98 protein-coding genes and 1 pseudogene (1 of these 99 cut by a window edge) are annotated in these 115343 nt (G+C 69.3%); 70 read left to right on the forward strand and 29 right to left on the reverse strand.

Annotated features, from left to right (window positions below):
- The first annotated feature begins 117 nt into the window (after positions 1-117).
- A complete protein-coding gene (locus YS110_15775; protein UJB66109.1) occupies positions 118-630 on the forward strand; it encodes a hypothetical protein in 513 nt (170 codons plus the stop codon).
- 340 nt (positions 631-970) lie between these two features.
- On the opposite strand, the gene YS110_15780 is transcribed toward YS110_15775, so the two are convergent.
- Genes YS110_15780 through YS110_15795 form a run of 4 tightly spaced genes read right to left on the reverse strand, consistent with a single transcriptional unit; the run spans position 971 to position 5238 of the window.
- Positions 971-1342 carry a hypothetical protein gene (locus tag YS110_15780; GenBank protein ID UJB66110.1) on the reverse strand — a complete coding sequence of 124 codons (372 nt, stop codon included), beginning with the start codon at positions 1340-1342 and terminating at the stop codon, positions 971-973.
- Positions 1336-2994, reverse strand: coding sequence for a GMC family oxidoreductase N-terminal domain-containing protein (locus YS110_15785; GenBank protein UJB66111.1), 1659 nt, complete (start codon positions 2992-2994; stop codon positions 1336-1338). The genes YS110_15780 and YS110_15785 overlap by 7 nt, the downstream gene beginning before the upstream one ends.
- Positions 2995-3014: 20 nt before the next feature.
- Positions 3015-4178 carry an alkane 1-monooxygenase gene (locus YS110_15790; protein ID UJB66112.1) on the reverse strand — a complete coding sequence of 388 codons (1164 nt, stop codon included), beginning with the start codon at positions 4176-4178 and terminating at the stop codon, positions 3015-3017.
- A 16-nt stretch (positions 4179-4194) separates the two neighbouring features.
- Positions 4195-5238, reverse strand: coding sequence for a 2Fe-2S iron-sulfur cluster binding domain-containing protein (locus YS110_15795; GenBank protein UJB66113.1), 1044 nt, complete (start codon positions 5236-5238; stop codon positions 4195-4197).
- Positions 5239-5477: 239 nt separating this feature from the next.
- Between YS110_15795 and YS110_15800 the strand changes: the two genes are divergently transcribed.
- From YS110_15800 to amt, 4 genes are all read left to right on the forward strand, one after another.
- Positions 5478-6503, forward strand: coding sequence for an AraC family transcriptional regulator (locus tag YS110_15800; GenBank protein ID UJB66114.1), 1026 nt, complete (start codon positions 5478-5480; stop codon positions 6501-6503).
- A gap of 235 nt (positions 6504-6738) precedes the next feature.
- Positions 6739-7458, forward strand: a complete 720-nt coding sequence (locus YS110_15805) for a hypothetical protein (protein UJB66115.1) — start codon at positions 6739-6741, stop codon at positions 7456-7458.
- Positions 7459-7471: 13 nt separating this feature from the next.
- On the forward strand, positions 7472-7810 hold the full coding sequence (locus YS110_15810; protein ID UJB66116.1) for a P-II family nitrogen regulator: 339 nt from the start codon (positions 7472-7474) through the stop codon (positions 7808-7810).
- 40 nt (positions 7811-7850) lie between these two features.
- Positions 7851-9284 (forward strand): ammonium transporter, encoded by a 1434-nt coding sequence (amt, locus tag YS110_15815; protein UJB66117.1) that lies wholly within the window; start codon positions 7851-7853, stop codon positions 9282-9284.
- 134 nt (positions 9285-9418) lie between these two features.
- Here amt and YS110_15820 read toward each other — a convergent pair whose 3' ends face one another.
- The gene (locus YS110_15820) at positions 9419-10576 is read right to left on the reverse strand and encodes a GGDEF domain-containing protein (protein ID UJB66118.1); all 1158 of its coding nucleotides are present in this window, start codon (positions 10574-10576) and stop codon (positions 9419-9421) included.
- Positions 10577-10734: 158 nt separating this feature from the next.
- Here YS110_15820 and glcE point away from each other — a divergent pair, with 158 nt between their 5' ends.
- The 3 genes from glcE to glcF are packed head-to-tail and all read left to right on the forward strand — an operon-like array spanning position 10735 to position 13909.
- Positions 10735-11820 carry a glycolate oxidase subunit GlcE gene (gene glcE, locus YS110_15825; protein ID UJB66119.1) on the forward strand — a complete coding sequence of 362 codons (1086 nt, stop codon included), beginning with the start codon at positions 10735-10737 and terminating at the stop codon, positions 11818-11820.
- 1 nt (position 11821) lies between these two features.
- Positions 11822-12628 carry a DUF1275 domain-containing protein gene (locus YS110_15830; GenBank protein UJB67482.1) on the forward strand — a complete coding sequence of 269 codons (807 nt, stop codon included), beginning with the start codon at positions 11822-11824 and terminating at the stop codon, positions 12626-12628.
- A 15-nt stretch (positions 12629-12643) separates the two neighbouring features.
- Positions 12644-13909, forward strand: a complete 1266-nt coding sequence (glcF, locus tag YS110_15835; GenBank protein ID UJB66120.1) for a glycolate oxidase subunit GlcF — start codon at positions 12644-12646, stop codon at positions 13907-13909.
- Between the two features lie 50 nt (positions 13910-13959).
- On the opposite strand, the gene YS110_15840 is transcribed toward glcF, so the two are convergent.
- Positions 13960-16452, reverse strand: a complete 2493-nt coding sequence (locus tag YS110_15840) for an EAL domain-containing protein (protein ID UJB66121.1) — start codon at positions 16450-16452, stop codon at positions 13960-13962.
- Positions 16449-17450 carry an ABC transporter substrate-binding protein gene (locus tag YS110_15845; protein UJB66122.1) on the reverse strand — a complete coding sequence of 334 codons (1002 nt, stop codon included), beginning with the start codon at positions 17448-17450 and terminating at the stop codon, positions 16449-16451. The genes YS110_15840 and YS110_15845 overlap by 4 nt, the downstream gene beginning before the upstream one ends.
- A 168-nt stretch (positions 17451-17618) precedes the next feature.
- Between YS110_15845 and YS110_15850 the strand changes: the two genes are divergently transcribed.
- The 3 genes from YS110_15850 to YS110_15860 all read left to right on the forward strand — a co-directional run bounded on the left by YS110_15850 (position 17619) and on the right by YS110_15860 (position 19724).
- Entirely contained in the window at positions 17619-18404 is a 786-nt protein-coding gene (locus YS110_15850; GenBank protein ID UJB66123.1) for a Fertility inhibition FinO, read from the forward strand.
- Positions 18405-18499: 95 nt separating this feature from the next.
- Positions 18500-18979 (forward strand): GyrI-like domain-containing protein, encoded by a 480-nt coding sequence (locus tag YS110_15855; GenBank protein ID UJB66124.1) that lies wholly within the window; start codon positions 18500-18502, stop codon positions 18977-18979.
- Positions 18980-18995: 16 nt separating this feature from the next.
- Entirely contained in the window at positions 18996-19724 is a 729-nt protein-coding gene (locus tag YS110_15860) for a YafY family transcriptional regulator (protein ID UJB66125.1), read from the forward strand.
- Here the strand turns inward: YS110_15860 and YS110_15865 are convergent.
- The 3 genes from YS110_15865 to lplT are packed head-to-tail and all read right to left on the reverse strand — an operon-like array spanning position 19717 to position 22478.
- Positions 19717-20202 (reverse strand): glutathione peroxidase, encoded by a 486-nt coding sequence (locus YS110_15865; GenBank protein ID UJB66126.1) that lies wholly within the window; start codon positions 20200-20202, stop codon positions 19717-19719. The genes YS110_15860 and YS110_15865 overlap by 8 nt on opposite strands.
- A gap of 45 nt (positions 20203-20247) precedes the next feature.
- The gene (locus YS110_15870; GenBank protein ID UJB66127.1) at positions 20248-21120 is read right to left on the reverse strand and encodes a DMT family transporter; all 873 of its coding nucleotides are present in this window, start codon (positions 21118-21120) and stop codon (positions 20248-20250) included.
- Between the two features lie 56 nt (positions 21121-21176).
- A complete protein-coding gene (lplT, locus tag YS110_15875; GenBank protein ID UJB66128.1) occupies positions 21177-22478 on the reverse strand; it encodes a lysophospholipid transporter LplT in 1302 nt (433 codons plus the stop codon).
- Positions 22479-22648: 170 nt separating this feature from the next.
- Between lplT and alr the strand changes: the two genes are divergently transcribed.
- Both alr and YS110_15885 read left to right on the forward strand, forming a co-directional pair.
- Positions 22649-23758 carry an alanine racemase gene (gene alr, locus YS110_15880; protein ID UJB66129.1) on the forward strand — a complete coding sequence of 370 codons (1110 nt, stop codon included), beginning with the start codon at positions 22649-22651 and terminating at the stop codon, positions 23756-23758.
- A gap of 141 nt (positions 23759-23899) precedes the next feature.
- Positions 23900-24910, forward strand: coding sequence for a cytochrome-c peroxidase (locus YS110_15885; protein UJB66130.1), 1011 nt, complete (start codon positions 23900-23902; stop codon positions 24908-24910).
- Positions 24911-25016: 106 nt separating this feature from the next.
- On the opposite strand, the gene YS110_15890 is transcribed toward YS110_15885, so the two are convergent.
- From YS110_15890 to YS110_15910, 5 genes are all read right to left on the reverse strand, one after another.
- Positions 25017-26408 (reverse strand): 4Fe-4S binding protein, encoded by a 1392-nt coding sequence (locus YS110_15890; protein ID UJB67483.1) that lies wholly within the window; start codon positions 26406-26408, stop codon positions 25017-25019.
- Between the two features lie 100 nt (positions 26409-26508).
- The gene (locus YS110_15895; protein UJB66131.1) at positions 26509-27312 is read right to left on the reverse strand and encodes an FTR1 family protein; all 804 of its coding nucleotides are present in this window, start codon (positions 27310-27312) and stop codon (positions 26509-26511) included.
- A gap of 3 nt (positions 27313-27315) precedes the next feature.
- On the reverse strand, positions 27316-27648 hold the full coding sequence (locus tag YS110_15900; GenBank protein ID UJB66132.1) for a cupredoxin domain-containing protein: 333 nt from the start codon (positions 27646-27648) through the stop codon (positions 27316-27318).
- Between the two features lie 3 nt (positions 27649-27651).
- Positions 27652-29145 (reverse strand): carbohydrate porin, encoded by a 1494-nt coding sequence (locus YS110_15905; GenBank protein ID UJB66133.1) that lies wholly within the window; start codon positions 29143-29145, stop codon positions 27652-27654.
- Positions 29145-29696, reverse strand: coding sequence for an iron transporter (locus YS110_15910; GenBank protein ID UJB66134.1), 552 nt, complete (start codon positions 29694-29696; stop codon positions 29145-29147). The genes YS110_15905 and YS110_15910 overlap by 1 nt, the downstream gene beginning before the upstream one ends.
- A 291-nt stretch (positions 29697-29987) precedes the next feature.
- On the opposite strand from YS110_15910, the gene radA reads away from it, so the two are divergent.
- The 20 genes from radA to YS110_16010 all read left to right on the forward strand — a co-directional run bounded on the left by radA (position 29988) and on the right by YS110_16010 (position 51538).
- Complete coding sequence (gene radA / locus YS110_15915; protein UJB67484.1) at positions 29988-31373, forward strand: DNA repair protein RadA; 1386 nt, start codon at positions 29988-29990, stop codon at positions 31371-31373.
- Between the two features lie 108 nt (positions 31374-31481).
- On the forward strand, positions 31482-32288 hold the full coding sequence (locus YS110_15920) for an ABC transporter substrate-binding protein (protein ID UJB66135.1): 807 nt from the start codon (positions 31482-31484) through the stop codon (positions 32286-32288).
- 102 nt (positions 32289-32390) lie between these two features.
- A complete protein-coding gene (locus YS110_15925) occupies positions 32391-33083 on the forward strand; it encodes an amino acid ABC transporter permease (protein ID UJB67485.1) in 693 nt (230 codons plus the stop codon).
- Positions 33083-33760, forward strand: coding sequence for an amino acid ABC transporter permease (locus YS110_15930; GenBank protein UJB66136.1), 678 nt, complete (start codon positions 33083-33085; stop codon positions 33758-33760). Before YS110_15925 ends, YS110_15930 begins: the two co-directional genes overlap by 1 nt.
- Positions 33761-34091: 331 nt before the next feature.
- A complete protein-coding gene (locus YS110_15935) occupies positions 34092-36320 on the forward strand; it encodes a TonB-dependent receptor (GenBank protein UJB66137.1) in 2229 nt (742 codons plus the stop codon).
- Positions 36321-36423: 103 nt separating this feature from the next.
- A complete protein-coding gene (locus tag YS110_15940) occupies positions 36424-37518 on the forward strand; it encodes an ABC transporter substrate-binding protein (GenBank protein ID UJB66138.1) in 1095 nt (364 codons plus the stop codon).
- 66 nt (positions 37519-37584) lie between these two features.
- Positions 37585-38640, forward strand: a complete 1056-nt coding sequence (locus tag YS110_15945) for an ABC transporter permease subunit (GenBank protein UJB66139.1) — start codon at positions 37585-37587, stop codon at positions 38638-38640.
- Between the two features lies 1 nt (position 38641).
- Positions 38642-39784, forward strand: a complete 1143-nt coding sequence (locus YS110_15950; protein UJB66140.1) for an ABC transporter permease — start codon at positions 38642-38644, stop codon at positions 39782-39784.
- Positions 39781-41388: an ABC transporter ATP-binding protein gene (locus YS110_15955; protein ID UJB66141.1), complete on the forward strand. Its 1608-nt coding sequence runs from the start codon at positions 39781-39783 to the stop codon at positions 41386-41388. Before YS110_15950 ends, YS110_15955 begins: the two co-directional genes overlap by 4 nt.
- Positions 41385-43229, forward strand: a complete 1845-nt coding sequence (locus YS110_15960; protein UJB66142.1) for an ABC transporter substrate-binding protein — start codon at positions 41385-41387, stop codon at positions 43227-43229. Before YS110_15955 ends, YS110_15960 begins: the two co-directional genes overlap by 4 nt.
- Before the next feature lie 50 nt (positions 43230-43279).
- The gene (locus YS110_15965) at positions 43280-45070 is read left to right on the forward strand and encodes an ABC transporter ATP-binding protein (GenBank protein UJB66143.1); all 1791 of its coding nucleotides are present in this window, start codon (positions 43280-43282) and stop codon (positions 45068-45070) included.
- A complete protein-coding gene (locus YS110_15970) occupies positions 45057-46934 on the forward strand; it encodes an ABC transporter ATP-binding protein (GenBank protein UJB66144.1) in 1878 nt (625 codons plus the stop codon). The genes YS110_15965 and YS110_15970 overlap by 14 nt, the downstream gene beginning before the upstream one ends.
- 107 nt (positions 46935-47041) lie before the next feature.
- Positions 47042-47692 (forward strand): TonB family protein, encoded by a 651-nt coding sequence (locus YS110_15975; protein UJB66145.1) that lies wholly within the window; start codon positions 47042-47044, stop codon positions 47690-47692.
- Positions 47689-48483, forward strand: a complete 795-nt coding sequence (locus YS110_15980) for a MotA/TolQ/ExbB proton channel family protein (GenBank protein UJB66146.1) — start codon at positions 47689-47691, stop codon at positions 48481-48483. Before YS110_15975 ends, YS110_15980 begins: the two co-directional genes overlap by 4 nt.
- A 22-nt stretch (positions 48484-48505) precedes the next feature.
- On the forward strand, positions 48506-48937 hold the full coding sequence (locus YS110_15985; protein UJB66147.1) for a biopolymer transporter ExbD: 432 nt from the start codon (positions 48506-48508) through the stop codon (positions 48935-48937).
- A gap of 7 nt (positions 48938-48944) precedes the next feature.
- A complete protein-coding gene (locus YS110_15990; GenBank protein UJB66148.1) occupies positions 48945-49364 on the forward strand; it encodes a biopolymer transporter ExbD in 420 nt (139 codons plus the stop codon).
- Positions 49365-49429: 65 nt separating this feature from the next.
- Positions 49430-49873, forward strand: a complete 444-nt coding sequence (locus YS110_15995) for a MarR family transcriptional regulator (GenBank protein UJB66149.1) — start codon at positions 49430-49432, stop codon at positions 49871-49873.
- Positions 49874-49919: 46 nt separating this feature from the next.
- Positions 49920-50339 carry a glycerate kinase gene (locus tag YS110_16000; protein ID UJB66150.1) on the forward strand — a complete coding sequence of 140 codons (420 nt, stop codon included), beginning with the start codon at positions 49920-49922 and terminating at the stop codon, positions 50337-50339.
- Between the two features lie 48 nt (positions 50340-50387).
- Positions 50388-51326, forward strand: coding sequence for a branched-chain amino acid transaminase (locus YS110_16005; GenBank protein ID UJB66151.1), 939 nt, complete (start codon positions 50388-50390; stop codon positions 51324-51326).
- Positions 51327-51331: 5 nt separating this feature from the next.
- Positions 51332-51538 carry a zinc-finger domain-containing protein gene (locus YS110_16010; GenBank protein ID UJB66152.1) on the forward strand — a complete coding sequence of 69 codons (207 nt, stop codon included), beginning with the start codon at positions 51332-51334 and terminating at the stop codon, positions 51536-51538.
- Between the two features lie 96 nt (positions 51539-51634).
- On the opposite strand, the pseudogene YS110_16015 reads toward YS110_16010, so the two are convergent.
- Positions 51635-52378 (reverse strand): annotated as a pseudogene (locus tag YS110_16015) (glycosyltransferase family 25 protein).
- Between the two features lie 779 nt (positions 52379-53157).
- Here YS110_16015 and YS110_16020 point away from each other — a divergent pair.
- Positions 53158-54387, forward strand: a complete 1230-nt coding sequence (locus YS110_16020; protein UJB66153.1) for an O-antigen ligase family protein — start codon at positions 53158-53160, stop codon at positions 54385-54387.
- Here the strand turns inward: YS110_16020 and YS110_16025 are convergent.
- From YS110_16025 to YS110_16035, 3 genes are all read right to left on the reverse strand, one after another.
- Entirely contained in the window at positions 54384-55295 is a 912-nt protein-coding gene (locus YS110_16025; GenBank protein UJB66154.1) for a hypothetical protein, read from the reverse strand. The two genes, YS110_16020 and YS110_16025, sit on opposite strands and share 4 nt — an antisense overlap.
- 88 nt (positions 55296-55383) lie before the next feature.
- Positions 55384-56457 (reverse strand): nitronate monooxygenase, encoded by a 1074-nt coding sequence (locus YS110_16030; GenBank protein ID UJB66155.1) that lies wholly within the window; start codon positions 56455-56457, stop codon positions 55384-55386.
- Positions 56458-56480: 23 nt separating this feature from the next.
- Entirely contained in the window at positions 56481-57332 is an 852-nt protein-coding gene (locus YS110_16035; protein ID UJB67486.1) for a LysR family transcriptional regulator, read from the reverse strand.
- A 107-nt stretch (positions 57333-57439) separates the two neighbouring features.
- On the opposite strand from YS110_16035, the gene YS110_16040 reads away from it, so the two are divergent.
- Entirely contained in the window at positions 57440-58702 is a 1263-nt protein-coding gene (locus YS110_16040) for a YbfB/YjiJ family MFS transporter (GenBank protein ID UJB66156.1), read from the forward strand.
- A 178-nt stretch (positions 58703-58880) separates the two neighbouring features.
- Here YS110_16040 and YS110_16045 read toward each other — a convergent pair whose 3' ends face one another.
- Positions 58881-59252: a hypothetical protein gene (locus YS110_16045; GenBank protein UJB66157.1), complete on the reverse strand. Its 372-nt coding sequence runs from the start codon at positions 59250-59252 to the stop codon at positions 58881-58883.
- 96 nt (positions 59253-59348) lie between these two features.
- Between YS110_16045 and YS110_16050 the strand changes: the two genes are divergently transcribed.
- The 5 genes from YS110_16050 to YS110_16070 all read left to right on the forward strand — a co-directional run bounded on the left by YS110_16050 (position 59349) and on the right by YS110_16070 (position 74596).
- Positions 59349-69452, forward strand: coding sequence for a DUF11 domain-containing protein (locus tag YS110_16050; protein ID UJB66158.1), 10104 nt, complete (start codon positions 59349-59351; stop codon positions 69450-69452).
- 3 nt (positions 69453-69455) lie between these two features.
- On the forward strand, positions 69456-70526 hold the full coding sequence (locus tag YS110_16055; protein ID UJB66159.1) for a hypothetical protein: 1071 nt from the start codon (positions 69456-69458) through the stop codon (positions 70524-70526).
- Positions 70527-71062: 536 nt separating this feature from the next.
- Positions 71063-71950: a hypothetical protein gene (locus YS110_16060; GenBank protein UJB66160.1), complete on the forward strand. Its 888-nt coding sequence runs from the start codon at positions 71063-71065 to the stop codon at positions 71948-71950.
- 355 nt (positions 71951-72305) lie between these two features.
- Entirely contained in the window at positions 72306-73391 is a 1086-nt protein-coding gene (locus tag YS110_16065) for an IS5 family transposase (GenBank protein ID UJB67487.1), read from the forward strand.
- Between the two features lie 152 nt (positions 73392-73543).
- On the forward strand, positions 73544-74596 hold the full coding sequence (locus YS110_16070; protein UJB67488.1) for an IS5 family transposase: 1053 nt from the start codon (positions 73544-73546) through the stop codon (positions 74594-74596).
- Between the two features lie 369 nt (positions 74597-74965).
- On the opposite strand, the gene YS110_16075 is transcribed toward YS110_16070, so the two are convergent.
- The 3 genes from YS110_16075 to YS110_16085 form a co-directional block, all read right to left on the reverse strand.
- Positions 74966-76213, reverse strand: a complete 1248-nt coding sequence (locus YS110_16075; GenBank protein UJB66161.1) for a HAMP domain-containing protein — start codon at positions 76211-76213, stop codon at positions 74966-74968.
- A 14-nt stretch (positions 76214-76227) separates the two neighbouring features.
- Positions 76228-76947 (reverse strand): response regulator transcription factor, encoded by a 720-nt coding sequence (locus YS110_16080; GenBank protein UJB66162.1) that lies wholly within the window; start codon positions 76945-76947, stop codon positions 76228-76230.
- Between the two features lie 96 nt (positions 76948-77043).
- Complete coding sequence (locus YS110_16085) at positions 77044-78378, reverse strand: MFS transporter (protein UJB66163.1); 1335 nt, start codon at positions 78376-78378, stop codon at positions 77044-77046.
- On the opposite strand from YS110_16085, the gene YS110_16090 reads away from it, so the two are divergent.
- The 10 genes from YS110_16090 (at position 78377) to YS110_16135 (ending at position 92332) form a co-directional block, all read left to right on the forward strand.
- A complete protein-coding gene (locus YS110_16090) occupies positions 78377-79150 on the forward strand; it encodes a helix-turn-helix domain-containing protein (protein ID UJB66164.1) in 774 nt (257 codons plus the stop codon). The two genes, YS110_16085 and YS110_16090, sit on opposite strands and share 2 nt — an antisense overlap.
- A gap of 222 nt (positions 79151-79372) precedes the next feature.
- Complete coding sequence (locus tag YS110_16095) at positions 79373-81598, forward strand: TonB-dependent siderophore receptor (protein ID UJB66165.1); 2226 nt, start codon at positions 79373-79375, stop codon at positions 81596-81598.
- The gene (locus YS110_16100; GenBank protein ID UJB66166.1) at positions 81531-83144 is read left to right on the forward strand and encodes an efflux RND transporter periplasmic adaptor subunit; all 1614 of its coding nucleotides are present in this window, start codon (positions 81531-81533) and stop codon (positions 83142-83144) included. Before YS110_16095 ends, YS110_16100 begins: the two co-directional genes overlap by 68 nt.
- Positions 83138-85144: an ABC transporter permease gene (locus tag YS110_16105; protein UJB67489.1), complete on the forward strand. Its 2007-nt coding sequence runs from the start codon at positions 83138-83140 to the stop codon at positions 85142-85144. Before YS110_16100 ends, YS110_16105 begins: the two co-directional genes overlap by 7 nt.
- 8 nt (positions 85145-85152) lie before the next feature.
- On the forward strand, positions 85153-86562 hold the full coding sequence (locus YS110_16110) for an efflux transporter outer membrane subunit (protein ID UJB66167.1): 1410 nt from the start codon (positions 85153-85155) through the stop codon (positions 86560-86562).
- Positions 86563-86817: 255 nt separating this feature from the next.
- On the forward strand, positions 86818-87957 hold the full coding sequence (locus tag YS110_16115) for a PepSY domain-containing protein (GenBank protein ID UJB66168.1): 1140 nt from the start codon (positions 86818-86820) through the stop codon (positions 87955-87957).
- Positions 87954-88163, forward strand: a complete 210-nt coding sequence (locus YS110_16120) for a hypothetical protein (protein UJB66169.1) — start codon at positions 87954-87956, stop codon at positions 88161-88163. The genes YS110_16115 and YS110_16120 overlap by 4 nt, the downstream gene beginning before the upstream one ends.
- Before the next feature lie 37 nt (positions 88164-88200).
- Positions 88201-90405: a TonB-dependent receptor gene (locus tag YS110_16125; GenBank protein ID UJB66170.1), complete on the forward strand. Its 2205-nt coding sequence runs from the start codon at positions 88201-88203 to the stop codon at positions 90403-90405.
- Between the two features lie 80 nt (positions 90406-90485).
- Positions 90486-91424, forward strand: a complete 939-nt coding sequence (locus tag YS110_16130; protein UJB66171.1) for an EamA family transporter — start codon at positions 90486-90488, stop codon at positions 91422-91424.
- Positions 91425-91471: 47 nt separating this feature from the next.
- Positions 91472-92332, forward strand: coding sequence for a M48 family metallopeptidase (locus tag YS110_16135; GenBank protein ID UJB66172.1), 861 nt, complete (start codon positions 91472-91474; stop codon positions 92330-92332).
- Positions 92333-92383: 51 nt separating this feature from the next.
- On the opposite strand, the gene YS110_16140 is transcribed toward YS110_16135, so the two are convergent.
- Together YS110_16140 and YS110_16145 are read right to left on the reverse strand one after the other, a co-directional pair.
- Positions 92384-93115, reverse strand: a complete 732-nt coding sequence (locus tag YS110_16140; protein ID UJB66173.1) for a GntR family transcriptional regulator — start codon at positions 93113-93115, stop codon at positions 92384-92386.
- Positions 93116-94825, reverse strand: coding sequence for a sigma 54-interacting transcriptional regulator (locus tag YS110_16145; GenBank protein UJB66174.1), 1710 nt, complete (start codon positions 94823-94825; stop codon positions 93116-93118).
- Positions 94826-95109: 284 nt separating this feature from the next.
- Here YS110_16145 and YS110_16150 point away from each other — a divergent pair, with 284 nt between their 5' ends.
- The 6 genes from YS110_16150 (at position 95110) to YS110_16175 (ending at position 99906) form a co-directional block, all read left to right on the forward strand.
- The gene (locus YS110_16150; GenBank protein UJB66175.1) at positions 95110-95409 is read left to right on the forward strand and encodes a phenol hydroxylase; all 300 of its coding nucleotides are present in this window, start codon (positions 95110-95112) and stop codon (positions 95407-95409) included.
- 38 nt (positions 95410-95447) lie between these two features.
- On the forward strand, positions 95448-96440 hold the full coding sequence (locus YS110_16155; GenBank protein UJB66176.1) for a phenol hydroxylase: 993 nt from the start codon (positions 95448-95450) through the stop codon (positions 96438-96440).
- Positions 96441-96456: 16 nt separating this feature from the next.
- Positions 96457-96726, forward strand: a complete 270-nt coding sequence (locus YS110_16160; GenBank protein UJB66177.1) for an MmoB/DmpM family protein — start codon at positions 96457-96459, stop codon at positions 96724-96726.
- A gap of 26 nt (positions 96727-96752) precedes the next feature.
- Positions 96753-98300: a YHS domain-containing protein gene (locus YS110_16165; GenBank protein ID UJB66178.1), complete on the forward strand. Its 1548-nt coding sequence runs from the start codon at positions 96753-96755 to the stop codon at positions 98298-98300.
- A 16-nt stretch (positions 98301-98316) separates the two neighbouring features.
- Positions 98317-98673 (forward strand): phenol hydroxylase, encoded by a 357-nt coding sequence (locus YS110_16170; GenBank protein ID UJB66179.1) that lies wholly within the window; start codon positions 98317-98319, stop codon positions 98671-98673.
- Positions 98674-98835: 162 nt separating this feature from the next.
- On the forward strand, positions 98836-99906 hold the full coding sequence (locus YS110_16175; GenBank protein ID UJB66180.1) for a 2Fe-2S iron-sulfur cluster binding domain-containing protein: 1071 nt from the start codon (positions 98836-98838) through the stop codon (positions 99904-99906).
- Positions 99907-99924: 18 nt separating this feature from the next.
- On the opposite strand, the gene YS110_16180 is transcribed toward YS110_16175, so the two are convergent.
- Positions 99925-100803 carry a LysR family transcriptional regulator gene (locus tag YS110_16180; protein ID UJB66181.1) on the reverse strand — a complete coding sequence of 293 codons (879 nt, stop codon included), beginning with the start codon at positions 100801-100803 and terminating at the stop codon, positions 99925-99927.
- A 126-nt stretch (positions 100804-100929) separates the two neighbouring features.
- Here YS110_16180 and YS110_16185 point away from each other — a divergent pair, with 126 nt between their 5' ends.
- The 14 genes from YS110_16185 (at position 100930) to YS110_16250 (ending at position 113433) form a co-directional block, all read left to right on the forward strand.
- A complete protein-coding gene (locus tag YS110_16185) occupies positions 100930-101529 on the forward strand; it encodes a hypothetical protein (GenBank protein UJB66182.1) in 600 nt (199 codons plus the stop codon).
- A 318-nt stretch (positions 101530-101847) separates the two neighbouring features.
- Positions 101848-102183 (forward strand): 2Fe-2S iron-sulfur cluster binding domain-containing protein, encoded by a 336-nt coding sequence (locus YS110_16190; GenBank protein ID UJB66183.1) that lies wholly within the window; start codon positions 101848-101850, stop codon positions 102181-102183.
- A 26-nt stretch (positions 102184-102209) separates the two neighbouring features.
- Positions 102210-103136 carry a catechol 2,3-dioxygenase gene (locus YS110_16195; GenBank protein UJB66184.1) on the forward strand — a complete coding sequence of 309 codons (927 nt, stop codon included), beginning with the start codon at positions 102210-102212 and terminating at the stop codon, positions 103134-103136.
- Positions 103136-103567, forward strand: coding sequence for a heme-binding protein (locus YS110_16200; GenBank protein ID UJB66185.1), 432 nt, complete (start codon positions 103136-103138; stop codon positions 103565-103567). The genes YS110_16195 and YS110_16200 overlap by 1 nt, the downstream gene beginning before the upstream one ends.
- 12 nt (positions 103568-103579) lie before the next feature.
- On the forward strand, positions 103580-104464 hold the full coding sequence (locus YS110_16205) for a transporter (protein ID UJB66186.1): 885 nt from the start codon (positions 103580-103582) through the stop codon (positions 104462-104464).
- 195 nt (positions 104465-104659) lie between these two features.
- Positions 104660-106120, forward strand: coding sequence for a 2-hydroxymuconic semialdehyde dehydrogenase (locus tag YS110_16210; GenBank protein UJB66187.1), 1461 nt, complete (start codon positions 104660-104662; stop codon positions 106118-106120).
- Between the two features lie 113 nt (positions 106121-106233).
- Positions 106234-107016, forward strand: coding sequence for a 2-oxopent-4-enoate hydratase (gene dmpE / locus YS110_16215; GenBank protein ID UJB66188.1), 783 nt, complete (start codon positions 106234-106236; stop codon positions 107014-107016).
- Positions 107017-107027: 11 nt separating this feature from the next.
- Positions 107028-107822, forward strand: a complete 795-nt coding sequence (locus YS110_16220; GenBank protein UJB66189.1) for an SDR family NAD(P)-dependent oxidoreductase — start codon at positions 107028-107030, stop codon at positions 107820-107822.
- Between the two features lie 20 nt (positions 107823-107842).
- The gene (locus YS110_16225) at positions 107843-108751 is read left to right on the forward strand and encodes an acetaldehyde dehydrogenase (acetylating) (protein ID UJB66190.1); all 909 of its coding nucleotides are present in this window, start codon (positions 107843-107845) and stop codon (positions 108749-108751) included.
- A gap of 14 nt (positions 108752-108765) precedes the next feature.
- The gene (gene dmpG, locus YS110_16230) at positions 108766-109794 is read left to right on the forward strand and encodes a 4-hydroxy-2-oxovalerate aldolase (GenBank protein UJB66191.1); all 1029 of its coding nucleotides are present in this window, start codon (positions 108766-108768) and stop codon (positions 109792-109794) included.
- Between the two features lie 13 nt (positions 109795-109807).
- Entirely contained in the window at positions 109808-111142 is a 1335-nt protein-coding gene (locus YS110_16235; GenBank protein UJB66192.1) for an MCP four helix bundle domain-containing protein, read from the forward strand.
- Positions 111139-112383, forward strand: coding sequence for an ABC transporter substrate-binding protein (locus YS110_16240; protein UJB66193.1), 1245 nt, complete (start codon positions 111139-111141; stop codon positions 112381-112383). Before YS110_16235 ends, YS110_16240 begins: the two co-directional genes overlap by 4 nt.
- A 42-nt stretch (positions 112384-112425) precedes the next feature.
- Positions 112426-113214 carry a 2-oxo-3-hexenedioate decarboxylase gene (gene dmpH, locus YS110_16245; GenBank protein UJB66194.1) on the forward strand — a complete coding sequence of 263 codons (789 nt, stop codon included), beginning with the start codon at positions 112426-112428 and terminating at the stop codon, positions 113212-113214.
- 27 nt (positions 113215-113241) lie between these two features.
- Positions 113242-113433 (forward strand): 4-oxalocrotonate tautomerase family protein, encoded by a 192-nt coding sequence (locus tag YS110_16250; protein UJB66195.1) that lies wholly within the window; start codon positions 113242-113244, stop codon positions 113431-113433.
- Positions 113434-114226: 793 nt separating this feature from the next.
- On the opposite strand, the gene YS110_16255 is transcribed toward YS110_16250, so the two are convergent.
- The 3 genes in view from YS110_16255 to YS110_16265 are tightly spaced (each overlapping or abutting the next) and all read right to left on the reverse strand, a layout consistent with a single transcriptional unit that may run on beyond the window.
- A complete protein-coding gene (locus tag YS110_16255; protein ID UJB66196.1) occupies positions 114227-114511 on the reverse strand; it encodes a DUF2218 domain-containing protein in 285 nt (94 codons plus the stop codon).
- On the reverse strand, positions 114508-115317 hold the full coding sequence (locus tag YS110_16260) for an ABC transporter ATP-binding protein (protein UJB66197.1): 810 nt from the start codon (positions 115315-115317) through the stop codon (positions 114508-114510). The genes YS110_16255 and YS110_16260 overlap by 4 nt, the downstream gene beginning before the upstream one ends.
- Positions 115314-115343, reverse strand: the 3' portion of a protein-coding gene (locus YS110_16265; protein ID UJB66198.1) for an iron ABC transporter permease. Its footprint extends 1005 nt past the window's final position; 30 of the gene's 1035 nt are visible here — the last part of the coding sequence; the start codon falls outside the window, past its right edge — the gene reads right to left on this strand; the stop codon is at positions 115314-115316. The genes YS110_16260 and YS110_16265 overlap by 4 nt, the downstream gene beginning before the upstream one ends.

A 115343-nucleotide genomic window follows, 5' to 3' on the forward strand; every position in this document is an offset into this window, starting at 1 on the left:
TGAATTTTTCTTGATTTTTATTCTTCTTGACCGAAAAGGTGAAGGGGCCTTGCTGGGCCTTGGTCTGCCAAGGGGCTATTTCGTTGATTGCAAAGCGAGAACAGTGGGAGGGGAAAAATGAAGATCGATGTGTCGCAGGTATTCCGTTCACAGCCATCCAAGCTCCCCTTGGTCGTGCATTCGGTAGTGGAGAAAGCGCATGCGTCCGCGTCAACGGCCAGCAGGGTCACGATTTCATCGGAGGCGCGCCAGGCGGCGGCAGTCGATGCATCGCAGACGGCCGATGACATCCGGCCATTCGCCAGCCTGAGCCTGAAGGATTTGTTGAAAAAATATGATTTTTCCAATGTGACACCAGCGCAATTTGCCCAGGTCGCGGGTGAATTGTTTGCGCGAGGAGAAATATCTCAAACAGTCGCTGGAAACTTTGTTGGTACCGATCTCGACAAGGTCGATGCCATCCCGCGCGATCAACCCATCAATATGCTTGAGCACATGCAATTCATGGCGGAAGCCGCCAAGGCCGCCGCGCCCATTGCGCGCAAGGAACGCAATGAAGCACTGGAGACGCTGCAGAACATGGTTGCCGTGGCGAAGGGGGTCAGGTTCTCTGTGAGACGAGATGCCTGAGTGCAAAAATGTCCGTAGCAGCGGCTCATCCCGTTGTCAGCCGCCAGGGCGTTCAAGAAGATGCGCGGCCGGTACTCGAACGCGGTCAGCAGCCGGCCCAGGACGTGCCGGCGCCGGTGGGTGATGAACCACGGCGGCCGTGGCAGCAGCGAAAACCGCAGCGACAGCAGGCCCCGGGGGAAGGGCCGCCAGGGCGCCGTGATCACCGTGCGCTCCGTGCCTTCCAGCATGTAGCTGTTGTGGACGGTGCCGATGCCGGACTGGGGATCGGCCAGGTCGGCGCCCGGAAAGCCGCCCCAGGGGCAGGGGCTCAGCAGGAATCCCAGCCCGGTCCAGGCGTTCACCGCAATCGTTCCATAGCGCAGGCGCAGCAGCAGTTGCTCGAACCGCGCCGCGCCCATGTCGTGGATGGTTCGGGGGTGGATGACGATGTTGGCCCCCAGCGTCCCGTGCAGTTGCGCATTGGCGAAGTCGATGGCCTGTTCCAGGTAGGCGGCGGGATCCGCCGCGTCCAGCCGCTTGGCAGGCGCTTCTTGCGCGCCGCGGTCTCCGCCCAGCCGGGGGCGACCTGCATCAGCGCGTCCTTGATCTGGCCGAGCAGCGCGATGCGCTGCGCGACCGGGGTGCGGGCCCAGCGGTCCTTGGCGGCGTCCAGGGCCCGCAGGTCGGCCTGCAGCGCGTCCAGGCCGCCGGGCAGGGGTGTCATCAGCATGGCGATGTTCCTTCTTTCCTTGAGGCGTGCGGGCCCGTGCCCAGGATGAGGTCGGCGGCCTTCTCGGCGATCATGATGGTGGGCGCGTTGGTGTTGCCGCTGACCAGCGTCGGCATCACCGAGGCGTCGGCGACGCGCAGGCCGTCGAGGCCGCGCACGCGCAGTTGCGGATCCACGACCGCCAGGGCGTCCGTGCCCATCCTGCAGGTGCCCACCGGGTGGTAGATCGTGTCGGCGCGGGAGCGGATGTGGTGCTCCCACTGCGCGTCGCTCATGCCATCGGTGGTGCCGAACAGCTCGGCCTGCCGGTACGCGGCCAGCGGGGGCGCCAGCAGCACCTCCCGGGCGCGCTTCGCGCCCTGGACCAGGGCTTGCAGGTCGCGTTCGTCGCTGAGGAAGCGGGGGTCGATGCCGGGTGCCGCCAGCGGGTCGGCGGACTGCAGGAAGACCTCGCCGCGTGCATGCGGCCGCAGCACGCACACGTGGCAGGAGTAGCCGTAGCCCCACTGGAGCTTCCTGGCGTGGTCGTTGACGGTGGAGATCACGAAGTGCATCTGCAGGTCCGCCCGTTCGACGGACGGATCGCTCTTGAAGAAGGCCGCGCCCTCGGCGAACGGCGTGGCGATCATGCCGGTGCCGTCCTTGCGCCATTGCGCCATGTGGCCCAGCAGCTTGGCCGCGCCGGCCAGCCCGATGCCGAAGTTGTCGGTGTCCCGGGTCTTGAAGCACAGGATGAAGTCCAGGTGGTCCTGCAGGTTCTGGCCCACGCCGGGCAGCTCGTGGACCATGCGGATGCCATGCGGCGTGATGTCCTGCGGCCGGCCCACGCCCGACAGTTGCAGCAGTTGCGGCGAGCCGAAGGCGCCCGCCGCCAGGATGACCTCGCGCCGGGCGCGCACGCCGTGGGCCTGCGCGCCGTGGCGGTATTCCACGCCCGTGGCGCGCCGGCCCTCGAACAGGACCCGGGTCGCCCGCACCTGCGTGCGCACCGTCAGGTTCGGGCGTTGGCCCAGCACCGGGTGCAGGTACGCGGCGGCGGCGGAGCAGCGCTCGCCCCGGCGGTGCGCATCGTGGAACTGGGTGACCTGGTACAGGCCGGCGCCCTCGTTGTCGCCGGTGTTGAAGTCCCGGCGCGTCGGGATGCCGCAGTGGCGGGCGGCCTCGACGAAGGCCTGGGTGATCGGCCGGGGCGACTGCTGGTCGCACACCTGCAGCGGGCCGCCCGCGCCGTGGAACGCGCTGGCGCCCCAGGCGTTGTTCTCGGCCTTCTTGAAGTAGGGCAGCACCGACGCCCAGTCCCAGCCGTCGCAGCCGCGTTCGGCCCAGCCGTCGTAGTCCTGGCGCTGGCCGCGCACGTAGAGCATGGCGTTGATGGCCGAGGACCCGCCGAGCGCGCGGCCCCGGGGCTGGTAGCCGCGCCGGCCCTGCAGGCCCGGCTGGGGCACGGTCTGGAACGCCCAGTTGTTGATCTTGCCGTAGCCGGGCACCATCGCCACGACGCCGGCGGGCGCGCGTACCAGCAGGCCGTCGCCCTGCCCGCCGGCCTCCAGCAGGCAGACGCTGATGTGGTGGTTCTCGCTCAGCCGCGCGGCCAGGGCCGCGCCGGCGGAGCCGCCGCCGGCGATGACGTAGTCGAATTCCGTGGAATGCATGGGTCGTGCCTTTCCGTGCGTCAGGCCTGGGCCTGCAGGGCGCGGATGCCGCTGGCGGCGTTGGCGCGCCGGGCCAGCAGCTTCTCTTCGCTGGAGGCGTGGACGCGGTCCCATTCGAGGATCTTCGGCGTCATCAGCCGGTGCCACAGCGGCGGGACCAGCGCGATGACGATGGTCGTCAGGTAGCCGCTGACCATCTGCGGCGCCTCGGGCATGGGCTGGAGGTCCTGGTAGGGCACTTCGCCCTGCGCGTGGTGGTGCGAGTGGCGCGTCAGGTTGAACATCGACCACGAGCTGATGCGGCGGTTGGTGTTCCAGGAGTGGCGCGGCTGCACCGGCAGGGCGGGGTTGCGGACCATGCCGTAGTGCTCCATGTAGTTCACGATCTCCAGCAGCGCCTTGGCGCCCAGCGCGCAGGCGGTGAATGCCAGCGCGCCCATGGCGCCGCCGACCCACCAGGCCGCGCCCAGCAGCAGGGCGCTCATCAGCGCGCCGCGGATCACAGCGTTGCGCGGGGACACGACCCACTGGCCCGCGCGCTGCAGGCGGCGCTTCTCGATGCGCCAGGCGCTGCGGTGGCCCTTGAGGGTCGAGGCGACGATGTGGTGGTACACATTGCGTCCGCGCGGCGCCGTCGCCGGGTCCTCGGTGGTCGATACGTAGCGGTGGTGGCCGTAGACGTGCTCGATCGAGAAGTTGGTGTCGAAGCTGAAGGCCAGCAGCCAGCGCCCGACCAGCATGGAGACCGGGTCCCAGGTGCGGTGCGTCAGCTCGTGCGCGGGGATGGTGCCGCAGATGCCGATCATCAGGGTGGTGAGCAGCATGCCGGCGGCGTGCTGCCACCATGTGGTGGCGGCGCGGGCCGCCAGCGCGTCATACCCGGTGAGGCGCTCGATCGCCTGGCCCAGGCCCGCGAAGTCGGCCGGGCTGACGCTCCAGACCATGGCGAACACGATCGCGCCGACCAGCGGCAGGGCCAGCCAGAGCTGCGCGGTCAGCAGGCCCGGGAGCTTGAAGCGGGGCGTGGATCGGTCGTCGCCCAGGAGGGCGTCGCCGGCGATGTAATAGGCCAGCACGGCGGCCAGCCCCAGCGCCGTCCAGGCGCCGCCGGCGAGGAGGGCCGCGCAGGCCGCGGCCCCCACGGCGTGGAAGAGAAAGTACTTCAGGTAGTGGAAAAGCATCATGGGTTGTCTCCTCGTATCAAAGGGTTGCGGATGCCCGTGCTGTCAGGCGGTCGTCCAGGGTGGTGAAGCGGTCGGCGCGGATGTGCTCGCGGCGGGCGCCGGCGCGCAGCAGCTGCGCCAGCGCGGCGTCGACCATGGGTGGCGGGCCGCACAGGTAGGCCTCGCAGGTTCCGGCAAGCGCTGACGGAATGGCGTCCGCCACCAGGCCGCGCGCGCCCGTCCACGCGGAGCCTTCGGGCTCGGCGGACAGCACGGGGGCATAGGTGAACCGCGCGCCCCAGCGGGCCTGGAGCGCCGCGATGGCGTCCTGCGCGTAGAGGTCGGCCGTGGAGCGCGCGCCGAAGCAAAGGTGCACGGGGCGCTGTGCCGCGTCCTGCGGCTGCTCGGCGAGCATTGCCAGGATCGGGGCCAGGCCGCTGCCGCCGGCGACCATCAGCAGGGGCGCGCTGCCCGGGCGCAGCCAGAAGTCGCCCAGCGGCCCCTGCACGTTCAGGTGCTGGCCCGCAAGCTCCTGCGGCCCGTGCACGAAGCCGGAAAAGGCCCCGCCCGGCACCTGGCGCATGAAGAAGTCCGCCTGGCCGTCGGGGCTGGGCGGGGAGGCGAAGGAGTAGCTGCGCTGCACGCCGGGCAGCGCGTCCCACTCCAGGATGGCGAACTGGCCCGCCCGGTAAGGCAGGGCCTCTTCGAGCTGCACCCGCAGGCGCACGATGTCGTGCGTCAGGCGCTCGCGGGAGAGCACCCTGGCCCGGGTCCGCCGGGCGGTGGAGCTCTGGTCCACTTCGATCCGGACGTCGCCGCGCGGGACGCTCTGGCAGGCCAGGATGCAACCCTTGTCGAGATCCTCGTCGGACAGGATGTAGGCCGCGTTGGTCAATTGCCGGACCTGCCCGCTCACCAGCGTGCACTTGCAGGCCGCGCATCCGCCGACACGGCAACTGTGCGGGAACGCGATGCCGTGGCGCAGCGCGGCGGACAGGATCGTTTCCTTGGGGAGAACGTCAATGACCTGGCCATTGACCGTGGCGGCCACCGGCCTGGGGCGGGAGAAAAGAGAGAACATCGGCAGGCTCCCGCAGGCTAGGCAATGCACTTGCCCGGTGCAGGGCAGTAGTGGTACCGATGCCGGGGATGGCCGAAATGGGGAGACTGCAGCGTCATGGCGTTCGTGGCTTTCCGTTGTGTGGGGAGGGACTTGATGAAGGGCAAATCTTCGGGATTCCGGCCCGCTTGCTCCATCCTGCGAGCGATCGAAGACTTTAGAAAAGGGGCCAACTCAATGGACCTCGGGGGTTTACACGGATGAGCATCTGGGACTTCGCGCACGATCCGTCCGGCGTGCAGAAACTGCTGGAAGTGGGCGCGCAGGCCGGCCTGCCGCCGAAGGCCCTCCTGCAGGGAACCCGCCTCACGCCCGGCCAGCTTGCGGACCCCCAGGCGGCGCTGTCCGCCGTGCAGGAGCTGCGTGTGATCGGCAACCTGCTGCGGCTGCTGGGCCACCCGCCCGGCCTGGGCCTGGAGATCGGCCTGCGCTGCCACTTCTCCACCTTCGGCATGTGGGGCTACGGCCTGGTCTCCAGCGCCACCCTGGGCGATGCGCTGGACATGGCGCTGCGCTACATCCATCTCTCCTTCGCCTACTCGGTGATCGAGAAGGTGGTCCGGGGCGACGAAGTCCTGCTGACCTTCTCGCCGCCGGACATCGCGCCGGGCCTGCGCCGGTTCGTGGTGGAGCGGGAGATGGGCACCGCCGTGGCGCTGCTGCAGGACGTCGGCGGGCCGGCCTTCCGCCTCTCGGCATTCGGCCTGCAGTCCGGCAGGGGCCGCATCTACGCCGTCCCGGAGAAGCTGCGCACCCTGTGCGGCGCGCCCGTGGCGGCCGGCGGGGCGGGGTACCGCCTGGCCTTCCCGGCGCAGTGGCTGGCGTACCGGCCGCCAACGGCCAACCCCACCACGGCGGCGATGTGCGAGCAGGTCTGCCAGCGCCTGCTGGAGCGGCGGCGCGCGGCGACCCAGGTCAGCGAACTGGTCAAGGAGTACCTGGCGGTGTCCACCTCGCCCGCCATCCCCACGCTGGAAGCGGTCAGCCGGCTCACCAGCACCAGCAAGCGCACGCTCAAGCGGCGGCTGCAGCGGGAAGGGCAGAGCTTTCGCGCACTGGTGTCCGATGGCCGCGCGGAGCTGGCGGCGGAACTCGTGCGCGACACCAGCCAGCCGCTGGGCGACATCGCCGCGCGGCTGGGCTACTCCAGCCCGTCATGCTTCTCGCAGGCCTTCAAGCGGTGGCACGGCGTCTCGGCGTCGGAGTTTCGCAAGGCACGCACTTGAGCCTGGATTGATGGCCGATCCGCCCGCAGGCGGCCGTGCACCAAAGCAAACCGGATGGGAGGCGTTCCCCATTCGAGTGCACGGTCTGGCTGGCCTGGATTGCACCAATATGGTGCGTTACGGCAGGAATGGGTGGCAGGCAGCCCCAAGCAGGGGGCTGCACAGAGGGAAAACGCAGCTTGGCATGGTCTGTGCGTAAGAGGTTTCGCAACAAACCTTTACTTCAGGAGTGACCATGAACCACGCATCCCTCAAGGCCCTGGGCGTCGCCCTGGTGGCTGCCGCCCCGCTGCTGGCCAGCGCTCAATTGAGCGCCAACGTCAGCCTCACGACGAACTACAAGTTCCGTGGGCAGGACCAGGACGCCAGCCGCAGCAAGGCGGTCAAGCCCGCGCTGCAGGGCGGCTTCGACTACGCCTTCGGCGAGTCGGGTTGGTACGTGGGCAACTGGAACTCCAGCGTGGACTGGCTCGACGGCAATTCGCTGGAGGTGGATTTCTACGGTGGCTACAAATTCAAGGCGGGCGATTTCGACCTGGACCTGGGCGCGCTCACCTACGTCTATCCCGGCAACAGCGGGGGCAACACCACCGAGCTGTACGGCGCGGCCACCTACGGCCCGTTCACGGCCAAGTACTCGCACACCGTGTCGGAGGACTACTTCGGCTGGGCGGGCACGGGCGCCAAGGGCCGCAACACCGGCTACGTGAACCTGGCCTTCGCCCACGAGGTGCTGCCCAAGACCACGCTGAAGGCGGCGGTGGGCTACACGCGCTTTGCCAGCGGCATCCGCGACCAGGGCGTGCCCAACTACGTGGACTACAGCGTGGGCGTGGGCTACGACTTCGGCGACGGCGTGTCGCTGGGCGCGGCGGTGGCGGGCGCGACGAAGAAGGATTTCTTCGGCGACGGCAACAAGGCGCGTCTGATCGTCACCCTGAGCAAGACCCTGTAAGGAGGAATCCGTCATGAAAATGGTGACTGCCATCATCAAGCCCTTCAAGCTCGACGAGGTGCGCGAAGCGCTTTCCGACATCGGCGTGCAGGGCATCACGGTGACCGAGGTCAAGGGCTTCGGCCGCCAGAAGGGCCACACCGAGCTGTACCGCGGCGCCGAGTACGTGGTCGACTTCCTGCCCAAGGTGAAGGTCGAGGCCGCGGTGGACGATGCGCTGGTCGAGCGCGTCATCGAAGCCATCGAGGGCGCGGCGCGCACCGGCAAGATCGGCGACGGCAAGATTTTCGTCTCCGCGCTGGAGCAGGTCATCCGCATCCGCACCGGCGAGACCGGCCAGGACGCGCTGTGACCGCCCCCCATTCCAGAACGCTAGAACACGAGGATTTGCCATGAAAAAACTGCTTGCCTCCCTGCTGCTGGGGCTTGGGCTGATGGCTTCGGTGCCGCTGGCCCTGGCCCAGGCGCCCGAGTCCGCCGCCGCGCCCAGCGCCGTGGCCGCACCGGCCGAAATGGCCGCCCCCGCACCCGCTGCGGCCCCCGTACAGGCCGCCGATGCCGCGCCCGCCGAGGCGGCACCGGCTGCGGCACCTGCGCCCAAGCTCGACTCGGGCGACACCGCCTGGATGCTCACCTCCACGCTGCTGGTCATCCTCATGACCATTCCCGGCCTGGCGCTGTTCTACGGCGGCCTGGCGCGCTCCAAGAACATGCTGTCCGTGCTGGTGCAGGTCTTCGTGGTCTTCTCCCTCATCAGCGTGCTGTGGGCGCTGTTCGGCTACAGCTTCACCTTCGGCGGCGAAGGCCTGTTCGTGGGCGGCGCGGAAAAGCTGTTCCTCAAGGGCATTGCGCCGGACACGCTCTCGGGTGTGCTGCCGACGATTCCCGAGTACGTGTTCGTGGCCTTCCAGGGCACGTTCGCGGCCATCACCGTGGCGCTGATCGTGGGCGCGTTCGCCGAGCGCATCCGCTTCTCCGCCGTGCTGATCTTCTCGGTGCTGTGGTTCACCTTCAGCTACATCCCCATGGCGCACATGGTGTGGGGCGGCGGCCTGCTGGGCCAGGACGGGGCGCTCGACTTCGCGGGCGGCACCGTGGTGCACATCAACGCCGGCATCGCCGCCCTGGTGGGCGCGTACATGGTGGGCAAGCGCATCGGCTACGGCAAGGAGGCCATGACGCCCCACAGCCTGACGCTGACCATGGTGGGCGCCTCGCTGCTGTGGGTGGGCTGGTTCGGCTTCAACGCCGGCTCCGCCGGTGCGGCCAACGGCGCCGCCGGCCTGGCCTTCATCAACACCGTGCTGGCCACGGCAGCGGCCACCCTGTCGTGGCTGGCGGGCGAGATGCTGCACAAGGGCAAGGCCTCGATGCTTGGCGCCGCTTCCGGCGCGGTGGCAGGCCTGGTGGCCGTGACCCCGGCTGCGGGCTTCGTCGGCCCCATGGGCGCCATCGTCATGGGCCTGGTCGTCGGCCCGCTGTGCCTGTGGGGCGTGGGCGGACTCAAGCGCATGCTGGGTGCCGATGATGCGTTCGACGTGTTCGGCGTGCATGGCGTGGGCGGCATCGTCGGCGCCATCCTGACGGGCGTGTTCGCCGCGCCCAGCCTGGGCGGCACCGGCGGTGCCACGCCCGACACCTTCGCCATGGGCGCGCAGGTCTGGGTGCAGGCCAAGAGCGTGCTGGTCACGGTGGTCTGGTCGGGCGTGGTGGCGTTCATCGCCTACAAGGTGGCCGACCTGCTCGTGGGCCTGCGCGTGTCCGAAGAAGCTGAGCGCGAGGGCCTGGACATCTCCTCGCACGGCGAGACGGCCTATACCCGCTGACACGGTTGCTCCTCGGTTGACGCGCCGCGATGGTTTCCATCCCGGCGCGTTTTTTTATTGCCGGGCCGCCCCAAGGCAATAACGCCCCCTTGGGGGGCGGCGGCCTCACGCAGCGGGCAAGCGCGGGGGCTTTTCTATCCCGTGGTGTCTCGCCGGTCCGGCAGCTTGCACACCACGCGGTCGCGCCCCTGCTCCTTGGCCAGGTAAAGCGCCACGTCGGCCAGCCGCAGCGCGTCCTCGATGCCCTCGCCGGGCTGGGGCTGCAGATAGGCCAGCCCGATGCTGATGCTGACGCGCGGGGCGGCATCCGAGGCCGCGTGCGGCAGGTCCAGCGCCGCGACGCCGGCACGCATCCGCTCCAGGAGCGCCTGCATGTCCTGCGCGCTCACGTCGTACCACAGGCCCACGAACTCCTCGCCGCCATAGCGGGCCACGATGTCCAGCGGGCGGCGCGCGTGCTGGCCGATCACCTGGGCCACCTTGCGCAGCGTGTCGTCGCCCGCCGCGTGGCCGTAGTGGTCGTTGTAGCGCTTGAAGTAATCCACATCCATCATCGCCACGCCCACCGCATGTTTTTCGCGCTGGGCCTGCCGCCAGGCGCTCTCGGCCCGGGCGCTGAAGGCGCGGCGGTTGAGCAGCCCGGTCAGGAAGTCCTTTTCCGCCATCTCCTGCAGCTGCCTTTGCGACAGGAAGTGCTGGCGCACGGCGTACTCCAGGAAGTAGCAGCCCGCCGTGCCGATGACGTTGGCGGTGCCAAGGAAGAAGGTGTTGTACAGCAGCACCTTGCCCGGCGTGCCGGCAAGCACCTCCATGCCCAGATAGGCCGCGAACGTCAGCCAGCCGCAGAGCACGGCGGGCATGAAGCGAAGGCCGGTGAGGAAGTAGAACGCGAAGATGACGAGGATGATGCCCTCGTAGGGCAAGGGAAAGGCGTGTGCGCGCGCCACCCCGACGATGCCGACCACGCCCAGCCCGCAGACCAGCGAGGCCGCGCCCCCGATCCACTGCAGCCAGCCGTGCAGCCGGGGCAGGTAGGTGGCGAGCCAGGCCAGTGCCAGCGCCGGCAGGATCAGGCCCAGGCGCAGCGCCAGCACCTGGCTGCGCAGGGGCTGGGGCAGGCTGATGGCGTCGAGCGCCGCGAACAGCAGGAACAGCGCTGCCGCCACCAGCAGCGCCCAGCGCATGCGCACCAGGAACACACCCAGGTGATAGCGCCGGAACGCCTGTTCCAGCCCGTCGGAAAACCTCAACAGCCGCATGCCGGGGTCGTGCCCGGACGGAACGTGGTCCACGGTTTCCAGTCTCCAGGGGCATATGGTTTTGATAGCTGTCTGCGCTTGCCCCATCAGCGCTGCGCGGCATTATGGAGGGTGGCTGCCGCGCCCCGTATCCCGACTTGCCCGGGGCTTGACGTGGCGCAGCCCGCCGCGCAGGCGCTACGATCCTGCCCATGGATTCCGCCCTTGCACAGACCCTGGAGCGCGTGCGCGCCGCCCTTGCCGACCGGACCCCGCTGCGCGTGCGTGGCGGCGGCACCAAGGATTTCCACGGCGCGCGCCCCCTGACGGGGCAGCCGCTGGACACCCGCGCGCTCACCGGCATCGTGGCCTACGAGCCGAGCGAGCTGGTCGTCACCGCGCGCGCAGGCACGCCGCTGGCCGAACTGGAGGCGCTGCTGGCCGCGCACGGCCAGTGCCTGCCCTTCGAGCCGCCGCACTACGCCAGCGGCGCCACCGTGGGCGGCATGGTGGCGGCGGGACTGTCGGGCCCGGCGCGCGCCAGCGTGGGCGCCGTGCGCGACTACGTGCTGGGCGTGGAGCTGGTCAACGGCCGGGCCGAACTGCTGCGCTTCGGCGGCCAGGTCATGAAGAACGTGGCGGGCTACGACGTCTCGCGCCTCATGGCTGGCAGCTGGGGGCGGCTCGGGGTGCTGACCGAGGTCAGCCTCAAGGTGCTGCCCGTGGCCCCGGCCGAGGCCACGCTGCGCTTTGCCTGCACGCAGGCCGAGGCGCTGGCGCGCCTCAATGCCTGGTGCGGCCAGCCGTTGCCGCTCAACGCCAGCCGCTGGGCCGAGGACGGCGGGCAGGGCGTCCTGTCCTTGCGCCTGCGCGGTGCCCAGGCCGCGGTGCAGGCCGCCTGCCGCACCCTGGGCGGCGAGCGGCAGGACGGCACGGCCGCCGCCAGCTGGCAGGCCTGCCGCGACCAGCGCCTGCCCTGGTTCGCGCAGCGCGGCGCTGGCCATGCGCTGTGGCGCCTGTCCGTGCCCGATACGGCCGGCGTGCTGGCGCTGCCGCCGGGCGCGGGCGCGCCGCTGGTCGAATGGCATGGCGCGCTGCGCTGGGTGCAGGCACCGCCCGCGTGCGGCCCCGCGCTGCATGCGGCGGCCGCTGCTGTGGGCGGAGGCGCTACTCTTTTCAGAGCTGCTAGCGCTGATGGGGCGGGCCCTGGAGGCCATTTTGACCCGCAAGACCCTGCTGCCGCCGCCGTCCAGGCGCGGGTGCTGCAGGCCTTCGACCCGCATGGCATCTTCTGCTGATATGCGCCTGTTGCGTCATCTCATGGGCTCCCGCCGCACGGTGGCCAGCAACCGCACCCTGGGCCTGCTGCTGGCCTTCAACGCCGGGGCGGTGAACGCGGGCGGCTTCCTCGTGGTGCACATCTACACCTCGCACATGACGGGCATCGTCGCCATGCTGGCCGACAACTTCGTGCTCGGCAACATGAAGCTGGTGCTCGGCGCCCTGGGCGCGCTGTGGGCCTTCATGTCGGGCGCGGGCACCACGGCCATCATGGTCAACTGGGCGCGCCACCGGCACCTGCGCAGCACCTACGCGCTGCCGCTGCTGGTCGAGGCTGTGCTGCTGCTGCTGTTCGGCCTGGTGGGCGCCATCATGCTGAGCTGGCCCACGCCGTTCGCCGTGCCGCTGGCGGTGCTGCTGCTGGCCTTCCTGATGGGGCTGCAGAACGCCGTGGTCGCCAAGATGTCGTCGGCGCAGATCCGCACCACGCACGTCACCGGCACCGTCACCGACCTGGGCATCGAGATGGGCAAGGCGCTGTACTGGAACCGCAGCGGCGCCCCGCCCGAACGCCAGGTGCGCGCCAACCGCCAGCGCCTGGCGCTGCACGCCGGGCTGCTGGGCATGTTCCTGGCCGGCGGGCTGCTGGGCGCGGCGGGCTTCAAGTACCTGGGCTTCATCTGCGTGGTGCCGCTGGCGCTGGCGCTGCTGCTGCTGGCGCTGCCGCCGCTGTGGTCCGACCGCCAGCGCCTGCACCTGGCCTGGCGGCAATGGCGCCAGCGCCATGGCGGCGCGCCGTCCCATTTGCCCCCGCCCCTGGCCTGAACCGAGAACCACCCCATGCAAACCCAGCTCGCCCCCGCCTACCGCGACACGCCCGAGGGCCAGGAGGCCGAAGCCATCCTGCGCAAGTGCGTGCACTGCGGCTTCTGCACCGCCACCTGCCCCACCTACCAGCTGCTGGGCGACGAGCTGGACGGCCCGCGCGGGCGCATCTACCTCATCAAGCAGGTGCTGGAGGGCCAGGCGCCCACGCGCAAGACGCAGCAGCACCTGGACCGCTGCCTGACCTGCCGCAACTGCGAGAGCACCTGCCCCAGCGGCGTGCAGTACGGCCACCTGGTGGACATCGGCCGCAAGCTCGTCGATGCCCAGGTGCCGCGCCCCATCGGCGAGCGCGCCGCGCGCTGGGCGCTGCAGGAGGGCATGAACTCCGCGCTGTTCGCCCCGGCCATGCGGCTGGGCCAGGCCGTGCGCGGCGCGCTGCCCGCCGCCGTGCGCGCCAAGGTGCCTGCGCGGCGTCCGCGCCGCGCGCTGCCGCAGCGCGCGCACGCGCGCCGGGTGCTGCTGCTGGCGGGCTGCGTGCAGCCGGCGATGGCGCCGCAGATCCACGACGCCACCGTGCGCGTGCTCGACGCCGCGGGCATCGCCAGCGTGGTGGCGCCCGGGGCCGGGTGCTGCGGCGCGGTGCGCTTTCACCTGAACGACCAGGACGGCGCGCTGGCGCAGATGCGCGCCAACATCGACGCCTGGTGGCCGCTGGTCGAAGGCCGTGCGCAGGAGGGTTCGCAGGACGGCGTGGAGGAGGGCGCGGTCGAGGCCATCGTGATGAACGCCTCGGGCTGCGGCGCCACGGTGAAGGACTACGGCCACCTGCTGCGCCACGACGCCACATATGCCGCCAAGGCCGCGCGCATCAGCGCGCTCACGCGCGACCTCTCGGAGCTGCTGCCCGAACTGGTGCCCGCGCTGCGCGGCCGCCTGGCCCAGCGCCCCCGCGGCCCGGTGGCCTACCACCCGCCGTGCACGCTGCAGCACGGCCAGAAGCTGCGCGGCGGCGTGGAGCAGCACCTGCGCGCGCTCGGCTTCGATGTGCAATTGCCGCAGGAGCCGCACCTGTGCTGCGGCTCGGCAGGCACCTACTCGGTGCTGCAGGCGCCGCTGTCGCAGCAGCTGCGCGCGCGCAAGCTGGGCCACCTCGGCGCGCTCGCGCCCGCCGTGATCGCCAGCGCCAACATGGGCTGCATCACGCACCTGCAAGGCGGCACCGGGGTGCCGGTGCGCCACTGGGTCGAACTGCTCGACGAGGCGCTGCAGGCCGCTTGATTGCTATTGAAGGAGGAGCTTCTGGCGCAATCCCATAAAGGCTTTGCGCGCTATTTGGCCTGAATTTCCTGGGCCCAGGCGCACAGCGCGGCCTCGGGCAGCGGGCGGCTGAAGTGGTAGCCCTGGAAGATGTCGCAGCCCGCGTGCGCCAGGCGGGCGAGCTGGGTCTCGGTCTCCACGCCCTCGGCGAGCACGCGCAGGTCGAGCTGGTGCGCCATGGCGACGATGGCGTCGATCAGCACCGCCGGGCGCTTGCCGGGGCGCGACCGCTGCGGCGCGTCGATGTCCATGACGAAGGAGCGGTCGATCTTCAGCGTGTCGATGGGCAGGCGCTTGAGGTAGGCCAGGCTGGAGTAGCCCGTGCCGAAGTCGTCCAGCGCGAAGCGCACGCCGTGGCGGCGCAGCAGCTCCATTTTTTCCAGCGTGGCTTCCAGGTCGTCGGCCACCACGCTTTCGGTCAATTCCAGCTCCAGCGACAAGGCGTCGATGCCGGTGCGCGCCAGCACGTCTTCGATGCGGGCGACGAAGTCCGGCTCGCGGAACTGGCGCGGGCTGACGTTCACGGCCATCGACAGCGCGCCGGCCCAGGGCTGCGTGGCCTGCCAGCGGCGCAGGCAGTGGGCGGCTTCTTCGAGTACCCAGTTGCCCAGCGGCACGATCAGGCCGCTGGCCTCGGCCTCGGCGATGAAGGCGCCGGGCGGTATCAGGCCGCGCGCCGGGTGCTGCCAGCGCACCAGCGCCTCGACGCCCAGGAGCCGGCCGTGCGCATCGACCTGCGGCTGGTAGTGCAGCAGCAGTGGCTGCTGCGCCGCGTGGCGCGGCGTTTGCAGCGCGTGGCGCAGGTCGTTGCGCAGCCCCAGGCGGGCGCTGGCCGCTTCCTGCAGCGCATGGGCGAAGAAACGCACGCGGCTGTCGCCCGCTTCCTTGGCCAGGTGCATGGCGGTTTCCGCCTCGCGCAGCAGCTCCGGCGGGTCGCGGCTGTCGTTGGGAATCATCACCAGGCCCGCGCCGGCACCCAGGTGCAGCACCTGGCCGCGCACTTCGACCGGCTCGCCGATGGCCGCGATCAGCCGCTCGACGCTGCGCGCTGCCTGCGTGGAGGCCGCGTCGAGGTCGCCGCCCAGGTTCGTGAGCAGCAGGGCGAAGGTGTCGCCATCCACCCGGGCCAGGGTCTGGCCCTGCTCCAGCAGCGCGCTCAGGCGCCGGGCCATGGTGCGCAGCACGGCATCGCCCGCGGCCATGCCCAGGGAGTCGTTCACTGCCTGGAAGGCGTTGAGGTTCAGCGCCGCCAGCGCGGCACGGCGCGGATGGCGCTCCACCTCGGCCAGCTCCTGCGCCACGCGCTCCAGCAGCAGGCGGCGGTTGCACAGGCCGGTGAGCGCGTCGAAGTGCGCGAGCTGGCGGATCTCGGCCTCGGCCGCCAGGCGCTCGCGGATGTCGCGCACGGCCACGGCGCGCACCGTGCGCCCGTCCACGCTGCGCTGGTGCACGCTGCACTCGCAGGGGATCTGCGTGCCCTGCGCGTCCACCAGATCCACCTCCCATATGCCCTGGATGCCCAGCGTGGTGCGCTGGCGCGTGATCTCCTGCGCGTGCGGGGCCACCCACGACAGCATGGGGCTGCCCACCAGCCCGCCTGGCGCCACGCCCATCAGGCGGTCGGCGGCGGCGTTGGCGTCCAGGATGTGCCCGTTCTCGTGCAGGATGATGGCCTCGAAGGCCGCGTCCGAGAGCTGGCGGTAGCGCGCCTCGCTCTCGCCCAGCGCCTGGGTGCTGGCCTGCAGCTCCTGCGCCATGCGTGCCAGGGCCGCGCCCAGCTCCTGGAATTCGCCCTGCCCGCGCCATTGCGGCAGGGCCGAGAAGTCGCCCGCGCCGATGCGGGCCATGCCCGCGCGCAGCGCCGCCACGGGCCGCAGGATGGCCCACTGCGCCATCCCCAGCAGCCCGAGCGCCGCCAGCGCCACCACGATGGCGAACACCAGGGCCTGCTGGCGCACCGGCGCCCAGGCCTGGGCGTCGATGGGCCGCAGGTCGTAGGCGATGGTGAGCACGCCCTGGCGGCTGGTGCGGATCTCCCCGGGGCGCAGCGCCAGGGCTACCGGGGCCATGGCCGTGAGCCGGCGTTGCGCCATGTCCAGCCGCAGGGTTTCGCGCCGTGCCTGGCGCACCTGCGCGGTTTCCTCGGCCGAATAGCCCGGCAGCACGGCCGCCGCGTCCTGCCCGCGCCAGGCGAAGCGCGTGGCGGCCAGCACCACGCCGGCGTCGTCGGCCAGCGCGGCATGGGTGATGGCGGGGTTCAGCCCCAGCTCGGCCAGCGTGCCGTCCAGGCTACCGCCGTCGCCGCGCCGCAGGACGGCCTCGAGGCTGCGCTGCGTGTGCAAAAGCTCCTCGTGGGCCGTCTGGTCGGCGAAGTGCTGCAAGGCGCGCGTGTGGCTGCGCTGCTCCAGCGCGAGCAGGATCAGGAAGATCAGCGTGCTGGCTGCCACCAGCACCAGGGGCAGCCACAGCCGCAGGCGGACGGCCCGCAGGGCGGGGGGCGTCATGGCTGCATCTCCCGCACGAAGCGGCCGTCCACCAGGGCCGTGGTGTCGGGCGCGCGCGCCAGCAGGCCGCGCTGGTGCATGGCCTGCGCCAGTTGCTGCGCGGTGCGCGCCAGGCCCGGGGAGGGGCCGCCGAGCAGGGCCTGGTTGGCGGCCGTATCGGGCAGCGCCATGCCGCCGAGCGCCGCGGCCACGTCGGACGCGGCGACGCCGGGGCGCCGCGCCATGCGCGCCAGCGCGTCGCCGCGGTGCTGGGCCAGGTAGGCCAGGGCACGGCGCTGGCCGTCGAGCAGCTGGGCGATGTGCCGGGCGCAGCATTGCAGCGCCGCCTGGCGCGCCACCAGTACATCGACGATCTCGCCGGGCAGCGCGCGGCTGTCGAAGAGTGTCACGCCGCCTTCGTTGACGAGCATCTGGCGCACCGGGTCGAAGGTCACCACGGCGTCCACATGGCGGTTGCGCCAGGCGGCCAGGTGCTCGTCCAGCGGCAGCGGCACCACGCTGACCTCGCTGGCCCGGATGCCGGCTTGCTGCAGCGCCGCCTGGAGCATGTAGGCCCCCACGGCGGTCTGCTCCACGCCGATGCGCCGCCCGCGCAGGTCGGCCAGGCGTGCGATGCCGGGGCGCGCGACGACGGCGTCGGCCCCGGCGGAGACGTTCAGCACCCAGACGATGCGGATCGGCACGCCCTCCTGCGCCAGCGTCAGGGCCTCGTCGAGCGTCAGGCCTGCCAGGTCCAGCTTGCCCACGCGCAGCGCGTCCATGGCCTGCGTGGCCGATCCCAGCTCCACCAGGCGCAGCGGCAGGCCATCGTGGTAGCCCAGGTCGCGCGCGAGATACAGGGGCTCGTAGCCGGTCCAGGTGTTGGTGCCCACCATCAGCGGCGGCTCGTGGCGCGGGCCGCAGCCCGCGCCCAGCAGCGCCGCGCAGGCCAGCAGGGCGAGCCGCAGCAGGCCGGAGAGGCGGCCGCTTCGGGTCGATGATGCGCATGCACGTTCCATGGACGGGGCTTTCAGGAGTGTTGCGGCGACATTATGTGCAGCCGGGATTCTCGGGCCTGGCCTTGGCGCGGAACTGACACCGCGGGGAAGCGCGGAAATCTGGGATGATGGCGGGTTTCCCTCATTGCCGAGCCGGAAGGCCACGCCGCCGGTTCCCTGCGATTTGCCATGACCACCGATTCCGCGCCCGCCACCCCCTCCCTTGATGCCGCGCCCGCCGCAGATGCGCCCGCCCGCGCCGGCCGCAACCGCCGTGGCGGTCAAAACCGTGGCGGCCAGCGCCGCCGCCCGCAGGAGGCCGGCATGCCCGGCGCTGCTGCTGCGCCCGCCACAACGCCCGCGGCGCCCAAGGGGCCGCGCACCCATCCGCTGCTGGAGCAACTGGCTGCCTGGTACCCGCGCCTGTTCGGCGCCGAGCCGCTGCCGCTCAAGCGCGGCATCTTCGAGGATCTGCTGGCCGCGCACCCCGAGGCGCTGGAGCGCGAGCAGCTCAAGCAGGCGCTGGCCCTGCATGCGCGCTCCACGCGCTACCTGACGGTGGTGGCCGGCGGCCAGCAGCGCCACGACCTGCAAGGCGCGCCCGTGGAGGCGCTGGCGCCCGAGCACGTGCACCATGCGCTGCTCGAAGTGTTCCGCCGCCGCCAGCAGCGCGCGCCGGAAGACCTCGCGCCCAAGCTGCGCCAGCGCATCGTGAAGGCCTTCGAGGCCTCGGGCCTGACGCGCGAGCAGTATGCCGAGCGCGTGCGCGGCCGCGATGACAAGGCCAACGCCTTGCTGGACGAGGCCCTTGCGGAGGCCGCCGCCCGCGCCGCGCGCGACGAGGCGCTGCTGCGCGCCTTCGAGGCCAGCGGCCAGCCCGAGGCGGCATTCGCCGACATGTACGGGCTGCCCGCGCGCCAGGCCGCCGACACGCTGGCGCGCGCGCGCCAGCGCCGTGTGGCCGGCGGCGCCTGAGACGGCGTGAACGGGGCGGCCTGCTGACACCACGCTGTCAGCAGCATGGCGGCAGCATGCGGGCTTTCCACCGTTGCCGTAGAGGAGAGATTTCCATGGCCCCTTCCGTCGTCCACGTGCCCGCCTTCAGCGTGATGGGCGTTGCCGTGCGCACCTGCAATCGCGACGAGATGCTTCCCGAGCGCGCCCGCATCGGCGCCTTGTGGGACCGGTTTTTCAGCGAGAGCTGGGCGCACCGCCTGCCCGGCCCCGGGGCCGAAGGGCACCTGTACGGCGTGTACAGCGCCTACGCATCGGACCAGCATGGCGCCTTCGACGTGACGGCGGGCGTGCCCGCCGCGGCGCAGGCCGAGCCCCCGGCGCAAGCGGTGCGCGTCGAGGTGCAGGCCGGCGACTACCTCGTGTTCCTCGGCGAGGGGCCCATGCCGCAGATGGTGATCGACGCCTGGGCCGCGGTCTGGCGCTATTTCGAGGCGCACCCCGAGGCGCGGCGCCGCTTTGGCACCGACTTCGAGCGCTACGAGGGCCCGGAGCGCGTGGCGCTGCATATCGGCATCGAATCCGGCCGCGGCTGAGCGCTTGCCCCCTGCCATGCGCCGCGCCGACCGCCTGTTCCAGCTCGTCCAGCTCATCCGGGGGCGGCGCCTGTCCACGGCTGCCTTCCTGGCCCAGCGGCTCGAAGTGTCGCTGCGCACCATCTACCGCGACGTGGCGGACCTGCAGCACCAGGGCGTGCCCATCGAGGGCGAGGCCGGCGTGGGCTACCGCCTGGGCGCGGGCTTCGCGCTGCCGCCGCTGATGTTCAGCCAGGACGAGGCCAACGCGCTCGTGGCCGCCGCGCGGCTGGCGCAGGCCTGGGTCGATGCGGGCATGGCGCGCGAGATCGAGGGCGCCTTGGGCAAGATCCTCTCGGTGCTGCCGCCCGCCGCGCGCGTGGCGGCCGAGGCGCAGGCGTTGTACGCGCCCGGCGTGGGGCTGGACGTGCGCGCGCAGGCCACGCTGCAGGCGCTGCGCGAGGCCGTGCATGCCTGCCAGGTGGTGCGGCTCGACTATGCCGACGTGCAGGGCCGGCCCAGCCTGCGGTGCGTGCGGCCGCTGGGCTGCTTCTACTGGGGCAAGGTCTGGACCCTGTCGGCCTGGTGCGAGCTGCGCGACGGCTTCCGGGGCTTTCGCATCGACCGCGTCGCTGGCTTCGAGGTCCTGCCCCGGCGTTTCCGCCAGGAGCCGGGCAAGACGCTGGCCGACCTGCTGCGCCAGGTCGAGGCCGAACGGTGCGCGATGGGCGCGGGCCCTGGCGCGCCGTGGGCGCCGGTCAGCTAGCCAGTGCTGCCTCGATGTCGCCCGCGAGCTTCTGCGGCGCGTCCTGCGGCGCGTAGCGGCGGATCACCCGCCCGTCGCGCCCGACGAGGAACTTGGTGAAATTCCACTTGATGGCCTTGCTGCCGAGCAGCCCTGGCGCTTCGGCCGTGAGCCAGCGGTACAGCGGCGTCGCCTCGGGGCCGTTCACCTCCACCTTGGCCATCATCGGAAAGCTCACGCCGTAGTTGCGCTGGCAGAAGCTGGCGATTTCCTCGTTCGAGCCCGGGTCCTGGCGGCCGAACTGGTTGCACGGAAAGCCCAGCACGGCCAGGCCCCGGTCGGCGTACTGCCGGTGCAGCTCCTCCAGCCCCGCGAACTGCGGCGTGAAGCCGCAGGCGCTGGCCGTGTTGACGATGAGCAGCACCTTGCCGCGGTACTGCGACAGGGGCACGGGCGGGCCGCTCATGGGCTGGGCTTCGAAGTCGTAGAGGCTGGTCATGGCATCGCGGGAAGGACGGGGGCGCACCATGGTACGCCCGATGGCTCAACGGCGCAGCGCCGCCAGCAGCGAGGCCAGCATGATCAGCGCCCCGCCTGCCAGCGTGCGCGGCGCCAGCGCGGCCGAGGCCAGCAGCCACGACGACAGGCTGGCGAACAGCACCTCCGACAGCATCACCACCGACGTGGTGCTGGTGGGCAGGCGCGCCGCGCCGTACTGCAGCGCCCAGTTGCCGAACATGAGCACCGCCGCCATCGCCAGCGCCACGCCGGCCCACAGCGGGTGCCATGCCGGGAGCCCTGGCACCAGGCCCAGGGCGTGGCCTGCGGCCGCGCTGGCCACGCCCATGGCCATGCAGCCGGTGAACATGGCCAGCATGCGCGCCGGGCCCGGCGCCTCGCGCAGGCGGCGCAGCTGCACGTTGGTCAGCGCGAAGGTGAAGCCCCCCAGCAGTGCCAGGGCATCGGCCAGGCCCAGCCCCGAGGCCAGGCGGCGCGCGCCGCCCTCGGCGGGCCACAGCACCAGCAGCACCCCGGCGAAGGCCAGCGCCAGCCGCAGCAGCGCGGTGGGCGTCGGGCGCTCGCCCAGCACGCGCCAGGCCAGCAGCACGGCCCAGGCGGGCATGAGGTAGAACAGCAGCACCACGCGCACCACGTCGCCCACGGTCACCGCCCAGTTGAAGGCCACGTTGGTCACGCCCGAACACAGCGCCAGCAGCCACAGGCCAGGGTGGCGCAGCAGCTGGGCCAGCGTGGCCGGGCGCAGCGCCAGCAGGCTGGCCGAGACCAGGCCGTACATCAGCGCCGTGGCCCACAGCGGGTGCAGCCCCGCGCCGTGCATGGCGCGGAATGGCCACCACGACACCCCCCAGAAGAAGGCGTTGCACAGCAGGGCGAGAATGGGCAGCAGATAAGGCATGAAAAATGCCACCAGCGCTTGCCAGACAAGCGCTAGCAGCTATTAAAAAAGGAGTTTCAGTGGTCGTCGCGCCGGGCAATGCCCAGCAGGCGCGCCATTTCCTTGCGGTGGCAGCGCGTGTTGTGGGCCAGCCAGCGGCCGATGAGCCACATGGTTCCGGCGACCACCAGGCCGAAGATGGTGATCGAGCTGAACACCGACAGCCCGAGTTTGAGCGACAGGCTGTAGAGCGCGCCCAGGCCGAGGATGCAGGCGTTCTCGTTGAAATTCTGCACGGCGATCGAGCGGCCCGCGCCCATGAGGTTGTGGCCCCGGTGCTGCAGCAGCGCGTTCATGGGCACGACCAGGAAGCCCCCCAGGCCACCCAGCACGATCAGGAAGGGAACTGCCACCCAGATGTTGTTGATGAACACCATGAGGATCAGCAGCAGTCCCATGGCGATGCCCAGCGGAATCACCCGCGTGGCCTTGTTCAGCCGCATGCGCAGCGAGGCCCACACCGCCCCCGCCGCCGTGCCGATGGCCACCACGCCGGTCAGCGCCGAAGCATGGGTGGTGTCGTAGCTCAGCGCCGCAGCGGCCCAGGTCAGCACGATGAGCTTCAAGTTAGCCCCCGCACCCCAGAACAGCGTGGTGGTGGCCAGCGAGATTTGGCCCAGCTTGTCGCGCCAAAGACGGCTGTTGCAGGCCCAGAAGTCGGGCAACTGGCCCAGCGTGTTGGCCAGGAGGCCGCGCGACGGGTCGGCGCGCAGGGGGCGCATCTTCACCCCGGTGTGCGGGATGCGCGTGTTGAACCAGGCAGCCAGCATGTACACCACGATCAGCGCGGCGATGGCGGATTCGGCGGGGGTGTCCACGCCCGTGTCGATCAGCGGCAGGTCGAAGCTCAGCAGCATGCCCGACATGTGCTGGCCCACCAGCTGGCCGCCCAGCAGCACGCCGAGGATGATGGAGGCAATAGTGAGCCCCTCGATCCAGCCGTTGGCCTTGACCAGCTGCGAGGCGGGCAGCAGCTCGGTGAGGATGCCGTACTTGGCCGGCGAGTAGGCCGCCGCCCCCAGCCCCACCACCGCGTAGGCGATGAGCGGGTGCGAGCCGAGCAGCATCATGAGACAGCCCACCACCTTGATGGCATTGCTCACGAACATCACCTTGCCCTTGGGCAGGGCATCGGCAAAAGCGCCCACGAAGGGCGCCAGGATCACGTAGAAGAGTGCGAACATCGGCACCAGCGCGGCGCGCTGCCACTCGGGAGCGCCCTCGGTGCGCAGGAGTTCCACGGCGGCCACGAAAAGTGCGTTGTCGGCCAGCGAGCTGAAAAACTGCGCCGACATGATGGTGTAAAAACCGCGCTTCATCGAGAGACTGGGAGGGGCATCAGCGGCGCTAATGCCCTGCGTGAAAGGGGTGCCCTGGCAAAAGATGGGCGGTTATATCACGCGCCCGGCGCACGCCTGCCATGGCGCGGTGCCAGAATGCGCCTTCCGCCGTTGCCACGGTTTTCGCTGCCTCCCCGTCACGCCACGCCATGCCGCGCCCGATTCTCGCCACCATCCACCCCCCGGCCCTGCACCACAACCTGGCGCGCGCGCGCGCCGCGGCGCCCGACGCCAAGGTCTGGGCCGTGGTCAAGGCCAATGCCTACGGGCACGGCATCGAGCGCGTGTACGAGGGGCTGCGCGGCGCCGACGGCTTCGCCATGCTCGACTTGGCCGAGGCCGAGCGGCTGCGCGCCCTGGGCTGGCGCGGCCCGCTGCTGCTGCTGGAGGGGGTGTTCGAGCCGCGCGACCTGGAGCTGTGCTCGCGCCTCGGCATCTGGCATGCCGTGCACTGCGACGAACAGATCGACTGGCTGGCCGCGCACAAGACGCAGGTGCCGCACCGCGTGTTCCTCAAGATGAACACGGGCATGAACCGCCTGGGCTTCACCCCCGCGCGCTACCGTGCCGCCTGGGCACGGCTGTCGGCGCTGCCACAGGTGGACGAAATCTCGCACATGACGCATTTTTCCGACGCCGACGGCCCGCGCGGCATCGGGCACCAGCTCGCGGTGTTCCACGCCACCACGCAGGACCTGCCGGGCGAGCGCAGCGTCGGCAACAGCGCCGCCACGCTGCGCCACGGGAGCGACGCGCAGGTGCGCTGCGACTGGGTGCGCGCCGGCATCGTGCTCTACGGCAGCGCGCCGGACCACCCCGAGCGCCAGGCCCGGGACTGGGCGCTGCAGCCCGCCATGACGCTCTCCACCCGCCTGCTCGCCACGCAGCAGCTGCAGCCTGGCGACAGTGTGGGCTACGGCTCGCGCTTCCGTGCCGACGGCCCGATGCTGATCGGCGTGGCCGCCTGCGGCTACGCCGACGGCTACCCGCGCCATGCCGATACCGGCACGCCGGTGCTGGTGAACGGCGTGCGCACCCGGCTGGTGGGGCGCGTGAGCATGGACATGCTGACCGTGGACCTCACGCCGGTGGTACAGGCCGGACTGCCCGTGGGCATGGGCAGCGAGGTCACGCTGTGGGGCCGCGCCAGCGGCGGCGCGGAGCTCTCCATCGACGACGTGGCGCAGGCCGCGGGCACGGTGGGCTACGAGCTGATGTGCGCCGTGGCGCCGCGCGTGAACGTGGCGGTGGCCGGCTGACCCTGCCGGCCACCGGGCGCAGTGCTGGGCAGGGCGCCAATTCCCCTACTTTTTTTGCGACTTTTGCTTGAGATATCTCAAGAGGATTTTGATACGCAGCAAGAACAATGGGACATCACCTCACCTAGAAAGGAAACCACGATGTCTCGCTTCACAGCCCCCCGTCTCGTTCTGGGCGCCCTGGGCGTTGCGGCACTGCTGGCCACCGGCGCCGTGCAGGCCAAGGACGCCGAGCCCGTTTCCCCCATTCCCGCCGCCAAGGTCACCAGCCCCGCCAAGGTCGAGCTGGGCAAGAAGCTGTGGTTCGACCCGCGCCTGTCGCGCTCGGGCTTCATCTCGTGCAACTCGTGCCACAACCTGAGCATGGGCGGCTCGGACAACCTCAAGACCTCCATCGGCGACAAGTGGCAGAAGGGCCCGATCAACTCGCCCACCGTGCTCAACTCCAGCCTGAACCTCGCCCAGTTCTGGGACGGCCGCGCCAAGGACCTGAAGGAGCAGGCTGGCGGCCCCATCGCCAACCCGGGCGAGATGGCCTTCACGCACGGCCTGGCCGTGGACATGCTGCGCTCCATCCCGCAGTACGTGGCCGAGTTCAAGAAGGTCTTCGGCCATGACAAGCTCACCATCGACGAGGTGACGGCCGCCATCGCCGCCTTCGAGGAAACGCTGGTCACCCCCAACGCGCGCTTCGACAAGTGGCTCAAGGGCGACAAGAAGGCCATCAACGCGCAGGAACTGCGCGGCTACCAGCTCTTCAAGGGTTCCGGCTGCGTGGCCTGCCACAACGGCCCCAACCTGGGCGGCAACTCGTTCCAGAAGATGGGCCTGGTCGAGCCCTACAAGACGGACAACCCGGCCGAGGGCCGCTCCGCCGTCACCGGCAACGATGCCGAGCGCTTCAACTTCAAGGTGCCGACGCTGCGCAACGTGGAACTGACCTACCCCTACTTCCACGACGGCGCTGCCGACACGCTGTCCCAGGCCGTGGACACCATGGGCCGCCTGCAGCTGGGCAAGAAGTTCACCGAACAGGAGAACGCCGACATCGTCGCCTTCCTGAAGACGCTGACCGGCGACCAGCCGAAGCTCACCATGCCCATCCTGCCGCCGTCGAGCGACAAGACCAAGCGGCCCCAGCCGTTCGAGTGATTCGCGCCGACAGGCGCACAGCCCGCCCGCGTGCGGGCCTCTTTGACAGGCCGGGCCTTCTAGGCGCCGGCCTTTTTGCGTCCGGTCGCCGTGGGTTGGCCGTCCACTACCAGACAAAGAGCAGCAGCACCCAGGCCCCCGCCACGCAGGCCATCGCCAGGCTCCAGCAGCCCAGTGCCGCCGAGGTGCGCGCCCAGCCGGCCCGGGGGCGCAGCACCAGGCGTGCACCCAGCGACCAGGACCAGAGGCCGCCCAGCGCCAGCAGCAGCGCCCGCGTCCAGGGCAGCCAGGCGAGGCCGGCACCTTCGGCGCGCAGGTGCGTGGCCGTCATCATCGACAGCCCCAGGAACAGCCCGGTGCCGGCCATCGGCACCAGGGCCAGGGCGAGGGCGCGCCAGTCCATGCGTGCCAGGCGGCCCGCGGCCCAGGACAGCAGCAGCAGCGTGCTGCCCAGCAGCAGCGCCACGGCCAGGATATAGCCGAGCACGGCGGCACCGTCGAGCCAGCTGAACGCATCGCCGGTGGCGGGCGACTGCGTCAGCAGCCACCAGGGGGCGCCGTAGTCCAGCGGCCAGAAGATTCCGTGCGCCACCAGCCATTCGGCCGCGGCCTGCTTGCCGCGCACGAACCAGGGGCTGACCGTCCACTGGAAGGCGCCGGTGGCCACGCCCAGCACGCCGTAGAACAGCAGCAGCAATTCGGAGCGGCTTGCGGGGCGGGCGGCCAGGATCTCGGCTTCGGGCGAGCGGCCTTCGAGCCGCACGGCGTCGCGGTGGCCGCTGCAGCGGCCGCAGGCGTGGCATTGCGACATGCTGGCGAGCTGCCCCACCGGCAGCAGCGGCGGGCAATCGACGGCGGGCGTGCGCCCGGGGTAGGCGAGCCAGGCCTCGCGGTCGAGCTTGAAATGCAGCGGCGCGATGCGCGCCAGCAGCGCGAACACGCCCGAGACCGGGCAGAGATAGCGGCACCACACGCGCTTGCCCCGGCCATACATCCAGCCGACGGCCACGGCGGCCACGGTGGAGCCGCCCAGGATCAGCAGCGCCGCCTGCGGGTATTCGTAGACGCTGATGAGCTGGCCGTAGAGGGTAGTGACGATGAAGGCCGCCACGGGCCAGCCGCTCCAGCGCAGCCAGCGCGGGATGGCGCCGCCGCGCCCGTGGCGGCTGGCGAATTCGCTCAGGGCGCCTTCGGGGCAGAGCACCCCGCACCAGGCCCGCCCCACGAGCATGACGGAGAGGATGACGAACGGCCACCATACGCCCCAGAACAGGTACTGCGCCAGCAGCACCAGGCGCTCGTGCCAATGCGCCACGTAGGGCGCCTTGGTGTGCAGCGGCTGGTCGCAGCCGGTGCCGCCGCATGCCGTGCCATCGACGAAAGAGGCCGCGCCCAGGTCGCTCGAAAACAGCCGTGCCTCGGCGTGCGGGTGCGGCAAGAAGGCGGGCAGCGCCACCAGGACGGCGTAGAACAGCACCACGGCCCACTGCAAGGCCATGATCGTGCGCCGGTGGCGCGCCATCCAGTCGCCCAGGCGGACCAGGCGGGGGCGGACGCCCCGCCGGTGGAAAACCAGCGCGTGCTCGGTGGATGGCATGTCAGGCTCCGGGGGCCGCCGTGGCCGGGCGCTTGAGCCGCCACAGGGCGTAGGCCCAGAACGCCAGGCTGGCCAGCACCAGGGTGGCGGCGGGGCGCGCGCGGTAGCCGGTGAAGTCGGCCAGCAGGCGGCCCGCGCCCTGGCCGTCGGCCAGCCAGGCGGAGAGGTCCCACAGCGGGTCGATCAAGGCGGGCAGCCAGCCCAGGGCGATGGCGCGGTCGGCGGCGTTGGCCAGCAGGGCGTTGGCGATGCACAGCAGCAGGATCTCGCTGGCGGCGAACAGCGTGCGGTAGTTGAGCAGGCGCGCGCCGCGCGCCGCCAGCCAGGCGGTGGCGCCCGCGGCGGCAAGGCCCGCGGCGGCGGCGCCGGACAGGCCCGCCAGCGCCATGCCCTGGCTTTCCAGGCCCAGGCCGTAGAGAAAGACCACCGTTTCGGCGCCCTCGCGCCCCACCGCCAGCGCGGCGATGGCGGCAATGCCCCAGGCGCTGGCCCGGCCTTCGAGCTCGCGCTTCATGTGCCGGCCGTGCCGGTGCATCCACAGCACCATGTGCACGATCAGGGCGGCGGCCGCGAGCACCATGGCGAGCTGGAACACGTCGAGCGACGTGCCCGCGAACTCGCTTTGCACGGCGAAGGTGGCCGCGCCCAGGGCGCAGGCCAGGGAGAGGCCGGCGGCAACGCCGAGCCACAGGCGCCGGCGCAGGGGTGCGGGCGCGGGCTGGCGCGCGATCCACGACAGCAGGACGCCGATGACGAGCATGGCTTCCAGGCTTTCGCGCCAGACGATGATGAAGGCATTGAGCATGGCTTACTTGGCGATGAGCTGCATCCGGCCGGTGTCGGGGTGGAATTCGTCGACGAATTCATGCACCCCGGGCTTGAGCGGCGGCGTGACGACGAACGAGCGCGCGCCCGGGCCCAGCACCTTCTCCACGCGCAGGTTCAGGTTCTCGAATTCGACCGGCGCCTGGCCGGCGTTGTGCAGCGTGAGCTTGATGCGCTGGCCCGCGGGCACCTCCAGCCGTGCCGGCTCCAGGCGCCCGTCCTTGGCGGTGATGGCGAAGGTGGGCAATTCCTGCGCCCATGCGCCGGGGCCCAGCAGGGCCAGGCAAAGAATGCCCAGGGGAAGGTGTTTGCGCATGGCTCAATAGGTCAGTTGCGCCCGCAGGGAGAACAGGTGGAACAGCCTGGCGTCCGCGTTGGCGCCGGGATGGGACATGAGCTGCAGTGAGGGCGTGACCTCGAACTGCTTGTTCAGGCGCCAGCGGTAGTAGACCTCGGCCACGCGCTCGGCGCCACGTGCGCTGTAGCCGTAGTCGGGGATGCCGTTGCCGTCCATGTCCAGGCTGGCCGAATCGGTCCGCCAGCCGCTGGAGGACTGCAGCCAGCCGGCGGCCATGCCGAGCGTGTCGCCACCGCGCCCCCAGTCGTAGCCCGCGAGTTCGAGGCCCGCGGTCAGCGCCTTGTCGAAACGGGCGCCGCCGCCGTTGATGTGCTGGCCGTAGCGGCCGAACAGCGTCATGCCATCGCCCACGCGCTGGTCGACCGACAGGCCCCAGCCCGAGCGCCGCGTGCTCCCGTCCTGGTAGGTCGAGGCCTGGCCGGTGCGCCAGTAGTACAGGCGGTAGTTGCCCAGCAGCCCGCCCATCAGGCGCAGCTGGGTTTCCGCTTGCGCCAGGATCAGCGGCGAGGAGAAGAAGCGCGAGTAGTTGGCCCCCTCGCCCGCGCCGAACACGCCCAGGGACAGGCGCCAGGGCTCGCGCTTGTCGGCATGGTTCACGTAGGAGACGCGAAAGCCCGGGGTGAAGCCGTTGCGGTCCACGCCGATGTCGCCGCCCGCGTCCAGCAGCGGGTTGTGCACGAAGGCGGTGTTGAGGAACTGGCGCGTCTCGTCGTTGGCGGCGGCGTTCTGGTCGAAGAACAGGAACGGGTCCATCTTGCCGAAGTTGACCTCCAGCGTTTCCTTGGAGTGGGGCTTGAAGCCGCCGAAAGGCAGCGGGATCGTGGCCTGGTACCACGCCTGGCCGAGGATGGCGACCGAGTCGTCGGGGCTGGTGGAGGTGACGCGGAAGGCGCTGGCGTTGGGCTTGGAGAACGAGTACAGGTCATTGAGCCCCGCGCCCTGGCCGAAGCGCAGGTGGGCAAAAATTTTGCTCTCGGTGTTGCCGATGGGGTCCAGCGGCACGGTCACGAAGGCGTCGCCCCGGTAGTTGAGCTGGCTGCCGCCGAATTGGCCGTCGATGTCGCTGCCGGGCTGGTGGATGGCGGCCGAGGGGCGCTGCGCCACCGTCGTCAGCGAGAAGCCGACCTGGATGCCGTCCAGCGACTCGACCGTGCGCGCCGATTTCAGCATCCCGAGCGACTGCATTTCCACCGCCTTCAGGCGCGTGACCAGCTCCGGCTCCCGCTCGCTCACGCGGTCGGTGGCCAGGGCCTGGTCGGTGGCCTTGTCCTTCTGCTCCAGGGCCTCGATGCGGGCCGACAGCCGCTTGATCTGCGCCAGCAGCTCGGCCACTTCCTGGCTGGGCGCACTGGCCGGGGTGGCAACGGGGGCGGGGGCCGGGGCGGCCGCGTTCGCGCCGGCCGCCAGCAGGCCTGCCAGCGCCAGAGCCAGGGGGAGGGGCTTGCGGCGCAGCATCAGTAGCCGCCTTTCTTGCCAATGCCGGCAAAAGTGAACTCCCATTCGATCTCGAAGGGCTTGAACCAGGGGCGCACGCCCGTCAGGCGGTCGGTGTGGCGGCCGAAGTGGTTGCCCTGCGGGTTGTCCTTGGCGTTGGGCGGCAGCACGATGAATTTCACCTTGTACTTGCCCGGGCCCTTGAGCTTGACGTTGTCGCCGTAGTGCGAACCGTCGTTGGCCACCATGGGCATCATGTCGCCCTGCACGACCTCGCCCGAAGGCAGCTTGGTCAGCTCGTACTTGACGTGCAGGTACGGGATCCAGTCGCCCTCCTTGAAGCCGTTGGGGTTGTTGGCCATGGCGTGGATGTCGGCCTCCAGGTGCACGTCCGACTCGGCGGCCTTGCGCATGTGGCCCTCGGGCTCCATCTCCACGGCCTGCAGGTAGACGGCGGCGATCTCCATGCCCGCCATCTGCTGGGGCGAGCCGATCGGGTATTCGAGCGCCTGGGCGGCGAAGGCCAGGCTGCAGGCCGCCAGGCCCAGGGTGATGCGGTGGACGGGTTTCATATCCGGCTCCTGATGGGATAAAAGATGCAAATCATTTGCATTTTTTATCCGCCAGGGGCCGCCGTGGCTGATCTACATCAGCGGCAACGAATAAAGGCAACGCTGAACAGATCCCCGTGCGTCGCCTTGGCGCAGCCGCCCTGGCGTGTGCGCTATTGAATAAATAGCTGCTTGCGCTTTCTGTGTAAGGGTTTGAGGCTGATTTTGATGAAAATCACGCCTGCATGCGATGGCGTCGTCTGCCATGGCGGCGCGCGCGAGACGGGCCGTCTTCTTTATAGTCGCTGCCCCATGGCCCGCGATAAAACCGTCTTCTCCTGTACCGAATGTGGCGGCACCAGCCCGCGCTGGCTGGGCAAATGCCCGGCCTGCGGCGCGTGGAACACGCTCACCGAATCCGTGCCCGAGGCAGGGGCCGGCAAGAACCGCATGAGCGCCGCCAGCGGCCCGTACGCCGGGCTGGCGCAGGCCCAGGCGGTGATGCCGCTGGCCGCCATCGAGGCCACCGACGTGGCGCGCACGCCCAGCGGCATCGAGGAGCTGGACCGCGTGCTCGGCGGCGGCGTGGTCGAGGGTGGGGTGGTGCTGATCGGCGGCGACCCGGGCATTGGCAAGTCCACGCTGCTGCTGCAGGCCATGGACGCACTGCACCGCGCCGGCCTGCCCACGCTGTACGTGACGGGCGAGGAGAGCGGCGCGCAGGTGGCGCTGCGCTCGCGCCGCCTCGGGCTGGAGGCCAGCCAGGTGAACGTGCTGGCCGAGATCCAGCTGGAAAAGATCCTTGCCACCGTCGAGGCCACGCAGCCCGCGGTGTGCGTGATCGACTCGATCCAGACCATCTATTCCGACCAGCTCACCAGCGCGCCCGGCTCGGTGGCCCAGGTGCGCGAGTGCGCGGCGCACCTCACACGCATGGCCAAGGCCACGGGCATCGCCGTCATCCTGGTGGGCCACGTGACCAAGGAGGGCGCGCTGGCCGGCCCGCGCGTGCTGGAGCACATGGTGGACACGGTGCTGTACTTCGAGGGCGACACGCACAGTAGCTACCGCCTGGTGCGCGCCATCAAGAACCGCTTCGGCGCGGTGAACGAGATCGGCGTGTTCGCCATGACCGAGCGCGGCCTGCGCGGCGTCTCCAACCCCAGCGCCATCTTCCTCTCGCAGCACAGCGAGCCGGTGCCGGGCGCGTGCGTGCTGGTCACGCTGGAGGGCACGCGCCCGCTGCTGGTGGAGATCCAGGCCCTGGTCGATGGCGGCGGCCCCAGCCCGCGCCGCCTCTCGGTGGGCCTGGAGCGCGACCGCCTGGCGATGCTGCTGGCGGTGCTGCACCGCCACGCCGGCGTGGCCTGCGCCGACCAGGACGTGTTCGTCAACGCCGTGGGCGGCGTGCGCATCAGCGAGCCCGCGGCCGACCTGGCGGTGATGCTGGCCATCACCAGCAGCCTGCGCGGCCGCGCGCTGCCCCGGGGCTTCATCGCCTTCGGCGAGGTGGGCCTGGCGGGCGAGGTGCGCCCCGCGCCGCGCGGCCAGGAGCGGCTGAAGGAGGCCGCGAAACTGGGTTTCACCGTGGCCGTGGTGCCCAAGGCGAATGCGCCCAAGAAGCCGATCGAGGGGCTGGAGATCCATGCCGTGGAGCGCGTGGACGAAGCCATGAACGTGGTGCGCGGCATGGGCTGAGGCGCGTGCGGCCGCGCATAAGCAAACGCGAATTCCGTCGTTCCTGCGGTATTCCCCCCTGCCTAGGATGAACAGCATTGCTTCATCCACTTTCAGGGAAACCACCACATGAACCATCGCCACTTCGCCCTGCTCGCGGCCCTGGCCCTCGCATCGTCCGCCGCCTGGGCCGACCGGCTGGACGACATCAGGAAGGCCGGCGTGCTGCGCGTGGCCGCGTTCGACGCCAACCCGCCGTTCGGCTTCGTCGATGGCAAGACGCGCAAGATCACCGGCCTCGACGTCGATTACGCCCAGGCGTTCGCCAAGAAACTCGGCGTCAGGCTGGAGATCGTGCCCACCAACCCGGCCAACCGCATTCCGCTGCTGACCGCGAACAAGGTGGACCTGGTGTTCGCCAACTTCACCATCACCGAGGAGCGCGCCAAGGTGGTGAACTTCAGCATTCCCTACTTCGCCTCGGGCACGCAGTTCATCGCCAGGAAGGGCACGCTGACCGCGCCCGAGCAGCTCGCCGGCCTGCGCATCGGCGTGGACAAGGGCACGACCAACGAAATCCAGCTGCGCGAGAAGTACCCCACGGCCACGCTGGTGGCGTACGACGACACGCCGTTCGCCTTCACCGCGCTGCGCAACGGCCAGGTGCAGGCCATCTCGCAGGACGGCCCCAAGCTCATCGGCCTGCTGGCCAACGTGCCCGACCGCGCCAAGTACGAGATTCCGCCGTTCGCCATCTCGCAGGACTACATCGGCGTGGGCGTTCCCAAGGATGAAGCGGCGCTGACCGACTACGTCAACGCCACGCTGCGCGAGCTGGAGGCCAGCGGCCAGGCGCAGAAGATCTACGACGCCTGGTTCGGCCCGAAGTCGAAGACGCCGCTGCAGCGCATCTTCAAGATCGGCGACAAGACCTGACCCTGCCCGCGCGCGCCGCCCGCCGCGGCGCGCGCCCCTGCTGCCTTGACCCCGCATTCCCTGTTGCCGGACGGCTTTCTGGCGCCCAAGTACCTCGGCTGGATGCTGGAGGGCTGGGGCATGACGCTGTGGGCCACGCTGCTGGTGGTGGCCGCCTCGACCCTGCTGGGCATTGCCTTCGCCGCCGCGCGCGAGAGCGGGCGGCCCGCGCTGGTGCGCGCCAGCGGCGCCTATCTCTCGGTGTTCCGCAACACGCCGCTGCTGGTGCAGCTGCTGTTCTGGTACTTCGGCATTCCGGCCCTGCTGCCCGAGGCGTGGGTGCAATGGCTCAACGGCGTGCATGCGCTGGCGCTGGGCGGCGTGGTGCTGCTGCGCTGGCCGTCGTTCGAGTTCCTGGCGGCGCTGCTCGGCCTGGTGGCCTATTCCACCGCCTACGTGGGCGAGGACATCCGCTCGGGCCTGCGCGGCGTGCCGGCCAGCCAGCGCGCGGCGGCCCTGGCGCTGGGCCTCACCCCCGCGCAGGCGCTGCGCCACGTGGTGCTGCCGCAGGCGCTGCGCATCGCGCTGCCGCCGCTGTTCGGGCAATACATGAACATCCTCAAGAACACCTCGCTGGGCATGGCCGTGGGGCTGCTGGAGCTGTCGTACCGCGCCCGCCAGGCCGAGGCCGAGACCTGGAAAACCTTCCAGGTCTATGCCGTGGCCACGCTGCTGTACATCGCCGCCATCGCCGTGCTGGAGCTGCTGGCGCAGTGGCTGCAGCGGCGCCGGGCGTATGCGCCGCCGGGGGCGTGATGGACTTTTCCTTCCTTGCCGATGACTGGCAGTACCTGCTCTGGGGCACCTTCCCCGAGGGGCCGCCGGGCGGCGCGCTGCTCACGCTGCTGCTGTCGGCGGGCGCGGGGCTGGCTTCCGCCGGGCTGGGGCTGGCCTTTGGCGTGCTGCTGGTGTGGCTGCGCGGGCCGGCGCTGGCGGCGTTGTCGGCGGCGTTGGGCTTTCTGCGCGCCATCCCGGTGCTGATGCTGATCTTCTGGACCTACTTCCTGCTGCCCATGCTGTTCGGCATCGAGGTGCCGGGCGTGTTCTCCGTCATGGCGGCGCTGGCGCTGGTGGGCGGCGCCTACCTGGCGCACGGCGTGGCGGCGGGCATCCGCGGTGTGCCCGCCGGCCAGTGGGCCGCCGCCATGGCGCTGGGCTTCACGCGCTGGGGCGCGCTGCGCCACGTGGTGCTGCCGCAGGCGCTGCGCATGATGCTGCCCTCGTTCATCAACCAGTGGGTCACGCTGGTCAAGGACTCGTCGCTGGCCTACATCGTGGGCGTGCCGGAGCTGTCGTTCCTCGCAACGCAGGTGAACGCGCGCGTCATGGTGCACCCGGCCGAGGTGTTCCTGTGCGTCGGCGCCGTGTACTGGCTGCTGTGCAGCGCGCTCGACGGGGCGGCGCGGCGGCTGGCGCGGGCCCACGGCGGCTGATTCCCACGCTGGCATGGGCGCGCGCGGTGCGTGCCCCAACGTGCTGGAAATTCCTTTTTTGATAGCTTCTAGCGCTTGCTGCATAAGGGCTGGCGGCATATTTCGTTCGCAATGCATCGCGCCATGCACGGCCGCCCCGTGGCCGCCCTCATCGCCGTGTCGCATATGCATAAATTCTCAGATCGTTATGAGCCGAAAGTGCATGCATATCGGGATTCGTTCGTTGTTCGCCACGTCCCCCGTTTCTAGACTGCCTCCCAGTTCCGCACGTTTTCCCGCATGCCCGCCACGGCGGCGCCGGAGAGCGTCCTTCCCCAACGAGAGGTATTCCATGCAGTTCGACATTCCGAGACGCGCGGCCGACGCCCGCTTTGCCCGTACCCTGGCCGCGATGGGCGTGGCCCAGGCGCTTGCCGCCTGCGCCGGCGCGGCCTGGGCGCAACCGGCGCAGGGGCCGGGCGCCAGCACCGTGCTGGACCGGGTGGTGGTGACGGCCGACCGCCGCGAGGAGGACGTGCAGGAGGTCAACACCGCGATCACCGTGATCGGCGGCGACGCGGTGGAGCAGAAGGAGGTGCGCAACGCGGGCGACGTGATCCGCTTCGTGCCCAACATGACGGCCGACACCACCGACGGCCACGGCCGCCCCAAGTGGTACATCCGCGGCATCGGCCTGTCGGATGCCTCGCTGCACATGACCAACCCCGTGGGCACCTACGTGGACGACGTCTACGTCTGGAACGCCAGCACCGTGGGCTTTCCGCTGTTCGACCTGGAGCGCGTGGAAGTGCTGCGCGGCCCGCAGGGCACGCTGTGGGGCAAGAACACCACCGGCGGCGCGATCAACTTCATCTCCAAGAAGCCCGTGTTCAAGAACGAGGGCTATGTGAAGGCGTCGTACGCGCGCTTTAACGAGAGCCTGCTCGAAGGCGCCTACAACGCCGTCATCAAGGAGGACGTGCTGGCCGCGCGCATCTCCTTCCACCGCCAGGACGCCGACCGCTATACGCAGAACAGCTTCTACCCGGGCAGCACCGACCGCTACAGCGAGACGGCGCTGCGCGGCCAGCTGCAGGCCAATTTCTCCGACAGTTTCGACGGCCTGCTGAACGTGCACTACCGCAAGTTCAAGGGGCCGGTGCTGACCAGCGGCTCGCGCGCCAACCCGTCCAACACGCGCTGGGATGCGCCCTCGCTGGCGCAGGCCACCGACGACCTGGAGCAGATCGGCGGCGCCCTCACGCTGAACAAGCAGTGGGGGCGCAACACGCTGACCTCCATCACCGGCATCGAGCACTTCGACCGCGCGGCCACCGGCGGCGACCGCGTGCCGTACGAGTCGTCGCGTAGCTGGTCGGACTTCAGCGTCAAGCAGTTCAGCCAGGAGCTGCGCCTGGCCTCGCCGAAGGAAGACCGGCTGTCGTGGATCGTGGGCGGCTACTACTTCAAGGGCAAGCTCGACTCGGCTTCCGCCAGCGCCGTCCTCCCCGGCTCGGTCAGCGCCAGCGGCGCGGCCAAGGCGCTGGCCTACAACCGGGGCGACTACACGCTCGACGCGGACAGCTACGCGCTGTTCGGCAGCGTGAACTACAAGGTCAACGACCGCTTCGACGTGACCACCGGCGTGCGCCAGACGCGCGAGACGAAGGACATCGACCTGTTCTACGGCAGCGCCCCGGCGGGCTTCGGCTTCAACGACCCGTCGGCGGGCGGCTGGTACGGCGGCGGCGTCAACCGCCCGCTGACGCGGCGCGCCTACCAGAACGAGAGCCGGGCGTGGAACGACTTCACCTGGGACGTCACCCCGTCCTACCAGGTGAACGACAACCTGCGCGCCTACTTCCGCTTCGCCAAGGGCTTCAACGGCGGCAACTTCAACGCCGGCGCCACGGCGCAGACGGAGGTGGGAGCCATCAATCCGGAGTACCTGCGCTCGTACGAGCTGGGGGCCAAGAGCAACTGGCTGGACAACCGGCTGCAGGTCAACGCATCGGTCTTCTACTACGACTACACCGACCTGCAGCAGAAGGCCGAGAAGGTCGATCCGGCCACCAACCAGATCATCAAGACCTTTCTCAACGCCGGCTCCGGCGTGGTCAAGGGGGCCGAGCTGGAAGTGCTCGCGCGGCCCGCGCGCAACCTCACGCTGGGCATCAACCTGGGCTACCAGCACACCGAGTTCACGGACTTCCAGGTCACGGCCGCGAAGAACATCGCCGGCAACTGGTTCAACCGCGTGCCGCGCGTGGTCAGCAACGTGTTCGCCGACTACCGCATTGCGCTGGCCAGCGGCGCGGCGGTGAACCTCTCGACCGACTGGTCGTACCGCAGCAAGTCTTTCTTCAACGCGGAAGACCAGACCACGCCCGATCTGATCGAACCGGCCTATGCCCTGGGCAACGTCTCCGTCGGCTACACGACGGCCGACGGCAAGTACCACATCCGGGGCTATGTGCTCAACGTCACCGACAAGGTGTACCGCAACACCTCGCTCATCAGCGGCAGCTATTCCTACGGCCCGCCGCGCGTGTTCGGCGTCTCCGTCACCGCTAAGTTCTGATCCCCGCGGCCCGCGCAGGCGGGCCGTTCACTCCCCCTGGCATGGCTGGGCGCCATCGCGCATCCCGGCCGGGGATTCCTTCGCCATTGAAAAGGATGCATCCATGACCACCCCGACGCTCGACAAGATCTGGTTCACCCGCTGCCCCGTCCCCACCGCCACCGGCCTGGCCTACAAGCTCGGCTGGCTGGACGAGGAGTTCGCCCGCGACGGCATCGCCGTCGGCACGCTGCAGGACCGCGACGAGCGCAGCCACAGCACCGAGGAGGAACGGCGCACGCTCGCGCGCCACCACTACGACCACGACCTGCCGGGCCTGTTCCGCGAGGGCGGCAACATGCTGGCGATCGCCGCGCGGGCCCAGGGCGCGCCGAACCGGCTGATCGGCCTGACCTGGATCGAGGAAGGCCAGCGCATCATCGTGCGGTCCGATTCCGGCATCACCGAACCGGCGCATCTCAAGGGCAAGCGCATCGCGCTGCCGGCCTTCAGCGAGCGCCCGATCAAGGACCACGTGCGCGGCAGCAGCATCGGGCGCGGCATGACGCTGGCGGGCTTCAAGGGCGCGCTGTCGCTCGCCGGCCTGACCTTCGACGACGTGGAGTTCGTGGAAACGCCCGTGCAGCTGCCGTCCCCGGGCCTGGCCAATCCGGGCGGTGGCAACTGGTCAGGTAGCCTCTGGTCCGGCCTGCGCCAGTTGGCGGATGGCCAGGTGGACGCCGCCTATGTGAAGGGCGCCGCCGCCCTGGACGCCGCGCGCGAGCTGGGCCTGGTCGTGGGCATCGAGCTGGACGCCTTCGAGGACAAGCGCACCCGCGTCAACAACGGCACGCCGCGCCCGATCACCGTGCACCAGGACCTGCTGGACCACCACTTCGACATCGTGGTGCGCTTCCTCTACCAGAGCCTGCGCGCGGCCGAATGGGCCAAGGACAACCTGGAAGGCGTGCGCAAGATTCTGCAGACGGAGACGCGCGGCACGGGCGACGGCGTGGCCGCCACCTACCGCAACGGCTTCCACAGGACGCTGCACCCCGATCTTTCGCCCGAGAGGCTGGAACTGTTCGGGCTGCAGAAGAAGTTCCTGCTGCTGCACGGCTTCCTCGACGGCGACTTCGACCTGGCGGCCTGGGCCGATCCGCGCCCGCTGGAAGCCGCGTACCGCCTCTTGCAGGAGCGCAGCCGCCTGGCGGCCTGAGACCTTCGCCGGTTCCTTTCGCGGCTGCCGTGCCTGATGGGGCAGCCGCGCTTTTTCCCTTTTCCCATGTGGTCCTACATTCTCAAGCGCCTGCTCATCCTGGTCCCGACCCTGATCGGCGTGATCACGCTGACCTTCGTCGTCACGCAGTTCGTCCCGGGGGGGCCGGTGGAGCAGGCGCTCATGGCGCTGGAGCAGGACGGCAGCCAGGGCGCGGAATCCAGCGGCGGCGGCGTGGCCGCCTACAGCGCGGGCCGGGGGCTGGATGCCAGGCAGGTCCGGCAGCTCGAGGTGCTGTACGGCTTCGACAAGCCGCCGCTGGAGCGCTACTGGCTCATGCTCGCGCGCTTCGCGCGCTTCGACCTGGGCGAGAGCTACTTCCGCCACCAGAGCGTGTGGGGGCTGATCCAGTCCAAGTTGCCGGTGTCGGTCTCGCTCGGGCTGTGGACCTTCGTGCTCACGTACCTGATTTCGGTGCCGCTGGGCGTGGCCAAGGCCGTGCGCGCGGGCTCGCGCTTCGACCTGCTCACCAGCGTGCTCGTGCTGCTGGGCTACGCCGTGCCGGGCTTCGTGCTCGGGCTCATGCTGCTGGTGCTCTTCGGCGGCGGCTCGTTCTGGGACATCTTCCCGCTGCGCGGCCTTACCTCGGACCACTGGGCCGACCTGGGTCCGCTGGCCAAGGCGCGCGACTACCTCTGGCACATGGCGCTGCCGGTCATCGCGTCGGTCACCGGCAGCTTCGCCATCAAGACCATGCTCACCAAGAACGCCTTCCTGGAGGAGACCCGCCGGCAGTACGTGCTGACGGCGCGCGCCAAGGGGCTGTCCGAACGCACGGTGCTCTGGAAGCACGTGATGCGCAACGCGCTGCTGCCGCTCATCACCGGCTTTCCGGCGGCCTTCATCGGTGCGTTCTTCACCGGCAGCCTGCTCATCGAGACGCTGTTCTCGCTCGACGGCCTGGGCCTGCTGGCCTACGAGTCGGTGAAGAGCCGCGACTACCCCGTGGTGCTGGGCACGCTGTACCTGTTCACGCTGCTTGGCCTGCTGACCAAGCTGGTCGGTGATGTGGGCTACGTGCTGGCCGATCCCCGCATCAAGTTCGATGCCCAGGAGCGCTGAAATGTCCGCACAACCCTTTCCCGCCACACGCTTGGCTGACGTTCTTGGAGCCGTTGCAGACGCATCGGCCGCAGCCGCGCCCGTGGCCCAGCCATCACCCGCGCGGATCGTGTGGCGGCGCTTTCGCGCCCATCGGCTCGGCTACTGGAGCCTGTGGCTGCTGGGCCTGCTGTTCGCCGTGAGCCTGTGCGGCGAAGTGCTCTCGAACGACCGGCCGTTGCTCGTGCGCTACGAGGGCCAGTGGTTCGCGCCTGTCCTGCACAGCTATCCGGAAACCGCCTTTGGGGGCGTGCTCGACACGCCGGCCGACTTCCACGACCCCTTCGTGCAGGCGCAGCTCGCGCGGTCCGGCAACTTCGTGCTGCGGGCGCCCAACCCCTGGTACTACGACACCATGAAGTACCAGACGGCGCTGCCCCATCCGTCGCCGCCCTCGGCCGAGAACTGGCTGGGCACCGACATCATCGGCCGCGACGTGCTGGCCCGGCTGCTGTACGCCGTGCGCGTCTCGCTGCTGTTCGGGCTGGCGCTGACCGCCTCGGGCGTGCTGCTGGGCGTGGCGCTGGGCGCCCTGCAGGGCTACTTCGGCGGGCGCGTGGACCTGGTCACGCAGCGGCTCATCGAGATCTGGGGCTCGCTGCCCGAGCTCTACCTGCTCATCATCTTCGCCTCGTTCTTCGAGCCCAGCCTGCTGCTGCTGTTCGTGCTGCTCTCGCTGTTCGGCTGGATCGGCCTGTCGGACTACGTGCGGGCGGAGTTCCTGCGCAACCGCCAGCTCGAATACGTGAAGGCCGCGCGCGCCATGGGCCTGTCGAGCGGGCAGATCATCTGGCGCCACATCCTGCCCAACAGCCTGACGCCGGTCATCACCTTCCTGCCGTTCCGCGTCAGCGCCGCCATCATGGCCCTGACCAGTCTGGATTTCCTGGGCCTGGGCGTGCAGCCGCCCACGCCGAGCCTGGGCGATCTGTTCGCGCAGGCCAAGACCTACCTGTACGCATGGTGGATCTCGGTGCCGACCTTCGCCGTGCTGGTGGCGACGCTGCTGCTGCTCACCTTCATCGGCCAGGCGCTGCGCGAGGCGCTGGACACGCGGATCGACGCGCCCGGCGCGCAGGCCGGACCGGCGGAGGACGCGGCATGAACGCCCCCCTGCTGTCGATCGACAACCTGTCGGTGCGCTTCGGCGCGCGCACGGTGGTGCACGACCTCAGCCTGGCGCTCGCGGCGGGCGAGCGCGTGGCGCTCGTGGGCGAGTCGGGCTCGGGCAAGAGCGTGACGGCGCTGTCCATCCTGCGGCTCGCACAGGGGGCCAGCCACCAGGGCCGCATCCGCCTGGGCGGGCTGGATCTGCTCCAGGCCAGCGACGCGCAACTGCGCGCGGTGCGCGGGCGCGACGTGGCCATGATCTTCCAGGAGCCCATGAGCGCGCTCAACCCGCTCTACACCATCGGCAACCAGGTGGCCGAGACGCTCACGCTGCACGAGGGGCTGGACGCGCGCGCCGCGCGCCAGCGCACCATCGCGCTGCTGGAGCGCACCGGCATCCGCGAGCCCGAGCGCCGTGTGGACTGCTACCCGCACCAGTTGTCGGGCGGCCAGCGCCAGCGGGCCATGATCGCCATGGCGCTGGCGTGCCAGCCGCGCCTGCTGATCGCCGACGAGCCCACGACGGCGCTGGACGTGACCATCCGCGCACGCATCGTCGAGCTGCTGCTGCAACTGCAGCGCGACCCGCCCGGGCGCAACGGCCAGGCCGCCGATCCCATGGCGGTGCTGCTCATCACGCACGACCTGCACCTGGTGCGCAGGTTCGCCCAGCGCGTGGCGGTCATGGAGCGGGGGCGCATCGTCGAGGTCGCCGACACGGCCACGCTGTTCGCGTCGCCGCGCCATCCCTACACCCGCCGGCTGCTCGACAGCATTCCGGTGCGCGAGGTCGATCCCGTGCCGCGCGGCGCCGCGGTGCGCCTGCGCACCCAGGGGCTGCAGGTGCGCTACGAGCGCCAGCGGCCGGGCGTGCGCAACTGGTTTCGCCGCGATGCCTTCCAGGCGCTGGACGGCGTGGATCTGCGCCTGCGGGCCGGCGAGACAGTGGGCGTGGTGGGCGAATCCGGCTCGGGCAAGACGACGCTGGCCATGGCGGTGCTGGGCCTGCAGCGTGCGGCCGCCGGCCGCATCGAGGTGGGCGGCCAGGCGGTGACGGGGCTGTCGGCGCGGCAAAACCGGGCGCTGCGTGCCCGGCTGCAGGTGGTGTTCCAGGACCCGTTCGGCTCGCTGTCGCCGCGCCAGACCGTGGCGCGCATCGTGGGCGAGGGGCTGGCGCTGCACCACCCGCACCTGGATGCGCCGGCGCGGCGCCGGCGCGTGGCGCAGGCCCTGGCCGACGTGGGTCTGGGAGAGGATGCTCTGCAGCGCTACCCGCACCAGTTCTCGGGCGGCCAGCGCCAGCGCATCGCCATCGCGCGGGCGCTGGTCGTCGGGCCCGAGATCGTGGTGCTGGACGAGCCGACCTCGGCGCTCGACGTGTCCATCCAGCGCCAACTGCTGGCACTGCTGGTGCGGCTGCAGAAGAAATACGGGCTGAGCTACCTGCTCATCAGCCACGACATCGCCGTGGTGCGCGCCATGGCGCACCAGATCATGGTCATGAAGGACGGCCGGGTGGTCGAGCGCGGCGAGACCGAGGCCCTGATCGCCAGCCCCCGCCATCCCTATACGCAGTTGCTGCTGCGCGCATCGTCATGAGACCCCTGCTTCGTTTCCTCGCCATTGCGTTGGCCCTGGCCGGCGGCTGCCTGCTGGCGCCAGCCGCCCAGGCCGCGCACGGCATCGCGCTGTACGGCGAGCCTCGGCATCCGGCGGGGTTCGCGCACTTCGATTACGTGAACCCCCGGGCGCCCAAGGGCGGCACGCTGGTGATGCCCAACCCGGCCTATGGCGCCAGCAGCTTCGACAAGCTCAACCCGTTCACGCTGCGCGGCACGGCGCCGCCCGCCATGACCGAGCTGGTCTTCGAGACCCTGGCCGTCTACAGCCTGGACGAGGAGGCCACCCAGTACGGACTGCTGGCCGAAGACATCCGCGTGGCGCCGGACCGCCGATCGGTGACGTTCCGGCTGCATCCGCGCGCGCGTTTCAGCAACGGCGACCCCGTCACGGCGCAGGACGTGGTGCATTCGTTCGACACCCTGACGGGCGCGCAGGCCAGCCCGCGCTTTCGCGCCTATTTCGCCGACATCGCCGCCGCCGAGGCGCTCGACGCGCAGACCGTGCGCTTCCTGTTCCGCAGCGATGCCAAGGAGCTGCCGTTCGTCGCGGGCGACCTGCCGGTGTTCGCGCGCAAGTGGTCGCGCCGGGCCGATGGAACCACGATCCCGTTCGACGAACTGCAGACCGTGGCGCCGGTGGCCAGCGGGCCCTACGTGGTGGACCGCGTGGACTACACGCGCAACAACATCCGCTACCGACGTAACCCGGATTACTGGGGCGACGCCATTCCCACGCGCAGGGGCACCTACAACTTCGACCGCATCGTCTTCAAGCTCTACCGCGACTACGAGCTGCAGGTGCAGGCGTTCAAGGCCGGCGAGTTCGACGCCATCAACGAAGGCAAGGCGCGCAGTTGGTGCTGCATCTATACCGGGGCGCGCTTCGACAGCGGCGAGCTGGTGAAGAAGCTCTTTCCCCACCAGAACGTGCCGGGCATGAACGGCTATGTCTTCAACGTGCGGCGCGAGAAGTTCAGGGACGTGCGCGTGCGCCATGCACTGTTCCTGGCGCTGGACTTCCAGTGGGTCAACCGCAACATTTTCTACAACGAGTACAAGCGGCCCTACAGCTACTTCTCCAACAGCGACCTGGCCGCACGGGGCCTGCCCACGCCTGACGAACTGGCCCTGCTGGAGCCGTGGCGCGGCCAGCTCGACCCGGCCGTTTTCGGCCCCATGGTCGAGATGCCCGATACCGATCCGCCGCGCAGCTACCGCGACAGCCTGGTCGAGGCGCAGCGCCTGTTCCGCGAGGCGGGCTGGGTGTGGCGGGACGGCGCGCTGCGCAACGCGCGCGGCGAACCCTTCACGCTGGACGTGCAGATGACCGAAGGGGTTCCGCTGCCGCGCATCGAGACCTTCCTGCGCAACATCGAACGCATGGGCGTACGCGTGCGCCGCTCGGTGGGCGATGCCGCCACATCGCGCAAGCGCATGCAGGAGTTCGACTACGACCTGACCATGATCAGCTTCCGCGAATCGCGCAGCCCCGGCGCCGAGCTGCACCGCAAGCTCAACAGCGCGGACGCGGACCGCAAGGGCTCCGAGAACATCATCGGCGTGAAGTCGCCGGCGGTGGACGCCCTGATCGCCCGCATCATGGCCGCCACCACGCAGCGGGAGCTCAAGGCCGCCGCCGGCGCGCTGGACCGCATCCTCATGCACGGCTACTACGTAGTGCCCGAGCGCTACTCCTTCGAGCACCGGCTGGCCTACAACACGCGCCTGGCCTATCCAGCGACCCTGCCCCGGTACTACAGCCCCTACGAATGGCTCATGCGCACCTGGTGGGACACGGCGGCCCAGGCGGTGCCGTAGCGCATCCCCGGCTTGCGGCGTCCCTCCTCTCCATTTCCTTGCTTTCTTCCATGCTCCAACGAAGTCCCCTGCTGCGCTGTCTGGCCCTGTACCGCCGCACGCCCCTGCTCTTCCTCGCCACCGTGGCGCTGTTCGCCGTGCTGAACCTGAGCCTGTCCTGGCAGCAGTGGCTGGTGGGCCGCGCGGTGAACGACGTGGCCAGCGGGCAGGCGGTGACGGTCCTGGCGGGCGGTGGCCTCGACTACGGCGGCCCGGGCCACGGCCTGTGGCACTGGGTGCTGGTCATCGTCGGCGTGGCGGCGGCGCGCGGCGTGCTGCAGTACGGCACGAACGTCCTCGCGCAGACCATCGGCCAGCGCCTGATGCTCACCTTGCGCGAGATGATCCTGGTGCAGGTGCAGCGCCTGCACCTCGGATACCACCTGCGCCACGGCATGGGAGAGATGGTCACGCGCACGACGCGCGACGCCGACAAGGTGCGCGACGCCTTCATCACGTTCTGGCGCCAGGTGGTGGACACGGTGTTCGTGGTGCTCGCCGCCGTGGGCCTGCTGTGCTGGTACGACCCGTGGCTGGGCGTGGTGGCCCTGGGCCTCACGCTCGTGGGCATCGCGCTGTTCATCCAGCAGACGGGGCGGCTGGTGGAGCTGGACCGCGCCGTGGGCGAGGCCTATGACCGCGTGAACCAGGACCTGAGCGAAGGCATCAGCGGTGTGCGGGTCATCAAGTCCTTCGGCCTGGAGGCCCGCCGCATCGGCGCCTTCTCGGCGCAGGTCGGCGTGTTCGCGGCGCAGGCCCGCGCCGCGTTGTGGTACGCCAGCACCCGCATCCCCGTGCCGCAGGTCGTCGTGGCCATGGCGCACGTGTGGATCCTGGCCTACGGCGCCTGGCTGGTGGGGCAGGGGCGCATGGGCCTGGGCGAGCTGACCGCGTCGCTGCTGATCGCCACCACGCTCGTGTTCCGTATCGAGGGCATCGGCCGCGTGATGCAGGCGTTCGCCGATGCCCGCTCGTCGGCCGGGCGCATCTGGGAGATGCTGGATGCGCAGCCCGCCATCGTGAGCGGCGCGGGCGTGCTGCCGGCAGGCCCCCTGGGCGTGCGGCTCGACGGCGTGGGGCTGTCGCTGGTGGCGGGCGGCGCCGCGGTGCTGGAGGACTGTTCGCTGGCCGTGGCGCCCGGCGAGTTCGTGGCCGTGGTGGGCGGTACCGGCTCCGGCAAGAGCACGCTGGCGGCGCTGCTGCCGCGTTTTCTCGACGCGGAGCGCGGCAGCGTGCGGCTCGGGACGGCGGGGGGCACCGAATGGCTGGACGTGCGCATGCTCGATCTGCCCCGGCTGCGCCAGCGGGTGCATCTGGTCACGCAGGAGACCTTCCTGTTCTCCGACACCCTGGGCGCGAACCTGCGCATGGCGGCGCCCGACGCCAGCGACGCACAGTTGCGCACGGCCTTGCACCGCGCGGCGCTGGACGATTTGCTGGAACAGTTGCCCGAGGGGTTCGACACGCTGCTGGGCGACCGGGGCGTCACCCTGTCGGGCGGGCAGCGCCAGCGCCTGAGCCTGGCGCGCGCGCTGCTGGCCCGGCCCGACCTGCTGGTGCTGGACGACGCCACCAGCGCGCTGGATGCCGTGACCGAGCGGCGCATCCTCGACGGCATCCGCCGCACGGAGGGGGCGCCCACCATCGTGCTGGTGGCCAGCAAGCTGTCCACGGTGCTGCAGGCCGACCGGGTGGTGATGCTGGCCGGCGGGCGCGTCGTAGCCAATGGCACGCACGAGGCGCTGGCGGCGCGGCACGAGGGCTACCGCCAACTGATGGGGCTGGACCATGGCGCCCGGTAACCGCGCCCAGGGCGGGCGCGGGCTGCCGCGCAAGGCGATGAGCGACATCGAGATCGAAGAGGCTCTGGCCCAGCGGCCGCTCAACGCGATCATCGTGGACCGGCTGCTGCCGCTGCTGCGGCCCGTGCGCCGCGAGATCGCGCTGGTGGCCTGCTTCGAGGTGCTGCTGGTGGGCGCGATGTTCGCGCGGCCCTGGTTCGTGCGCGTGCTGGTGGACCGGGGCCTGCTGCCCCGGGAGGCGGGCGGCTGGGCCGTGGACGCGGGCCTGGTCGGCTGGCTGTCCCTGGGCCTGGCGTTGAGCTGGGTGGCGCGGTTCCTGTTCGCGGGCGCGTCCCAGTACGTGGGGGGCAAGGCCGCCATCGCGGTGCTGAATGCGCTGCGGGTGCAGGTGTTCGCGCACGTGCAGTCGCTGAGCCTGCGCTACTTCGACCGCACGAAGGCCGGGCGCATCATCTCGCGCGCCGACCGCGACGTGGACGCGCTGGAGCCGCTGCTGATCCAGGGCCCGCCGGAGCTGCTCTCGGCCCTGCTGCGCTGCGGCCTGGCGGCGGTACTGCTGTGGCGCATCGCGCCCTCGCTGTTCCTGAGCCTGCTGGCTATCGTGCCGCTGCTGTTGCTGGCCATGTGGGCCTTCAAGCGCAGTTCGCAGTCGAGCTGGGCGCGCATTGCGGAGAACCGCAGCCGCTTCACCGCGCACCTGGTGGAGACGGTGTCGGGCGTGCAGGTGCTGCAGCAGACCGGGCAGGAGGAAGCCAACCGCGCACGCTACCGCGTGCTGCTGTGGGACTTCAGTTGGTCGCTCATCCGCAACGGCATCCGTTCGGGCTGGTTCCTGCCGTTCACGGCCGTGCTGACCAGCGCCGGCATGGCCATGCTGCTGTTCGCCGGGGCGCGCGGGCTGGCCCTGGACACGCTCACGGCGGGGCAGATGATCGAAAGCCTGTTCTACGTGATGCTGTTCCTCGGCCCGCTGCAGGAGCTCAGCGACCTGTTCGAGCGCTACGCCACCGGGTCGGCCAGCGCGCAGCGCATCTTCCTGCTGCTGGACACGCGCCCCGAGATCGTGGACGCGCCCGGTGCGCAGCGCCTGCCTGCGGCGCAGGGCGTGGTGGCGTTCCGCGGCGTGGGGTTTGCCTACGACCCGCGGCGCCCGCGCCCGGTACTGCAGGACATCGACCTGCAGGTGCCGGCCGGCGAGACGCTGGCCATCGTGGGCCGCACCGGCCACGGCAAGAGCACGCTGGTGCAGTTGCTCGCGCGCTTCTACGAGGTGGGTGAGGGCGCCGTGCTGCTCGATGGCGTGGACGTGCGCGCGCTGCGCCAGCAGGACTTGCGCCGGCATGTGGGCGTGGTGCTGCAGGACAACGTGGTGTTCAGCGGCAGCGTGCTGGACAACCTGCGCCTGGCCGCCCCGGCAGCCACCGAGGAGGAGCTGATCGACGCCGCCCGGTCGCTGGGCGCCGACGAGGTGCTGCGGCGTCTGCCGCACGGCTACCACACCGAGGTCGGCCCGCTGGGCCGGCACCTGAGCCACGGCCAGCGGCAACTGGTGTGCCTGGTACGCGCCTTCCTGGCGAATCCCGCCGTGCTGGTCCTGGACGAGGCCACCTCGGCCGTGGACGTGCAGACCGAGCAGCGCATCCAGAAGGCGCTGCGCCGCCTGTGCGAAGGCCGCACCGCGATCGTGATCGCGCACCGGCTCTCCACCGTGCGGCATGCGGACCGCATCGCCGTCATCGAACACGGCCGCGTCGCCGAGCTGGGCCGCCACGAGGAGCTGCTGGCGCGCCACGGCGCCTATGCGGCGCTGTATGCGGCCTATGCGCAGGGTGGCGAGCCCGTGATGGCGGAGGCGGTTCCTTGATTTCGTACTTACCTTATCCGTTCAATTTCGTTGTGGAAGCACCGCGCGAAAAATACGATTCGCTGCCCGGACCGCGAGAGCCGAAAGGCGCACAGCCGCATACATCCATGAGCCACGCCCTGCCATCTGCCCCCCCTTCCCGACGCCTGGCGGGCCTCGCCACGATCATCGGCCTGCATGTCGGCGCGTTCTACCTGCTCGCCAACGGCCTGTCGCGCGAGAGCGTGCAGGCCGTCCTGAACCCGGTGCAGACGCGCCTCATCCAGGAAGTCAAGGCGCCTCCCCCGCCACCGCCGCCGCCCAGGCGGGACATCGTCCGCCAGCCCGCGCGCACCCCGCCGCCGCCTCTTTATGCGCCGCCGCCCGAAGTGGCCGTGGCGCCCGCACCCGTGGTGGACACGGTGGCGGCTGCGCCCGTGCAGGCGCCGCCCGCTCCTGCGGCCCCCACGGCCCCGCCGCCGCCTGCGGCTGCGCCATCGCCGCCCGCCGTGCTCAGCGCGGGCGTCGTGTGCCCGAACTCGGCCCAGGTGCGCGCCAGCACGCGCTATCCGGCCGTCGCGCAGCGGCGCAACATCACCGGCGATGTGCTGGTCGAGTTCCTCGTGGCCGCCTCGGGCGTGATCGAGGACATCCAGGTGCTGGGCCAGGCCAACGGCATTCTGGCTTCCGCCGCCATCGAGGCCACGCGCAAGTTCCACTGCGAAAGCCAGGGGCGGCCGGTGCGCGTGCAGGTTTCCTACAGCTTCCAGATGCAATGAGCCACCGGCTCGCCATGAAACGGAGTATTTCCATGCCCCCCCTTTCCCGTCCTTCCATCGGTGCCCGTTCCCTGGCCACGGGCCTGGTCCTGTTGTTCTCCAGTGCCGCGGTCCTGGCGCAAGTCCCTGATGCAGCAGCAGCCAACCCTTACGGCGTGCGCGCCCTCTGGGAGGGTAGCGACGCGGTGGCCAAGGGCACGCTGCTGATCCTGGCCCTCATGTCGCTGGGCAGTTGGTACGTCATCCTGGGCAAGCTTATCGAGCAAGCCCGGCTGCGGCGCCATGCGCGCGCCAGTGCAAGGCTCTGGAGCGCGTCGCAGGTGAACGAGGGCATCGCGGCCCTGCCGGCCGCCAGCCCGTTCCGCTACATCGCCGAGACCGGCCTGGGCTCGGTGGAAAAGCACGGCGCCGTGGGCGCGCACATCGACTTCAACGACTGGCTGGCGCTATCCATCCAGCAACCCATAGAGCATGTGCAGAACCGGCTGCAAGGCGGCCTGGCCTTCCTGGCCACCGTGGGGTCCACGGCACCGTTCGTAGGCCTGTTCGGCACGGTATGGGGCATCTACCATGCGCTCACGGCCATCGGCCTGTCGGGGCAGGCGTCCATCGACAAGGTGGCGGGGCCGGTGGGGGAGGCGCTGATCATGACTGCCATCGGCCTGGGCGTGGCCGTGCCGGCCGTGCTGGGCTACAACTGGCTGGTGCGGCGCAACAAGGTGGCGCTGGACGGCATCCGCGCCTTCGGCTCCACGCTGCATTCGGCCCTGCTGGCCATGCCGGCACGCTGACACGGTGCCAGGAGGAGTTCCCATGGCCATGCAGATCGGCGCCGGCGACGGCGGGCCTGACGAAGTGGTTTCGGCCATCAACACCACGCCCCTGGTGGACGTGATGCTGGTGCTGCTGATCATCTTTCTCATCACCATCCCCGTGGCCACGCAGTCCGTGGCCGTAGCGTTGCCGCAAGAGAAAGCCGTGCCGCGGCAGTCCCGGCCCGACACCGTGAGCATCGGCGTGGACAGCGCTGGCGGCCTGTTCTGGAATGCCGGCCGCCTGTCCGGCGAGGCAGCGCTGCTGGAGCGGCTCAAGCAGGTATCCGCCCAGGTGCCGCAGCCCGAGATCCAGATCCGGGGCGACCAGGACGCGCGCTACGAATTCATCGAGAGGGTGGTGCACGCCAGCCAGCGTGCCGGCATCCACACCGTCAGCTTCATCACCGAGCCGCCGCCGCGCGGCACTTGAGAGTCCCATGCCTCTGCCTCCCAGGCCGGCCGATGCCGGCGATGCCCAGGTCCTCGTGGACATCAACACCACGCCGCTGATCGACGTGATGCTGGTGTTGCTCATCATGCTGATCATCACCATTCCGATGCAGCTCGACAGCGTGAACCTGAACCTGCCGACGCCCGCCGCCGAGCCGCCCCGGGTGGTGCCCGAGGCCGTCCAACTGCAAATCGGCGCCGATGGCGCCCTGCGCTGGAATGGCGAGGCCGTGGCCGACGCGGGCGAACTCCAGGGCCGGCTGCACGCGGTGGCCGGTCTGGCGGCGGTGCCGGAGCTGCACATCCGCCCGGACCGGCACGCTGCCTACAAGCATGTTGCGATGGTGCTGGCGGCAGCGCAGCGCCAGGGGCTCTCCAAGCTGGGCATCGTGAGCCAGGCAGAGTGACCCGTCCTGCCGCATGGGCCACCGAGCCCCCGCCCTTCCAGCTTCCTGAAGAGGAGCCGGCCTCCGTGGACAGCGAGGCCGAACTGATCGCGCTCGCCAATATCCTGCACTCGCCCATCATCAGGCTGTGGCGGCAACTGCGCTCGGAAGCGGAGCACCTTCAGACGCCGGCGTTGCACGTCACGCTGCTGTTCCAGATCCGCGCGCAGCCGGGCATCGGCGTCAGCGAGCTGGCCGCGCGCGAGCGCATGCGGCCCTCCTCGATGAACGTGCACCTGCGCGAACTGAGCGAGGCGGGGCTGATCATGCGCGACGACGCACCCCACCCGGACCGGCGCCGCGTCGGTTTGGCCATCACGCCTGCGGGGAGCGCGTTCCTGGAACGGGTGCTGCACCTGCGCTACCGCTATCTGATCCAGAAGCTTGCCGGCATGAGCGCATCCGACCGGGCGAGCCTGAAGGCGGCCATACCGGCGCTGGTGCGCCTGAGCGCGGGATACGTTCCCTGATCCGTGGAACGGCCCGCCGGGACACGTTCCCCGACAATGGCGCACCATGACTCTGCGCAACATCGCCACGCTCCTGGGCATCGTGCTGCTCGCCGCCGTCGCGTGGCACGCCTACGGACCGCCAGGCCTCCTTGCCGCGGGCGGCGGCCTGGTCATGTGGGGGTTGCTGCATTTCACGCGTCTCGTGCATGTGATGACGCGCGCCGCGCGCAGCCCCATCGGCCACGTGGGCAGCGCGGTGATGCTCAACGCCAGGCTGAAGTCTGGCGTGAACCTGATGCACGTGGTCGCCCTGGCGCGCGCGCTCGGTGAAGCGCGCTCCGCCGAAGGGCTGCAGCCCGAGGTCTATCGCTGGACCGATGGCACCGGCTCGCATGTGACGTGCGAGTTCGCCGGCGGCTGCCTGGTGCGCTGGAAGCTGGTGCGTCCAGCGCCTTTGGCGGATGGGCAGGCTGGCGAATCGTAAAATCGCGGTCTTTGCGGCAGCGTGCCGCAAACCCTTCAAAGGATTCCCATGAGCCCCGTAGTTCCCTCGATGGCCGATCGTGACGGCAAGATCTGGATGGATGGCCAGATGGTCGATTGGCGCGATGCCAAGATCCACGTGCTGACCCACACGCTGCACTATGGCTGCGGCGCCTTCGAAGGCGTGCGCGCCTACAACACCGCCGGCGGCACGGCCATCTTCCGCCTGCAGGAGCACACGGAGCGCCTGTTCAACAGCGCCAAGATCCTGCGCATGAAGCTGCCCTTCACGCCCGAGCAGCTGAACCAGGCCCAGCTCGACGTGGTCAAGGCCAACAAGCTCGAGAGTTGCTACCTGCGCCCGCTGGTGTGGATAGGCGACAAGAAGCTGGGCGTCTCGCCCAAGGGCAACACCATCCACGCCATGGTGGCGGCCTGGGCCTGGGGCGCGTACCTGGGCGAGGAAGGCCTCAAGCGCGGCATCCGCGTCAAGACCAGCAGCTACACGCGCCACCACGTCAACATCACGATGACGCAGGCCAAGGCGGTGAGCAACTACAGCAACTCCATCCTGGCCAACATGGAAGCCACGGACGACGGCTACGACGAGGCCCTGCTGCTCGATGCGGCCGGTTTCGTCTCCGAAGGCGCGGGCGAGAACATCTTCGTCGTGAAGAACGGCGTGGTCTACACGCCCGACCTGTCGGCCGGCGCGCTCAACGGCATCACGCGCAACACCATCTTCCACATCGCCAAGGACCTGGGCCTGGAGATCGTGCAAAAGCGCATCACGCGCGACGAGGTGTACATCGCCGACGAAGCCTTCTTCACCGGCACGGCCGCCGAGGTCACGCCGATCCGCGAGCTCGACCGCATCGAGATCGGCGCCGGCAGCCGCGGCCCGGTCACCGAGAAAATTCAGAACGCGTTCTTCGACATCGTGAACGGACGCAATCCCCAATACGCCCACTGGCTCACCAAGGTTTGACCACCATGACGCAAGCTGTCGTCGAATTGCTCGCCAAGGACCTCAACGGCAATGGCGGTGTCTATTGCCCCAACCCCAAGGCCGACATGAAGCTGTGGAACACCCACCCGAAGGTCTACATCGACGTGGCGCACCACGGCGAGGGCAAGTGCCCGTACTGCGGCACCGTGTACCGCCTGAAGGCGGGCGAGGTGGTCAAGGGCGGGCACTGAGCCCGTGCCCGGGGATCGCCCCGGGCTTCTCCTGTTTTGATAGCTGCTAGCGCTTGCTGCGTAAGCCTTTGCGCCGGTTTTGGCCTGTAGTCCTTGCTACAGGCCTTTTTGCGTGCGCAGGTGGCGTGCATTGCCCCAGGTCAGGCGCGCCTTCATGGCCAGCTTGCGCCAGCGCGTGGCCCAGCGGGCGGGCGTGCCGCGCCCGGCGATGGTGCTGTCCTGGCTGGTCACGTCCAGCCGCACCACGGGGGGCTGCACCCCGAGGATGCGCAGGCCGTTTTCCCACCAGAAGCGCAGGTCGATGTCGATCGGGCGGCCAAACGGTACCCGGCTGTCGAGCAGCTTGCGCGCGCCCGCGCGGCTCACCACGTAGCCCGCGGTGAAGCTCGGCACGCGCCGGTACTGGATCAGCCGGTGCGTGGGAGTCAGGGGCCTGGCGGCGCGGATTTTCTCGCCCGCGGGGCGGCCCATGAGCTTGACCATGTCCCAATCGCCCTCCAGCGCGACGATGGCCTGCACCACCGGGGCAAAGGCTTCTTCCAGCACCACGTCGTCCTCCAGCACGACCAGGGCCGGGGCGTCACTGGCCAGCAGCTGGCGCCATGCCTGGATGTGGCTGGCATAGCAGCCCTTCTCGCCATCGACCAGCGGCTGGTAGTACTGGCTGCGGTTGCGCTCCGGGCTGTACAGCGGGCCTTGCGCGGCCTGCGGCAGGTGCTTCCACCACACGGCGGGCAGGCGCTCCCCCGGCAGGCCCAGGCGGGCGAGCTGGGCCTCGATGCGGGCGCGGCGTTCGCTGTCCTTGTCGAGGTTGATGAAGACCAGGGGCAGCATTCACAGCCTCCACCAGCGGCGCCGGGGTGCGGGGGCATCGTCGCCCAGGCGCTGCGCCAGCGCGAGGTAGTGCGCGAAGTTCAGCGGGCGGTCCTGCGTCACGTCGGCCGCCACGGCAGCGAGCAGGGCGCCGTAGGCCGGCTTGCGCGACTCGAACAGATGGAAAAAGTCGCGCTGGCCGTAGAACGTGCCAATGCCGAACACGCCTTCATGGCCCAGGGCCCACTTGGGTATCAGGGTCGCCGTGGGGGCCGGCATGGCCAGGGCGATGCCGCGCGCGCGCGCCAGCGCGCTCAGCACCTCGGCCGCGTCGTGCTGCTTGCTGGTTTGCAGGTCGGGCTTGCCCAGCGCCTCCCACAGCCCCTTGCGCAAGGCCATGAACATGGGGCCGGCATAGACCTGGTTGCCCGGCTTGTGGTTGGAAAACTGGGCCAGGCCGAACAGGGCGCCGGCCTGCGCCTGGGCAATGGCCCCGAGACAGGCCTGGCGGTGCAGGGGGAAGGCATCGATATCGCAGAAAATCACGACATCGTCGCTGCCGTGGCGCTCCAGCACCTCGGTCATCCAGCGGCCATGCGGCTGCTGGTGCGCGCGTTCCTGCTGCAGTGGCAGGTCCAGATGGGCGAAGACGGCCCGTTGCTGTTCCAGAATGTCCGCCGGGATGTTGTCCCAGTACATGGTGTGGATCACGGGCAGTGGGTGCATGGGACGGGGTCGAAGGACAAGGGCGCGGGCCGCGGAGGTGCGCGCCATTGTATGGACAGAAAAAGGGGATCGATTTGTTCTTGAAGCGGATTCAGCCGCGCCTTCTGCTGGCGGCCCAATGGAGCCTGGTCGCCGCGTTCCTGTTGTTCCCCGTGGCTTTCGCGCCCGGCAACGTGGCCATCGCGCTGGCTTTCCTGCTGTCTCTGGCGGCGGGGGGCTACCGCGCGCGCTGGCAGGCGGTGCGCGGCATGCCGGTGGTCTGGTGGGCGCTGGGCCTGTACGCGGTGGTGCTCGTGGGCGCGCTCTACAGTCCGGCGCCCGGCGCGGATATCGGCATGCATCTGAGCAAGTACGGCAAGCTCCTGCTGCTTCCCGCCCTGCTGCCCCTGCTGGCGCAGGCCGCGTGGCGCACGCGGTGCCTGAACGCCTTCATGGCTGCCATGGGGTTCATCCTGGCGTCGGTCTACGCCAACGTGTTCTGGCAGTTGCCCTGGTCCGTCACCCAGAACCAGGGCTGGGGCGGGGACCATACCGTGGTGGGCGACTACATCACGCAGAACATCATGATGGTCTTCTTCGCCACGGCGGCCATCGCGCGCGGGCAGTCGGCACAGGGCCGGCGCCGCTGGGCCTGGTGGCTGGCGGCCGCGCTGGCGGCGGTGGCGGTGACCCAGCTTTCCCAGGGGCGCACGGGCTACCTGCTGCTCTGCGTGGCGGCGGCAGGCTATGTCTTCCTGGCGCTGCGCGGGCGTGCGCGCTGGGTGGTGCTGGGCAGCATGGCGCTGGCCATCGGCGGCGTGCTGGCGACTTCGCAAACCGTGCGTGACCGCATCGCCCTCGGGCTGAACGAGGCGGCGCAGAGCAGCAGCATGGAAATCACCAGCATCGGCGGGCGCGTCAATTTCTGGAAGCACACCGCGCTGCTGATCGAGGAAAAGCCTTTGCAGGGCTGGGGCACGGGCAGCTACCACAGCGTCTGGTGCCAGCGTGTCACGCAAGAGGGCTGGTGCTGGTTCGGCGGCTGGCATCCGCACAACCAGTACCTGTTCTTCTGGATGGAGAACGGCGTGCTGGGGCTGGCGCTGTTCCTGCTGCTGGTGAGCGCGCCCGCGCGCGCCAGTGCGCGCGCGGCGGCGCTGGACCGTCCCCTGCTGTGGGCCTTCTCCCTGATTTTCGCCGTGGACAGCCTCATCAACTCCCCCCTGTTCAGCGGGCGCGAGAGCCATTTCTTCATCATGCTGCTGCTGTGGCTGTGCGCGCAGGCGCACTTCGGTGGCCGCGGTGCGCAGCCTACCCCCGCAGTGGTTTAGATGAACTGCCGGTGCCAGTGCAGCATGTCGTGCCGCGCCAGCAGCGCCTGGGGAATGGGCGGGTGCGGGGCCTGCATGAAGGCGCCAAGGCGGTCCGGCGCATCGTGGCCATCGACGAAAACGCGCCCGGGGGTGTAGAGGTCGTCCCGCACCGCCGCGGCGCGGGTGGTCAGCAGCTTCTTGCCGAAAAAAGCCGCTTCCAGGCTGCGCACCGTGGGCCCGCTCTGGTGCGGCTGCACCACCTCCAGCAGGCAGCGCGCGCGGCGCACCCACGCCAGGTTCTCGGCGTAGGGCAGGGGCGCCGGGGTCAGCAGCGCCCTTTCCTGCGCCGTGTAGGCGCGCTGCCGGTCGGGCGTGATGTGGAAGTGCACCCGCAGCCCGGCCTGGCGCGCCGCCGCGTGCAGGCGCGCCAGCGTGGGCATGCGCCCCTTGTCCTGGCCCACGAAGTACAGGTCGATGTCCTGCGTCACGTCGCCCTCCAGGTACGGGGAAACGTCCCGGTACACCTGGTCGACCAGGCGCAGCCCGTGGCGCTGCGCGTCCTCGGGGTCGAAGGTGACGACCTCCATGCCGAGCCCTTTCAGGGCCCGGATGTGCACCAGGCGCAGCAGCGGGTTCTGCTGGTAGTCGCGCACGGGGTTCCAGGTGAACAGGGTGCGCCGTCGCGCGCGGATGTGGCGGCGCAGGATGCGCAGCTCCTTGATGTTCTCCACGCCGAAGACCAGCACGCTGTCCGTTGGCTCGATGGCGCGCAACTGGGCCAGGTAGCCGGCCGCGAACGCACGCGAGCGCAGCCCCGCCCAAGGCAGGCTGGCCTCGGCGAACTTGGCCAGCGAATGGGTCAGGCCCCGGTCGTGGCTGCCGTGCGGCAGCACCCGCACCCCCTCGGCGCCTTGAAGGCGCTCCATCACGAAAGCGGTGAGAAAGAAACGGGTGTTTGCTATCACATGCAGCATGGGCGCCGACTATAGGGCCTGCGCATGTGCCTCGTGTGTCTCAGGCCGCCATTCGTTCGCGTGCCGCCTGCCATTCACGGGCCAGTTCCTGCACCAAGGTGGCTGCAGGCAGGGCGCGCGCGGCCGCCACGCCCTGGCCGGCCCACAGGGCCAGGTAATCGCCGTCGTCCGCCTCGGCGGCGGCGCGGCGCACCGGGCCCATCAGCGCGTTGTGCACGGGGTAGGCCGGCCAGGCGTCCTCCAGCGGCTGCAGCTGCGCCATCATCGCGTTGGCGATGCCGCGCGCCGGGCGGCCCGAGAAGGACCGGGTGATGCGCGTTTGCGTGGCGTCTGCCCGCGCCAGGGCGGCGCGGTAGGCCGGGCCTATGCCCGACTCGGGGCACGCCAGGAAGGCCGTGCCCATCTGCACCGCCTGCGCGCCCAGGGCCTGGGCGGCGGCGATGCCGCGCCCATCCATGATGCCGCCCGCCGCGATCACCGCCACGTCCCGGGGCGCCAGCGCATCGACGCACTGCGGCACCAGCGCCAGGGTGCCCACCTGCGCGGCCGTGAAGTCGCCGAGGAAGGTGCCCCGGTGCCCGCCGGCCTCCAGCCCCGAGGCGCAGACCGCATCCGCCCCCACGTCGGCCCAGGCCAGGGCCTCCTGTACCGTGGTGGCCGTGCCGATCACGGTGCAGCCCGCCGCGTGCAGGCGCTGCACCTGCGCGGCCTCCAGGATGCCGAAGGTGAAGCTGGCGAAGGCCGGGCGCAGTTCCAGCAGGGTCTCGAACTGCGCGGCGAAGTCCTCGCACCAGCGGGCGGGCACGCCGGGCTGCAGGCCCCATTGGGCGTACAGCGGCGCCAGCCGCTCCAGCGCCTGGGCCACGGCGGCCGGGTCGGGCGCGGGCGTTTGCTGCACGAACAGGTTGATGCCGAACGGCTGCGCCGTGAGGCGCCGCACCTCGGCCGCGGCTTCGCGCATGGCGGCGGGCGAGCGCATGCCGCAGCCCAGCATGCCCAGGCCGCCAGCCTGGGAGACGGCGGTGGCCAGGCGCGCCGTGTCGGCGCCCGCCATGGGGCCTTGGACGATGGGCAGGCGCACACCGCGCGCCGCGAGCAGGGAGGGTTTGGACATGGGAAAGTGCCTGGGATGAAAGGTCAGGAAAGAAGAAGGGTGTCGCGCAGCGCGTCGAGCGCCGCCGAGCGGTAGCCGCGGCGCCAGGCCAGCAGCGTGTCGATACGGGCCAGCAGGTGCTGGCCCAGGGGCTGCGGCAGCGGCGCGAGCGCCAGCACCGAGCGTGGCACCACGCCCACGCAGGTGCCCGCCGCCACGCACGCCAGGATGGCGTGGTACGAGCCCAGCTCCAGCAGGCGCAGGGGCTGGGCGCGCGGGGCCAGCCAGTCCTCGGCCAGGCGCCTGTAGGTGCAGCCGGGCTCGAAGGCGGCGAGCGTGCCGGGCCGCACGTCCTGCGGGCCCTGCACCGGCGGGTGGCCCGCGGGCAGCACCAGCAGCAGCTCTTCGGTGAAGACGGGCACGGTGTCCAGCGCCGCATCGGGCGGCTGCCCGGGCGCGCAGGCCACCAGCACGGCATCGAGCGCGTGGGCGCGCAGCCTGTCCAGCAGCACCTGGCTGGCGCCCGTGCACAGCTCCAGCGCAATGTTGGGCCACTGCCCATGCAGGCGCGCCAGGGGCGCGGGCAGGCGGCTGGCGGCCGTGCTTTCCATCGAGCCCAGGCGCAGCCGCCCTGCGGGCTGGCCCGGGTGCAGCGCCTGGCGGGCCTCTTCGGCCAGAGCCAGCAGGCGGTGGGCGTAGTCCAGCAGCACCAGGCCCTCGGGCGTCAGCGCCATGCGCTTGCCTTCGCGCAGGAACAGCGCCACGCCCAGCTCGGCCTCAAGCTGGCGCACGCGCGTCGTCACGTTGGACTGCGCGCGCTGCAGCCGCTCTGCCGCCCGGGTGACGCTGCCCTCGGCCGCCACGGTGCGGAAGATGTCCAGCGCGGTCAGGTCCATCGGAGGAAGTTTCATCTTTTTAAAATATGAATATATAAAATTCAATCTCTTGATAAGATGTTAAACCTCCCCCTACCGCCTGGCAAGCTCGGCGCCAGCCCCTTTCAATGGCCTCCGCCCCTTCTTCTCCCCGCAGCGTCACGCCGTTGGCCATCGCGTTCGCCGGCATGGCGGCCCTGGCGTCGGCCATGGGCATCGGCCGCTTCGCCTTCACCCCGCTGCTGCCCATGATGCTGCACGACGGCGTGGTGGACATTCCCCAGGGCAGTTGGCTGGCCACGGCCAATTACGCGGGCTACCTGGCCGGCGCGCTGCTGTACATGGCCTTGCCGTGGCTGCTGCGCCGCCTGGGCAGCGGGCGCGACATCACCACGCTGAACGCCTGGCTGGTGCGTGCCGGGCTGGTCGCCACAGCGCTGCTGACGGCGGGCCTGGCGCTGCCCTGGCCGGCGGGCTGGCCCGCGCTGCGGCTGCTGGCGGGCATCACCAGCGCGCTGGTGTTCCTGGGCACCGTCAACTGGTGCATGGCGCGCCTGGCGCAACTGCGCGCGCCCGCGGTGGGGGGGCTGGTGTTCTGCGGGCCGGGGCTGGGCATTGCGCTTACTGGCCTGTCGGCCAGTGCCATGGTGGCGGCGCAGTGGAGCGCGGCGGCGGGGTGGGCCGTGTTCGCGCTGCTGGCGTGCGTGCTCGGCGCGGGCGTGTGGCGCACGTTCGCGCCGCAGCCGGGGCCGCACGGCGCGGGCCCGGCGATGGCCGCGCAGGCCGAGGCGCCGCCGCCCTGCAGCGCGCCGGAGCGCACGCTGCTGGCCGTGGCCTACGGCCTGGCGGGCCTGGGCTACATCGTGACGGCCACCTTCCTGCCCGTGATCGCCCGCGTCGCGCTGCCCGCGGGCTCGGCCTGGCCGGACCTGTTCTGGCCGATTTTTGGCGCCGGGGTGGCGCTGGGGGCGCTGCTGTCCACGCGCATCTCGCCCACGCGCGACAGGCGCGTGCTGCTGGCCTGGGCCTACGTTTTGCAGGCCGTGGCGATTGCCCTGGGCCTGCTGTGGCCGGGGCGCGCGGGGTTCGCGCTGGGCAGCCTGCTGCTGGGCCTGCCGTTCACGGCCATCACCTTCTTCGCCCTGCAGGAAGCGCGCCACCAGTGGCCGCAGGCCGGCGCCGGGTTCACCGGGCTGCTCACGGCGCTCTACGGCATTGGCCAGATCGTGGGGCCGCCCCTGGTGGCGTGGCTGCTGGCGCGCGCGCCGTCGCAGGCGCAGGGTTTCGACTGGGCACTGGGGGTGGCGGCGGGGGCGTTGGTGCTGGGGGCGGGGATGTATGCCCTTATGGCCTGGTGCTGGGCTGCCGAAATGGCAACTGGAAAGAAATAGAAAAAAACAATCCAATATGTAACTATTTGGTTGAATAGGTAATTTGCCCGGGGAGAATCTCAAAAGAAAAATTTTTTGAGAGGGCGCCATGGCAATGGGTGTCGGGAGAATGTGCTGCGATAAGGACATTACTCCATTCCGAATGTTTGCTTTGCGGGGCTTCATGTCCCTTGTCTTGTCATCCTTGCTGATGCAAGCGAATTTCGCCATGGCAATGGATTTCACGGTTGAGCGGGCGAGTCTGTTTGCCAGTCATGGCTCCATGGTGTATGAAGACAGAAGAGAGTCCATCACTTCGGCAACCTCTGCCGCATCCTCCATCGAAGTTGTTCATTTCGAGAAAACCATTGCGTCGGCTCGGCGTATCGAATGGAAATGGCATTTGCGCAATGCCTCCAACGCCCCCGTCAGCGATTTGCGCTTGACGGCTTTCATTGATGTCGATCTGGCAGCCTCTACCAATACTTATTTCAATGAGGCGGGCCTCCAGGCGGGGTTGACGCCACCATCCGGCCATATTGCTGCAGATCGCTGGGAAATCGGCGAGCAAGGGTACTGGACGGGCTCGCTGTTGTCGCGGGCTGCTGTGGGCGATTTGCGCAACGCCACTACCGCTGCTGTGCCGGGGGACGATATCGCCGCAGCCTTGTCCGCTGTGCCGGGCGTGCTGGAGGCGGGCCAAGAGGTGACGGCATGGCTGATCCTGGATGAGGAACCGTCGATGGGCCTCCAGCAGAAGGACACTGCCAGCGGCAGTGCAAAAAGCCTTCACTTCTATTTGCTCAAGGGCGCGGTACCGCCGAACACCTATGGCGTGGACTATGCCGTCGCACAAACCATTGCCAAGCCGGCAGTGGCTGTGGGAGATGCTGTCGAATACCAGATTGTCCTGACGAACCAGGGGGCGGTCGATGGTACGGGGGTCACCATGACCAGCACCGTGCCCGCTCAAATCACGGGCGTTGAATGGACTTGCCGAGCCGAAGGCGCTGCCGCATGCCTGACTGCCTCGGGAGCCGGTAACAGCATCACCGTGCGTGGCGGCGTGCCCCATGTGCCGGGCAGCCGCTTGCTGATTGCGGTGCGTGGAATGGCCGCCGAGAAAGCTGCGGTCGATCACGTCGTCCGGGTAGCGCCGACCCATGCGGACACGAACGATACGAATCCGCACAACGACACCAGCGTGGTCTCCTTGGTGATTGGCCAGGGCGTCGAGCCGCCTCCGCCCCCGCCTCCTCCGCCTCCTCCGCCTCCTCCGCCTCCGCTCCTTCAGGCAGATCTGGAGCTCCGCAAGACCGCTGCCACGCCCGCCGTGTCAGCAGGGGGCAAGGCCGTTTTCCACCTCGCTGTCTTCAACCATGGCCCGGACAGCGTCTCCCAGGCACGGCTGACGGACGCCGTTCCCGCGGGCCTCCAGAATGTGGCGTGGACCTGCGTGCCCGAAGGAGGCGGCCAATGCGCCGCTGGCTCCGGGGCAGGCTCCCTCATCGACCTGATGCTCGACTTGCCCGCTGGCGCATCGGCCCGCGTGGAAGTCACCGGCACGCTGGCACTGAACACGGCCAGTGTGTCCAATACCGCGACAGTTTCGTCCACGGTGAACGATCCCGACCCGTTGAACAACACATCGACGGCGCGCATCGACGCTACCGTGGCCGCCGCGGCGTATTCGATCCCTGCCACGGGCCGGGGCGCGGTGCTGCTGGCATCGGCCTGTGTAGTGCTGCTGGGGTGGGCAGGCCTGGCCGGTCGCAGCGGACGGACGCGGTTCTGGCGCGCATTGCCCGGCCTGATGCTGGCATGGCTGGCGCTGGCGCATGTGGATGCGCATGCGCTCTTCGTCAACGGTGACTTCGAGACGCAGAACCTTGATGGCTGGGCCAAGCGCTCTGGCTATAACCCTGGGTTGAGCGGCAGCCCGCCGTTTCAGGTGTCCGACGTGCGCATCAATGCGGGCGGGATCGAGAAAGTCACCCTCGTGGGCAGCCAGCTTGATCCGCGTGCACCGCAACTCATCTTTGCGCGCCAAGGCAACTTTTCGGCCAAGGTCAATGACCACGACAACGGTGCGCACCTCAACGAAGTCAGCCAGAAGGCAGTCATTACCGAGGCCGACCGCGATCCAGGCGACGGCAAGCTGCATGTGCGCTTCAGCTATGCAGCCGTGCTGGAGGACCCTGGCCATGGCGCCAATGACCAGCCGTACTTTTTCGTGGAACTGACAGACCTCACACGGGGTGAAACGCTCTACTACGACTTCGCCTTCGCCAACCAGCCGGGGCGCATCTTCTACACAACGATCCTGGGAGGGGCGAAGTGGGTCTCCACGCCGTTTATCGACGCTGATCTCGTCGTACCTGACACCAGTCTGGGACATGAGTTGCAAGTTCGCGTCGTGGGTGCCGACTGTTCTCTCGGAGGCCATGGCGGCTACGTTTACGTCGACGCCTTCGGCGCGGTCAGCATCCCGCCGCAGGGCGCATGCATTCACGATCTGCAGGTGCGTTCCAAGCCCGGCAATGCACAGCTCACATGGAACGACACCGGCGCGGCCACCTACGCCATTTACCGTGCCGAGGCGCTCGAAGGGCCATACCTGCACATGGGCACCACGCAGTCGCGCCATTCCACATGGCTCGACCGTACCGTTCAACCCTGGAAAACCTATTACTACCGCGTTCACGCACTCGACGTGGATGGACACGCGCTGTGCAGTTCCGGTGAAGTGGCCACTGTCGTCCCTGCGCACTGGAGCGTTGGCGACGCGGTGAACCGCCCGCCTATCTTCACCAGTGCGCCACAGCGCACCGGCGACGTGCGCGCGCCGTATGCCTACCAGGCCGTGGCGGTGGACGCCGACGGCGACACGCTGGCCTATCGGCTTCTGTATGCGCCCGTCGGCATGGCTGTGGATGCTGCTACCGGCCAGATCACCTGGCAGCCCGGCCTGGCGGGCAACTACCGCGTCAACCTGCAGGTTTCCGACGGCAAAGGCATGCTGGCGAGCCAGGCATTTGCCATTCATGTGGTGGATGGCAACCTGCCGCCTGCGATCACCAGCCAGTTCCCGGCCAAGGTACCCGCAGGCGTGAACTACAGCCATCAGGTTCAGGCCACCGACCCCGAAAAAGAGCGGCTGCAGTACACCCTGGGCAGCCAGGCGGTGGGGCTGACCATCAACGAAAGCGGTGCCATTACCTGGACGAACCCGCAGCCCGGCACCTATCCCATCACCATTCAGGTCACGGATCCCCATGGCGCGCGTGACGTGCAGCAACTGGTGGTGGCGGTACAGGCGTTCCCCGAGTTCACCAGCCTGCCGGTCGTCACAGCTACCGCCAGCCAGCCCTACACCTACCAGGCGCAGGCCATCGACAAGGACGGCGACCCCATCTCCTACAGCGTATTGAGCGGCCCTGCGGGGCTGGCCGTCGATACGGCGACGGGGCAAGTCACCTGGCCTTCTCCCGTCACTGGCAATGCCGCAGTCACCCTCGCAGCAGCCGACCCCGACGGTAACCAAGGCAAGCAGAGCTTCACGATCCGGGTCACGGCCACGCCCAACCGCGTACCCGTGTTCACGGCTACGCCCGTCATCTATGTGGCTTACCCCGCCGCCTATGCCTACACCGCTTCCGCCAGCGATGCTGACGGCGACAACCTGCTATGGGAACTGCTGCAAGCCCCCGCTGGCATGACGTTGAACGAGCGCACCGGTGCCATCGCCTGGAAGTTCTCCCACCAGGTCAACGGCAAGTTCCGGGTGCGTGTGCAGGTCAGCGACCAGCGCGGCGGCTTGGCCGAGCAGAACTTCGAACTTCAGGTGCCGGTGTACGGCAACGGTGGCCCCTCCATCACCAGTCGTCCCGCCAGCCAAGTCAGGGCCGGGCAGGTGTACACCTATGCAGTCTCGGCCACCGATCCGGAAAACGAACCTCTCGTTTACCGCCTGGCCCAAGGCCCGGCCTCTGCGACGTGGAACGGCGCGCAACTAAGCTGGCAAACCAGTACGTCCGACATAGGCGTGCATGAACTGGCAATCGAAGTCGCCGACCCCTCGGGCAATACCGCACTGCAAAGCTGGCAACTGGAAGTGGTGCCGGCCAGTGCCAACCAGCCGCCGGTGATTTCCTCCACGCCCCGGGTCACTGCCGTGGCGGGCGCGCTGTACGAGTACCAGGTCATCGCCTCTGATCGCGACGGCGACCCACTCGCCTACGCACTGGCGTCGGCCCCTGCGGGCATGGTTATCTCCGCTACTGGCAAGGTGGAGTGGACCGTTCCCGCAGGCATGGCGGGAACCGAGGCGGTGGAGATACTCGTGTCCGATGGCCGGGGCGGCGAAGCCGTGCAAGCCTATGCCATCGGCGTAGGCATCACCGCCAACCGTCCACCGCTCATCAACTCCACGCCCGCTGCCACGGCAACGGCAGGTGCTACATACCGCTACCAGCTCTCGGCATCCGACCCGGATGGCGACACGCTGCACTACACCGTCTCTACGCAGGAGCCCGGCATCGCCATCGACGCGGCCACCGGCCTGCTGGCATGGCCTGTTCCCACCGGCGCTGCTGGCCAGGCTGGGCTGACCGTGCAAGTCACTGACGGCAAGGGCGGCGTAGCCTCGCAAACCTATGCGATTGGCGTGGGCGCACAAGGTAACCGCCCGCCGCGCGTCACCACGCAGCCCGGCACCACAGGCACATCCGGCAGCGCTTACACCTACGCTCTGCGGGCCAGCGATGCCGACGGTGACACACTCACCTACACCTTGCTCGAATACCCGCAAGGCATGACCATCGCCAATGCCACAGGTGATATCCAATGGGCCATCCCTGCCAATGTCGCGGGCATGGCGCCGGTCATGGTCGAAGTCGCTGACGGCAAGGGTGGTCTGGCCACGCAGGGGTACGCCATCTCGGTGTCGGGCGCATCCAACCGTGCCCCAGCGTTCTCCAGCACACCGCCCACCATGGCCACCGCAGGCGCGGCCTATGCTTACACCGTGCGCGCCACCGACCCTGATGGCGACGCCATCACCTATACCCTGGCAACCGCTCCGGCGGGCATGGCGCTCCATGCGCAAACCGGCGCCCTTACCTGGACGCCCACTCTGCAGCAAGGCGGCGAACAGGCCGTAGCCGTGCGCGCCGCCGACGCCAAGGGCGCGTATGCCACGCAGAGCTTCAAGGTGTACGTGCAACTGCCCGGCAACAACCCGCCGCAGATCACCAGCAAACCCGTCATGCGTTGGGCGCCCGGCGTGCCCTACCAGTACCAGGTCAGCGCGACCGACCCTGACCGTGACGCCATTACCTACGCGCTCACACTCGCACCCGCAGGCATGGGCATACAGGCCGCCACCGGCCTGCTCACTTGGAACGCCCCCACCCTCGGCACCCACACAGTGGAAATCAAGGCGCAGGATCCGCGCGGCGCCTACGCCGTACAGCGCTACACCCTGCAAATCGCCGCCAACCGTGAGCCCGTCATCACCAGCGTGCCGCAGGCCACGGCCACTGTGGGGGCACCCTATGCCTACCAGGTCAGCGCCACCGACCCGGACGGTGACTTCCTCACCTATCGCATGGCCGGCGCGCCCGCCGCGCTCACCATCTCGGCCACGGGGTTGATCTCCGGCTCACCCACCGCGCAAGGCACGCACGCTGTTACCGTCACCGTCTCCGACGGTCAGGCATCCGCCACGCAAAGCTGGACCCTGCGCATCACCGAGCCTGCCGTTGGCGGCCCCCTGCAAGCTGGCGTGCAACCCCAACCCAAGTACATCGACCTGGGCGAAAGCACTCTGCTGCAGGTTTTTGCCGAAGGCGGCACTCCGCCCTACAGCGTGAGCAGCCTCACGGTGAATGGCCGCAGTGTGGCGGTGAATGCCAGCTACCAGGCCACCTACACCGCCACAGGCCTGGGCAAACACAACGTGCGCTTGATCCTGCGCGACGCCAAGAACGCAAGCGTGACCGTGGACGACTGGTTCGGCGTCAAGGATCCCGCCGACACCCAGGCGCCCCAAGCCCTCATCAGCGCCCCCGGCAGTTCCGACGACATCACGGTCTCCTCCGTCAGCGCGCCCGCCGACATCGTGGGCACCGCCTCGGACGCCAGCCTGGCTGAATACGTGCTCCTGCTCTCGCCAGCGGGCAAGGACCAATGGAGCCGCCTGGGCGGCGGCACCACCAGCGTAACCAACGGCAAGCTGGGCGAACTCAACCCGCAAACCCTGGCCAACGGCCTGTACGACATTGGCCTCATCGTGCGCGACACCTCGGGCCACGAAACCAGCGCCAGGATCACCGTTGCCATCGAAGGCGAACAGAAAACCGCCCCGCTGCAACTCACCTTCACCGACCTGAGCCTCGACGTCGAGGGCCTGCCCCTCACCGTACGCCGCAGCTACGACAGCCTCAAGCGCACCCAGCGCCTGGACTTCGGCCACGGCTGGACGGTGGACTACCAAGACATCTGGCTGCAAACCAACGGCGTGCCGGGCCGCGCCTGGGAGCTCAAGCAGACCGGCTCGGGCCTCGGCCAGAAAATGTGCGCCATGCCCCAAGGCACCCGCATGGCCTCCGTGCGCCTGCCCGGTGGGCAACTGGAACAGTTCGAGCTGCGCGCCAGCCCCGAATGCGTGAGCACCCTGCAGTGGATAAGCAATCCCACGGTGTCCATCGCCTTCACCCCCAAGGCCAGCAACAAGAGCGGCAGCACACTGGAGGCGCTGAACCACGGCGAACTGCGCATGGTCAACAACGTGCTGTTCGACATGGATGCGCTGGATGCCTTCGACCCCGCGCAATACCGGCTGACCCTGCGCGACGGCACGCAATACATGCTGGACAAAGACTTCGGCATCCAGCAAATCCGGGACCGCCAGGGCAACACCCTGCAGTTCACGCGCAACGGCATCAGCCACTCGGGAGGCTGGGCCCTGTCCTTCACGCGCGACGCGGCGGGCAAGATCACCCGCATCACCGGCCCGGGCGGCCAAAGCCTGCTCTACGGCTACGACGCGGCCGACAACCTCACCAGCATGACCGACCCCAGCGGCGCCGCCAGCGACTACCGCTACGAAAACCCCAAGGTGCCCCACGGCCTGACCAGCTACACCGACCCGCTGGGCCGCCTGCTGCTCAAGACCACCTATGACGACGCCGGGCGCATCACCAGCCAGACCGATGCGCTGGGCCGCGCCATCACCGTCAGCACCGACAACACCGCCCAGCGGCAAACCATCAAGGACCGCAACGGCAACACCACCACCTACGCCTTCGACGGCCGGGGCAACATCACCCAAGTCACCAATGCGCTGGGAGGTGTGACCCGCTACGCCTACGACGCCCAGGACAACGAAACCGAAGTCACCGACCCCCTGGGCCGCACCACCACGCGCACCTACGACGCCTACGGCAACGTCACCAGCGAAACCGACCCGCTGGGCCGCCAAAGCGCCACCGCCTACAACGCCCAGGGCAACGTCACCACCATGACCGACCCCGCAGGCCACGTCACAATCAACACCTACGACGGCAGCGGCCAGCTCACCCGCATCACCGACGCGGCGGGCCAGGCCATCGCCCTGGGCTACGCCAGCGGCGGCAGCCTGGGCAGCATCGCCGACAAGGCGGGCCACACCACGCGCTACCAGTACGCCAAGATCAACGGCACCACCCTCAAGCAAAGCGAAACCGCGCCCGACGGCACCGTCACCACCTACGCCTACGACAGCGCGGGCCGCGTCACCGGCAGCACGCGCGCCATCGTCACCGTGGCAGGCCAGCCCGCCAGCGCCGTGGTGGAAACCACCGCCTACGACGCCAACGGCAACGCCACCAGCCGCACCAACGCCGCAGGCGCCACCACCACCTACCAATACGACGCTGCGGGCCAACTCACCCAGGAAACCGACAGCCAGGGCCGCAAAACCACGCACGAATACACCGCGCGCGGCGAAAAAGCCAAGACCACCTACCCCGACGGCCGCGCCGACACCTGGGCCTACGACAACAACGGCAACGAAACGCAAAGCTGCGAAAGCGGCCTGTGCACCCGCACCGCCTACGACGCGCTCGACCGGCCCGTCAAAGTAACCGACCCCGGCAACTACGCCGTGGAAAGCATCTACGACGCAGCCGGGCAACTGACCGCCTCCAAGGACGCACGCGGCCACAGCACCACATTCGCCTACGACCTCGCGGGCCGCGAAACCCGGCAAACCAGCGCCGCGGGCATCGCCACCACCAAGGAATACGACCTGGCAGGCAACCTCGTCAAAACCACCGACGGACTGGGCCAGGCCACCACCCACACCTACGATGGCACGAACAAACGCACCAGCACCACGCTGCCCACCGGCGCCACCACCCGCTACCACTACAACGCCAATGGCGTGCTGCAGCAAGAAACCAACCCGCTGGGCCACGCCCACCAGTACGCCTACGATAGCCTGGGCGCACTGCAAGGCGTGACCGACCCGCTGGGCCAGGCCACCGCCTACACCTGGAACGGCCAGAACCAGCTACTGACCCAGACCGACGCCAACGGCCACACCACCGGCTACGGCTACGACCTGGCCGGGCGGCGCGTATCGCGCACCCTGCCCAGCGGCCACCGCGAAACCCTGGCCTACGACAGCGAAGGGCGCCTGGCCACACGCACCGCCTTCGACGGCAGCCAGACCAGCTACCAATACGACGCAGGCGGCAAGCTCACCAAAACCACCCGCAGCGACGGCCACACCCTGACCCAGGGCTATGACGGCTATGGCCGCATAAGCACCCAGACCGACAGCGCCTACGGCAGCCTGAGCCTGAACCTGGACGCCAACGGCCGCATCACCCGGGAATACTGGAGCCACCAAACCCTGGGCACGGGCCTGAGCCCCACCATCGACTACGCCTGGGACGGCAACGGCAACCGCACGCAAGTCAGCACCACGGGCCAAACCATCAAGGCCAGCTACGACGCGCTCAACCAGCTCGAAACCCTGACGCACCCCGACGGCAGCGTGACCCGCTTTGCGTACGACGACGCGGGCAACCGCAGCGGCATCACCCGTGCCGACGGCAGCACCACCAGCTACCAGTACAACGAAGCCAGCCAGCTCACAGCCGTCACGCACCGCAAGGCCGACGGCAGCGAAATCGCCCGCTTCGCCTACACGCTCAACGCAGCAGGCCAGCGCACGCAAGTGCACGAACGCCTGGCGGGCGTGGGCGCCGCCAGCGAAACCATCGAACGCACCGTCAGCTACCAATACGACGCGGCAGGCAAACTGCAACAGGAGCAGATCACGCAAACCGCACCGGCAGCGTTCAGCAGCACCATGGCGTACCAGTACGACGCAGCAGGCAACCGCACCCAGCGCAGCGTGAGCCACAGCGGGCAGGTCACCACCTACCAGTACGACGCAAACGACCGCCTCGTGCAAGCCAGCGACAGCCTGGACGGCACCACCCGCTACACATGGGATAACAGAGGCAACCTGGCCCAGCAAACAAGCCCGGCAGGCACCACGCAATACACCTGGACAACCGACAACCGGCTCGCCAAAGTCACCACGGGTGCCAAGACCATCGAATACGGCTACGACACCAGCGGCAGGCGCATCAAGCGGCTGGTGAAGGAAGGCGCCACGGCCACGGAAACCCACTACAGAATCGACCACCAGCGCGCCTACAGCGAAATCGTCATCGAATCGACCAAGGTGAACAACGGCGCCTGGGTGGACACGGTGCACGTACACACCCCCGACGGCGTGGGCGAGCTGATCGCCAGCAGTGGCAGTGGCAGCGCCACGCAGTACTTCGCCGACGGGCTGGGCAGCGTGCGCGTGGCACAAGACGCAGCGCAGCGCCATGCGTACAGCTACGACGCCTTCGGGGTGGAACTGGGCAGTGATGAAGGCATGCCCGCCAACGACGCAGCAGCCCATGCGGTCAGCCACCGCTACACCGGCGAATATACGGATCGCCATACCGGACTCATTTACCTCCGAGCGCGGGACTATGACCCGAAGGTGGGGCGCTTCATCAGCATGGATGAACATCCGGGCAGCCAGCGGATTCCGCTGACCTTGAACAAGTACCTTTATGGGAATGCCGATCCGGTAAATCACATCGATCCGAGTGGAAACTTCACTATGGGAGGGATGATGAGTGGAATAAACACAGGGTTGAATCTGACTTCATTTGCCCTGGATATTTACTCCAGCATTCTTGGAAATCCGAACGATGATAAGCCAGACGGGCGATTTTCTCTATGGGATGCCGTAATGACGATGATGTTTAAGGCGATTCCCGTGAATGCCGGAATGACATCGAGTGCTTCATTTGGACAGCAATTTTCTGGCTCCAGTCGCTCCCATAAACACCATACTGTCCCCGTTTATATGTGCGGAGCCAAGAATCAAAAGCCGCTTGCTTCTATTTCCTCCGAAGGGCATAAGCAGTTGCATTCGGAGCTATATAAATTCAAGGTGGCGGGCGACGTGGTGGGTTTTGCCGTTGATATGCTGGTTTATAGGAAAAAGTTCCTTGGTGGCATAAAAACACCAACCCAGAGGTTGGCCAGGACGCCGCAAGGACGTGCAGCAATTGCGGCTGGTCTTGGATACTTTTATATGCGACATGGCTGGTTCGAGAAAGAGGAAGCCATAGGAGTTGTCTTCCCGGTTGCGGCTGCCAAATTTTCTTTGGCGGGAAATTATCACTCATATCCTTCTTGTTCGAGGTGAAAGTTGTTTGATTTAGATGTAAGGAAAATCACCATTTCGGAATTATCCTCCGGTAAGAATTTGTTATTTTCAAGAAAATCTGAGGGTTTTTTGGTCAATGTATTGGAATATGTGGCCGCCCCGATTTATTCTATTGTAGTTGGATGGCCTCTGGATTGCACTTATGCGAATATTGCAACAGGCATTGAAATGCCCATGGAGTTCATTGAATTCCTGGATTCCGATGATGTGCTCAAGGAAATATGGGCGGAATTCAAGAGTGAGGGAGTAAATCCGAAAAAATTGCCCCAAGATATCTTCCCGGCAACATCGGAGAGATATGCAAAATTTTGGAGTAAAGAATTATTTCTTGACTTTTCAAGGCATAGGGTTTTTCATATTTGTAAATCCAGTGAGTCTTTGGGGATTTTCCTTGAGTGGCTTGATATCAGCATAAAAGAGCTAAATGAATTTTTCGTGATCAAACACCCAGAGGGGCGTGAATTTAACTGTGCTTTTGATTTGAATATTGAATCTCAATTGTCGATCGATAAGCAAAAATCTGATTTTTTGAAATTGTTTGCCTCGTCGTCAAAAAAAAATATAATGGGGCAGGATGGAAGGCCGATCGTATTAAATGACCCAACTGATGCAGAAAATATTTTTCGATGGATGAATGGTTTCTATGAGTATTTGAGCAATCAAGATGCATCTTTTCCATCGCCAGATCCGGCCTGGAATCTGTCGAGGGCTGTTCCACTTACCTTTCCGCGATGGGCTTATGTGAGACCTTCATATTTGCCGATGGCGGCCTCCCCCTCCCCATTTTGGCTGGCATCGAAGGAGGTTGCGAATATTTTTGCATTGATTATGTCGCTAAGGGCGAAGATTATTTGTGAGTGGGGCGCTCCATGGTTTTCTAGAAATTTGGATGCTTTGATTGATGATCTTGATAATTTGTTTGCCTGTGCCCCTCCTGATGTTTGCCTGGATATTCGCCCAGTCGATAGCTTAAAAAAATACAGAAATGATCTTCGTCGCAAATTTAGATCGTTAAATCCGAACAATTGGCGTGGAATTTATTCGTTGCGATAATTTTATGTTGCCACTGAATGGTGAATAAGGTTTTGCAGAGGCAAGATGATTTGTTTATTTTTTGAAAAATTCATTGACCTAAAATATTTTCTATGAAAATCTACCTCAAAGGCGCATCTGGCTGGCGCTAGCAGCTATCTTTTTAATAGGAAAAAGTGTTGCCATAGCCCCTGAAGCTGCAGGCCACGTCATCACCTATGCCTACGACTGCGCGGCCGCGTCACCGGCAGCATGTGTGCCATTCATCACCGTGGTGGAAACCACCGCCTGCGACACCAAAGTCAAGTGCAGCACGAAGACCATCGGGTACGGCTACAGCCCCAACTGGCAGCGTATCAAGCGGCTGGTGAAGGGAAACACGCTACAAGGTAGACCGCCAGCGCGCGTACGGCGAAATCCTGATCGAATCGACCAAGGTGAACAACGGCGCCTGAGGCGATACGCCGCCTATTGGTTCGGCCTTCATGGGGAAGAGGTGCACATGTTAGTGAGGCAAATACATCGTTGCCTTGGTGCTCAAGAGATGGGAGACCGTAATGAAATTTATTGAAGTGCCTGGTTGGGAGTTGAAAAAACATTCGTCTTACAGTGATGAGAAAGATATTGTTTTCTTATTCACCCCTTTGCACCAGGAAAAGCTGGGACTTGATTTTTCCATGATAAACATTATTCCTCCTGTGGGGAGGAAATTCTGGAGCTTTGAGCTATGCCATCAAGTCGCAAGTGGTTCGCGCAAGCATTTTCAGAAATTTTTAAATGATGATGTGAAAAATGGGTTGAGGGATGTGCTTGATTTTTATTGGGATGGGGATATTTCGCGCGCCCGCCCTTCGATGGATGGAGCTATGCGTTATTTTGGAGATGAGTTTGAAAGCCATGAAAGCACAGTGACTGATCGGGATGTTGTTAGTATTGCCATTCCCGTCGGTTCGGAGGAAATTTTCTTTGATTTTTTTTCCGAGATGGAGTTCTACTTGGGGGAGAGTGCATTTGCTATTTTGGATGGAAATGATGTGCTCGATAGTGCTTTTATGGTCGTCTTGAGGAGTTTCTTGATAGGGGATGCGGTGGAAACCCCTGTGGGAATGGTTGGAAGAGGACTTTCTGGGGCGGAGAAAATGTATATAAAATGCCATTTTAATGGCGTGGCCAACTTTTGGATTGGACGGCTTAAAAATGGGGAGGTGACAAGTGATTTTTATGAGGAAAAAGCCATATGGGTTGCTCAAAATCTCACGTTGCGCGATGTTGAGATATGTAAGAGTGCGATAGATGAAACCTGGTATGATAGGGAGTATGTGAGGTTTAAAAATAGAATGCGAAGAATATTTGATGAAAGATTGCTTTCTTGCCCGGCAAGGCAAACCAATCCCTATGAAGATTTTGAATGGATTAGGACTTGCGAAAGCAAGCTGAGGGCCTAAGTCATGGATGTTAGTTCGTAGAATTCCAATGGAAATGGCACCGAGTGTTTGGCAATCAAACGCTGAAAACTATTGGATTTGCAGTGCGCGAAGCACTGCCGCAGCAAACAAGTCGTTTTCGTAGTGGTAATAACAAAAAATGCTTCAAAGGCTTGTCCGGCTTGTACTGAGAGCTATTTTTTGATAACTGAAGGTGTTGTCATAGACACTGAGTTCGCAGGCCAAGCCATCGTCCACACTTACGGGAACCTCTCAAAACCCCACTGCTCAACCTAGAGCCCTTTACACCTGGGAACCTCTCAAAACCCATCCGATCTCTTCCTGACCCGAGAAGCCTGACCCGCCCCTTGCCATGATCACACCCCGCAGCGCGCTGAAGTTTGACCTGTTCGCCGAGGCCTCGCGCCAGCACAAGAGGGACGAGGTGGGCGATCCGCTGCAGGTGATCGCGCGGCACATCGACTTCGGAGCCCTGGCCGGGCTGGTGGATGCCTTGATCGAGCGTGGCGATGGCCGCCGGGGTGGCCGGCCGGCCTATCCCACCGAGGTGATGGTGCGCATCCTGGTCTTGAAGCGGCTGTACAACCTGTCCGATGAGCAGATGGAGTACCAGTTGCTGGATCGGGCGAGCTACCAGCGCTTTTGCCTGCTGCAGGATGCGATGAACGTGCCGGACCGCAACACGATCTGGCGCTTCGGCGAGCGGCTGGGCGTGGATGGGGCCACGGTGCTGTTCCAGGGAGTGGATGCGCAACTGCACCGCCATGGCTACATGGCCCGGGGCGGACAAGCCATCGATGCGACGCTGGTGCCCGCGCCGCGCCAGCGCCTGGACAGGCCGGAGCGCGAGGCCCTGGCCGAAGGCAGAACGCCCGATTGGAGCGAGGCCGAGCGCCGGCAAAGGGATGTGGATGCCACGCACACGAAGAAGCACGGCAAGAGCTACTTCGGCTACAAGCTCAGCGTGAGCGTGGACCTCAAGCACGGCTTCATCCGCCGCATCGCCACGGGCACGGCCAGCGAGCACGACGGACACCACTTCGACGAGGTGCTGGACATGCACAACACCGGGCGCAGCGTGCACACGGACAAGGCCTACGCGAGCCGGCAGCGCCGGCAGATGCTGCAAGTGCTGGGCTTCGTGGACGCGATGCAGCGCCGGGCCCAGCCGGGCCAGCCCCTGAGCGAGTGCCAGAAGCGGCGCAACCAGCGCATTGCCAGCAAGCGTGCCCGGGTCGAACATGCGTTTGCCGGCATCCGGCACCTGGGCGGCAAGTTCGTACGCACGATCGGGCAGGCGCGGGCCACGGTGGCGATGACGATGATGGCTGCCTGCTACAACATGAAGCGCCTGGCCTCGTTCCTTGAGCGAGGCGTGGATGCGTTCTTCAAACCGGCGACCACCAAGGCACAGGTGCGCCTGCAAACGGCGAAAGCCTGAGCCATCGGGGCTGCAAGGCCCCTCAATGCACGAGGTGCAGACCGCCGTAAGGCCTCATCGCGCATTCAAAACGGCTGGCGTCCAATCGTGCCTATTCGGATCCGTCAATCATGGGGTTGTGAGAGGTTCCCACCTGTCCTGACCGCCACATGATCAGCCCTCGCAGTGCCCTGAAGTTCGACCTGTTCGCCGACGCCTCGCGCCAGCGCAAGATCGACGAGGTGGGTGACCCGCTGCAGACCATCGCCCAGCACATCGATTTCGCCGAACTGGCTGCGCTGGTGGATGGTCTTCTTGCACGGGGCGACGGCCGCAAGGGTGGACGGCCCGCCTACCCCAGCGAAGTGATGGTGCGCGTGCTGGTCTTGAAGCGCCTGTACAACCTCTCGGATGAGCAGATGGAGTACCAATTGCTGGACCGCATGAGCTACCAGCGCTTTTGCCTGCTGCAGGATGCCATGAACATCCCCGACCGCAACACCATCTGGCGCTTCGCCCAGCGCATCGGGGTGGACGGCGCCACGGCCTTGTTCCAAGGCGTGGATGCCCAGTTGCAGCGCCATGGCTACATCGCCCGGGGAGGACAGGCCATCGATGCCACCTTGGTGCCAGCCCCGCGCCAGCACATCGGCAAGCAAGACAAGGAACGCCTGGCCCAGGGCAAGGCGCCTGACTGGAACGAAGCCAAGCGCAGGCAAAAGGACCTGGATGCCACGCACACCAGCAAGCACGGCAAGAGCCACTTCGGCTACAAGCTCAGTGTGAGCGTGGACCTCAAGCACGGCTTCATCCGCAAGATCGCCACCGGCACAGCCAGCGAGCACGACGGCCACCACTTTGAAGAAGTGCTGGACGAAGACAACACCGGGCGGGATGTCTACGCCGACAAGGCCTACCCGTCCAAGCGCAGGCAGGAAATGCTCAAGGTATTGGGCTGGCGCGATGGCATACAGCGCAGGGCGGGCAAAGACCAGCCTCTGAGTGAATGCCAGAAGCGGCGAAACCAACGCATCGCCAGAAAGCGGGCCAAGGTCGAGCACGTGTTCGCCGGGATCCGGCACCTGGGAGGCAAGTTCATCCGCACCATAGGGCAGGCGCGCGCGGATGTGGCGATGACGATGATGGCTGCGTGCTACAACATCAAGCGGCTGGCGATGTTCTTGCACAAGGGCGTGGACTCGTTCTACAAACACGCCCAGGCGTAGGCGCAGGGCCTCAACGGGGCCATCGAGCGCCAAAAAGCCTGGCGGCGGGCAATCGAGTCGCTCGCCTGCGACCACCATCCAAGACCTTGCGTGAGGCGGCAACGCGTGAAAGCGTGCTGGGTTCACCCTGCGTTCGCATCGAAGCTGCCGCTTGAGCCGGTTCTGATAGAAAGCCCGGGTATTGAGAGGTTCCCTTACGACCTGACCGGGCAGCGCATATCCCGCATCGCTGCCCAGTGGCCATCGTGAAACTCTGGCCTGTGCGGCAGCACTAATGCGGCGTGCCCGTTCGTAGCACAGGCGTGCTACGGCTCGGAGATTCCAAGAAAAATCAGCCTCCAGCCCTTGCGTGGCAAGCGCCAGTAGCTCCTATTTCAAGAGCGCGAGCGGCAGCGCCAGCACGAAGCACGCGCCCGGCTGGCCGTCCGGCCGGTCGGCGCAGTGCGCGCTGCCGCCGTGGCGCTGGGCGATGGTGCGCACCAGGGCCAGGCCCAGGCCCACGCCGCCTTCGCGCTCGCTGGCGCCAGGCAGGCGGTAGAAGGGCTCGAAGATGCGTTCGCGCTGCGCCGGCGGCACGCCGGGGCCGTGGTCGCACACGCGCAGCACGGCGCGCGCGTCGGGGCCCTGGCCCTCGCGTGCCAGTTGCAGCTCGATCGCGCCCTGGCTGTAGCGGCGTGCGTTTTCCAGCAGGTTGCGCACGGCGCGGCGCAGCAGCTTGGCCACGCCACGCGCTTCCAGCGCGACGGCATCGGGGGCGATGTCCAGCTCGGCGCCCACGCGCGCGCATTCCTCGGCGGCCAGGCCGACCAGGTCGATGGCTTCGAGCGTGCCCATGTCGGCCTCGCGCGCGTCCAGGCGGCTGGCGAGCAGGATTTCGTCGATGAGCTGGTCCAGCTCGGCGATGTTGCGCTCGATTTCCTGGCGGAACGCGGGCGAGGGGGCGCTGCCCGCGCCCATCAGCTCCAGCCCCATGCGGATGCGCGTGAGCGGCGAGCGCAGCTCGTGCGAGGCGTTGGCCAGCAGCGACTTGTGTGCATCCATCAGTGCCTCGATGCGTGCGGCGGCGGCGTTGAACTGGCGCGCCAGGTCGGCCACCTCGTCCTGCCCGCCCTCGGGCACGCGCACCGAGAGGTCGCCCTCGCCGAAGCGCTGCACGCTGCGCTGCAGGGTCTCCAGCCGCTGCAGCAGGCGGCGGATGATGGGGAACACGCCCACCACCACGGCCAGGCTCACCAGGCCGAGCATCCACAGGAAGCCGAACGGCGGGCGCAGCCAGAAGGCGGCCTCGGGGCTGCGGTGCGGGCCGCCGGGGCCGCCGCGCTCCTGGCGCGGCGACATCTGCAGGTGGTAGGTGTTGCCGTCCAGCCCCTCGATGCGCATCGCGATGCCTTCGTCCGGCGGCCCGGGCAGGCGCGTGGCCTGGCCCGCCAGCAGCGGCTGCCCGGCGGCGTCGCGCAGCACGATCTCGCGCGGCGGCGGCGCCAGGGCCTGGCTGTTCTGCTCCGCCGCGATGCGCCAGGCCCAGCCCACGAGCAGCGTGAGCACGGCCACGCCGCCCACGACGGCGAGCCAGATGCGCAGGTACAGGCGCTGGGAGAAGGCGCGGAACAACGACACGTTTCAGCCTAGGCTCAGTCTTGCTGTTTGGCGAAGACGTAGCCTACGCCGCGCACGGTGAGGATGCGTTTGGGCGTCTTCGGGTCGGATTCGATGGCGGCGCGGATGCGGCCCATGTGCACGTCGATGGAGCGGTCGAACGCCTCCAGCTCGCGCCCGCGCACGGCCTCCATGATCTGGTCGCGCGTCAGCACGCGGCCGGCGCGTTCGGCCAGGGTCACAAGCAGGTCGAACTGGTACGAGGTCAGGTCGGCCGCCTGCCCGCCCACGGTGACGGTGCGCGCATCGCGGTCGATCTCCAGCGTGCCGAAGCGCAGCGCCTGGCCCGCGGCCGGCGCGCCGCCATCGCCGCGCCGGCGCAGGATGGCGCGGATGCGCGCCAGCAGCTCGCGCGGCTCGAAGGGCTTGGGCAGGTAGTCGTCCGCGCCCAGTTCCAGGCCGATGATGCGGTCCATCGGGTCGCCCTTGGCGGTGAGCATCAGCACCGGCACCTGCGCCGCCGGGCCGGGCAGGGCGCGGATGCGGCGGCACACTTCCAGCCCGTCCATGTCGGGCAGCATCAGGTCGAGGATCACCAGATCCGGCAGGTTCCCTGCGTCGGGGCTCTGCAGCTGTGCCAGCCCGCTGGCGCCATCGGCCTGGTGCGCCACCTGCAGCCCGTTGTGGCCCAGGTATTCGGCGACCATCTGCGCCAGGCGATGGTCGTCTTCGATCATCAACAGGTGTGTGTTCATGCGGCCATCCTGCAGGGTGGGTATCTCGCAGTGTTGAAGCGGATGTAAAGCGCGGGTAAAGATGCTTTCGTTTCGATAGCTGCCAGCGCTTGCCCATCAAGGGCTGGCGGCACTTTTTACCCTGGACGCCAGTGCCACCAGCAGCAGCACCGGCAGGCCGAGAAGCGCGGTGGCGGTGAAGAAGTCGGCGTAGCCGTGGGCATCGACGAAGCGCCCCGAGAAGCCCGCCAGCCACTTCGGGAACAGCAGCATCATGGAGCTGAACAGCGCGTACTGCGTGGCCGAGTACTGCACGTTGGTCAGGCTCGACAGGTAGGCGATAAACGCCGCCGAGGCGATGCCGCCGGCCAGGTTGTCGGCGCTGACGACGAAGATCAGCCCGTACAGGTCGTGCCCGCGCGTGGCCAGCCAGGCGAACAGCAGGTTGCTGCCGGCCGACAGCAGCGCGCCGAGCATGAGCACGCGCATCACGCCCCAGCGCATCGCCATGGCGCCGCCGACGAAGGCGCCGCCCAGCGTCATCACCACGCCGTAGACCTTGGTCACGGCGGCCACCTCGTCCTTGGTGAAGCCCATGTCCACGTAGAACGGGTTGGCCATGATGCCCATCACCACGTCGGCGATGCGGTACACCGCGATCAGCCCCAGCACCAGCAGCGCGTGCCAGCGGTAGCGGCCGATGAAGTCGGCGAACGGATCGACCAGCGCGCCGCGCAGCCATTCGCCCAGGCCGCGCGCGGGCGGCTGCGGGCGCGGCGTGGGCTCGGGCGAGAGCAGCACGGTGAGCACGCCCACCGCCATCGACGCGGCCATGGCCAGGTAAGCCATGTGCCAGGCGCCGGCCTGGTAGCCGGCCACGCCGCTGGCCTCGGAGCGCGCGGCCAGCCACAGCACGCCCGCGCCGGCCCAGATCATGGCCAGGCGGTAGCCGGTCTGGTAGGTGGCGGCCAGGGCAGCCTGGCGGTCGGCATCGGCCGATTCGATGCGGAAGGCGTCGAGCGCGATGTCCTGCGTGGCCGAGCCGAAGGCCACCGCCAGCGCGCACCACACCAGCGGGCCCAGGGCCTGCTGCGGGTCGTTGAAGGCCATGCCCACCAGGCCGGCCACCACCATGCCCTGCGCCAGCAGCAGCCAGCTGCGCCGCCGCCCCAGCCAGCGCGTGAGCAGCGGCAGCGGCATGCGGTCCACCAGCGGCGACCACACCCACTTGAAGGCATAGGCCAGGCCGACCCAGCTCAGGTAGCCGATGGTGGTGCGGTCGATGCCCGCCTCGCGCAGCCAGAACGACAGCGTGCCCAGCACCAGCAGCAGCGGCAGCCCGGCGGAAAAGCCCAGCGCCAGCATGCGCAGGCTGGCCGGTTCGGTGTAGACGCGCAGGGTGTCCAGCCAGCTGCGGCGCGGCGCGGGGGAGGAGGGGGCTTGTTCGGGCATGGGCAGGCGGGGTCGGACGGGAAGGGCCGGGGCATTATCCCGTCGGGGCCGGGCCGTTCCTACTACTATTTGGCCCATCGTGAACACGTTCTTAGAGGTCCCTCCGCTCCTGGAGCCCAGTGGCTCGGTGCGCCGCTACAGCGGCGAGCACGGCGCGCACGCGCACGGCCATGCGCAGATCCTGTACGCGCTGCACGGCCGCATGGAGCTGGAGATCGCCGGGCGCGCGGCCTTCGTCGATACGGCCTGCGGCATCGTCATCCCGGCGGGGGCCGAACATGGCTACCTGGCCGCGCCGGCATCCCGCCTGTTCGTCATCGACGCGCCGGACCAGGCCGGGCTGGCGCGGGTGCGCCGCTTCGCCGTGCCGCCGGCCTGGCGCGCCGGCGTGGCGCCGGATGCCGCCGCGCGCGTGGCCGAGGTGCTGCAGGCCCCCGGGGTGATCGCGCGCCGGGGCGTGGACCTGGGGCGGCTGGCCCAGGCGGTGCAGGCCGCGCTGCATGAGGACTGGCCCACGGCGCGGCTGGCGGCGCTGTGCCACCTAAGCCCGCAGCGCTTCCACGCGCGGCTGCGCGAGCTGGCCGGCCGCACGCCCCAGGAATGGCTGCGCGGCCTGCGCCTGGACCGCGCCGAGGCCCTGCTGGCACACGGCCTGCCGCTGGAGACGGCGGCGCTGCAGTGCGGCTATGCCAGCGCCAGCGCCCTGGCCTATGCGCTCAAGCGCGAGCGCGGCGTGGGCGCGCGGGCGCTGAGGGCACGCAGCACCCCTTGAGGCGCTTTGCGCCTTCTCCCTCTGTTTGCGCGTTGCGCGCCATGGGAGGTGCGCGCAGCCCTGCAGGGCAGTTACAATCGCGCCGCAAAAATAAAATTGCGAACCATTCTCAATAACTGCGCTGCCAGCCCCGTGCGATTCTTGCCGTAGCCACAGCCCCTCTTGCCGCCCGGCGCCTGCCGGGGGCACGCCTGTCATCCTGGTTCCGTCCCGAATCGCTGTATGTCCCGCTACCTTCCCTGTCCGTCGCGCCGTGGCGCGCCCTTTTCCCTGCGTGCCGGCGCGCTGGCCGCCGGCCTGGCGTTCGCCATGCCCTGGCCCGCGCTGGCCCAGGCGCCAGAGGCCGCCACCGTCACCATGGACGCCGTGACCGTATCGGACAAGGCCCTGCCCCAGGTCTACAGCGAAGCCAGCGGCTCCTATGTGCCGCAGGCCGTGGAGGTAGGGAAGGCGGCGCAGTCGCTGCGCGAGATCGCGCAGTCGGTCACGGTGGTGACGCGCCAGCGCATGGACGACCAGGCGCTGCGCACGCTGGACGACGTGATGGCGCAGACCACGGGCGTGACGCGCGAGGAAACCTGGCTCGACACGGCCTACCAGTCGCGCGGCCTGAATATCACCAACTTCCGCTACGACGGCGGCGCCGTCACCACCACGCGCTCGGGCAGCCGCAGCCTGGACATGGCGCAGTTCGACAGTGTGACGCTGCTGCGCGGTGCCGACGGGCTGTTCGGCGCGGGCGAAGCGGGCGGCGTGATCAACTTCACCGCCAAGCGCCCGCTGGCCCAGCGCCAGACGCAGTTGCTGCTCTCCGGCGGCACCATGGACAACTACCGTGCCGAGGTCGATACGACCGGCGCCCTGAATGCCGACGGCAGCGTGCGCGGCCGCCTGGTGGCCGTGCACCACGACCGCCGCGAGATGGCCGAGCCCTCGCGGCTCAAGCGCCAGATGCTGTACGGCGCCCTGGGCGTCGATCTCGGGCCCGAAACGGTGCTGACCCTGGGGGCCAGCTACCAGGACGACCGCAACACCGGCTTCAACGCCAGCCTGCCGCGCTACGCCGACGGCAGCGACATCGGCCTGCCGCGCAGCACCAACATGGGCGCGCCCTGGAACTGGATCCATCGTGAGAACACCGCGCTGTTCGCCAGGCTGGAGCATCAGCTCACGAGCGACTGGATGCTCAAGGCGCAGCTGCGGCACACCCGCTTCAAGGAGAGCGTCAACGGCGCCGAGATCGAGAGCGCGCCCGACCCGCTCACCCTGGCAGGGGCCGACTGGTGGATCCACCAGGGCATCGCCGATGCCCAGGAGACCACCCTGGACCTGAACGCGCAGGGCGGCTTCGATGCGTTCGGCCAGCGCCATGACGTGATCGTCGGCCTCGATGCGCTGCACGCGCGCGAGTCCAGCCGCAGCCTGTGGCCGCGCATCGGCCCGGCCGACGTGTTCGCGCGCACGCCCCCCGCCGACCCGGGCTTCCCGCTGGGCGAGTGGACCAGCGGCTCGGAAACCCGCGCCCGCAAGTCCAGCCTCTATGGCTCGGTGCGCCTGCGCCCCGCGGCGCGGTGGGCGGTGGTGCTGGGCGGGCGCTACACGCTGCAGGACCGCAGCACCCAGCAGGACATGCAGGGCTACACCTCCGACCGCCGCGAGGGCCACGTGTTCGTGCCCTACCTGGGCCTGGTGCGCGACCTGTCGGGCTCGCTCAGCGTGTACGCCAGCACGGCGGAGATCTACCAGTCACAGGCGGGCAAATACGCCGGCCCGCTGCCCGGTACGCCGCTGGAGCCGGTGCGCGGCCGTACCTACGAGCTGGGCGTCAAGAGCGAATGGGCGCGCGGCCTTATCGCCAGCGCGGCGCTGTTCCGCACCGAGAAGAAGGGCGAGGCCATCGCTGACCCGGCCTACCCGCAGACCGACTGGCGCGGCGGCTGCTGCTACTTCCGCGACGGGCACCTGCTGAGCCAGGGGGTGGACCTGGAGCTGACCGGCCGCATCACCCCGGCCCTGCAGGTGGCCGTGGGCTACACCTACAACGACAACGAGAACAAGCGCAGCGACGATGCCCGCTTCAGCACCGTGACGCCGCGCCACCTCTTCAAGGCCTGGGGCGACTACCGCATGGGCGGCACGCTGCAGGGCTGGAGCGTGGGCGCGGGCGTGGTGGCCCAGAGCGGCACCTACCGTGCCGCCGGCATCAGCGCCTTCAACCCGGAGACCGGCCGCTACGACGGCGCCTGGACCCCCTACCGCTTCACCGCGCCGGGCTACGCCGTCTGGTCGGCCCGCATGGGGTATGCCTTCAACAAGGACTGGAGCGTGGCCATGAACGTGGGCAACCTGTTCGACAAGACCTACTACAGCACCGTCGGCTATGCCGGGTACGGCAATTTCTACGGCGAAAAGCGCACCGTGGCGGTGGCGCTGCACGGCAAGTTCTGAGCATGCCCGCGCTGCACTCCACGCTGCACGCCGCGCTGGTGGCCTGGGGCCTGTCCCTCGGGGGCATGGCGGCCCTGGCCTTCGCCATGGACCGCCACTACGCCCAGCTCACGGGGGCGCTGGAGGCGCCCGCCCTGCGCCGCCACGGGCTGCGGCTGGCGGGCGCCGCGCTGCTGCTGGGCGCCGTGGTGCCCTGCGTGCTGCACTGGGGCGCTGCGGTGGGCGCGGTCGCGGTGCTGGGGTTCTGGTCCATGGGCGCGCTGCTCGTGGCGGGCGGCCTGGCCGCGCGGGCGCGCGGGGTGGCGGTGGCGGCCTTGCTGGCCGTGGCGCTGCCGCTGGGGGCAATGGGGATGGAAATGGAGTGGCTGTGGTGAGTGTGCGACCTTGGGTGGTATTGATCGTGGGGCTGGCGGGCGCGGCCGCCGCGGGCCTGTGGTGGGCCGCGCGCCCCGCCACCACCTACCAGAGCGTGGCCGTGGCGCACGCCGACGTGGAGGCCACGGTGACGGCCATCGGCACGCTGCAGCCGCGCCGCTACGTGGACGTGGGCGCCCAGGTGTCGGGCCAGATCACGCGGCTGCGGGTGGCGCCCGGGGCGCAGGTGGAGAAGGGCGCGCTGCTGGTGGAGATCGACCCCAGCGTGCAGCGCGCCACGGTGGACGCCGGGCGCGCCTCGCTCGCCGGGCTGCGCGCCCAGCTGGCCGAGCAGCAGGCCCAGCACCAGCTGGCGCGCCAGCAATGGGCGCGCCAGCAGCAACTGGCCCGCGACGGCGCCACGCGCGAGGAAGACCTGCAGACCGCCGAGGCCCAGCTGGCCGGCGCCCAGGCCCGCATGGACCACCTCAAGGCGCAGATCGACCAGACGCAGGCCACGCTCAAGGCCGACGAAGCGCGGCTGGGCTATACGCGCATCTACGCGCCCATGGCGGGCACCGTGGTGTCGGTCGAGGCGCGCGAGGGCCAGACGCTGAATGCCACCTACCAGACGCCCAACATCCTGCGCATCGCCGACCTGGGCGCCATGACGGTGTGGACCGACGTGTCCGAGGCCGACGTGGGCCGCGTGCGCGCCGGCATGCCGGTGTACTTCACCACCCTGGGCAGCGCCGGCCAGAGTCAGCCCCGGCGCTGGAGCAGCACGGTGCGCCAGGTGCTGCCCGCGCCCGCCGCCAGTCCGGCCCAGCAGCCTGCGGGCGCGGGCGGCGGGACCGCCGCCGCCGTCAAGGCCGTGGCCTACACGGTGCTGTTCGACGTGGACAACCAGGACGCCGAGCTCATGCCGCAGATGACGGCGCAGGTCGTGTTCGTGGCCGCGCGCGCGCCGCAGGCGCTGGCCGTGCCCCTGGTGGCGCTGCAGGACGAGGCCGAGGGCGACAAGGCCACGGTGCGGGTGCTGAACGCGCAAGGCCGGCCCGAGCCGCGCGCGGTGCGCACCGGCGTGCGCAGCCGCCACCAGGTGCAGGTGCTCGACGGCCTGCGGGAAGGCGAGCAGGTGGTGGTGGGTGAGACCGTGCAGAGCGCGGGCTTGCGGTGGCTGCAGTGGTGAACGCGCCGCCGCCTGCCGCGGGGGCGCCGCTGATCGCGCTGCGCGGCATCCGCAAGCACTACGGCGGCGGCGACACCGGCCAGCCCGCGGTGACGGTGCTGCACGGCATCGACCTGGACATCCAAGCGGGCGAATTCGTGGCCGTGGTCGGCAGCTCCGGCTCCGGCAAGTCCACGCTGATGAACATCCTTGGCTGCCTGGACCGCCCGAGCAGCGGCAGCTACCACTTCCAGGGGCAGGACGTGGCGCGCCTCGACGCCGACACCCTGGCCTGGCTGCGCCGCCAGGCCTTCGGCTTCGTCTTCCAGGGCTACCATCTGATCGCCGCCGAATCGGCGAGCGAGAACGTGCAGATGCCCGCCCTCTACGCCGGCCTGCCGGCGCACGAGCGCCGCGCGCGCGCCCATGCGCTGCTGGAGCGCCTGGGCCTGGCCGGGCGGCTGGACAACCGCCCGAACCAGCTCTCCGGCGGGCAGCAGCAGCGCGTGTCGATCGCGCGGGCGCTGATGAACGGCGGCGCCATCATCCTGGCCGACGAGCCCACTGGGGCGCTCGACTCGCGCAGCGGCGCCGAGGTCATGGCCCTGCTGGCCGAGCTGTCGCAGGCCGGGCACACCATCATCCTCATCACCCACGACCGCGCCGTGGCCACCCAGGCGCGCCGGGTGATCGAGATCCACGACGGGCGCATCGTCGGCGACAGCAGCGCCGAGGCGCCCGCTGATGCGCCGGCCGACGCGCCGCCGCCGCTGCTGCAGCCCGGGCTGGCCCAGGCCGGGCGCGCGGCGCAGGCCCCGGCGGCGGTGTGGGGCGCCGAGCTGCTCGACGCTGCGCGCGGCGCCTGGCGCGGCATGCGCGTGAACCGCGTGCGCACCAGCCTGACGCTGCTGGGCATCGTCATCGGCGTGGCCTCGGTCATCGTCATGCTGGCCATCGGCGAGGGCGCGCGGCGCAAGGTGGTGGAGCAGATGGGCACCATGGGCACGGCCATCCTGTACATGGGCAGCCAGGCGCCGCCCAGCGGCGGGCCGGCCGGCCAGATCACCGCCGAAGACCTGGCCGCCGTGGCCGAGCTGCCCGAGATCCGCCGCGTGATGCCGGTGATCGGCGACCCCATCTCCGTGCGCTACGGCAACGTGGAGCGCCAGCTCTACGTGTTCGCCGCCAGCGAGGAAATGCCGCTGGTGCACCACTGGAAGGTGGCGCTGGGCCGCTACTACACCGACGCCGAGGACCACGGCCTGGCCCCCCTGGTGGTGCTGGGGCACAAGGCGCGCGCGCACTTCTTCCCCGACGAACCGCGCCCGCTCGGGCGCCAGCTCATCATCGGCAATTCGTCCTTCGAGGTCATCGGCGTGATGAGCGAACGCGGCGCCGAGTCGGGCGCGCAGGACTACGACAACATGGTGTTCATCCCCTACCAGTCGGGCCGCGCGCGCGTCTACCGCACGCAGACGCAGCCCGACTACGTGGTGATGGAGGCCGCCTCATCGGCCCAGGTGCACGCCGCCGAGGCGGCGATACGCCAACTGCTCAAGGCGCGCCACGGCGGGCGCGAGGACTTCGCCATCGGCAACGCCGCCGCGCGCATCCAGGCCGAGGCCGCCACGCGCCAGAGCATGGCCATGATGCTGGGCCTGATCGCTGCCGTGTCGCTGGTGGTGGGTGGCATCGGCGTGATGAACGTGATGCTCATGACCGTGCGCGAGCGCACGCGCGAGATCGGCATCCGCATGGCCGTGGGCGCGCGCCAGCGCGACATCCTGCGCCAGTTCCTGACCGAGGCCAGCCTGGTCACCCTGGCCGGCGGATCGGTGGGCGTGCTCGCCGCGCTGGTGGTGGGTCTGGCGCTGCTGCTGGCCGGCGTGCCCATGGTCTTCTCGGTGCGCGCCATGCTGGGGGCGTTCGGCTGCGCGGTGGCCACGGGGCTGGTGTTTGGCTACATGCCGGCCAAGACGGCGGCGCGGCTCGACCCGGTGCGCGCGCTGGCGGGAGAGTAGGAACACACATGCACAAGAATGCTGCCCCCCTGGGGGCGCTCTGGATCGCGGCGCTGGCGCTGGCCGGGTGCGCCACCGGCGCCGGCCCCGGCGCTTCCGCCGTCGCCTTGCCGGCCCAGTGGGCCACCCCGGCGTCCGGCCCGCTGCAGGCCGACGCACAAGCCGACGCCGTGACGCCCGCGTGGTGGCGCAGCTTCGGCAGCGCCGAGCTGGACGGCCTGGTGGCGCAGGCGCGCGCCGGCAATTTCGACCTGGCCGCCGCCGCCGCCCGCGTGGCGCAGGCCGAGGCGCAGGCGCGCCAGGCCGGCGCGCGCCTGCTGCCCGAGGTGGCGGGGGCCGTGAACGCCGCGCGCCAGGGACAGCTTGGCGGCGATGCCGCGGTGGACGGCACGCGCCTGGGCCTGGCCCTGTCCGCCAGCTATGAAGTGGACGTGTGGGGCCGCCTGGGCGCCACGCGCGACGGTGCGCAGGCCGCGCTGCGCGCCAGCGTGTTCGACCAGGAGGCGGTGCGCCTGAGCATTTCGGCCGGGGTGGCGCATGCCTGGCTGCAGGGCGTGGCCCTGCGCGAGCGCCAGGACATCGCGGCGCTGAACCTGCGCAGCGCCGAGCGGCTGCTGGCCCTGGTGGCGGCACGCCAGCGCGCGGGCGCGGTGTCGGCGCTGGAGCTGGCCCAGCAGCGCGGCCTGGTGGCGGCGCAGCGCCGCGCCCACGCCAGCGTGCGCCAGCAGGCCGACGCGGCGCAGACGGCGCTGGCGCTGCTCATGGGCCAGGCGGGCCGCGCCGCCAGCGCCACCGCCGCCTTGCAGGGACTGCACGTGCCAGCCGTGGCGGCCGAGGTGCCAGCAGCCCTGCTGGCGCGGCGCCCCGACATCGCCCGCGCCGAGGCGCACCTGGCCGCGGCCCAGGCCAACGTGGCCGCCGCGCGCGCGGCCATGCTGCCCAGCCTCACCCTGGGCGCCAGCCTGGGCACGGGGGGCGACCGGCTGGAGCGGGCTTTCGACAACCCCGTGTACGCGCTCGCCGCCGCGCTGGCGGCGCCCATCTTCGACGCCGGCCGCCGCGCCGCCGGGCACGAACTGGCCCAGGCGCAGCGCGAGGAACTGCTGGCGGCCTACCGCCGCACGGTGGTGCAGGCCTATGGCGACGTGCAGAACGCGCTGGATGCCGCTGCCGGGGCCGACGCCCAGATGCAGGCCCAGGCCGAGGTGGTGGCGCAGGCGCGCCAGGCGTTCGCGCTGTCCGAGTCGCGCTACCGCGCCGGGGCCGACACGCTGCTGACGCTGCTCGATGCCCAGCGCGCGCTCTACGCCGCGCAGGACGAGGCCGTGCAGCTGCAACTGGCCCGCCTGCAGGCCCGTGTGGCGCTGTACAAGGCGCTGGGCGGCGGCTGGCTGGCGCCGGAGGGGGCTGCCTCGTAGGTCTGTGTTTTTTGCATGAAAAGTGGCTTCAGGGCTTACTGGTCAAGCGCTAGCAGCTATGAATTTCGTAGTCCGAGGGAGGCCGCACACGGTGCGCCGTGCATGCCGCTGTGGCGTGCGGGAGACAAATATGGAAACAAAGAAGAATAATTCCTATTTGTAATTAAAATCGCGTTCTCCCCTTTTCTGCTTCTCCGCTTCATCCAGCCCCTTGCGGGCGCAGCCCGCGGCGCCCGCCGTTCCTCCCGCTTTCCCATGCTCAGCCCCACCGCCCTGCGCCGCTGGTCCTGGACCCACAAGTGGTCCAGCCTGGTCTGCACCGTGTTCATGCTGCTGCTGTGCCTGACCGGCCTGCCGCTGATCTTCCACCACGAGATCGGGCACCTGCTCGGCACCGAGGTGGAGGCGCCCGCGCTGCCCGCCGAACAGGCGCGGCGCACGGCCTCGATCGACGCCATCATGGCGGCGGCGCAGGCGCGCTTTCCCGAGCGCGTGGTGCAGTTCATGTCGCAGTCGGACGACGATCCGCGCGTGTGGTTCGCCACCCTCACGCCCACGCCGGCGCCCACGGACGACTTCAAGTCCATTGCCGTCGATGGCCGCACGGCGCAGGTGCTCTCGGACCGGCCCGTCAACGAGGGCTTCATGTGGACCATGCTGAAGCTGCACGTGGATCTGTTCGCGGGCCTGGCGGGCAAGCTCTTCCTCGGCCTGATGGGCTTGCTGCTGCTGGTGGCCATCGTCACCGGCGTGGTGCTGTACGCGCCCTTCATGCGTAAGCTCGCTTTCGGCGACGTGCGGCGCGGCAGGTCGCGCCGCATCCAGTGGCTCGACCTGCACAACCTGCTGGGCATCGCCACGCTGGTGTGGGCCTTCGTGGTCGGGGCCACCGGCATGGTCAACACCTGGGCCGACCTGATGGTCAAGTACTGGCAGTACGACAAGCTCAGCGCCCTGCTCGCGCCCTACCAGGGGCAGGCCACCGTGCCGGTGGCCGAGCGCGCCCCGCTGGCGCGGCTGCACGCGGCGGCGCAGCGCGAGGCGCCGGACATGAAGCTGTCGTTCATCGCCTTTCCCGGGACGGCGTTTTCCAGCCCGCACCACACCACCTTCTTCCTGCGCGGCACCACGCCGCTCACCGCGCGCCTGCTGCAGCCCGTGCTGGTGGATGCGCGCACCGCCGAGGTCACGGCCGCGCCGCACCTGCCGTGGTACCTCACGGCCTTGCTGGTCTCGCAGCCGCTGCACTTCGGCGACTACGGCGGCATGCCCATGAAGATCCTGTGGGCGCTGCTCGACATCGCCACCCTCATCGTGCTGGGCAGCGGCCTGTACCTGTGGCTCGGGCGCGGCCGCGCCGCGCAGGCGGCGCAGGCCGGGGAGGGTCCGGCATGAGCCGCACGCCCTCCCCCTTCTGGCGCATGTGGGGCTGGCCCCTGACGCTGGGGCTGCTCACTGCCTCTGGCCTGGCCACCGCGCTCGTTTCCGACAACTGGGGCGACTGGTGGTCGTGGCTGGGCCTGGGCGTGCCCGTGGCCGTGATGGCCTGGTTCGGCCTGCGCCGCGCGCCGGCCGCCGCCCCGGACCGCGATCCCTCCTGACCCTGTTCCCGACCCATCGACCCCAAGGAAAGCCACCATGCTCCACCGCAACCCCTCCCTCGCGCCCGTGGCGCTGGCCGCCGCCATGCTCGCCGCGCTGTGCATGCACGCCGCGCAGGCGCAGCAGGCGGGCAATGCTGGCGAAAAGGCCCTCGCCACCGTCACCGTGAACGCCAGCGCCGACGCTTCGGCCGAGGGCCTCTCGCCCGCCTACGCGGGCGGCCAGGTGGCACGCGGCGCGCGCGTGGGCATCCTGGGCACGCGCGACGCGATGGAGACGCCTTTCTCCACCATCGCCTACACCAACGAGTTCATCCAGGACCGCCATGCGCACAGCGTCGGCGACGTGCTGCAGAACGACCCCACGGTGCGCGTGGCGCGCGGCTTCGGCAATTTCCAGGAGTCGTACTTCATCCGCGGCTTCATCCTGGGCTCGGACGACGTGGCTTACAACGGCCTGTACAGCCTGCTGCCGCGCCAGTACATCGCCACGGAGCTGTTCGAGCGTGTCGAGGTGCTGCGCGGCGCCTCCACCTTCCTGAACGGTGCCAACCCCAGCGGCGGCGGGCTGGGCGGCTCCATCAACTTGCTGCCCAAGCGTGCGCCCAACGAGCCGCTGTCGCGCGTGACGGCGGGCGTGGCCAGTGGCGGCCAGGCGCAACTGTCGGCCGACGTGGCGCGGCGCTTCGGCCCCGGCAACGCCACCGGCATCCGCGTGAACGCCGCCGTGCGCAACGGCGGCTCAGCCATCGATGATGAAGACGCCAAGCTCGGCCTGCTGGCCGTGGGGCTGGACTGGCGCTCGCGCGACGTGCGCCTGTCGGGCGATGTGGGCTGGCAGGACAACAAGCTGTCGCGCACCCGCACCAACGTGACCCTGGGCGGCACGCCCACGGCCGTGCCCGCCGCGCCGGACGGCAAGACCAACTGGGCCCAGCCCTGGAGCTACTCCAACGAGCGCGACCTGTTCGGCACGCTGCGCGGCGAGTGGGACATCAACGGCAGCATCACCGCCTACGCCGCCGCCGGGGCCCGCCGCAGCGAGGAGGCGAACTCGCTGGCCAACCTCACGGTCAGCGACGCCGCCACTGGCGCGGGCACCACCTACCGCTTCGACAACGCGCGCAAGGACCGCGTCCTGACCGGCGAGGCCGGTCTGCGCGGCACGCTGCAGACGGGCGCCGTCAAGCACGCCTGGGTGCTGTCGGCCGCGAGTTTCTCGCTGGAGAAGGACAACGCCTACGTCATGGACTGGAAGAACACCCAGGCCACCAACCTCTACCGGCCCGTCTACGCCGGGCCGCAGCCGGCCTACAGCGCCGACGCGCTGTACGGCGGTGCGCTCTCCGATCCGCGCCTCACGGGCAAGGTGCGCATGTCCAGCGTCGCCATCGGCGACACCCTGTCGGTGTGGGGCGACCGCCTGCAGCTCACGCTCGGCCTGCGCCACCAAAGCATGGACATCGCCAACTACGCCTACGGCACCGCCGCGCTGACCGACCGCTACGACCAGAGCCGCACCAGCCCGATGGTGGCCGTGCTCTACAGGCTTTCGCCCCAGTGGTCGGCCTACGCCAACTACGCCGAGGGCCTGAGCCAGGGCAAGACGGCGCCCTCCACCGCCGCCAACCGGGGCCAGATGCTGGCCCCCTACGTCGCCAAGCAGAAGGAAGTGGGCGTGAAGTGGGACGGCGGCCGCCTGGGCGGCAGCCTGGCGCTGTTCAGCACCGACAGCCCGCGCGCCTACGTCAACGCCGCCAACATCTTTTCCACCCAGGGCAAGGACCGCCACCAGGGCCTGGAGCTGGCCCTGCAGGGCGAGGCCGCCAGGGGCCTGCGCGTGCTCGGCGGCCTGACCTGGCTGGACGCCAAGCAGGTCGACACCGGATCGGCCGCCACCGACGGCCAGCGCGTCATCGGTGTGCCGGAGCTGCAGGCCAACCTGGGCGGCGAATGGGACGTGCCCGGCGTGCGGGGCCTGGCGCTCGACGCGCGCCTGGTGCACACCGGCGCCAGCTACGCCAACGCCGCCAACACCCTGAAAGTGCCCGGCTGGACGCGCCTGGACCTGGGCGCGCGCTACCTCACCGAGGTGCAGGGCCGCCTGGTCACGCTGCGCCTGCGCCTGGACAACGCCACCAGCCGCAACTACTGGGCCTCGGTGGGCGGCTACCCTGGCTCGGGCTACCTGGTGGCGGGCACGCCGCGCAGCGTGAGCCTGACGGCCAGCGTCGATTTCTGAACCCGCAGGGCGCTGGCGAGGCGCCGCAGTTCGCGCGTTGCTCGACATTTCGGCGCGCGCTGCCGGGCACCATCGGCGCCATGACATTCGCATCGCACTCCGGTCGCGGCGTGGCCCTGGTGGCCCTCGCGGCCATCCTGTGGGGCACCACCGGCACGGCCCAGAGCCTGGGCGCCGGCGCCCTGTCGCCGTTCTGGGTCGGGGCGGCCCAATTAGTGGTGGCCAGCCTGTTCTTCGCCGTGGTGCAGGCCGTGGCGCGCGGCGCGGCGCCGCCCCGGCCCGCAGCCCAGCCCCGGCCGCATGTGCCGCCCGGGCTGTGGCTGCTGGCCTCGGCGGGCGTGGCGGGCTACAGCATCACGTTCTATGCCGGGGTGCGCCTGGCGGGCGTGGGCGTGGGCACGGCCGTGGCCATCGGCAGCAGCCCGATCTGGGCCGGGCTCATCCAGGCGCTGCTGCTGCGCGCGCCGCCGTCGCCGCTGTGGTGGCTGGGCACGGCCGTGAGCGTCGCCGGGGGCGTGGCCATGGTGCTGAGCAAGGGCACGGCGGTGGTGTTCTCGTGGACCGGGCTGGCCTTGTGCCTGGGGGCCGGGCTGTGGTACGCCAGCTATGCGCTGGTGAACAAGCGCCTGGTGGCCGCTTACGCGCCGGGCCAGGTGAACCAGCGCGTGTTCACCGGCGCGGCGCTGCTGGCCTGCCCGGTGGCGTGGGCGCTGGCCGGGGCGCCGCAGTGGAGCCCGGCGGCGCTCGCGGTGGTGGTGTACCTGGGCACCGTCGTGTCTGGGCTGGCCTATGTGGCGTTCTCCCATGGGCTGCGCGGCATCTCGGGCGCCACCGGGGTGACGCTGACCCTGATCGAGCCCGTGGCGGCGTTCGCGTTGGCCGTGCTCATCGTGGGCGAGCACCAGCCGCTGGCGGCCTGGTGCGGCCTGGGCCTGGTCATGCTGGGGCTGGCGGGCGTGATCCGCGCGGAGTTGCGGCCCACGGCGTTTCGCGCGCCGCGCGAAAGCCCGGCGGCCTGAGCGGCCGGGGCCTGTAAGAATGCGCTTTTGCCCCCACCTGGCCTGCCATGCACGACCTGTCCTTTCCCTCCCATCGCGGCTGCGCGCTGTGCGCGGCCAAGGCGTCGCCCTGGAACGCGCGGCGCGGCTTCCTGCTGGCGGCGGGGGCGGCCGTGGCGGGCCCCGCGCTGGCGCAGGTGGATGTGGGCAATGCCTCCAGCATGCGCCGCCTGGTGCCGGCCGAGTCGCTGGAGCGCTCGGCCGTGCAGCAGTACGCGCAGATGCTGGCGCAGGCCCGCGCCCAGGGCGCGCTGGCAGCCGACGGCAACCCGCAGCTGGCGCGGCTGCGCGCCATCGCGCGGCGCCTCATCCCGTTCGCCGCGCCGTGGAACGAGCGCGCGCGCCAGTGGCACTGGGAGGTCAACCTGATTGGCAGCAAGCAGATCAACGCCTTCTGCATGCCCGGCGGCAAGATCGCGTTCTTCACCGGCATCCTCGACCAGCTCCGGCTGACCGACGACGAGACCGCCATGGTCATGGGCCACGAGATGGCCCACGCGCTGCGCGAGCACGCGCGCGAGCGCCTGGCCAAGACGCAGGCCACGGGCATCGGCCTGTCGCTGGGGGCCAAGCTGCTGGGCCTGGGCGACCTGGGGAACACGGCGGCCAACCTGGGCACGCAACTGCTGTCGCTGAAGTTCAGCCGCTCCGACGAGACGGAGGCCGACCTCGTCGGCCTGGAGCTGGCCGCGCGCGCCGGCTTCGACCCGCAGGCCGCGGTGCGCCTGTGGCAGAAGATGGGCCAGGCCACCGGGGGCAGCGGCGGCATCGCCTTCCTGTCCACCCACCCGTCGGGGCCGGAGCGCATCCGCGAGCTGCAGCAGAACGTGCCCAAGGTGCAGGGGCTGTACCAGCAGTCGCGGCGTTGAGGGCTAAATCGGCCTTAAACCGTTTCTAGTCAAGCGCTGGCAGCTATTGATTCAGGAGCTGACCCGCCCGCCGCTGCCGGGCAGCGAGACGCGCCCGGCGCGCAGCGCCTCGATGAGCAGGTCGGGCGTGGTGCGGATGTGCGCCTCCAGCGCCAGCGCGGCGCGCGCGTCCTGCCCGGCCAGGGCGTAGTGGAAGATTTCGGTGTGCTCGGCGTGCACGTCGCGCACGGCGCCGGGCAGCGCCATGGCGAAGCCGCGGTAGCGCTCGGTGTGGCGCGAGAGCTGGCGCAGCACGCGCAGCGTCCAGGGCGAGTCGTGGCCCGACAGCAGCGCCTCGTGGAAGCGCACGTTGAGCTGCTCCCACAGCCGCCGCCGCCCGGGCGCGATGGGCTCCTCTGCCGAGATGGCGGCGTAGGCCTGCTCCACGCGCTGGCGCCACTGCGCCCCGCCCGCGCGGATCGACAGGCGCAGCGCCGTGGTCTCGATCTGCACGCGCAGGCTGGTGATGTCCTCCAGGTCCTCGGTGGCGATGGGCGCCACGCGAAAGCCGCGCTGCCCCTCGGTCACCACCAGCGCGTCGCTCGCCAGGCGCGTGATGGCCTCGCGCAGCGTGCCGGCGCTCACGCCGTAGCGCGCCTTGAGGTGTTCCACGCGCAGCTTCTCGCCGGGCACGAGCTGGCCCGTCACGATGTCGTCGCGCAGCTGCGCGTAGGCGTGCTCGATCAGCGTGCGTGCCGATGGCACGGGGGTGTCGATGGCACACAGGGCGCTGCGCTTGGCCATTCAAATGTCCCCTCTTATCTTGTTCAGCCGGTAGCTCAGCTGCGGGCGCGTCAGCCCCAGCAGGCGCGCGGCGGCGGCCAGGTTGCCGTGGCTGCGCTCCACGGCGGCCTCGATCAGGTGGGTCTCCAGCGCCTGCAGGTCGAGCCGCTCGCCCAGCAGGCGCTCCACCAGCGCCGCGTCGCAGGCCGGGGCGCGCGCTTCGCCCAGGCGGCCCGAGGCCTGCAGCGTGTGCGCCGGCCCGGTGGCTGGGGCCGCGTCGGGGAACAGGTGCGCCGCGTCCACGGGCTGGCCCGGGTCGGCCAGGATCACGCCGCGCTCGATCAGGTTCTCCATCTCGCGCACGTTGCCCGGCCAGGCGTACTGGCGCAGCGCGTGCAGCGCGCGGTCGGTGAAGCCGCCGACGTGCTTGTCGTGCAGCGTGGCGAAGCGCTGCAGCAGGTGCTGCGCGAAGGGCTCGATGTCGTCCACGCGCTCGCGCAGCGGCGGAATGCGGATGGGGTAGACGTTGAGGCGGTAGTACAGGTCCTGGCGGAAGCGCCCGGCGCGCACCGCGTCCAGCAGATCGACGTGCGTGGCGGCCACCAGGCGCACGTCCACCTGGCGCGGCTGGGTGGCGCCCAGGCGCTCCACCTGGCCGTCCTGCAGCACGCGCAGCAGCTTGGCCTGCGCCGGCAGCGGCAGCTCGCCCAGCTCGTCGAGGAACAGCGTGCCGCCGTGCGCGCGCTCGAAGCGCCCGGCGCGCGCCGCGTCGGCGCCGGTGTAGGCGCCTTTCTCGGTGCCGAACAGTTCCGACTCCACCAGGCTGCCCGGCAGCGCCGCGCAGTTCACCGCCACGAAGGGCTTGGCGGCGCGCGGGCTCAAGGCGTGCAGGGCGCGCGCGAAGCGCTCCTTGCCCACGCCGGTCTCGCCCGTGAGCAGCACCGTGACCTGCGTGCCCGCCGCCTTGCGCAGCAGCTGCGTGGCGGCGGTGAAGCCGGGCGAGCGGCCGATCAGGGGGCCGAGCGCGTCGGCCGGCGGCTCGGGCTGGTCCTCGGCCGCGATGGCCGCGGGCCAGGCGGGCAGGGCGCGCGGGCCGCCGGGGAGCGCCTGCGCGTGCGCCAGGGCCTCGGGGGCGTAGTCGCTGGCCAGCTGCGCGCCGTCGGGCCAGTCCTGCACCGGCCGGCCCTCGATGCGGCAGTGCGCGTGGCCGCAGGCGGCGCACTGCACCTCCTTGTAGAGCACGGTGCGGCCCATGAAGCCGCTGGTGTAGCCCGAGGCGTAGCCCAGCAGCGTCCAGCACACCGGGGCGCTCTGCGGGCCGAAGTCGCGCACATGCGTCTCCACCTCCCACGAATGCTGCCAGCGGAAGATGCCGTGGAAGTGGCCCTGCCCGGCGTCCAGCTCCAGCTTTTCGGGCGTGACCTGCACGGCCCCCTGCAGCATGTGCAGTTGCGGGCCGACGCTGAACATGGCGAAGGTGTCGGCGCTGGGGCGCAGCTGGCGCGCCAGCGCCGCGTCGCGCTCGCCCGATGCGTAGCCCACGCGCAGCAGCAGGCGGCGCGCGCCCGTGGGGCCGAGGGTGTGCATCAGCTCGCGGCGCAGGATGCCCAGCGAGGCCGCGTGCAGCAGCACCATGCGCTGGCCCGCCAGCCAGATGCGGCCGTCCGCCGCGGAGAACTGGATCTGGCGCCGCAGGTCGGCGTCCGAAGGCAAGGCGGGGAGGGCGGGCATGTGCTGAATTATCGATAAATGACGATGGCACGCCCATTGGGGAAATCGCGCGTGCAACTGCCGTGCGTGACGTTTACGGCACAGGAATTTCACCAAATGGTGAATTCTGCCGCATCAAGTGGTGTGCAAATCGTCAAGTTGCACCGCAACATGGGCCAGATGCGCCGCCGCGCCGGGCCCGTCAAACGAGCCAAAGCCGCAAGAAATTTAGGGGTTTACCCGAAATTATCGAGATTTTTGCGCTTGGCACAGCGGGCTGGCACAGGCCCTGCATAGACCGGGGCATGAGCACCACGCCCACTCCTTCCGCAGATCCCCGCACCGGCTGGGATGTTCAGCGCCGCTTCATTCGCATCGTGCAGGAGCACGGCAGCGGCATGGTGGAGTTCGAGTTCGCCGTGGGCGAGCCGCAGCTCTACGTCGAGATGGTGATGCCGCGCCGCGAGTTCGGCGAGTTCTGCGCCATGCAGGGCGTGCAGCCCACGCACGGCGCGCTGCCCGAGCACGACGCGGGCAGCGACGCGCACGAGTGGGACTGGAGCCTGCGCGCCGCGCGCGAACGGCATTTCCGCCACGAGCCCTGATTTTTCCCTTTCCACAACGACGACAGGAGACACCCCCCATGCAAATCGACCTGCGCACCGTCAGCATCACGCCGCTGCGCCAGACCTTCGACAACATCGCCCAGCGCCTGGGCGCGGACAAGCCCGCCTCGCGCTACATCGAGGCGACGATGGACGTGCAGGCGCAAGCCAACTTCCACTACCGCCCCACCTGGGACCCGGCGCACGAGATGTTCGACGCCACGCGCACCCGCATCGTCATGCAGGACTGGTACGCGCTCAAGGACCCGCGCCAGCTTTACTACGGCACCTACGCCCAGGCGCGCGCCCGGCTGCAGGAGACGGCCGAGGCCGACTTCGACTTCGTCGAGAGCCGCGGCCTGGCCGGGCGCTACGACGACGCGGCGCGCCGCGTGGCGCTGGACTTCTACGTGCCGCTGCGCCACGTGGCCTGGGGCGCGAACATGAACGGCGCCTTCCAGTGCGCCTACGGCCACGGCACGGCCATCACCCAGCCCTGCCTGTACGCCAGCATGGACCAGCTCGGCATCGCCCAGTACCTCACGCGCCTGGGCCTGCTGCTGGGCCACCCGGGCGAGCTGGAGGCGGGCAAGCAGGCCTGGCTGGAGGCGCCCGCCTGGCAGCCGCTGCGCCGCTTGGTGGAGGACACCTGGGTGCTCAAGGACTGGTTCGAGCTGTTCGTGGCGCAGAACGTGGCGCTGGACGGCATCCTCTCCGGCCTGGCCTACAAGGAGGTGGACGAGGCGCTGTCCGAGCGCGCCGGCCCCACGGTGTCCATGCTCACGCGCTTCCAGGCCGAATGGGCGCAGGACGCGGCCAAGTGGGTCGATGCCGTCATCAAGACCGCCGCGGCCGAGAGCGCGGAGAACAAGGCCCTGCTGGGCGAGTGGTACGCGCACTGGCGCGGCCGCGTGCAGGAGGCGCTGGCGCCGGTGGCGCAACTGGCGCTGGGTGATGAAGGCGCGGCAGCCCTGGCGCGCGCCGTGGCCGCCGTCGATGCCCGCATGCACAAGGCCGGCCTGGCCGTCTGACGAAGGAGCAGCACCTATGTCCAACGTATTCATCGCGTTCCAGAAGAACGAGGAAACGCGCGCCATCGTCGATGCCATCGTGGCCGACAACCCGCACGCCGTCGTCCAGCAGCAGCCCGCCATGGTGAAGATCGACGCGCCCGGCCACATGGTGATCCGCAAGAGCAGCATCGAGCAGGAAATCGGCCGCGACTTCGACCTGCAGGAAATGCAGGTGCACCTCATCACCCTGTCGGGAAACATCGACGAGACCGACGACGAGTTCCGCCTGGCCTGGAACCAGTAACGACCATACCCCCAAGGAGACACGACATGGATATGAAAGCCGGCAAGAAGCTGGGCCTGAAGGAACGCTACACGCTGATGACGCGCGACCTGGCCTGGACCCCCACCTACCAGGCCGTGCGGGACGTGTTCCCGTACATGGAGTACGAGGGCATCAAGATCCACGACTGGGACAAGTTCGAGGACCCGTTCCGCATGACGATGGACTCGTACTGGAAGTACCAGGCCGAGAAGGAGCGCAAGCTCTACGCCATCATCGACGCCTTCACGCAGAACAACGGCCACCTGGGCGTGACCGACGCGCGCTACATCAACGCGCTCAAGCTGTTCCTCACCGGCGTGAGCCCGCTCGAATACATGGCGCACCGGGGCTTCGCCCACGTGGGCCGCCAGTTCCCCGGCGCCGGCCCGCGCGTGGCCTGCCTGATGCAGAGCCTGGACGAGATCCGCCACGCGCAGACGCAGATCCACAGCCTGTCGAACTACAACAAGCACTACAACGGCTTCGCCAACTGGCGCCACCAGCACGACCGCGTGTGGTACCTCAGCGTGCCCAAGAGCTTCTTCGACGACGCCTTCACCGCCGGGCCGTTCGAGTTCATGATCGCCATCGGCTTCGCGTTCGAATACGTGCTGACCAACCTGCTGTTCGTGCCCTTCATCAGCGGCGCGGCCTACAACGGCGACATGGGCGCCATGGCCTTCGGCTTCTCGGCGCAGTCCGACGAGTCGCGCCACATGACGCTGGGGCTGGAGATCATCAAGTTCATCCTGGAGCAGGACCCGGACAACCTGCCCATCGTGCAGGCATGGATCGACAAGTGGTTCTGGCGCGGCTACCGCGTGCTCACGCTGGTGGCCATGATGATGGACTACATGCTGCCCAAGCGCGTGATGAGCTGGAAGGAGGCCTGGGAGGTCTACGCCGAGCAGAACGGCGGCGCGCTGTTCGCCGACCTGGCGCGCTACGGCATCAAGGTGCCCAAGGGCTGGGAGCAGGCCTGCAAGGACAAGGACCACATCAGCCACCAAGCGTGGAACACCTTCTACACCTACGGCGCGGCGGCCCCGTTCCACACCTGGACGCCGAGCAAGGAGGAGCTGGACTGGCTCTCGGCCAAGTACCCCGACACCTTCGACAAGTACTACCGCCCGGTGTGGGAGCACTACGCCAAGGAGCACGCCGAGGGCCGGCGCTTCTACAACGGCACGCTGCCCATGCTGTGCCAGACCTGCCAGATCCCGATGCTCTTCACCGAGCCCGACGACCCGATGAAGATCGCCTACCGCGAAAGCGAGTACCAGGGCATGAAGTACCACTTCTGCTCCGACGGCTGCAAGCACATCTTCGACAACGAGCCCGAGAAGTACACCCAGAGCTGGCTGCCCGTGCACCAGATCTACCAGGGCAACTGCTTCCCCGAGGGCGCCGACCCGTCCCAGCCCGGCTTCGATCCGCTGATGGAAGTGCTGCGCTGGTACCGCCTGGAGTTCGGGCGCGACAACCTGGACTTCGCCGAATCGCAGGACAAGAAGAACTTCGCCGAATGGCGCGCGCAAGCCACCGGCAACTGAACGAGGAGACCACCCCATGGCCGTCAAATCCGCCGCCCCCTACCACTTCCCGCCGCAGGACACGGTGGACAAGTTCCCCGCGCCGCTGCTCTACATCGGCTGGGAGGACCACAAGATGTTCTGCGCCCCGTTCTGCGTGCCCATGCCGCCGGCCATGAAGTTCGGCGAGGTGGTGCAGGGCGCGCTGCCCGGCATGTTCGGCGCGCACCCCGACTTCGCGCACATCGACTGGAACCAGGCAGAGTGGTTCGTCTCGGGCCGGCCCTTCGTGCCCGACATGGACAAGACCCTGGCCGAGAACGGCCTGGGCCACAAGAGCGCGATCCGCTTCCGCACGCCGGGCCTCACGGGCATCCGGGGTAGTGGGTTCTGAAGAGCGAAGCAGCACGCCGGCCCTGTCCTGGCGGGGCTGGCGCGGCGGGTCCGCCCGCCTTGGCCCTCCCCCGGCGGGGGAGGGGTTTTTGAATAAAAACCGCCGCAAACCCTTGTACAGCAAGCGCAAGCAGCTATTGTTTTTGAAAGCATCGAGAGCGCCATGAGCTACCAGCTCACCATAGAACCCCTGGGCCAGGTGGTCGACGTCGAGGAAGGCCAGACCCTGCTGGACGCCGCGCTGCGCGCCGGCATCTACCTGCCCCACGCCTGCTGCCACGGCCTGTGCGGCACCTGCAAGGTGCAGGTGACCGACGGCGAGATCGACCACGGCGAGGCCAGCGGCTTCGCGCTGATGGACTACGAGCGCGACGAGGGCCAGTGCCTGGCCTGCTGCGCCACGCTGGTGTCCGACAGCGTGGTGATCGAGGCCGAGATCGACGAGGAGCCCGACGCGCGCAACCTGCCGGTGCGGGACTTTGCCGGCACCGTCTCGCGCATCGAAAGCCTCACGCCCACCATCAAGGGCGTGTGGATCGAGCTCGACGCGCCCATCGACTTCCAGGCCGGGCAGTACGTCACTCTGCACATCCCCGGCGAGAGCCAGCCGCGCGCCTTCTCCATCGCCAGCAGCCCGGCGCAGTCGGGCGAGATCGAGCTGAACATCCGCCTCGTGCCCGGCGGCAAGGGCACGGGCTGGGTGCACCAGCACCTGAAGGCGGGCGAGCGCGTGCGCGTCAGCGGCCCCTACGGGCGCTTCTTCGTGCGCGCCTCGGCGCACCACGGCGAGGCGCTGGGCTACCTGTTCCTGGCGGGCGGCTCCGGCCTGTCGAGCCCGCGCTCGATGGTGCTGGACCTGCTGGCCCAGGGGGGCGACGCGCCCATCACCCTGGTCAACGGCGCGCGCGGCCAGGACGAGCTGTACCACCATGACGAGTTCCTGCGCCTCGCCGAGGAGCACCCGCGCTTCACCTACGTCGCCGCGCTCTCGGGCGAGCCCGAGGACAGCGGCTGGCAGGGCGCGCGCGGCTTCGTGCACGAGGCCGCCAAGGCGCATTTCAACAACGACTTCCGCGGCCGCAAGGCCTACCTGTGCGGCCCGCCGCTGATGATTGACGCCTGCATCACCACGCTGATGCAGGGCCGCCTGTTCGAGCGCGACATCTACACCGAGAAGTTCATCTCGGCCGCCGACGCGCAGCAGGTGCGCAGCCCGCTGTTCAAGAAGATCTGAGCCATGCGCGCCGCCGGGCTAGAACTCATGCACCACGTCCAGGAAGGCCCTGAGCGTGGGCGAGGCGTCGCCGCTGCGGTACAGGCAGCTCAGCTCCAGTTCCTTGAGCCGGGCGCTGCGCAGCGGCCGGAACTCCACGCCCGGCAGGCGCAGGCTGGCCGCCGACTGCGTGGTGATCGCCGCGCCGAAGCCCGCCGAGACCAGGGCCACGGCCGTGACCACGTCCTCCACCTCCTGCTCCACGCGCATGCGCACGCCCTCGGCGCGGAAGGCGTCGGCCACCTCCTGCGCCAGCCCGCGCAGCGGCACGTTGGGGTAGAGGATCAGCGGCACGCCGTCCAGGTCCTGCAGGCGGATGGCCGGGCGCGCCGCCAGCGCGTGCGACGCCGCGATGGCCACCACCAGCGGCTCGCGCAGCACCGTCTCGACGGTGATGCCGTCCTCCTCGGGCACCAGGCGGTTGAAGCCCACGGTGATGCGGCGCTCGCGCAGCGCCTGCAGCTGCGCGTCCTTGGTCAGGTTGTGCAGCACGATCTTCACCTCGGGCCGCGCCTGGTGGAAGCGCGCCAGGATGCGTGGAATCACGTCCAGCACGCCCGAGCCGAACAGCCCCACGTCGAGCCGCCCGATCAGCCCCTGGCCGGCCAGGCGCGTGCGCTCGGCCGCCTGCTGCGCCAGCGCGAGCAGGTTGGGCGCCTCCTCCAGCAGCGTGCGGCCGGCCTCGGTCAGCGTCACGCCCTTGGGCGTGCGCACGAACAGCGGCACGCCGATCTTTTCCTCCAGCGCCTGGATGTGCCGCGTCAGCGGCGGCTGCGACAGGTGCAGCCGGGCCGCAGCGCGGCCGATGTGGCCCTCTTCGGCCACGGCGAGGAAGTGGCGCATGTCACGCAGGTCCATGGAGGTCTTTCCGGCAGGAAGTGTGAATACGGAAATGGTATCGGATCGCCGGAAAAATGGTATTGGACGGTATCGGGTTGCCTCCCTATCGTTGCGCGCATTTCCCATCCGAAGCGGAGGCCGCCCTTGTCACACTCTTCCCCGTCCCCCGATTCTCCGCAGGCCGGTGCGGCCCCGCGCGCCGTCACGGTGCTGATTGCGCGCCGCGTCGCGCCCGGGGCCGTGGCCGGCTTCGAGGCCGCCATGCAGGGCATGCTGGCCGCGGCCAACGGCTTCGCCGGGCACCTCGGCGGGCAACTGGTGCCGCCCGAAGAGGCTGGCGACGGCGCCGAGCCGTTGCTCTACCACGTCGTCTTCGCCTTCGACAGCGAGGCCCACCTGGCCGCCTGGCAGTCCTCGCCCGAGCGCGCGCACTGGCTGGCGCAGGTGGCGCCGCACACCGTGGGCGTGCAGCAACTACGCCGCGTCAGCGGGCTCGACTACTGGTTCGCCCGGCCCGGCGCCACCACCCGCACCGCGCCGCCGCGCTGGAAGGTGGCGGTGGTCACGTGGCTGGGCATCTTCCCCACCGTGCTGCTGCTGTTCCTGACCGTGGCGCCGCTGCTGGAGCACTGGCTGCTGGTGCCGCGCGTCATGGTCATCACCGCGCTGGTGGTGCTGCTCATGACCTGGGTGGTCGCGCCGCGCCTGACGCGCTGGCTCGATCCCTGGCTGCACGCGAAGTGATGCGACACCCCCCTGAGCGGCTGCGCCGCTTCCCCCCGCTCTCGCCACGCTGCGCGTGGCGGGCAGGGGGACGCCGCCAGCGCGGCGGGGCGGCCCTTGCGCGGCGTCCGCTGGCCTGGGCCGCGCCGGTTGCATGGGCTGCGGGTGGCGGCATGGAGACCACGCGCATGGCCCCTGTGGCATGTGGTTTTTTGATGCTGAAAAAGTATTGGAATAGCCGAAAAATGGTATTGGACGGCATTGAGACGCCGCCCTATCGTTACACCCATCACCACAGGCACCCCGCGCGATGAGGGTGCCGTGAAGGAGACAAGTCCCATGCAGAAATTCGATATTTGCATCGAGAACACCGGCGAGCACTACGCCTGCGCGGACAGCCGTTCCGTGCTCGAAGGCATGGAGGCGCTGGGCAGGAAAGGCATTCCCGTGGGCTGCCGCCAGGGCGGCTGCGGCGTGTGCAAGGTGCAGGTGCTCGAAGGCCGGTTCGTGCGCCGCGTGATGAGCCGCGCGCACGTCAGCGCCGAGGAGGAGTCCGAGGGCTGCGTGCTGTCGTGCCGCATCTACCCGAGCAGCGATCTGCGCGTCAACGTCATCGGCGCGATGAAGAAAAACGTATGCCGCCCGGCGGCGGCATCCCTTCCCCCCAATCCATGAACCAACCAACGTAAAGGAGACAAATCATGGCAATGACAGGTGTTTTGCGCCCAGGGCACGCACAGATCCGCGTGCTGGACCTGGAGGAATCGGTGAAGTGGTACACCGACGTCATGGGCCTCATGCCCATGGGCCGCGACGCGCAGGGCCGCGCGTACTTCAAGACCCGCTCCGAGCGCGACCACAACAGCGTCGTCCTGCGCCAGGCCGACGAGGCGGGCATCGACTTCTTCGCCTTCAAGGTGCTCGACGACGCCACGCTGGCCGACCTGGAGCGCAAGCTGCAGGCCCACGGCGTGGCCACCGAGCGCATCCCCGCCGGCGAGCTCATGGAGACCGGCGAGCGCGTGCGCTTCAAGATCCCCACGGGCCACACCATCGAGCTGTACGCGCAGAAAACCGCCGTGGGCAACACCACCGGCTGCTTCGACCCCGAGGTGGACGTGATCGACGGCCCCGGCCTGCGCCCCATCCGCATGGACCACTGCCTGCTCTACGGCGGCGACATCGACGGCAACGTCAAGCTGTTCACCGAGGTGCTGGGCTTCTCCATGGTCGAGCGCGTGAAGCTGGAAGACGGCCAGACCGACCTGGCCGTGTGGCTCACCTGCAGCGCCAAGGCGCACGACATCGCCTTCGTGCGCCACGCCGAGGACGGCAAGCTGCACCACCTGTCGTTCCAGATGCCGAGCTGGGAGAGCGTGCTGCGCGCGGCCGACATCATGAGCATCAACCGCGTCTCGATCGACATCGGTCCCACGCGCCACGGCATCACGCAGGGCACGACGATCTATTTCTTCGACCCCAGCGGCAACCGCCTGGAGACCTTCTGCGGCGGCTATGACCACTACCCCGACATGCAGCACATCACCTGGAGCTGGGAAAACGTGGGGCGCGGCATCTTCTACCACGACCGCAAGCTCAACGACGCCTTCCTGAGCGTGGTGACCTGATGCAGCGCAGCGTCGAACAGCGCGCCATCACCGCCGAGGCGGCGCACGCGGCGGTGGCCGCCGCCGTGGCCAAGGCGGGCGAGCTGGGCATCCGCGTGAACGCGGCGGTGACCGACGCCTCGGGCGTGCTCGCCGCCTTCCTGCGCATGCCCGGCGCCTTCCTGCACTCGGTGGACATCGCCATCGACAAGGCCTACACGGCCGCGGGCTTCGGCTTCGCCACCGCGCAGTGGGCCGGCATTTTGCAGGGCGACGAGGCGCTGCGCCTGGGCATGCCCCAGCGCGCGCGCAACGTGGTCTTCGGCGGCGGCCTGCCGGTGCGCGAGGGCGGGGTGCTCATCGGCGGCATCGGCGTCTCGGGCGGCAGCGCCGATCAGGACGAAATCTGTGCCCGCGCCGCGCTGGCGGCGCTGGGCCTCGAAGAAACATAAGGAACCCACAGCATGAAGACCACACACATCGCCGCAGCGGCCCTGGCCCTGCTGGCCGCCGCCGGCGCGCACGCCGACGGCCACTACGTGCCCGGCGTGGAGGGCATCCAGGCGGCCAGCGTGCCGCCCCCGGGCATGTACTACCTGGGCTACCTGGTGAACTACAGCATCGACGACTTCCGCGCGCCGGGCAGCAGCGACAACCTGCCGGGCCACAACAGCGGCACCGTCACGGCGCTGGCCAACCGCTTCGTCTGGGTCACCGACTACACGCTGCTCGGCGCCAACTACGGCGTGGAGGCCATCGTGCCGGTGATGCGCACCTCGCTCACCATCAACGCGGCCGGCATCTCCGACTCGCGCTCGGGCCTGGGCGACGTGTACCTCGGCCCGCTGGTACTGGGCTGGCACGGCCCGCAGTGGGACGCCGTGGCCGCCGCCGGCATGTGGTTCGACAACGCCAGCACCAGCCACCCGGCCTCGCCCGGCAAGGGCTTCAGGAGCACCATGCTCACGGGCGGGCTGACCTACTACTTCGACGGCGCCAAGACGCTCTCGGGCGCGGCGCTGGTGCGCTACGAGTTCAACGGCAAGAACAGCGCGGGCTACCGCCCCGGCGACCAGCTGACGCTGGAGTGGGGCCTGGGCAAGTCGTTCGGCGCCGTGTCGGCGGGCCTGGTGGGCTACAGCCAGTGGCAGACCACGAACGACAGCGGCCCCGGCGCCAGCAGCGACAAGGCCGCGCGCCACGCCGTGGGCGCCGAACTGGTCTACCCCGTGCCGGGTGCGGGCGTGTTCCTCAAGGGCGCGCTCTACAAGGAAGTGAGCGCCAAGGCGGGCACGGGGCCGCAGGCCAAGGGCTCGCTGCTGCGCTTCACCCTGGTTAAAGCGTTTTGACCCCCCTGAGCCGCTTCGCGTCTTCCCCCCTCTCTCTACGCGCTGCGCGCTACGGGATGGGGGACGCAGCCCGCGCGGCGGGGCGGCCCTTGCGCGGCTGCCCTGGCTTGGGCCGTGCGAGTTTCATGCGCCGTGCGCAATGCGTGCCGTCCCATGCCGCACAGGTGTTCAATTTCCCGGCAACAGAGCAATGACATGAAAGAGTTCCTCAACTTCATCAACGGCGAATACGTTCGCGGCACCAGCGGCAAGACGTTTGACGACATCAACCCGGTCGATGGCAGCGTCATCGGCCGCATCCATGAAGCGGGCCCGGGCGAGGTCGATGCGGCCGTGGCCGCCGCGCGCGCCGCGCTCCAGGGCGACTGGGGGCGCCTGGCGGTGGTGGAGCGCTGCAAGCTGCTCGACGCCGTGGCGGGCGAGATCAACCGCCGCTTCGACGACTTCCTGCAGGCCGAAATCGCCGACACGGGCAAGCCGCACCACCTGGCCTCGCACGTCGACATTCCGCGCGGCGCGGCCAACTTCCAGATCTTCATCGACACCATCAAGAGCACGGCCACCGAGTCGTTCAACATGCGCACGCCCGACGGCAAGACCGCCCTGAGCTACGGCGTGCGCGTGCCGCGCGGCGTCATCGCCGTGGTGTGCCCGTGGAACCTGCCGCTGCTGCTCATGACCTGGAAGGTCGGCCCGGCGCTGGCCTGCGGCAACACCGTGGTCGTCAAGCCCAGCGAGGAAACCCCGGCCACCGCCACGCTGCTGGGCGAGGTGATGAACGCGGTGGGCATGCCCAAGGGCGTCTACAACGTGGTGCACGGCTTCGGCCCGGGCTCGGCGGGCGAATTCCTCACGCGCCACCCGGGCGTGAACGGCATCACCTTCACCGGCGAGACACGCACCGGCACTGCCATCATGAAGGCCGCGGCCGACGGCGTGCGCCCCGTGTCGCTGGAGATGGGCGGCAAGAACGCCGCCGTGGTGTTCGCCGACTGCGACTTCCAGGTGGCCGTGGACACGCTCACGCGCTCGTGCTTCGAGAACGCGGGCCAGGTCTGCCTGGGCACCGAGCGCGTGTACGTCGAGCGCCCGATCTTCGAGAAGCTCGTGGCCGCCTTGAAGGAGCGCGCCGAGGGCATGAAGCCCGGCCTGCCATTCGACAAGGACACCAAGATCGGCCCGCTCATCAGCAAGAAGCACCAGGCCAAGGTGCTGGGCCTGTACAAGACGGCCAAGGACGAGGGCGCCACCATCGTCACCGGCGGCGGCATTCCCGACATGCCCGAGGCGCTCCAGAACGGTTCCTGGGTGCAGCCCACCATCTGGACCGGCCTGCCCGAGACCGCCACCGTGGTCACCGAGGAAATCTTCGGCCCCTGCTGCCACATCAGCCCCTTCGACACCGAGGAGGAAGTGCTCGCCAAGGTCAACGCCAACCGCTACGGCCTGGCTACGGCCGTGTTCACGCAGGACATCTCGCGCGCCAACCGCCTGGCGCACCGCATCGAGGTCGGCCTGTGCTGGATCAACGCCTGGTTCCTGCGCGATTTGCGCACGCCCTTCGGCGGCTCCAAGCAGTCCGGCATCGGCCGCGAGGGCGGCGTGCACTCGCTGGAGTTCTATACCGACCTGCGCAACGTGATGGTGAAGTTTTAGGCAAAAAGTGGCTCTGGCGCTTGTGCATCAAGCGCTGGCAGCTCCTGAAAGCATAGCGTTTCAGCCGTGCCGGCCCATCGCACCGAATTTCCTTTCCTAGCCGATTGATCCCCATGAACACTTCTTTGCACGCCCCACTGGGCGACGAGCTCTACCAAGCCCTGACCCAGTGCCAGGTGCTGGAGCCCCTGACCAGCCGCCACCCCGACCTCACCATCGAAGACGCCTACTCCATCCAGCAGCAGATGATGGCGCGCCGCCTGGCCGCTGGCGAGAAAGTGGTGGGCAAGAAGATCGGCGTCACCTCCAAGGCGGTGATGGACATGCTCGGCGTGTACCAGCCAGACTTCGGCTGGCTCACCGACGCCATGGTCTACAACGAGGGCGAGGCCATCCCCGCCAACACGCTGATCCAGCCCAAGGCCGAGGGCGAGATCGCCTTCGTGCTGAAGAAAACGCTCAAGGGCCCCGGCGTCACCGCCGCCGACGTGCTCGCCGCCACCGAGGGCGTGATGGCCTGCTTCGAGATCGTCGATTCGCGCATCCGCGACTGGAAGATCAAGATCCAGGACACCGTGGCCGACAACGCGAGCTGCGGCGTCTTCGTGCTCGGCGACCGCCTGGTCGATCCGCGCGACGTCGATCTGGGCACCTGCGGCATGGTGCTGGAGAAGAACGGCGAGATCGTCGCCACCGGCGCGGGTGCCGCCGCGCTGGGCCACCCGGCCAACGCCGTGGCGTGGCTGGCCAACACGCTGGGCCGCCTGGGCATCGCGCTGGAGGCGGGCGAGGTGGTGCTGTCGGGCTCGCTGGGCATCATGGTGCCGGTGAAGGCGGGCGACAACCTGCGCGTGGCCATCGGCGGCATCGGCGGCTGCTCGGTGCGCTTCGTCTGAGGGCGCGCGGCATGGACTTGCAATTGAACGGCAAGCGCGCGCTGGTCACGGGCTCCACGGCGGGCATCGGCTTCGCCATTGCCTGCGAACTGGCGCGCGAGGGCGCGGCCGTGGTGCTCAACGGGCGCGACGCGGCGCGCGTGGCCCAGGCCGTGCAGCGCCTGCAGGCGCTGGTGCCCGGCGCCAACGCGCGCGGCACGGCCGCCGACCTGTCCACCGCCGAGGGCTGCGGCCTGCTGGCCCAGGACTGCGCGGGCGTGGACATCCTGGTCAACAACTTCGGCATCTTCGACCCGCGGCCCTTCGAGGCCATCGGCGACGGCGAGTGGCAGCGCTTCTTCGACGCCAACGTGATGAGCGGCGTGCGCCTGGCGCGCGCGCTGCTGCCCGCCATGCAGGCGGCGGGCTGGGGCCGCGTGGTGTTCATCAACAGCGAGTCCGGCGTCAACCCGCCGACCGAGATGCTCCATTACGGCATGAGCAAGGCGGCGCAGCTCTCCGTCTCGCGCGGGCTGGCGCAGCACTGCGCGGGCACGGGCGTGACGGTGAACGCCGTGCTGCCCGGCCCGACGAAAACCGAAGGCGTGGGCGCGTTCTTCGCCAAGCTGGCGGCCGAGCAGGGCGTGGACCTGGCGGAGGCCGAGCGGCGCTTTTTCGCCCAGGCGCGCCCCACCTCGCTGCTGCGCCGCTTCATCGACCCGTCCGAGGTGGCCGCACTGGTCGCCTACGTCTGCAGCCCGCGCTCCGCCGCCACCAATGGCGCGGCGCTGCGGGTGGAGGGCGGCATTCTTTCCTCGATCTGCTGACCTTTCTTCAAGGATTCCCCATGAGCCAAAAAATCAAATGCGCCCTGATCGGGCCGGGCAACATCGGCACCGACCTGCTCGCCAAGCTGCAGCGCAGCCCGGTGCTGGAGCCCGTCTGGATGGTGGGCATCGACCCCGAATCCGACGGCCTGAAGCGCGCGCGAGAGATGGGCATCAAGACCACCGCCGAGGGCGTGGACGGCCTGGTGCCGCACATGCAGGCCGACGGCGTGCAGATCGTCTTCGACGCCACCAGCGCCTACGTGCACGCCGAGAACTCGCGCAAGGTCAACGCGCAGGGCGCGCTGATGATCGACCTCACGCCCGCCGCCATCGGCCCGTACTGCGTGCCGCCCGTCAACCTCAAGGAGCACGTGGGCCAGGGCGAGATGAACGTCAACATGGTCACCTGCGGTGGCCAGGCCACCATCCCCATGGTGGCGGCGGTGAGCCGCGTGCAGCCCGTGGCGTATGGCGAGATCGTCGCCACCGTCTCCAGCCGCTCGGCCGGGCCGGGCACGCGCAAGAACATCGACGAGTTCACGCGCACCACGGCCGGCGCCATCGAGCGCGTGGGCGGCGCGAAGAAGGGCAAGGCCATCATCGTCATCAACCCGGCCGACCCGCCGCTCATCATGCGCGACACCGTGCACTGCCTCACCGAGGGCGAGCCCGACCAGGCGGCCATCACCGCCTCCATCCACGCCATGCTGGCCGAGGTGCAGAAGTACGTGCCGGGCTACAAGCTGGTCAACGGCCCGGTGTTCGACGGCAACCGCGTCTCGGTCTTTCTCGAAGTGGAAGGCCTGGGCGACTACCTGCCCAAGTACGCCGGCAACCTCGACATCATGACCGCCGCCGCCGCGCGCACCGCCGAGATGTTCGCCGAGGAAATGCTCGCCGGCCGTCTCACCCTGCAGGCCGCCTGAAGGAGAACCCCACCATGACCAAACAACACATCACCCTGCACGACATGACGCTGCGCGACGGCATGCACCCCAAGCGCCACCTGATGACGCTGGAGCAGATGAAGAGCGTGGCCCAGGGCCTGGACGCGGCCGGCGTGCCGCTGATCGAAGTGACCCACGGCGACGGCCTGGGCGGAGCCTCGGTCAACTACGGCTTTCCCGCGCACAGCGACGAGGAATACCTGGGCACCGTGATCCCCCTCATGAAGCAGGCCAAGGTCTCGGCCCTGCTGCTGCCGGGCATCGGCACCGTGGACCACCTGAAGATGGCGCACGGCCTGGGCGTGCACACCATCCGCGTGGCCACGCACTGCACCGAGGCCGACGTGAGCGAGCAGCACATCACCATGGCGCGCAAGCTCGACATGGACACGGTGGGCTTTTTGATGATGGCGCACATGAACAGCGCCGACGGCCTCGTCAAGCAGGCCCGGCTCATGGAAGGCTACGGCGCCAACTGCATCTACGTGACCGACTCGGCCGGCTACCTGCTGCCCGACCAGGTGAAGGAACGCATCGCCGCCGTGCGTGCGGCCCTGAAGCCCGAGACCGAGCTGGGCTTCCACGGCCACCACAACCTGGCCATGGGCGTGGCCAACTCCATCGCCGCCATCGAAGCCGGTGCCAACCGCATCGACGCGGCCAGCGCCGGGCTGGGCGCGGGTGCGGGCAATACGCCCATGGAAGTGCTGGTGGCCGTGCTCGACCGCATGGGCTACGAGACGGGCGTGGACGTGTGGAAGATCCAGGACGTGGCCGACGACCTCGTGGTGCCGCTGATGGACTTCCCCATCCGCATCGACCGCGACGCGCTCACGCTGGGCTACGCGGGCGTGTACGGCAGCTTCCTGCTGTTCGCCAAGCGGGCCGAGAAGAAGTACGGCATTCCGGCGCGCGACCTGCTGGTCGAGCTGGGCCGGCGCGGCATGGTGGGCGGGCAGGAGGACATGATCGAGGACACCGCGCTGACCATGGCGCGCGAACGCGGCCTGCGGGCCGCCTGACGGAGCCGGCGCCATGGCGACCGCCGTGCTCGTGGCCCTGGGGGCACTGTTGTTGGCGCTGCTGTGCCTGGCCGTGCGGCAGGGTGCGCGGCCCGCCGCGCGCAAGCCGCTGGAGCAGGTGGACCGGCACGCGCTCGACGTGGCGGTGAACAACGCCAGCGTGCTGTCCTCGTTCACGCGCGTGGTGGCCGGGGCGCGCACGCAGTCCGCCGTGCTCGCCAGCCTGCGCGAAGGCGTGCAGGCGCTGGCGCAGAGCGTGGACACGGTGGCCGAGGCGGCCGCCACCACCTGCGGCGAGGTCGATTCCATGCACGCGCTGACCCTGCGCGGCGATGCCCTGCTGCAGGAAACCCTGCAGCGCATCGCCTCGCTGGAGCAGTCCGCAAACGGGCTGGAGGCGCGTTTCCGCGAGGTGCGCCAGCACACCGGCGATATCGAGGGCATCGTCGCCATGATCCAGAACGTGGCCATGCAGACCCACCTGCTGTCGCTCAACGCCGCCGTCGAGGCGGCGCGGGCGGGCGAGCAGGGGCGCGGCTTTGCCGTGGTGGCGGACGAGGTGCGCCGGCTGGCCGGGCACACGCGCGAATCCACCGGGCAGATCCGCCAGATGATCGCCGGCATCACCGCCAGCACCGAGGCGGCCAACCAGTTCCTGCAGACGGTGCTCGGCGACATCCAGGGCAGCGTGCAGCGCACGCACGAGACCGCCGACGCGCTGGCCGGCATCCGCGAGCGTTCGGGCCGCACGCTGCAGGCGGCCAGCGACATGGCCGCAGCCGCGCAGACCCAGGGCGGCACGAGCCAGCGCCTGGTGCAGGACGCCGAGGCGCTGTCCGCCGCCGCGCGCGAGTCGGTCGAGTGGGTGGGCCAGAGCAACGCGCAGCTGCGCGTGGTGCAGGGGCTGATCGGCCAGCTCAAGCGCGAGACCTCGGGCCTGCTGCCCGGCGGCAACCCGGCGGGGCGGCTGGCCGACGGCATCGAAGAGCTGCGCGCCTGCAACATCCTGGTGATGAACGCCGACACCGCCGCCGAGGTGGCCCCGGTGGTCGAGCGCATCGCGCAGATCGACCGGCAGATGGACGCCGCCTGGGCAGCGCTGCAGCGCGCGGGCCGGGGCGAGGCCGGCGGTCCGTTCGCCGCTGCGCTGCGCGACTACCGCAGCGTGCGCGGCCAGGTGCTGGCGCTGGCCGCGCAGGGGCGTTTCGACGAAGTACGCGCCCTGGTGCCGCAACAGGTACGCCCGGCCTACGACCGCGTCAAGGCCGCGCTGGCGCGGCTCGACGCACCGGCACCGGGCACGCGGGTGGCCGCCTGGCTGCGCCGCGCCAGCGGGGCGGCGGCATGAAGCGGCGCGAACTCTTGGCCGCGGGCGCGGCCTTCGGCGCCCTGGGCGGCGTTGGCGCACGCGCGCAGAACGCGCCCCTGCGCGTGGCCTTGATTTCACCCGCCACGGGCGTGCTGTCGGCCTTCGGCGCCACCAACACCTACGTGCACGGGCTGTTCGCCGAGCGCCTGGCGGCCGGGCTGCCCACGCGCCACCTGGGCCAGCGCGCCGTCACGCTGGAGCTGTACGACGCGGCCTCGTCGCCCGCCAGGGCGGCCGAGATCGCGGCGGCGCTGGCCGCCAACGGCACGCACCTGGTGCTGGCCACGGCCACGCCGGAAATCTGCAACCCCGTGGCCGACGTGTGCGAGGCCGCGGGCGTGCCCTGCGTCACCTCGGTGGTGCCGTGGCAGGCCTGGTTCCACGGCCGCAAGGGCAACCCGAACAAGGGCTTTCAGTGGACGTTCCACTTCTTCGTCGGGCTGGAGGATTTCGCCGGCGTCTACGGCAGCCTGTTCGCCCGCGCTGGCCTGGGCCGCGTGGTGGGCGGCATCTGGCCCGACGATATCGACGGCCCGGCCTTCCGCGAAGCCATGCCGCAGGCCCTGGCGCAGCACCAGCTCACGCTGTTCGACACCGGCCGCCTGCAGCTCGCCGCGCCGGACTACACCGGCATCGCCACCCGGCTGCGCGACGCGGGCGTGCAGATGCTCACCGGCGTGCTGCCGCCGCCCGTGGCCCTGGCGTTCTTCGAGGCCGCGCGCAAGGTGGGCTACCAGCCGCGCATGGCGTCCATCGCCAAGGCGTTTCCGTTCCCCGACACGGCGGCCGCCATCAACGCACCCGGCATGGCGCTGACCAACGAGGTCTGGTGGTCACCGGCCTGGCCGTTTCGCTCGGGCTGGACGGGCGCCACCTCGCAGGAGGTGGCGCAGGAATACGAGCAGCGCACGCGCCAGCCCTGGGTGCAGACCCTGGGCTTCTCGCACGCGCTGGTTGATCTGGCGGCGCAGGCCGTCCAGGAGGCCGAAACCGCCACGCGGCAGGGCATCGTGCAGGCGCTACGCCGCGTGAAGGCGCGCACGGTGGTGGGCCCGCTGGGCTTCTCGGGCCGCTTTCCCGCACTCAACGTGTGCTCCACCCCCGCCGTTGGCGGCCAATGGCAGCGCGACGCGCAGGGCCGCTGGGTGCTGCAGGTGGTGGACAACACGCGCTCGCCCTTCATTCCCGTCACCACCCGCCTGCAAGTGGCGGGGGGCTGACCGGCTTTTCCCCTTTTTTTGTACCGATGGAAGCACGACACCATGGCACTTTCCCCCCAGACCATTGCTCAGCTCGCCGAGCACCTCGAAACCTGCCAGCTGCAGGCGCGCGACACGCCCAAGATCACCGACGACCATCCGCAGATGGACTGGGACGACGCCTACGCCATCCAGGACGCGATCCTGCAGCGCAAGCTGGCGCGCGGCGCGCGCGTGGTCGGCCTCAAGGCCGGCCTGACCTCGCACGCCAAGATGAAGCAGATGGGCGTGACCGAGCCGGTGTTCGGTTTCCTGGTCGATGAATACACCGTGGCCGAGGGTGCCACGGTGGACACGTCCGCGCTCATCCACCCCAAGGTGGAGCCCGAGATCGCCTTCGTGCTCAAGCACGCGCTCAAGGGGCCGGGCTGCCACATCGGCGCCGTGCTCGCGGCTACCGACTTCGTGCTGCCCGGCATCGAGGTCATCGACAGCCGCTACCGCGACTTCAAGTTCGACCTCAAGAGCGTGGTGGCCGACAACACCTCGGCCGCGCGCTTCGTGGTCGGCGGGCAGGCGCTGCGGCCTGAAGCCGTGGACCTGCGCACCGTCGGCATCGTGCTGGAGAAGAACGGCCAGCCCGTGGCCCTGGGCGCGGGCGCAGCCGTGCTGGGGCACCCGGCGGCGGCCATCGCCATGCTGGCCAACCACCTGGGCCGGCGCGGGCAGGAGATTCCGGCAGGCAGCCTGATCCTCTCGGGCGGCGTGACCGAGGCCGTGGCCGTGGCCGCCGGCGACAGCGTGAGCCTGCGCGTGCAGGGCATGGGCAGCGTGTCGCTGCGCTTCGCATAACCCCCGGCTTGAAAGGAGCCAACAGCCATGCCATTCGCACAGATCTATCTCATCGAAGGCCGCACCGAGGAACAGAAGAAGGCCGTGATCGAAAAAGTGAGCCAGGCGCTGGTTGAGGCCACCGGCGCGCCGATCGCCAACGTGCGCGTGTGGATTCAGGAGGTGCCCAAGGAGAACTGGGGGATCGCGGGGGTTAGTGCCAAGGAGTTGGGGCGGTAGTTTGGCGTCGGAAAGGCCTCTAGGGCTTGCTGGGTGAGCGCTGGCAGCTCTCTTTTTTGAGATTTTGCTGTGGGTTTGTTTCCCGGGGCCGGGACTCGCCCCGGCGGGCGACTCCCTTTTCTTGCTCGTGCAAGAAAAGGAAGCAAAAGAAGCACGCCCCTGCTGCCCGTATCCCCTGCGCTGCGCTCCGGGGCAGCCTGCGGTGCTCGGGCGCGGGGCGGTGCCGCGTAACTCACTGCGCGCTACGCGCTGCGTTCAAACAGACGCGGCAAGTCAGATCACGAAGCGCGTGTGTCCTTCGGCACACGCGCCCGCCCCACGCCCTGCGCTCCTCGGTACGGCCAGAAGGGGTTTGAAGCCCGCACACGGGCCATCGCTGCGCTCGGCCTGGCGCGCGCGGCGCGCAGCGCCTGCGTGCTGGGGGCCGAGCGCAGCGATGGCCCGGATCGTCTCCACCCCCTTTCAGGCTGCGCCTGGGGCGAGGCGGTGGTGGGGTGGCATGCGCGAAGTCGCGCATGCTTCGTGGTCTGACTCGCTGCGGCTGTTTGAGCGAAGCGCGTAGCGCGCAGCGAGTTCCGCAGCGCACCCCGCCAGCGTCTCGCCCCAGGTGTGCCCCGTAGCGCAGCGAAGGGGTCGCAGACTGCGGGGCGCGTTTCTTTGGGTACTTTCTTGCCGCGCAGCAAGAAAGTACCTCGCCCGCCGGGGCGAGTCCCGGCTCCGGGAAGCAACCCCACAAAAACACTACAAAAAAGAGAGCTGCAAGCGCTTGCCACACAAGCCCTAAAGCCCAATTTCACCTCAAATTCCACTGCACCACCATAGGCGCCCTCCGCGCAAACAGCTTCACATGCTCCTCGATGGTGAACCGCCCCTGCGCCAGCGCCTCGCCGGTCTGCGCCGTGCAGGCGAAGTGCAGCGCCTGCGCGTCGGCCCGCATCTCGCACACGCCCCAGGGGAATTCGGCGCGCCCCTGGTGCGCGTCGTATTGCACGGCGATCTTGCGGCTGAAGTGGTGGCACAGGCGCTGCAGCCAGCGGCTGGCTTCGGGGGTGGCCACGTGGCCTCGGGCATGGATCATGGGGTGTCGTCCGTCAAGGAAATGGCTTCGTCGGCCAGCACCAGCGGGTGGCCCAGCGAGCAATGCTCGATGCGCGCGCGCACGCCGTAGGCGCTGCGCAGCAGCGCGGGCGTGAGCACCTCGGCCGGGCGGCCCGCCGCGAGCAGGCGGTTATGCGGCTGGCCCTGGCCCAGCACCACGATGTGGTCGCAAAAGCGCAGTGCCAGGTTCAGGTCGTGCACGGCGACCAGCGCCAGCGCCTGGCCTTCGCGCACCAGCGCGCGCACGGCCTGCAGCACCTGCAACTGCCAGCGCAGGTCGAGCGCGCTGGTGGGTTCGTCGAGCAGCAGCAGGCGCGGCGCGCGCGCCAGCACCTGGGCCAGGCCGATCATCTGGCGCTGCCCGCCCGAGAGCTCGTTCAACGGGCGCAGCGCCAGCGCCTCCAGCCCCAGCGTGGCGAAGACGCGCGCGATGGCGGCCTCGCGCTGCGCGCCGCTCCAGTCGCCGCGGCTGGCGCGCAGCGCGCTCAGCAGGGCCTCGTAGGCCACGAGCGAGCTGGCCTGGGGCAGCGCCTGCGGCAGGTAGCCCACGCGGCGCAGGCGCTCGCGCGGGCCCAGCGTGGCCAGGTCGGTGCCGTCCAGCAGCACCTGCCCGCGCACCGGGCGCAGCCCGGCGATGGCCTTGAGCAGCGTGGACTTGCCCACCGCGTTCGGCCCTACGAGCGCCACCAGCGCGCCGGGCGCGATGCGTTCGAGGTGAAGCCCTTCGAGCACCGGCCGGCGCGGGTAGCCGGCGCCCAGGCCGCGCAGTTCCAGGCCGGCGCTCATGCATCCCTCCTGCGCGCGAGCACCAG

Origin of the sequence: Acidovorax sp. YS12 (assembly GCA_021496925.1) — a bacterium.
Classification (GTDB): domain Bacteria; phylum Pseudomonadota; class Gammaproteobacteria; order Burkholderiales; family Burkholderiaceae_C; genus Paenacidovorax.

Bases quoted from the DNA above. Each gene is read 5' to 3' on its own strand.
- YS110_16125 (UJB66170.1), top strand. From the start codon at position 88,201: ATGCTCCACCGCAACCCCTCCCTCGCGCCCGTGGCGCTGGCCGCCGCC.
- YS110_16170 (UJB66179.1), top strand. From the start codon at position 98,317: ATGGCCGTCAAATCCGCCGCCCCCTACCACTTCCCGCCGCAGGACACG.
- YS110_16190 (UJB66183.1), top strand. From the start codon at position 101,848: ATGCAGAAATTCGATATTTGCATCGAGAACACCGGCGAGCACTACGCC.
- YS110_15795 (UJB66113.1), bottom strand. From the start codon at position 5,238: ATGTTCTCTCTTTTCTCCCGCCCCAGGCCGGTGGCCGCCACGGTCAAT.
- YS110_15975 (UJB66145.1), top strand. From the start codon at position 47,042: ATGAGCCACGCCCTGCCATCTGCCCCCCCTTCCCGACGCCTGGCGGGC.
- YS110_15810 (UJB66116.1), top strand. From the start codon at position 7,472: ATGAAAATGGTGACTGCCATCATCAAGCCCTTCAAGCTCGACGAGGTG.
- YS110_16090 (UJB66164.1), top strand. From the start codon at position 78,377: ATGGGCAGGCGGGGTCGGACGGGAAGGGCCGGGGCATTATCCCGTCGG.
- YS110_16195 (UJB66184.1), top strand. From the start codon at position 102,210: ATGGCAATGACAGGTGTTTTGCGCCCAGGGCACGCACAGATCCGCGTG.
- YS110_16240 (UJB66193.1), top strand. From the start codon at position 111,139: ATGAAGCGGCGCGAACTCTTGGCCGCGGGCGCGGCCTTCGGCGCCCTG.
- YS110_16100 (UJB66166.1), top strand. From the start codon at position 81,531: ATGCCGGGTACGGCAATTTCTACGGCGAAAAGCGCACCGTGGCGGTGG.
- YS110_15900 (UJB66132.1), bottom strand. From the start codon at position 27,648: ATGCGCAAACACCTTCCCCTGGGCATTCTTTGCCTGGCCCTGCTGGGC.
- YS110_15865 (UJB66126.1), bottom strand. From the start codon at position 20,202: ATGACCAGCCTCTACGACTTCGAAGCCCAGCCCATGAGCGGCCCGCCC.
- YS110_16150 (UJB66175.1), top strand. From the start codon at position 95,110: ATGAGCACCACGCCCACTCCTTCCGCAGATCCCCGCACCGGCTGGGAT.
- YS110_15905 (UJB66133.1), bottom strand. From the start codon at position 29,145: ATGCTGCGCCGCAAGCCCCTCCCCCTGGCTCTGGCGCTGGCAGGCCTG.
- YS110_15930 (UJB66136.1), top strand. From the start codon at position 33,083: ATGGACTTTTCCTTCCTTGCCGATGACTGGCAGTACCTGCTCTGGGGC.
- glcF (UJB66120.1), top strand. From the start codon at position 12,644: ATGCAAACCCAGCTCGCCCCCGCCTACCGCGACACGCCCGAGGGCCAG.
- YS110_15925 (UJB67485.1), top strand. From the start codon at position 32,391: ATGCTGGAGGGCTGGGGCATGACGCTGTGGGCCACGCTGCTGGTGGTG.
- YS110_16225 (UJB66190.1), top strand. From the start codon at position 107,843: ATGAGCCAAAAAATCAAATGCGCCCTGATCGGGCCGGGCAACATCGGC.
- YS110_16095 (UJB66165.1), top strand. From the start codon at position 79,373: ATGTCCCGCTACCTTCCCTGTCCGTCGCGCCGTGGCGCGCCCTTTTCC.
- dmpH (UJB66194.1), top strand. From the start codon at position 112,426: ATGGCACTTTCCCCCCAGACCATTGCTCAGCTCGCCGAGCACCTCGAA.
- YS110_15785 (UJB66111.1), bottom strand. From the start codon at position 2,994: ATGCATTCCACGGAATTCGACTACGTCATCGCCGGCGGCGGCTCCGCC.
- dmpE (UJB66188.1), top strand. From the start codon at position 106,234: ATGAACACTTCTTTGCACGCCCCACTGGGCGACGAGCTCTACCAAGCC.
- YS110_16250 (UJB66195.1), top strand. From the start codon at position 113,242: ATGCCATTCGCACAGATCTATCTCATCGAAGGCCGCACCGAGGAACAG.
- YS110_15840 (UJB66121.1), bottom strand. From the start codon at position 16,452: ATGACGCCCCCCGCCCTGCGGGCCGTCCGCCTGCGGCTGTGGCTGCCC.
- YS110_15985 (UJB66147.1), top strand. From the start codon at position 48,506: ATGGCCATGCAGATCGGCGCCGGCGACGGCGGGCCTGACGAAGTGGTT.
- YS110_15980 (UJB66146.1), top strand. From the start codon at position 47,689: ATGAGCCACCGGCTCGCCATGAAACGGAGTATTTCCATGCCCCCCCTT.
- YS110_16030 (UJB66155.1), bottom strand. From the start codon at position 56,457: ATGTCCAAACCCTCCCTGCTCGCGGCGCGCGGTGTGCGCCTGCCCATC.
- YS110_16120 (UJB66169.1), top strand. From the start codon at position 87,954: ATGAGCCGCACGCCCTCCCCCTTCTGGCGCATGTGGGGCTGGCCCCTG.
- YS110_16025 (UJB66154.1), bottom strand. From the start codon at position 55,295: ATGGAGCGCCTTCAAGGCGCCGAGGGGGTGCGGGTGCTGCCGCACGGC.
- YS110_15910 (UJB66134.1), bottom strand. From the start codon at position 29,696: ATGAAACCCGTCCACCGCATCACCCTGGGCCTGGCGGCCTGCAGCCTG.
- YS110_16010 (UJB66152.1), top strand. From the start codon at position 51,332: ATGACGCAAGCTGTCGTCGAATTGCTCGCCAAGGACCTCAACGGCAAT.
- lplT (UJB66128.1), bottom strand. From the start codon at position 22,478: ATGAAGCGCGGTTTTTACACCATCATGTCGGCGCAGTTTTTCAGCTCG.
- YS110_16035 (UJB67486.1), bottom strand. From the start codon at position 57,332: ATGGACCTGACCGCGCTGGACATCTTCCGCACCGTGGCGGCCGAGGGC.
- YS110_15790 (UJB66112.1), bottom strand. From the start codon at position 4,178: ATGATGCTTTTCCACTACCTGAAGTACTTTCTCTTCCACGCCGTGGGG.
- YS110_15965 (UJB66143.1), top strand. From the start codon at position 43,280: ATGCTCCAACGAAGTCCCCTGCTGCGCTGTCTGGCCCTGTACCGCCGC.
- YS110_15960 (UJB66142.1), top strand. From the start codon at position 41,385: ATGAGACCCCTGCTTCGTTTCCTCGCCATTGCGTTGGCCCTGGCCGGC.
- YS110_16260 (UJB66197.1), bottom strand. From the start codon at position 115,317: ATGAGCGCCGGCCTGGAACTGCGCGGCCTGGGCGCCGGCTACCCGCGC.
- YS110_16220 (UJB66189.1), top strand. From the start codon at position 107,028: ATGGACTTGCAATTGAACGGCAAGCGCGCGCTGGTCACGGGCTCCACG.
- glcE (UJB66119.1), top strand. From the start codon at position 10,735: ATGGATTCCGCCCTTGCACAGACCCTGGAGCGCGTGCGCGCCGCCCTT.
- YS110_15970 (UJB66144.1), top strand. From the start codon at position 45,057: ATGGCGCCCGGTAACCGCGCCCAGGGCGGGCGCGGGCTGCCGCGCAAG.
- YS110_15935 (UJB66137.1), top strand. From the start codon at position 34,092: ATGCAGTTCGACATTCCGAGACGCGCGGCCGACGCCCGCTTTGCCCGT.
- YS110_15895 (UJB66131.1), bottom strand. From the start codon at position 27,312: ATGCTCAATGCCTTCATCATCGTCTGGCGCGAAAGCCTGGAAGCCATG.
- YS110_15920 (UJB66135.1), top strand. From the start codon at position 31,482: ATGAACCATCGCCACTTCGCCCTGCTCGCGGCCCTGGCCCTCGCATCG.
- YS110_16200 (UJB66185.1), top strand. From the start codon at position 103,136: ATGCAGCGCAGCGTCGAACAGCGCGCCATCACCGCCGAGGCGGCGCAC.
- YS110_16165 (UJB66178.1), top strand. From the start codon at position 96,753: ATGGATATGAAAGCCGGCAAGAAGCTGGGCCTGAAGGAACGCTACACG.
- YS110_15870 (UJB66127.1), bottom strand. From the start codon at position 21,120: ATGCCTTATCTGCTGCCCATTCTCGCCCTGCTGTGCAACGCCTTCTTC.
- YS110_16000 (UJB66150.1), top strand. From the start codon at position 49,920: ATGACTCTGCGCAACATCGCCACGCTCCTGGGCATCGTGCTGCTCGCC.
- amt (UJB66117.1), top strand. From the start codon at position 7,851: ATGAAAAAACTGCTTGCCTCCCTGCTGCTGGGGCTTGGGCTGATGGCT.
- YS110_15945 (UJB66139.1), top strand. From the start codon at position 37,585: ATGTGGTCCTACATTCTCAAGCGCCTGCTCATCCTGGTCCCGACCCTG.
- YS110_15990 (UJB66148.1), top strand. From the start codon at position 48,945: ATGCCTCTGCCTCCCAGGCCGGCCGATGCCGGCGATGCCCAGGTCCTC.
- YS110_16080 (UJB66162.1), bottom strand. From the start codon at position 76,947: ATGAACACACACCTGTTGATGATCGAAGACGACCATCGCCTGGCGCAG.
- YS110_16160 (UJB66177.1), top strand. From the start codon at position 96,457: ATGTCCAACGTATTCATCGCGTTCCAGAAGAACGAGGAAACGCGCGCC.
- YS110_16210 (UJB66187.1), top strand. From the start codon at position 104,660: ATGAAAGAGTTCCTCAACTTCATCAACGGCGAATACGTTCGCGGCACC.
- YS110_15850 (UJB66123.1), top strand. From the start codon at position 17,619: ATGACCACCGATTCCGCGCCCGCCACCCCCTCCCTTGATGCCGCGCCC.
- YS110_15885 (UJB66130.1), top strand. From the start codon at position 23,900: ATGTCTCGCTTCACAGCCCCCCGTCTCGTTCTGGGCGCCCTGGGCGTT.
- YS110_16135 (UJB66172.1), top strand. From the start codon at position 91,472: ATGCACGACCTGTCCTTTCCCTCCCATCGCGGCTGCGCGCTGTGCGCG.
- YS110_15830 (UJB67482.1), top strand. From the start codon at position 11,822: ATGCGCCTGTTGCGTCATCTCATGGGCTCCCGCCGCACGGTGGCCAGC.
- YS110_15855 (UJB66124.1), top strand. From the start codon at position 18,500: ATGGCCCCTTCCGTCGTCCACGTGCCCGCCTTCAGCGTGATGGGCGTT.
- YS110_16145 (UJB66174.1), bottom strand. From the start codon at position 94,825: ATGCCCGCCCTCCCCGCCTTGCCTTCGGACGCCGACCTGCGGCGCCAG.
- YS110_16005 (UJB66151.1), top strand. From the start codon at position 50,388: ATGAGCCCCGTAGTTCCCTCGATGGCCGATCGTGACGGCAAGATCTGG.
- YS110_16040 (UJB66156.1), top strand. From the start codon at position 57,440: ATGGCCTCCGCCCCTTCTTCTCCCCGCAGCGTCACGCCGTTGGCCATC.
- YS110_16130 (UJB66171.1), top strand. From the start codon at position 90,486: ATGACATTCGCATCGCACTCCGGTCGCGGCGTGGCCCTGGTGGCCCTC.
- radA (UJB67484.1), top strand. From the start codon at position 29,988: ATGGCCCGCGATAAAACCGTCTTCTCCTGTACCGAATGTGGCGGCACC.
- dmpG (UJB66191.1), top strand. From the start codon at position 108,766: ATGACCAAACAACACATCACCCTGCACGACATGACGCTGCGCGACGGC.
- YS110_15805 (UJB66115.1), top strand. From the start codon at position 6,739: ATGAACCACGCATCCCTCAAGGCCCTGGGCGTCGCCCTGGTGGCTGCC.
- alr (UJB66129.1), top strand. From the start codon at position 22,649: ATGCCGCGCCCGATTCTCGCCACCATCCACCCCCCGGCCCTGCACCAC.
- YS110_16085 (UJB66163.1), bottom strand. From the start codon at position 78,378: ATGCCCGAACAAGCCCCCTCCTCCCCCGCGCCGCGCCGCAGCTGGCTG.
- YS110_15860 (UJB66125.1), top strand. From the start codon at position 18,996: ATGCGCCGCGCCGACCGCCTGTTCCAGCTCGTCCAGCTCATCCGGGGG.
- YS110_15950 (UJB66140.1), top strand. From the start codon at position 38,642: ATGTCCGCACAACCCTTTCCCGCCACACGCTTGGCTGACGTTCTTGGA.
- YS110_15845 (UJB66122.1), bottom strand. From the start codon at position 17,450: ATGGAACGTGCATGCGCATCATCGACCCGAAGCGGCCGCCTCTCCGGC.
- YS110_15780 (UJB66110.1), bottom strand. From the start codon at position 1,342: ATGCTGATGACACCCCTGCCCGGCGGCCTGGACGCGCTGCAGGCCGAC.
- YS110_16140 (UJB66173.1), bottom strand. From the start codon at position 93,115: ATGGCCAAGCGCAGCGCCCTGTGTGCCATCGACACCCCCGTGCCATCG.
- YS110_15800 (UJB66114.1), top strand. From the start codon at position 5,478: ATGAGCATCTGGGACTTCGCGCACGATCCGTCCGGCGTGCAGAAACTG.
- YS110_16175 (UJB66180.1), top strand. From the start codon at position 98,836: ATGAGCTACCAGCTCACCATAGAACCCCTGGGCCAGGTGGTCGACGTC.
- YS110_16115 (UJB66168.1), top strand. From the start codon at position 86,818: ATGCTCAGCCCCACCGCCCTGCGCCGCTGGTCCTGGACCCACAAGTGG.
- YS110_16235 (UJB66192.1), top strand. From the start codon at position 109,808: ATGGCGACCGCCGTGCTCGTGGCCCTGGGGGCACTGTTGTTGGCGCTG.
- YS110_16205 (UJB66186.1), top strand. From the start codon at position 103,580: ATGAAGACCACACACATCGCCGCAGCGGCCCTGGCCCTGCTGGCCGCC.
- YS110_15775 (UJB66109.1), top strand. From the start codon at position 118: ATGAAGATCGATGTGTCGCAGGTATTCCGTTCACAGCCATCCAAGCTC.
- YS110_16060 (UJB66160.1), top strand. From the start codon at position 71,063: ATGAAATTTATTGAAGTGCCTGGTTGGGAGTTGAAAAAACATTCGTCT.
- YS110_16155 (UJB66176.1), top strand. From the start codon at position 95,448: ATGCAAATCGACCTGCGCACCGTCAGCATCACGCCGCTGCGCCAGACC.
- YS110_16255 (UJB66196.1), bottom strand. From the start codon at position 114,511: ATGATCCATGCCCGAGGCCACGTGGCCACCCCCGAAGCCAGCCGCTGG.
- YS110_15955 (UJB66141.1), top strand. From the start codon at position 39,781: ATGAACGCCCCCCTGCTGTCGATCGACAACCTGTCGGTGCGCTTCGGC.
- YS110_15890 (UJB67483.1), bottom strand. From the start codon at position 26,408: ATGGCCTTGCAGTGGGCCGTGGTGCTGTTCTACGCCGTCCTGGTGGCG.
- YS110_15940 (UJB66138.1), top strand. From the start codon at position 36,424: ATGACCACCCCGACGCTCGACAAGATCTGGTTCACCCGCTGCCCCGTC.
- YS110_16110 (UJB66167.1), top strand. From the start codon at position 85,153: ATGCACAAGAATGCTGCCCCCCTGGGGGCGCTCTGGATCGCGGCGCTG.
- YS110_16180 (UJB66181.1), bottom strand. From the start codon at position 100,803: ATGGACCTGCGTGACATGCGCCACTTCCTCGCCGTGGCCGAAGAGGGC.